The sequence below is a fragment of the Brevibacillus nigriterrae genome (genome assembly GCF_049846925.1).
Lineage (GTDB): Bacteria > Bacillota > Bacilli > Brevibacillales > Brevibacillaceae > Brevibacillus_H.
Window position 1 is genome coordinate 65,556 of record NZ_JBNCMT010000002.1, and the last position, 115,343, is coordinate 180,898.

Consider the following 115,343-nt stretch of genomic DNA (forward strand, 5'->3'; position numbering starts at 1 on the left):
TCACCCGGGATTGTAAATAGTACAGCTCCTCAGCCTTTTGCAGTTGCACCTCCAACTCATCCATCAAGAGAGGCTTGGTCATATAAGTAAACGCCCCATGACGCATTGCTTCAACCGAGGAGGAAATGCTTCCGTAGGCTGTCATCATGATAACGACCGTACCAGGGGAGAGCCGCTTGATTTCCTGCAGCACAACCGTTCCATCGTGAGCACCAATTTTTAAATCGAGCAGTACAAGTGCCACCTCTATCTTTTGCAGAAGCATCAGTGCTGCAGAAGGTTCTCTAAAGGTGTGGACGTGATATTTCTCCTCCAGTGCAAACTCCAGCGACTGACAAATCGCCGGCTCATCGTCAATGACCAACAGATGTTGCATACGTCTCTTCCCCTTCTTTCTCAGGCTTGCGGCAGGCGAATCACCATCGTAGTGCCACTGCCCTGCTGGCTGTGGACGTCAATTGTGCCACCGTTTTCTTTTATCAGTTGATAGGAAATCGACAATCCTAGTCCGACTCCCTTTTCCTTGGTTGTATAAAACGGATCAAAAATCCGGTATTTTTCCTCCGTCGAAATGCCATGCCCTTCATCTTCTACCTCCAACACCACTTCATTCCCCTCGTTAAATCCACGAATCACCAGTTGTCCTCCTTCTGCCATCGACTCGACCGCATTCAAGATCACATTAATCCAAACCTGCTTCACCTGATTCTGATCCGCATGGATGAACAAATTGTCTGCGACCTGGAGACTTACAACGATTTTGCGCTCCTTAATCTTTGGATTGCAGAGGTGCAAAACCGCTTCCAGTAATTCTCCTGAACGGAATCGGGCCGGGGAAGGCGGCTTGGGTTTGGCATAATCCAATAGATCGGTTACAAGCCCGTTCAAGCGTAATATCTCACTTGGCACCTGCTGTGAGAAGAACTCTCGGAATTTGGGGTTATCAAATTTGGTAGGCAGAAGCTGTGTATAGGTAAGGATGGAGGTAAGCGGATTGCGGATTTCGTGGGCTACCCCCAGCATCAGTTTACCCAGAGAACGAAGTCGGTCCTCCCGCTCTATTTTCTGCTCCATCTCTTTTTGCTCTGTTACATCGAGAAAATTAATAATCGCCCCGGTAATCTCCTTCGTCATCGTAACAATCGGGTAAATACTGAAGCGAATCACCCGTTGCTGCTTTTGTCCATCGGTCTCCCGCTCCCAAATGGTCTCCTGCTGTGAGCAGGTAGCTCCAACTGTAAGCACATCGTTGACAACATCGCCAGGGATAAACTTACTGAGAATCGTTTTTTCGAATGGCCGCCCAATCAGTGGCCCGTCCACTCCGAGATACAAGATCGCTCTACGATTAACCAGCGACACACGTCCATCCTGTAAAAGTGTGACATAGGAGCTGTAGGTGCTATCTAAAAGCTGCTGCTGGAACTGAACGTTTTCCTCCAACAATCCCATTTTCTCCTGAAGCTGCTGATTCATCACGTTTACCTGCTCGGTACGACGCAGCACCTCTTTTTTGAGCATCCGATTCCACCAGATCACTACAAGAAAAATCAGTACAATGATGGCCAGTCCCCACTGTAAATAGGTCAAAATCCGCTGCATGCCGGGAGAGCGGGGCATAATGTACTCTCCAAACCATCGTTGTTCGATTTTGTCATAGGTTCCGTTCTTCTTAATTTTGTCTATTCCCTGGTTGAACACTTTCAGCAGCTTCTCGTTTTGCGGCATTACGGCGACACCGTAATCAGTTGGGTCCACCGGGTCACCCACGATTTTGATCTGATCCTGTCGATTGCTCTTTTGCAGAAAATACTGGCCTGTAATCCGATTGCCGACGAAAGCTTCTACCTCCCCGTCAAGCAAAAGCTGCACAGCCTCTTCCTGGCTGTGAGTCATAAAGAAGGACGCTTTGTGATGCTCCCGCAAAAGATCGCTGGCAATATCGCCTTTTTGGATAGCTACCCGCTTTCCGTCCAAATCCCGAATCTGAAAGATGGTCATATTATCGCTACGAACAAATATCCCTTGTGAGCTTGTAAAGTAGGAATCAGAAAAATTATACGTCAGATCACGCGTCGGGCTGTACTTCATCCCCTGGATGGCGTCAACCTTTCCGGTCTGAAGTGCTGTCAGTGCCTCATTCCATGGCAACGGGACGAATTCGATCTTCATCCCCGTCTCAAGCGAAATCGCGTTCATAATATCTACATTGAAGCCACTGTAAACCCCTGTCTGTGCGAAATATTCAAACGGCGGAAAATTGTTGTCTCCGGCAATCCGAATGACCTTAGCCGGTGGGGTATCGCCTGAAAATGAAAAGGCGGACAGCAGAATAGCGGATATCACTATACTAAGTTTTATCCATATATAAGGCTTCTTGTTGGTAAACATGTATTTTCCCCTGCCTTTACTTCCCCGACTCATTTCTGTCAACGATATCGACTCTTACTTACAAATGCAAGCAAGAATTGGGCCAATAAGTTCTGTAAAAACTCGACTGGGTTCTTTATTCATATTGACGAAATCTCTTGAATTATTATAGAGAAAATTGTCCCAAGTAACACAAAAAGAACCCTTGGAAATAAAGGGTTCATTGCTTGAAGTATACATTTCTTAGGATTACATAATCTAACCTTATTCCATTTGTCAGGGGTGTTTTCGATGGCTACTCTTATCTTATGGCTTATGCTTATTCTCTCGTGGCTATCATTACTTTTTATAAATAAACATTCTTTGAAGCGTTTTATGCCTGTGGCAATTTTTTCTACACTGCTAGTTACTGTAATTTTTGAAATGGGGTATGCATTCAATTGGTGGACTCTTCTGGTGAAATTTACACCATGGCAACACTTCATTTCCACTCCATTAGTATTTGGAGGCTTTTTGGCAGGAACCATATGGATATTTCATTTTACTTATGATAAGTCCTTTTGGATGTATCTTTTGACCAATGTAGTTGTAGATGCTTTTTATGCATTTGGTATCCTTAATCTGTATATATACTTTGGATTGTATCGCTTAGATCGTATGGGCAATTGGGGTATATTTATGCTAATGCTCTTTCTAACTTTTGTCATTTATGCTTATCAAAAATGGCAAGACGGCGCACTTAGGAAACGGGCTGCGAAAAGATGGCAACTAGAAATCGATATCAAGAAACTACTGCTGAGAAAAGAAAAAGCAAGATAACTACCAAAATGACAACAAACGCTGAAATAACCGTACTCTATCATATGTAAAGCTAAATGCTGTTAAACAATAAAACCCTTGGATTCTCAAGGGTTTTATTTAGTCTGTTATGGTAGCCCCTATCGTGATAGAATTGAGGACTTCTTACATTGCTTGAGTATCACTCAGGACAAACGAATTCCTTCAAATGCGCTAATGACCAATTGCTGCACATAGGAATCGTCTAATTTTTCACCCGTTACCAGCAAGCGGTAGAAAATCGGCCCGTAAATGAGATCCGTGCTTAATCCGATATCGAGATCTTTCTTTAATTCCCCACGCTTAACTCCCCGTTCCATAAGTTGCCGTGCCTCAAGCCGGCGAGGTTGGAAATATCGTGCCTGATATTCCTGTGCTAATCCTGAATCAAACTGCCCTTCCCCTATTAACTCCGTAATGATTTTACCCTCCCGACTTGTCAAAAACCGGGCTAAATTCGAGGCATGAAAAAGAATATCATTGAATACTGAACCCGTGTCAGGCACAGGCAGTCTTGTAGTAGCGGCAGATAGAAAACCATCCATCACCACTGCAGCCTTATTAGGCCACCATTTGTAAATCGTGGCCTTGCTAACCCCTGCTCGTTCAGCAATTTTATCTACAGTAACCGCTCCAAAGCCAATTTCCAATAATAATTCATAGGCAGCGGTAAGGATAGACTTTTGCGTTTCAACATTACGCGGACGCCCTCTTTTCCCTTGCACCTGAAACCTCTCCTTTGGCTACATGTCAATAAAACATAAACTATACGTTCAGTATACGAAAAATCAAATGAAAAGAAAATAAAATCGGTTATTTACAAAACTGTACGTTCAGTATACTATTTAATTATTATTTAATGAACTGAACGTTCAGTATTTATTTTGCTTTACCAATTGACTCGTACAGCCGCACAATTAGAAAACAATCACAAGGAGGATTATTATGAAAGTGGAACAAGTGCAAGAAGTTGGCCGCATGTCAAGTAAGATCATATTTCTGTTGGCATCCGCATGCGGTCTGATCGTTGCCAATCTTTATTATGCTCAAACCCTTGTAGGACCTATCAGTGTTGATACAGGCCTTTCTTCTACAACGGCAGGATTAATTGTCACTTTAACTCAAATCGGTTATGTTTTGGGGCTGCTGTTTATCGTACCAATCAGCGACATTATTGAAAATCGCCGCCTCACAATAGTATCGCTTACGGTTGCAGTTGGTGCATTGTTTACAGCCGCAATTGCCCCCAATGCCTCAGTATTCCTTATCGCGTCTCTGTTTATCGGTATTGCATCTGTGGTAGCTCAGATACTGGTGCCTTATGCTACCTATTTGGCTTCAGAAGCGCAGCGCGGCCGTGTAGTAGGGAATGTGATGAGCGGCCTCTTGCTCGGAATTATGTTTGCCCGACCAGTGGCAAGTTTTATAACAAGCATCTGGGGCTGGCGTGCCGTTTTTGTTTTGTCGGCGATTGTGATTGCATTATTGGCAATTCTACTGTCACGTGCCCTCCCCGAGCGAAAGCCATCGCCTGCGGTACCCTACGGTAAATTAATCACATCTTTAGGTACACTCTTAAAACAATCGGCAGTATTACGCCGCCGAGCCCTATATCAAGCTTGTTTATTTGGAGCCTTTAGCCTCTTTTGGACTGTGGTTCCTATGAAATTAGCCGATGATTTCGGAATGTCCCAGAAAGGTATTGCATTATTTGCTTTAGTTGGTGTGGGCGGAGCAGTAGCGGCCCCGATTGCTGGAAGAATGGCGGATAAAGGCTGGAGCAGAGTGTTAACAGGCCTGGCTATGATAATTGCTGCCTTGTCTTTTCTATTGATCTATCTTTTTCAAAGCCATTCTGCTTTCTCTCTTATCATGCTCTTTCTTTCTGCGATTACACTGGATATGGCTGTATCGGGAAATCTCGTTCTTGGACAGCGTGTGATTTATTCATTGGGAAGTGAAGCAAGAGGTCGTCTAAACGGGCTATTTATGTCTATCTTTTTTGTTGGCGGTGCTATTGGTTCGTCTTTGGGCAGTTGGTCTTATTCATACGGGGGCTGGAATTTCACCTCTCTTCTTGGAGTGGCATTACCGATTTTAGCACTACTTTACTTTTTTACCGAGAAGCGAACTGTTGGAGATAAGTGAAAACGTAAAAACAAAAAAGCCCTGTTAAACCAGGGCCTTTCTCAACACTCTGAACGGTATCTCTGCTTTGTCACTTTTCAAGAAACCCTCTTTGCTGCAATAAATCCTTGGTATCGTTCCAAAGCTTGTTTTGCATCATGATATCTCCACCTGGGTGTACAGGCACTATCGAATTCCCGGTTCCAACAGTAAAATAGCCACCGGTAACCGCTTGATATCGAGAATCCACAATTAACCGGGTAATAATGTCAGCCCCTCTACGTGGATTTCCGATATGAAGAAAATTCAAGATGCGTTCAAGCATAGGTGCGAACCAGAGTTCACGTCCAAGACCTGTTACATTAAAGCCCGGATTTAATGCATTTACAGTGACTCCGGTATCATCTAATCGGCGAGCAAGTTCACCTGTAAACATAATGTTAAACAGCTTTGTTTTTCCATATATCGCAGATGACCCTCTATGGGTGAATTCAGATGTATCAGTCAAATCCATGGGAAGCTTAAGTTCACCATGATTGCGTGAAGCTTCGGAAGCAACATTTACAACCCTAGCGTTTCCTGCATTCCTTAAAGACTGCTGTAATTGAATTGTCAACAACCACGAAGCCAAATAGTTCACAGCTATCATTTCTGCAAACCCCTCTGAGGTTATTCTCTGTTCAAATGCGTGCAGTCCTGCATTGTTCACAAGTACATCTATTTTTGGATGTGCAGCGCTAATCTCATTTCCGATACGTCTGACATCCTCCATTAAAGCTAAGTCACCATAAAAGAATTCCAGTTCTGCTACGGGCACAATATTTTTTATTATGTTCTCAGTTCTTTCAGCCCGTTCCTTGCTTCTGGCTGTCAGCACAAGACGAGTGCCACGCTTTACCAACTCAATGGCAACAAGATTGCCTAGACCACTTGTTGCACCCGTAATTACAACTGTCGGCATATTCATTCTCCTTACTATTGCATCTATACGCTTCACCCTGTTTTGACTTACAAGTCACACCGTTATATAGTTGACATATATCAACCATACAAAATTAATTGATATATGTCAATTATATTTATAACCATGATGATAACTGCAATGGAGGTAAACGATGGAAGATCACAGTGGAGACAATCAGACACGGAGAGGGCAACTGGAGCAAATGCTAGGCGAACAGATAAATGCACTTATTAGCTCCTCGCATGCATTGCATGTGAGAACAGCAGCACGATTCGATTCATCCATGCAACCCGCAGCTTTTCTTATCATCCGTTGGCTCTTCTCTTTTGGTACCACAAGTGCCGCACATTTAGCGGAAGCGACAGCGATGGACCGCAGTTCGGTAAGCCGTCTAGTAAAACATCTCGAGCATTCTGGTTATGTAAAAAAGGAAGTTTCTCCTGATGATCGTCGAGGAATACTTTTATCATTGACTGAGCTTGGACGACTAAAGACGGTCGACGCCCTAAAAGAAAAAGAACTCGCATTTTATGAACGAATTTCTAAATGGGACAATGAACATTTGGAGGATTTTATAAAAATGCTCAGGCTCTTTAACGGATATGATGACAAGTAACGAACTTGGCCATCCACCAAAACAAACCACCTCCAAAGGAGTGGTTTGTTTCTTTGAGCTCAGAATATGCAACTTTCAGTTATCAATTATCAATACAACTTCTGTTTGTACTCTGCATTTTTTTAAGTCAAGCCCGCTAGTGCTTCGGATTGATTCGCTGGTTATCATTTGTTCAAAAGCATTTTGAGATAAATTCAATATTTCCCGTATCAATGTAGATACTTTAAGCCGAGATGGATAGGGGCTTTTTATATGTAATTCTATAGGCATTGTAAAATCAATAGCTGGCACTAGTATTTTATACTTTGGAAAGCCAACTTCAACTCCATTTCTCTGTATTAGCTCCGTATCCATAGCATATTTCTCAACAAGCTCTCCGTCATTGCTGTGGAACCCCTCTAATATTTCAGAGGCAATGCTTTTGGGATTGATACGGGAGTAAATCGTCATATTCCATGTAGAATCGCAATCTGAACATTTATAGATTAACCATATATCTAAATACTTGCGTTGAGCGTTTACCCGAAACAATCCGGAGCAAACATGCTCTGTTTTTTTACCACATTTCTTACAATACTTTATTGCAGGTGGTGGAGATAAATACTGTATATCCACGTTTACTATTTGCATGAAATTTGATCCTTCCTATTTAGAATTAAATAGGAAAGATAAATGGTGGATTGTCACAAATTCTTTTCATAATTGTCCCTCCCCGTCTGGTATTTTGTGTACTTCAATTGTATTATCCAGTCCTGCATAACCAAACCTTAAAGACTTTTAGTAAAAGAAAATGAGCCAATACAGTAGGTAAACTGCATTGGCTCATTCTAAGCATTTTTAATGTTTTTTTGTTCCCGTACTATCCTTTGCATACTTTTCAAAGATAAAAAATATTTATCGGATAATTCTTGCAGACTATTCCCCGCCAAATAATCTTCATAAATCTGCATGTTTCGCTGCTGTAATTCTATGCGGGTAGATGTATTTGTCCCCCATTCTTTTTTATTGCCTGATTTTCTAGGTATATAGATAAACTCACCCTCTACATACTCTTGTATCATCTCAAGCAAGGCATTAGGGAGTATATGAATCGCTCTCTTATAGCTCATTTTTGCTCTCCTAAAAGTTATTTTTTAGGAATAGCAAAGGCTATGATCGCTTCTGATTTCTACTTTTGTAGCTGTTCATTGCAATAGCCTCTGCTATGCAACGATAACGATTGGATTAAGCATATATACAAACCTCCTTCTGCATAATTTTGTAAAATTATAACATTGCCCTTTTCGGTTATCAAGAAAAAGAGCGTTTGGCAGTTTGTGAAGGATAAAGCTTGAGAACAAACAGAAAAAAACGCAACCAGCAATTCGAGTGCACTGTAAGTTTATATATGGTGGACCTATCGGGATCGAACCGACGACTTCTGCACTGCCAGTGTAGCCCTCCCCCACCGTGGTCGGTTTCACTGCCCAACTCACGATAACTAAACATTGAGTATACATAAGTGTCTTGTCATTTTGGATTTTCATCTTACTTTGTATTGACTCAAAAAGGATTTATCACTTATATGGTGATGTCCGCATTTATCCTATCAATTGTTTTTCTGTTGCCAGCATAAGCTCATATATTTTACGTGTCGTATTTACATTCCTGACTGTCATCTGCTGATACAATTTCGTACCAACCAACTTTGTCATGCTGCCTTTCGTCACGTTTATTTTGTCAATCGCCCATAAAATCGCACCTGGAGCATACTTCACCGTTTCGATCGCCGGCTTGAAGGTCAGCTTATCGAGAACGGATTCGTCATTGATATCTTCCCATAAAAAAAGCACATCGCTCTTCATTTTATCGTCGTTTGTCCATGATTCGGGAAGCGAGGACATTACTTTCTTCATGTCTTCTAAACTAAGCACCAACACCTTGATATGCAATCCGAAGGTATTCAGAATAGCTTTTTCGAGAATATGCGCTATATCATTTTTGGAGTGGTCGGCGGTTGTAAAAATGATATTGCCCGAATTGATATAAGTTACGACGCTTTTCATTCCGGCTTGCTCGAATGATTTTTTAAGTATTTTCATATCCACTTTGTTTTTTCCTCCGACATTGATCCCCCGGAGCAGAGCAGTATAGACCATCATTACCTCCTGGTTCGGTATAATTTCAGAAGGAAGTTATTTATCCTTGAATATCAATGTTAACAGAATTATGTATTGAATACGAAACATATATTCGAACCGACGACCTCTACACTGCCAGTGTAGCGCTCTACCGTGTTGGTCAGTTTCATAGCCCCAATTACTAATGAAGGGAAATACAATAACTCCCCACTTTCAGGTAGGACTGTCTTTTTATTTACTTGTAAGCCTACCCGCAAATCAAAACGGCTGCCATGAAGAGGGCAACCGTTTTGATTTCTAGTCGCAGACCCGTTGCGTCCGGCGTAATCAATTGTAATTTCCGACATCGATTATTCGGAGCGGTATAGCTGGCCGCATGCCGCGTTAATGTCCGATCCGAATTGAGTTCGGACCGTGATGCTGATGCCCTTTGACTTCAAAATCCGAACAAACGCTTTAATCCGATTAGGATCAGATTGCCGATAGCTGTCTGGGGTAACTTCGGTCGAATTAAATGGAATCAGATTAACGTGGTAGAGATGTTTTCCAGGCCCCCTTCCCCTTAACAACTCGGCAACTGCTTCCGCATGCGCCGTCGAGTCGTTAACTCCGCGAAGAAGAATATACGCAATATACACCTTTCTCCCTGTATGCAAGATGTGACGATCCAATGCCTTCAGTACGTCGCGGACTGGGAATCGGTCGTTGATCGGCATCAGCTCGCTTCGCTGATCGTCGAACGGTGAATGCAGAGAGAAGGTTAGATTGACCTGCGGAAACTCCCGTGTCAGCTTGTCGATCCCCGGCAACAGTCCGATGGTGGAAATCGTAATTCGCCGATGCCCTAAACCAAAGAGATGCGGGTCGGTCAAAATCGTCATTGCATCAAAAATATGCGGGTTGGCGAGCGCCTCCCCCATTCCCATGAATGAGACGCTGTCCAAGGCGTGGCCGTTCAACTGAAAGTGCAGCAATTGGTCGGTAATTTCGTCAGCGGTCAGATTTCGTTTCAGGCCGATGGTACCGGTAGCGCAAAACCTGCACCCGAATCCGCAGCCGCACTGCGTGGAAATACAATAGGATTTCCACCCACGCTCATAAGTAAGTCGTACGGCCTCAACGTGTTCGTCACCTGCAATGGCAAACAACACCTTGCTTACCTGTTTCGACGTGAGTTCCTTTACCGGAACGACACTGCAGACGTTCGGACCAAGCGTTCGGGTCAACTCGTCTCGCAAAAATTTAGGCAGTATAGTCATCCGTCCGTATTCGCAGATGTTTTGCTTGAAAATCGCGTCCATAATCTGAGCATACCGATACTCGGGCTGCTTGAAGTCGGACAACATTCGCCGAATCGTTTCATATTTCGAGGTTAGTCTCATGTTTTCTCCTAACCGCCGGAGAAAACGCAAAAAAGCAACCGTCAGTTGGCGCTTTGACACGTCATTAACCAACTATACAGAAAAAGTGCATACTCGTTTGCAGACGGATCGCTATGTGCACCTGTCGATAGATTGGTAAACCTCCGGCAACCGATTTGTTTTTTTGTGAACCGCTTCACCTAACAAGAACCGGTTCACATAATCATCTACAACCTCAATCTCCATCGCTTTCATCCTCCTAGAAATGGTTTATCTATTTAAGTTCCACAATCCGTCATAAGCAAACATCAGGTTCGTTACCTTGATCAATGACATGTGTCGGCAACCTCCTTTGTCAAAATAAAAAAGAGCTACAAGAAAGTTACCTTTCTTGTAGCTCAAAAAATTCGGCACATCCAACCCAGTACAGGGTATGAAAAGGATATATTTTCTGAGTGAAAAGAATAAGGTAACTTTCTTGCCAATAAAGAATAAAACAAATTCTGCTTTATTCTTTAAAAAAAGCGGCAAGAAATATTACATTATCCTCTTCAACTCCAATCGTTAAGTGTTAGCACGATACTAACATGCCCGCATCTACATTGCAACATCCTATAAATGACGACCAAAAAATCTAACTGCCTATTTGATTTTCATTAACAATTCATACACGCAAATAATAAAAACGGCTTTGCAGCCGTTTCTGTTTACGATATATGGTGGACCCTATCGGGATCGAACCGACGACCTCTTGACTGACAGTCAAGCGCTCTACCGTGCTTGTCAGTTTCACTACCCATACACTGGATATATTCATGAATGCATCGTCGAGGAGTATCTTAAATACAATTGAGTTATTGATATATTCGTTTTAAACTTTCAACTTCTAATCCAAGACCCCTTTTAGCAAATCTAAGACATTGAGGTCTCACCATTTTCAATAGTCATTAAGGCCTCACAGCAAATAATAAATATACTTACGAAATAATCATACAAGGCTATACACTAATTTAATAGAAAAAAGAATACCAGTAATAATGGGATAATTAACACTAAGACAACAAGAAAATACTTAATAATCACTTTCAGATATGGGTCAATTTATTTGATATTTTATTTAAAAAAGCGGTAGTTAATATTTCATTTAATATACCTAATGTAATTTTATCTCTTATGGAAGGAATTGAAATTACACGTGGATTTTTCCCTCTACCTTTTGAAATTAACTTTTCTTTATAAGGGATAAATTTATAAGCACCAGAGATAACCTTCCTATTAACCATATTTAGATATTCATTTATATTTTCCTCAAAAACAGTACGATTAATTCGATCTATTCCTATAGAAGCCTTGTGTGCAATTTTTGAATGGTAAAATAGGTTTATATTCTCCTTTTTAAATTTCTCATTAAAGAGAATTGATGCTGTCATAAAAAATACACCTGCTTTTCCTAGCTTAGTAGTATAGTCCCTGATAGATTAGATTAGCACCTGTAAACAGGTCACGGATAGGCACAAGAAACATACCTTTTAACTAGAATTACTCCATTGGAGTCCACTTAGAAAACTAAGTGCAAAGTCAGGGACTATTCTACCAGTACAATTGTTACACAAAATTTGACAATTATCACCATATTAAGACATAATTTGATATAGTGGCTTGTTATTTTAGGAGGTATGGATTTATATGATATTTAAAAATACTACAGTATTGGATGTAGAAACTACAGGTTTAAATCCTAGTTCTGATGCGATAATAGAAGTTGCTTTAATAAGAATTAGAGAAGGAAAAATTATCGGCAAACTTAGCTACCTTATTAATCCCGAAATACTAATACCAGAAAATATTACTGAATTAACTGGTATTTCAAACAATGACGTGAAATTTTGCCCAACAATAAAGCAAATTTTCCCTTGGATTATGTCAATACTTGGTGATAGTTTACTCGTGGCACATAATGCATTATTTGATCTAAACTTTTTCGAAGTAACAAATCAATCACTTAGAGGTAAGTCAATTAAAAATAATTTTATTGATACTAGGGCTATATGTATTGATATGTTTCCATATGAATCTCATAAATTAGATATAATGTGCAAAAAATTCGGAATTCCTGTAAATGGTGCCCATCAAGCTTTTAATGATGTTAGTGTAACGTGGGAATTACTTCAAAAACTAAATGAAAAGACGGATATTGAGAAGTACGTAAATAAATTATACTACTTTAAAAAGTATGGCAAACCAAATTGGAACCCTGAATATGCTGAGATAATTGGTTTATAGAAGCTTAACAGCTTAATTTAGTTGTTAGGCTTTTCCTTTTAGAACATATTATCGCTTACCATTGATAATTCAATGAGTTTTTGATCTCAATATGCTTTTAAGAAGTGGGAAATAAAAGTAACAAACTGCTTGCTTATTAGGAGGTCTTTTATGAGTCATCCCCTTTTTTTGTCTATCATCCTATTGTTAACCGCATTTATCTCGAATAAATTAATAATTCCTATTTTTATTATTCTCTATTTGTATTATTTATTAAGAACACTTAGATTAATTAGTTCTTTAAAAGCTATATTTATGAAAATCAAGAATCTAAGTTTTTTTTATATAAATTCATACGAAGATGATCTAAAGGCGAGGATTAAACTAATAAAAAACTTAGCTAATTTTAGTCTTTGCTGCCTCTTTCTTACAATTAGTACTGTTTATAAGTATAGTGAATGGGTTCTAAATGATTTGTCTACTAAAAGCATGGATAGTCGTATGTTACCGATTTTTACTTTCTTTGCTGCAGCCTTTGCCTTTATTGGTATCGCTTATTTGTTACATACTCGATTCGGATCGAGTCTTGTAGTAATTGCCTCAACATTGTTTGGATTTCTATCTTTCTTTTTTCTCTTTCTTCTAGGATTGATGGTGTTGGCAGGAATAATGGGGGCTATTACTAATTCAAATTCCACTGAATTCAGGGTAGTATTTAATGATCAGATAAATAATTTTATTGATTTGGGAGTTGTTATAATTTATACAGCGTCTGATTCGATATTCTTTTGGATCAGTTTATTTGTATCAATAATAATTCAACTGATCACTTTGAAAATAATACCAATATACAATTTAAAAAGATCAAAATTCATTTTTGTTTCATTCAACTATCTTGCTAATGTATTAATTCTATTGTTGTTATACCTCTCAAATGATTTATCGGAAACAGTATATAATTTATTTTCTCATGAACAAAGAGAAGTAATAATTCAGGCACTAAAGGTTTACGGTATTGAAAAATTCAAAGATTTGTTTGATAAATTCATTAATGTGACGCTTTTCCCGTATATATTTGGGTCATTCATTGCATTGGTTATTATTGAATATATTGAGAATAGAAATGTTGAAACAGCCAGGAAATCTTATTTTAGTGCATTAAACTATCATCAGATCAGGGATCCTGAGAATGTTGTTTTTTCATTAAAAAAAGCAGTACTTTATGGAGGTACATCATACGAGTTACTTATATGGAATCAAAAGGATTTTGAATCTTATTTATCATATTTAACAACAGTTGAAGTTGTAGAACCAAACAAAATTAAAAAGTTTGTATTTTCTAAAATGAGACAAATTCGAACCACTAGTAAAGCTTTGTTTTGTGCTACTCGAATCCTCATCAAGGAAGCTCCGTTAAAATTTCAGCAGACTTCGTATGATCTATATAAAAATTATCCTATCGCGAGAAGCAGAAATATTTTATTGATCTTTTGGTCTTCTTTGGTATTTATATTGTCATTCTTATTGCGAAAAGGATTATCCTTATTAGAATCTATTACGATAGTAAAAATGATTATCGATCTTGTAACAATCTTAAACATGTTCGCAAATATACTTCTTGTGATGTTCTCAATATTGTCTTTTTGGGCGTTTTCTTCATACTTTTATTATTGCAAAGAGAAGTTTTTGAAAACGAATCTCTTGAAACTTTTTTTAGGTTTTGTTTTTGTATGTATTTTATGCTATTTACTTATTCCGGTGTGGTTATCTGATTTCCTGAATTTGCCACGAATGTCTTTCATACGTTATTAGTTCTCTAAGAATAATACATTTTAGAAATCCACTATTGCTAGTTGGCGATAGTTCATCCGAGGTAAGAGCCAAGATGCCTCGTAGTTGAAAAGCAAATAGTAGATAGATCATAAGGTTGAAGCCGTGTGACAAATCACTAGAAAATTATAATAATATTGTGGAGAATAGAGGGATCAAACTATTTACTTCCAGAAGCGAAATTTGAGTGATTTATATTTTGGGGGTTATTTCAAATACCACAAGCCCTTGATATTTAAGAATTTGCGGACATAACTTTTGATTTTCAATATAACTTAAAATTTTATGTTATTGGGAATATGTGACCATATACTTAATTTTATCCTGTCCGATGTACCTACACTTTCACCACTCGATTACCAAAACCTCAATTATTTGAATAACTTATCCATACAATCTTTTGTTGCCATTCACAAGTAAACTGTACTATAAGTGAAAATTCTATTAAGACACATTCTTTATGCAGACTACAAATAGTCGGCACTTCGAGATTATCTTCAATGCTATTGAAAACCCAAGAAAATTGGCACCCTGGTGCTACCTTTATACAAAAAAAACGGCATCTCTGCCGTTTCCATAGTTGTTCTTATGGTGGACCCTATCGGGATCGAACCGACGACCTCTTGACTGCCAGTCAAGCGCTCTCCCAGCTGAGCTAAGGGCCCGTATTTTTTGGTGACAAACAGAATACTAACACATTTGCCACCAAATTTCAATCATTCATCACTACTAAACAAGCCGGTTTTGTCTTTCCTTACTCCCCAAACTGCCAACTAGCAAGACTCAGCGATCCAAGCTGGTAGCTCTGATGCAGACGCTTAGCCACACGTTGATCATCAGCCGCTCCCATCGCAAGCAGGATCGGAATAAAATGCTCAGGAGTAGGCACTGCCTCTCTCGCATAAGGCGCCTTTGTCTCATATTCAAACAGTTCTTCCGTATCCCATTTCGCAAACCCATCCGCCAACCACTCATCAAACTGCTTCGCCCAATCTTCCACACTGCTGCTTCCCCAGTTCAATCGGCGCAAATTGTGTACAGTACCACCGCTTCCAATCACGAGCACATCCTTTTCCCGTAACGGAGCCAGTGCCTTTCCAATCTGATACTGCTCTTTTGCAGATAACGTTGGACTCACAGACAAGGCAACGACAGGAATATCTACCTCTGGATACAACAGTTCTAGTGGCACCCACGCGCCGTGATCAAGTCCCCGCTTCGTATCCAACTCTGCCTTTATGCCCTGCGCCTGGAACAGTCCTACGATTTCTCGTGCAAGGGAGGCATCTCCTTTGGCCGGATACGTCATGCGGTACAGCTCATCTGGAAAGCCATAGAAATCGTAAATCGTCCCATACTCCGCCACATCACTGACGAGCTGAACATCACTTTCCCAGTGGGCAGAGAAGATGACGATTGCTTTTGGTCGTGGCAAACTGGTTGCCAGTGTTTTTAGAAAATCGACGTACGCATGCTTTTCGATTGCCAGGGTCGGTGCACCATGAGCAACAAATAAGGATGGCAACATATTTCATTCTCCTCTGTTTTGTGGTCTAATACTAATTATTTCCCTATTTTTACTTCACTCGCTGATTTTTGAAACAAACCATCTACTGCCAAGAGACGGCTGCCGTTTAGTCCCAGATACGCACTGGTTGCAAGTAAAATGACATCCAGTTCATAGCCTGGCATCTGTCCATTGCCCAAAAATCCGTTGGCGAGCTTCACTTTTACAATCGCTCCTGCCATAATAAGGACAAATACCCATGATAAATAGCGAGTACCCAAACCGATGATAAGTAAGAAGCCGCCAATCAATTCTATACCAGCAATACCATAGGCCATGAAGCCTGGGAGCCCTATGCTTTGGAACCACCCAGCGATATTATCCAATCCTGACTGGAATTTGGCCAAACCGTGCAGGAAAAAGGTCACCCCAACAACAAAACGAAGAAACAAACTACCGAACTCAACTTTATTTGACATAATAAACCTCTCTTTCGACACTTTTTGTAATTAACTAATTTATCGTAAGTTGCATTACTTGTTAACTATCTTAAATCCATCACTTACTTTTGTCAAGTAGCTATGGTATTATGTAATTATGGAGATGATGAAAAATGACAAATCACAATCACCACTTGTGTCCTAAATTTGAAACGGCATTTGAGCTTCTGGGTAAGCGCTGGACTGGTCTGATTATTCACGTGTTGCTTGAGGGACCAAAACGCTTCAAAGACATTTCCACCATGATCCCTGGTATGAGTGACCGCATGTTGACTGAGCGATTCAAGGAACTGGAATCTGCAGGTATTATCGTACGCCATGTATATCCGGAAACGCCGGTTCGCATTGAATATGAATTGACCGATAAAGGAAGAGCTTTGGAAGCTGTCATGCTAGAGGTGCAAAAATGGGCTGAGTCCTGGGTCGGGGCATGTAAGGAGTAAGCAAATGAATGTCCCTTTACTGAGAAGGGCACTGATTGCACTTCTGTCTGCAGGGGTTTTGTGGAGTGTATACTGTGTCCAGTACATTTGGTATGTATCTACCCATGCAGCACCTCGTCAAGCTGATGTAGCCATCGTTTTAGGAGCTGCTGTATGGGGAGATAAGCCGAGCCCAAGTCTGAGGGAACGGCTCGACAAAGCAATTTCGCTTTATGAGGAAAAATATGTTCCGATGATAATAGTCAGCGGTGGTCTTGGCGATGGCAAACAAATCGACGAGGCGACCGCTATGCAGCGTTATCTGGTTGAACATGGAGTTCCTGAATCAGCGATACTGAAAGAAAACGAATCTCGTGATACGGTTCAGAACCTGACATTCAGCCAGCGCATCATGACGAAACATCAGATGAACACAGCGTTAGTCGTGAGCCACGGATTTCACTTGGCCCGCTCGGTTGAGATTGCCAGAACTGTTGGAATTGACGCATTTCCGATTGCCGTAGAGACTCATGTCCTGTTCATTCCTTATTTTTATGCCAGAGAGGTACTAGCCTATACCGTCTGGCTCCTGGAAAAAACGGAAACCCCCAAGTGGTAACATTTCAGCCACTGTGGGGGTTTTTCATTTTGTTTTATACGTTTAATGCTGCACGACGAGCATCTTCTTCGGCTACATCTTTAGCAACGGCAGCCAACTCTTCATCTGTGAGAATCGCACTGAACATCGGGAAAAGGTAATGGTCTTCCTTTTCGATGTGCTTTTTGAGCAAATAAGCAAGCAGGTTCACTTTTTGAACCAGTTCTTTGGATGGATTAGCTGGGTCATGATCGGCAAACATTTGGGTCGCCTCTTGGTGATGCTTGCGAATCATATTATGCTCACTGTACAGCTTGGCTGCAGGACCTGCTTCACCTTCTGCAATGTGATTCGCCAGTCTTGGCAAAATGTATTCTTCCTCATACAGGAAGTGGTGATCCAGCTCGGTGCCGATCACTTCGAGAGCCAACTTGTAGATCTCTTCGTTGTATCCCTCACGAACCTTGTCCATCAGACCTGCCGCTTCTGCATGCTCATCGATAAAGGAGTGCAGCTCAGGAGAAACAATTTTTTTGATTTGTTCTACTTCATATTTATTTGATTTTTGCCAGTCGGATAGATCCAGTTTCGGTTGGTAAACAGGTTTTTCCATCGTTACAATTCTCTCCTATTGGTAAAAGTTGAGTAATATCGAACACAATTCTCATTTATTGTACTGCCAGAACGACACAACGTTTGTGTTTTTTATCACACGTGGGTATGTTTACCAGTTGCCTTTGGCCGTATTGTCATTTTTTCTCCACCAAATAGCTGGTTTTATCTACAAGCAAGTGTTTACTCCTGTTTTCTCCGGTTATCTCCTTCGATCAGGTACACATCGACAAAGTGGCGTATCCGCTCCATGATCCGGCGTCCTTTGGTATTCTCGATCCGGTTTCCGTTGCTGATCGACAGGTGATCCTCCAGCTCATCAAAAGAGTAGTTCGATGTGTACAGAGTTGACAGATTTTTGTTTACCCGGTGATGCAAAATGACACCGAGCACTTCATCCCGAATCCACGGCGTCAGATTCTCTGCTCCCAGATCATCCAGAATCAAGACAGGAATCTCCTTTAACAGCTCCAGCTTGGACGTATAGGAATGATCCGCCAAAGACTCTTTAACTTCCCGGATAAAGTCAGGCACATACACCATTAGCGAGGCGATCCCTCGGCGAGAAAGCTCCCGGGCTACCGCTCCCATCAAATAACTTTTGCCTACTCCAAACGGGCCATGCAGATAGAGCCCCTTCATCTTTGTATCTTTCTCGTACTCTCGGCAAAACCGCATAGCAGCCGCAACAGCCTGCCGGTTCACATCATCGATATCCAATGTCTCAAAAGTAGCAGAGAACGTCTCTTCTGATACATAATAGCTGCGCATTAAGCGACGTGTCTTCACTTCTTCTTCATGTGCCATTTGCTTTGGACAAGGGGAAATTGCGCTAAGGATCTGGTTGTTCAAAACATCCAGACGGGCAAAATGACCTCTCACAAGGTTCGGACATTTTTCAAGGCCCGGACAATTCTGGCACCAATACTGATCCTTCACCGCTTCATACACGGTGGAGAGTGAGCGAAGAAAATCCTCTCTCGAAAGCGTAGGATGCGATTGCTGAAAGGATTTCAAATATGCCGATGAGCGCAGCATTTTGTCCAACTGCTCTTCAGGAGTAAGCAAATTCCTCGGATTTCGCTTCGCTAATTCACCCATAAATTGTGAAATTGGTTCCATCTATTTATCCCCTCCCCCTTCTGAATTCCGCAATGATTCCAGCATGGCCCGAAGCTCCGGATCATCCATGACGGTTTTGCGTTTTTTGCCTGGCGGACTCGTGCTTTCTGCCTTGTCTGCTTCTTTTTCCTGCTCCCGCTTCAGTTGGCGCTCTACTGATGCAGGTAATTTATCCTCAATGACTCCCCGACCGGACTTTCGGCCAGCAGAGGCAGTGTCTCTTTTTCCAGTTTTCGCTTTTTCTTGCGACTTTTCTTGTGCTTTTTCGATCGCTTCCTTGCGTGCTTCCGAACGCTCCAGAATCACCTTGACTGCATCATCCACCGTTGAAATCTGCTTTGCCTTCCAACTGTCTCGAACTGTTTCCACGTACGCTTTTGGCAGCTCCATTTTGGTCTCACGCAAAGCGTAGATCAACAGGGCATTCACTACCTCTGGTGAGAGGAAATCCTGGAATACGAGAGATTCTGCCCGTTCCAGATAAGCTTTGTTGATCCTTCCGCCAATGGCACTCTCCAACAAATCCAACGGGGAAAGCTGGCGACAGATTCGAGCGAAAGCAGCACTTCCTGGTTCAGGCAACTGGCCCGTGGATAAATCTTGTGAGGCAATCTGCAAGGCCTCTCTGCTAATTCGTCCGTCGACGTACTTTTCAATGAACCGTTTTCGGACGGCTTGTTTGTCCAGATTTCCTTGTGTATCGAACAGGCTCCAATCGTTTAGCTCCTGCCCAAGCTGCCAAGTGCTGATCCGATAAAAGTGCAGCAAGGCAAAGAAAAATTCAATATTTTCCTTGATCAGAACTCGATTGGCTTCAATATGCCGGGGCAAGTTTAATCGAATAAAAGAGAGATCCAGCGCAGGATTTGCCTCTGCTTCAAACTCTCCGTTCATTGGAGAAGCCGGGTATTGATTGTTCATCTGTATAAAAAACTGATCGGTCTCCGTCCCTTGTCTCACATGAATCTCTGACTTGGACAAGGAGTGAAACACCTCATAAAAACGCTTGGTGATGTTCTCTTCGTAAGGATACTGGCGATCCAGCTCATGTACGAGCGAATCAGCAAATCTGCGCCGAATCTGCTCATATCTCGCTTTTCCTACCTGGTTCAGCAGCATGACGGGCCAGATGTCTTCCTGAAAAAATTGATAAGGTGTTAATGGTGGTTTTACCATGTATTCGTAAAAGTAATCGCCGTCCCGGTTCTCCCGTCTGCGCACCTCCAGCAGTCCCATCGCTTCCAGACGTTCCCGTGCAGAAAGCAGACGGTCCAGTGAAAGGGAGGTAACTCCCATCAGACTGCGATGCGTTCCCTCTGCTACCGCCCCGCTCATTTCCTGTACGTCGTGCACAAAAAATTGATAGAGAGAGTAAGAGGTTGTCCCGATTAACGGCAGATAGAGATGAGCGACAAAGCCCATCTCGGCGAAACTGACTGGTCGAATGGTACGCACCATATAACGATCATTGGGAGTAAGCTCGTTCCATACAACTCGCATCCTAGTTAAGTCCTTCCTGAACGGGTATCGTAACTCTTATTATACCATTCTTGGGAGAGGGGAAGTAGGGAAGCGAATGGAAGAATCCAAAATCAATTCATTCTACCCACCAGGTATGGATGCTGGCAAAGGGATTGTGACCAAGCGGCTCCTCGATTCCTTTTACATGGGATGAAACATAGTACAACTGGTTGATTTGCACAAGAGGAAGGATGGGCAAGTCAGCCGCAACCCTTTGTTGCCAGTTGGTAAAAATCGCTTTGCGTTCCTTGGAATCAAGAAATAGCTGACCTCTCTCCAGCAGCTTGTCAGCACTGGCACTCTCATAGCGGGAGGCATTTAGCCCTAATTCGCCTACCTTCTCCTTGCTGTGAAACAATGCTTGCAGTTCGCCAGGATCGTCTGCATAACGCCAGGAGTATACATACAAATCCGTGGGACTGCCCCCAAAAAGATAGGAGACGAACTGATCGTGTGGCAACGGCTTTAGCGTAAGCTGGATGGGTAAATCAGCCCATGCCATCTTCATTTTCTCTACAAGCTGCGTGCGAAACTCACTGTCACACGGATACGTGAGTACAAGCGTAAGTGGACTTTCCTTGGTGTATCCCTTGGCTGCAAGTGTCTTGCGTGCCTCCTTCACCTGATTGGAAGGAAATTGCCCTGCATGATAGGCAAAGGAAGCCTGCGGCAATATGCTTTTCACCTGTTCAACGATTGGTTGGTAGGTGTCGGGAACAATTTGCTCAGTCGAAAGGGCTTGTGCCAGAGCCAGACGAATGGACAGATCACTCACCTTTTTACTTTGTAAATTAAACCCAAGGATTGTATAACCATTTCCTGGTGCTGATTTGAGTGAGGCTTTTGCGGCATCTTGCCCTGACAATGATTGCGCAAAGGATGGAGAGACGCCACTCCAATGAATCTTTCCCTGAAGCGTGTCAGGGCCTGCCGTCGCTGCACCTTCCCGAACGATGCGAATTGCTTTTAGCCTCGGTGTCCCTTTCGCAAAATAAGGATTGGGAGCTAATTTCCACTCATCCGATTTCATTTCTTTTATGATAAACGGGCCTGCTCCGATGATCCGCCCTGACTCAGACAGATTATGTATTTGGTCTACTGTCTTCCCCGCTAATTGATGCTTTGGTAGCAGAGGAGCCGTCAAAGCAGTCATAAATCCAATCTGATTGCGCTCCAGAGTGATGCGAACCATCCGCTTGCTGGCATCCTGAGTAATTCCCGAAATCGTTGCAGATTTGCCGCTTCGGAACGGAGAAACTCCCTGAACCAAATGCATCTGTTTACGCCAAATACCGTAGTAATCGGGTCTTGCATACGTCTGGTAGGTAAAGACGATGTCTGCCGTAGTCACTTCTCTCCCATCCGACCAGCGTAAGCCAGGGGGAAGAATCAGCTCAACGATTGGTTTTCCTTTCTGCGGGTTGATAACACGATACCCGGATGCCAGGTTCGGGACAATCAATTGTTGGTCGTTATAAGACAATAGCCCCCGGTAGCCAATCAACTCGTAAGGATTGAGGAAAGCCTCTTTTTTGGAAACGCCAAATGGATCAAATGATGGCATGCGCTCAAGGGAGCCTATGACCAATTCACCTGATCCTCTGGGTGTTGTCTGTTCTCTTTTCTGCAAAAACTTGAATTCATGCTTCTGTACGCCAAAGTTCGTTTGATCAACCGCTTGCTGTCCATGCTGGTAACATCCGCCGAGGATTACTAAGGTGCTAAATAACCATACAGACAGCATTCGTTTCATCATTCTTCTTCAGGCCCTCCCTTGATGTTGGAGAATTTGTGCGGGTGGCTGCGGGCTTGTCCCAGCAGCTCTTCCAGTTCACGCATGAATACGTTGATATCACGGAACTGACGGTACACTGACGCAAAGCGCACATAAGCCACTTCGTCTACGTAGTATAACCGCTCCATTACCATTTCTCCCACATCTTTGCTCGGGATTTCTGATTTTGCCAAGGCCTTCAGTTCTTTTTCAATTTCATTTACCAGATTTTCCAAAGCTTCCAGTGAAACAGGGCGCTTCTCACACGCACGAATCAATCCACGAAGAATTTTGTCTCTGCTGAATTCTTCACGGGTTCCATCCTTCTTGATGATCAAGAGTGGCGTCTCTTCGATCACTTCAAAAGTGGTAAATCTCCGCCCGCATTCCTCACATTCTCTTCTGCGGCGAATCGACCGATTGTTGTTAAACGGTCTCGAATCCAGGACTCTAGTCCCATTATATTCACAAAACGGACACAACATATACCATCAGCTCCAGTAAAGTCAATACTTTGTTTCAGTCTCCCTCATCTTATATTCCTAGTCAAGTCAAATCCTTCTACCTATTCTCTTTATTTCTGGAAACTTCTACAATAAGAGTACCACCAAAGCGAGGAGGGCTTGTAATGCGCTTACTTACAATCGGACAAGTCCGAACTGGAATGAAATTGGCTAAAACGCTCTATACCCCTGATGGCAAGGTACTGCTTGGCGCAGGTATGGTTTTAAATGATAGACTGATCCAGGGTCTTTTGAAAAGTAGAGTTGATTCGATCTTTATTGAAGACGATCGTACTTCTGATATTATTGTTCGCGATGTCATTAAACCACAAACCCGTCAAGCTGCCATAGAAACAATTCAAAAAACGGTGAAACAGATCACCAATACTAACAAAATTGCCCGTCGTGTCTCCGTCAAAGATATGGGAATGCACTTTCAGCAAGTCTTCCATGCCATCTTAGGCGATATTATGGGTAATGAGGAAATTCTTTCTCATCTCTCGAGTATCTCACAGCACTCTGGTGGTATGTATCATCACTCGGTCAACGTTGCAGTCTTGTCTACAGCGATCGGCATGTCGCTTGGCTACAACAGACAGCAACTGACTGAGCTCGGTATCGGTGCACTCCTTCATGATATCGGCAAAATTGATCTTCCAAAAGAACTGCTGGACAAAAATACTCGCTGGACGCAAGAAGAAATTGAAATCAGTAAACAGCATTCGATGAATGGGTTCAACATCCTTCGTAAACAGCACGACCTCTCTCTTCTGTCTGCCCATGTAGCCCTTCAGCATCATGAGCGACTGGACGGCAGCGGTTATCCGCAGGGGCTGAAGAAAAACCAGATTCATGAGTACGCTCAAATCGTAGGAATCTGTGATGTATACGACTCGCTGACTACCCCAAGACCGTGGCGCAGACGGTTTATGCCACAGGATGCCTTGGAGTATCTGCTCGGTTCAGGAGGCCATCTCTTCTCCCATCACCTAATTGATGCGTTCCGCCGCCACATTGCCATCTTCCCGCTTGGTAGCGGAGTCGTGCTGAACACAGGAGAAACAGGCGTCATCTGTAAAATCGATCCTGACTACTGTCATCGTCCGACAGTACGTATTCTAAAAGACGGCCGTGGAAATGATATTCGCTTACCCTATGAGATTGATCTGAAAGAAGAATTGCGAATGCACATCATTGGATTCGAAGATGAAGAGCTTTTCTCTGTAAAACAAGCGGCAAGTCAATAATACCCGAAACCCCCTCACTTCCGGCATTTGCGGAAGGAGGGGGTTTTTACTATTCACTACCGAATTTTTTGATTAATTGACTATACAGTTGGGCCAACTCCGCTCTCGTAAGCGGCTCGGAAGGCTGGAATTCTTTGGCCGACTTCGGTTGAATGAGACCTAATGAGCTTGCAATCACTGCGGCAGGGGCACTTTTGGCATCCACGTCTGCAAAATGATTGGCAAAAATCTCTTTGTTTTCCAATAAAGGCTTATACCCGACAAAATTGACAATCAGCTCGGCTGCTTGCAATCGAGTCATCGGTTGGTCAGGCTGGAATTGCCCTTTGCTATTCTCAATTAACCCCATTTGTACAGCTTGCTGGATAAACCCATAGTACGGATGCTTCAGAGGTACATCCGCAAACTGAATCTCTGCTGTTTCTTCATCCCAATCATTTCGGTAACGGTGGTGGAATTCAATTCGGTTGGTCATTTTAACCAGTGCTGAAACAAATTCACCTCTGGTCACCACTCGATCAGGCTCAACCTTTCCGTCTGTTACTTGCAAAATGCTATGCTCGATTGCAAAAGAGAGAGCGTCAGACTGCGGGTGACTGGCCAAATCTTCCGGGGACTTTTGCAGTTTTTGCAGCTCATTGAAGTTGATCCATTTGCCCGTATTCGCATCTACTACCCCTGTATCTCCAACATAACGATAGACCAGAATTGGCGCTGTACTTTCTACTGGACCTCCGTATCGATAATTGAAGCCAGCCTGGAAGTACGTAAGCATCACCTTTTTCTCTTTGCCCTCTACTTCGACTGCTTGCTTGGCATCGATTGACGGGTTAGTATTTCCCTCAGGTGCTTGAGCTCCTTCCCGTCCCGTGTGCAATTGAACCGGTTCTCCGTCACGAGGATCAATTTCTACAGACATACTCTGATCCTCTACCGGAATTCCTTTATGCAGCCACCCAAAGCGAATGGAATATGCTCTCTCCCCATCTTTAAACATCTGTTTTTGCATTTCAGCAGATGGTTCCTGATCCATCGCATAGATGTCTCCCAAGCGGTCGGAATAAAGGTTTTTGATAAGAGCAGTCGCATTTTGTTCAGCAACTTTCCAGGAGATTGGATTTTCAATATGGGAAGAGCTTTCCCCAAAAATCACATCATTCTTTGCTTCATTTGTAAAACCTACGAACTCTCCATACTCGTTAATTCTTAATTCGATGCCACGGTCTCTTTTTTCAGTTGAATTCTCAGGTATAAATTGGAATGACCAGTCACGGATCGTCACTCCGCTCTCATCACTGGACGCTCCACCACCATTGCTTCCTGCTGACTGGTATTTACCCGGTATTTTCTTGATCCACTCTTCTGCAATTTTTTGTGCTTCCTGTTTGGAAATTTTAGCTCCTTTTGGCTTGACTGGTCGACTCGTATCGCCCAGTGGGGTAATTTGTTTCGCCGTTTTGAACTCTACGCCACTCGGGGTCAAGGCACTTCCCGAATTGGCATCGACCATAATCGGATCACTTGCTCCGTATTGATAGACCAGCGAATACTTGTTGGGATTTTGACCATATCGGCCAATGTAATCGTTGATGCGAATAAAGCTCAGTGAAGGCTTCACCATCTCATCCAGAAGCTTTTCTCCCTGCTCTTTGGTGACTTTTGCTGTAGCTTCTGGCAGTTTCTCATCCGTCCATCTGCGTTGGAAACCGACTACTTCCTTCTTGGAATTGATGACAACATCGATGCTATTCTCTAGGAATGGAATCTTGTTTTCGATACGAGTAAAATGTACATTCTGTTGTTCCAAGCCATTTAACCAATAGGAATCTGATCCAGTGAATTCATTTGGTTCTGACAATTTTCCTGCAACATCAGGAGCTACTTTTTCGAGGAAATCAAGGGCAATCTTGTGTGTCTCTTTTTCCGATAACTTTGTTCCGCCCTTTTCTGCATTGTCATTGCGATACCAAATGTGGTAATTAATCAGTGTTCCTGTTTTTGCCTCCAATGTCACACTGATCGATTGCTCATCTTTACCGCGCCAGCCGAAATTCCATGTAGCAAAATTGTTGCCCCAGCGTGGATGTGCCTCCTCATATCTCAAGTTTTCCAGAGTTGCTCCGACTGGAATCTTGATCAGCTCAGCCACTTTCTTCAACGCCTCTTCACGAGTCAAATCGGATTGTTTAGCAGCAGTTGCTGCGTAGGCGATTGGAGTCTGATCCAATGATACGGGAACAAGTCCCCCACTCAAAGCAAAAACCAGTGCTAAACTGATTCCCTTGGCTTGTCTCTTTTTCATCTTAGCCAAATTACACCTCTCCCTTGCTCGCAAGACAAATTGAAATCTTGCACAACCCATATTTTGGTACACAATTCCTATTGTACTAAATCTTCCAATGAAAGACAAAAAGCCTCCTGATCAACTGATCAGAAGGCTCATGAACAAGAAACTTATATCGTGCTTATATTAGGCACGAGAAGCGGCAGCCGCTACTTCCTTCGTGCTGTTTTGCATTTCAGATACGTGACGAACGAGGTCAACTACCCGGCAGGAATAGCCCCACTCATTGTCATACCAAGCAAGAACTTTAATCTGCTTGTCACCCATTACAAGTGTGGATAATCCGTCAATAATGGATGAGCTGTCATTTCCATTGAAGTCGCTGGATACAAGCGGTTCTTCGGTGTACTCAATGTACCCTTTCATAGAACCTTCAGCCGCTTCTTTCAACACTCGGTTTACCTCTTCCAAGGTAACGCTCTTGCTTACGTTTACTACCAGGTCAACTACTGATACGTTTGGCGTAGGCACTCGAAGGGAGAAACCATTCAGACGTCCGTTCAACTCAGGAAGTACTTTACCTACCGCGCGTGCTGCTCCTGTAGTGGTAGGGATGATCGATTGACCACATGCACGGGAACGGCGCAAGTCTTTATGTGGGTTGTCCAGATTTTTCTGGTCGTTGGTGTAAGAGTGAATGGTTGTCATCAAGCCCTGCTCAATGTTGAATGCTTCGTGCAAAACTTTTGCCACTGGTGCCAAGCAGTTGGTTGTGCAAGATGCATTTGATACGATATGGTGTTTCGCATGATCGTAAATACCTTCGTTTACGCCCATTACGATCGTTGCATCTTCGTCTTTACCTGGAGCAGTGATTACAACTTTTTTCGCACCGCTTTGCAAGTGTTTGGAAGCGCCTTCATGATCCTTGAACTTACCTGTTGCTTCTACTACGATTTCTACGCCAAGTTCTCCCCATGGCAATTTCAATGGGTCACGATCAGACAGCACGACAGTTGGTTTGCCATCTACCAAAATTTTGTTGCCTACTACTTCAATTTTATTGTTAATCCGTCCATGTATGGTATCGTGCTTTAACAGATGTGCCAATGTCTCCGGAGGATAACTCGCGTTGATGGCTACTACTTCCATATTGGGGTCTTGGATAGCCCGTCGGAATACCATACGCCCAATTCGTCCGAATCCATTAATTCCGATTTTGATTGTCATATTGACGCCCCTCTCAGCAAATAAGTTACCCTTTATCACTTAACTCTATTATAATAAGTATGTCACATTTTTCAATGTGTTTTACTAAAAAATAAATATTTGGACTTTTTCACAGAATAGACAAAATAGCTGCCACCCCTTGTCACACAACGTTTTTTACACAAAAAAAAGACCTATAAGCAGTAAACTTCTTTTTTCCGAAAGCTTACTGTATAGGTCGTTTTATTGTGACTGTTTGTCACTTTCTGCAAAATTTGTCCCATAAACCTTGTTGTAGCGTTCATGGTAATAAAGAACTCGCTGCACATAATGCCGGGTCTCACCATAAGGGATGTCGTCAATGGACTCTTTTGTCCCGTCCCAGCGTTGGTCCTTCACCCAAGTGTTCACATTCCCAGGCCCAGCGTTATAGGCAGCGAGCGAGAGCACGACATTTCCGTTGTACTGCTTTAACAAATGCGCCAGGTACCATGTGCCGATATCAATGTTTACCTTTGGCTCGTCCAAATACTCTTCCGACGAAGATTCAAACCCGGCTTGAGAGATAACCCAGCTTGCCGTCTGAGGCATGACCTGCATCAATCCAATGGCACCTTTTTTGGAGGACTGGCTATGGTCAAAGTTACTCTCTGTTCGGATGATCGCCAGTACGAGTAAAGGGTCGACAGAAAACCGCTTTGCAGCTTCCTGTATTTCAGCCTCAAACTTGATGGGATACATCAACTTCCAAACAAATGGAGAATTAATCAGCAAAAACACACCCATCAAAATGGTTAAGAGAATTGCTGTGGGCTTCCACTTCATTGCTTCAACTCCGCTCGCAAGGTAACCAGCAATTGATCAACCTGCACTTTTGTCTCTTCACGAGTACCAGAGTTGTCAATGATGAAGTCAGCCTCGTTCTTTTTTGTCTCTATCGGAAACTGAGATTTGATGCGCTTTTGTGCTTGTTCTTCGTCAATCTTGTCTCTTTCCATTAAACGGATCAGTTGCAAATCACTTGGGACATAAACGAGAACAATTTTGTCCACCATGTATTGCAGCTTGCTTTCAAACAGGAGAGGAATATCCATCACGACGAGCTCATGTCCACTCTGTGAAGCTTCCTTCGCCTGTCTGGTCATTTCCTTGCGCACTTGTGGATGGACAATTCCGTTGAGAACCTGTCTTTGCCGCTCGTCCGAAAAAACGATCTCCCCCAGTGCCTTCCGATCAATCTCTCCAGTGGGCAACAGAATGCTACTCCCGAAAGCATCGACAATTTGCTGGTAGGCACTCTTCCCCGGCTCGACTACTTCACGGGCAATCACGTCAGCGTCAACAACCGGGATCCTGCGTTCCTTGAGCAGCGCCGAAACCGTGCTTTTTCCACTGGCTATACCACCCGTTAATCCGATAATCACATTCTCACCCCATTACTCTTTTTGGCATTTGGGACATATATGCGTTCCACGTCCACCGACGACGAAGCGTACGATCTCCGTATGACAAACCGGACACGCTTCGCCCTTCCGTCCATAGACATTCAGCGACTGCTGGAACATCCCCATTTCGCCTTGACCGTTTACGTACGATTTAACCGAGCTTCCCCCTTGTTCAATCGCTTCCTGCAGTGTGGAGACGATGCTTTCATGAAGGCGGGTAATCTGCCTTGACGTTAGCTCGCCAGCAATTTTCTCCGGATGGATTCGACTGCGAAACAAGGCCTCGTCCACATAAATATTCCCCAAACCAACCAAAAATTCCTGATTAAGCAAAAGCGGCTTGATTTTGGTTGTTTTGCCCTGCAGCATCTTCTTGAAAAGGGCTACCGTAAACGTCTCATCGAGTGGCTCAGGGCCCAACTTTTTCAACGGCTCATGCTGTGATTCTTCTCCGAGCGGCAAAATGTCCATGGTACCAAATTGACGCACATCCTTGTAGCGCAAATCAGTGCCATCTGTAAAATGAAAGATCACATGGGTATGCTTTTCTACCTCATCATCCGCTTCGAACACCCCGTATCGGCCTTCCATGCGCAAATGAGAAACCAGCACATCGTAATCGAGAATGAACTTGATGAATTTTGCCCGCCGCTCGATTTTGTGGATGGTTTGTCCGACAAGCTGTTGTTTGAATACTTCGATGTCGTCCGGGCGTCTGATAATCCGTGGCAAGAACACACTCACCCGAGCAATCGTCTTGCCGATAACCAGTTTTCCCAACGTCCTGACGACCGTCTCAACCTCTGGCAATTCAGGCATGCTGATCCTCCTATTTGGCGTCGTACCAAGTGCGTCCATAATGAACGTCCACTTTGAGCGGCACGTCTAGTTGTAAGGCTTGCTCCATTACTTCCGGAACGATTCGCTGCATGATCGCAAGCTCGTCTTCGGGAACCTCAAACACCAATTCATCGTGTACCTGTAAAAGCATGCGACTTCTCAGTTTCTCCTGTTCCAATCGCTCCATCATACGGATCATCGCAAGCTTGATAATGTCTGCAGCAGTCCCTTGAATCGGTGTATTCATCGCTGTTCTTTCTGCAAAGGAGCGCAAATTGAAATTGCTGCTGCGAATGTCTGGCAGATAGCGTCTGCGATGCAGTAAGGTGGTCACATAACCATCTTTCTTGGCCTGCTCCACAATGACTTCCATATATCGCTTGACGCCAGAGAAAACATCAAAATATCGATTGATGAACTCCCCTGCGTCTTTCCGTGTAATATTCAGGTTTTGCGACAGACCATAGTCGCTGATCCCATAGACAATTCCGAAGTTGACGGCCTTTGCCTGACGGCGCATGAGTGAAGTTACGTCCTGTTCATTCACTCCAAAAACATCCATGGCTGTTCTCGTATGAATGTCCATGCCTTTTTGGAAAGCATCGATCAGGTTCTCGTCTTGGGAAATATGCGCCAGGATACGCAGTTCGATCTGTGAATAGTCTGCTGCCAGCATGTACCAGCCTTGTTCTGACGGAATGAACGCCTCTCGTATTTTGCGCCCTTCCTCTAGACGGATCGGGATGTTTTGCAAGTTAGGCTCTGTGCTGCTGAGACGCCCTGTCGCCGTCGTTGCTTGATTGAACAGCGTATGGATTTTGCTCGTTTTCGGATGAATTTCTTTCAATAAACCTTCAATATAGGTGGAACGCAGCTTCCCTAGCTGTCTGAAGTGCAAAATCGTATCAATAATCGGGTGGTACGGTGCCAGTTTTTCCAATACATCGGCACTGGTTGATGGACCTGTCTTGGTCTTCTTGAGAACAGGCAGATCGAGTTTTTCATACAAGATTTCACCAAGTTGCTTTGGCGAATTGATGTTAAACTCTTGTCCGGCCAGGGTATGGATTTTTTGGGTCAGTTCCTCTAATTGCTGATCAAGAGACACGCCCATTTCGTTCAGTCGCTCGCCATCTACCTTGACCCCGGTAAATTCCATTTTCGCCAATACCAGACTGAGCGGTTCTTCGATTTGGGAAAGCAAATCGCCAAGCTGCTGCTCGTTCATCTGCTCTTTCATCACAAAGACGCTCTCCCAGACTGCTTTTGCCTTACGAGCCACGTGCTCACTTACCAGTGCCATTTCCGGAATCATCCGTTTGGCACCTTTTCCATACAAATCATCATCCGATGCGACTTGTACAGAGGCATATTGTGCGGCAACGTCATGCAAGGCAGGGTCACTTTCTGTAGCATTCAGGAGATACGAAGCCAAATAACCGTCAAAGGAGATTCCTTCAATCGTAAATCCGTGCCAGTTCAGGCCGACGTAATCACGCTTTCCATCGAATACCCACTTTTCCTGTGCTGGATTAGAAAGCCATGTCTTGAATTCAGCCCATTCCTTCGCCACTTCATATGGCACAAAGAACGATTGCGATTCATTGGCAAGACCAAAGCCTAACAAAGGAGAATGGTGGTAGTTAGTCCCGTCAAACTCAACATAGAGAGCCATCGGCGAAGTTAATTTTTCTGTAAATGCAGTGATGTGCTCACTCTCTACTACGTCGAAGGAAAAGGCAACCTCTTCTTTCTGCTCCCCCGTTCCGTCCGCGCTCACTGTATCAACTTTGATTTTTGAAATGAGTGACTTGAATTCCATTCGTTTGAAAAACTCCACCAGCGCTTGCCCGTTATAACCTGTGTATTCAGCATCTTTCGGGTCAACTTCTACCGGTGCATCTCGCAAAATGGTCGCCAGTGACTTGCTTAGTTTTGCCTGTTCGACATTCCCTCTGAGATTTTCTTGCAGCTTCTTGCCCGAGATGTTTTCAACATTAGCCAACACTTCCTCTACAGAGCCATACTCATGCAGAAGCTTGAGCGCCGTTTTCTCGCCGACACCGGGAACCCCTGGAATATTGTCAGAGGTATCACCCATCAAGCCCTTGAGATCGATAATTTGCAGCGGTGTCAGGCCATACTTCTCCTGAATTTCCTGCGTTGTATATAGTTCAATTTCACTTACGCCTTTGCGGGTAAGGGCTACGTTCACCTGGTCGGAAACAAGCTGGAGCATGTCTTTGTCTCCCGTGATTACAGTCGTTTTCCAGCCGTTTTGCTCTGCTCGCAGCGTCATCGTTCCAATAATATCGTCCGCTTCATATCCTTCCAGCTCAAAACGCTGAATGGAGAAAGAATCCAACAGCTCCCGAATCAGCGGAAATTGCTCCGACAGTTCAGGTGGAGTTTTGGTACGCTTCCCTTTGTATTCGGTAAATTCTGCATGACGAAACACAATCTTGCCTGCATCAAATGCAACCAGCAGATGAGTGGGTTTCATTTCCTCAATGACCTTTAACAGCATGGTGGTAAAGCCTAAAACGGCATTCGTATGTAATCCTTGTTTGGTGGACAAAAGAGGCAATGCGTAAAACGCACGATTGGCAATACTGTTACCGTCAATCAATATAAAATGGCTCATGGTTCCGCTCCCTCTCTTACTTTCGCTAACTTCCATCATACCATAGGCTTGTCTGCCGTAGCAAAATGGCAAATGCATCATAAGAATTGAGGTTTCGACAAAAGGTATGTACAATAGACAAATATAAATAATTTTCAGTCAAACGTGGAGGACATCAGTTGATATGGACAGACCAATACTACCACCTTATCTGGCACTGCTCATCGGAGTACTCGCTGTATCTACCTCAGCGATTTTCGTGAAATTGGCATCAGCACCACCTGCAATTATCGCCACCTATCGACTCATTTTTTCTGTTCTGTTGACGATTCCCTTTCTCTTTTTTTCCAAAGGAGTCTTCCCTGAAATTGGTCGTCTGAACTGGAAGCAGTGGATGTTGATCAGTTTATCGGGACTTTTCCTGGCAAGCCATTTCGTGCTGTGGTTCGAATCACTTCGTTTTACTTCTGTAGCAAGCTCTACCGTTCTCGTTACGCTCCAACCACTGTTTGCATTCGTCGGAGGCTATTTCTTTTTCAAGGAAAAGGTCAGTTTCCTTGGGATTGTCGGGGGATTGATCGCCATTCTGGGGAGCTTCGTTATCGGATGGGGGGACTTCCAGGTTGGAGGAGACGCTTTATTCGGTGATATCCTCGCTCTGTTAGGTGCGGGTACAGTAACTGCGTACTGGCTGATTGGCCAACACATCCGCAAGGAAATTACGATGCTTACTTATACTCTTTTGGTGTATAGCACTTGCAGTATATTCTTGTTGATCTACGACCTGGTTATGGCGTATCCTCTGGTTGGATATCCGTGGAGCGACTGGGGCTGGTTCTTTTGTCTCGCATTGATTCCTACGCTCTTGGGCCACACCATTTTCAACTGGGTAATCAAATGGTTGAACACCTCCACGATCTCGATGAGCATTTTGGGTGAACCAATCGGGACTTCCATCCTGGCCTACTTCATCCTCGGTGAAATCGTGACAATTCCTCAGTATATTGGTGGTGCCATCATCCTTGCAGGTATCTACCTGTTTATTCGTTACAACGTACCTACGAAAGGAGACACGTCGAATGGATCAGTGGCCACCGAAGCGCAAAACAATTCGTGAATACATCAAAGGATTAAGTGTCTGGGGAAAAATTGGCTGGGTTATCGTGATCGGCTACATTGTCGGCAGAGTCATATACTGGATTTCGAAACTGTAAAAAATACCATAAGAAAGAGGCGGGAGCAACAACTCTCGCCTCTTTTTTCTTACTCTACTGTATTCCTGATTTCTCCAGATAGTTCGATTTCTTCCTCTTCAGGAATGACTTTTGAAGCGCTTGGCACCATTCGTGGTTCATACTCCAGCTCGGTAAAAGAGTAAATGGTGACGAGCATTTGCCCATGATGTGAACTTGCCCGAATCAATATCGGGTAGGGGTACTCGTTGCGGAAGCGGAAGTCTGGCCCTCCCCAGCTCACCGTAGCATCACGGCCTGGTGGTACATACGGAACCTCTCTGCTATGAGAATAACGATTGACGATTTTGAGCCCTGCCCGATCAACAGCATTAAAAAGCGTGGATGATACCTGGCAGATCCCCCCGCCGATCCCTTCTGAGTACTCGCCTCTGACAATAATTTTTGCTGGTTTGTATCCTTTGGCGACTGTCCGTTTGCCTACTGCCTGGTTAAACGAAAACGTCTCTCCTGGAAACACAACATAGCTGTTGAGGGCTTTTGTTGCCAAGTCAATATTATGAGATCGATTCACATTAAACGATTTATAATAGGTGACATAATAGCCAATGCGCTTTGCTGATAAGAGCTGCAATAATTGCTTATCGACTTTGGGATTAACCGTTACAACCGGAGCCTGAACGATTCTGTTTCCCTGACCCAGGTAATAATCCATAACCGCAGACTGCAGCTTTTCCGTCATTATTCTTCTGCCCTTTTGCTCGGCAATAATTCGTCCGTTTTCCTCTATCACTGCATTACGAGGCTCTAACGAAAGCTTTCTGCTCACCTCATTTATCCATATATTCAGTTGGAGATCATTGATATGAGGCATTCCAAGTTCAGGCATCGTAATATCGCTTCGCTGCAATTGCGCTGCGGTTTCTCCCTGGAATTCGATTCGCAACCACTCATTTTCCGGTATAGCAGGTTGTGCTAAAAGAAGTAACGCAGAAGCCAACAATCCAATCATATCAGGTATCACCTCCCGCATTAGTATGAGCATTGAAAGCAGAAAAAATAAGAAAAGAGTGGGCTACATGACCCACTCTTCTGCTGGCTTGTATGGTGCTGCGAATTTTTCCATTCGTTTTTGTTCGACTACCTGCAAAACTTGCTCCACAAAACGCGTTTGGCTGTTTACTCGTTCTTCTCCCGCTTTGGGCAAAATCCGATGATAGGTTCCCGTGGAATCAAGCAATCTCGATTTGGTGTTGTCCCGTAAATACACATGCAGGATATCTGTAACCCTTCTCACCAGATCAGCCTTTTCGATCGGGAAGAGAAGCTCTACCCGGCGATCAAGATTTCGCGTCATCCAGTCTGCACTTGATAAATAGACTTCCGGCTTTCCACCGTTGCCAAAATAGAAGATGCGACTATGTTCCAAAAAGCGGTCAATGATGCTTCGTACTTGAATATTTTCACTGACTCCCGGAATTCCCGGTCGAAGACAACAAATGCCCCGGACGATCAGATCAATCTGCACCCCTGCACATGACGCCTCATACAGCGTGGCAATGATCTTTTCATCTGTTAACGAGTTCATTTTGGCGATGATTCTTCCAGGATTGTCAGGTGTATGCTTTTCGATTTCACGACGGATCATCTCACGGAACTTGCGTCGAAGTCCTTTGGGTGCGGCCTCCAGCTTACGCCACTCTGGTGGTTCGGAATAACCGGATAAATCATTGAATAATGCCGATGCATCGACCCCAAAGTCCGAATTGCTTGTGAAAATCCCAATGTCCGTATACAGGCGTGCGGTGCTGTTGTTGTAATTTCCCGTACTTAAATGCACATATCGGCGAATATCATCGCCTTCTTTTCGCACAACCAGTGTGATTTTGCAATGGGTTTTCAGACCAACCAGTCCGTAGATGACCTGGCATCCTGACTTTTCGAGCTGTCTTGCCCAATGAATGTTGTTTTCTTCGTCAAACCGTGCCTTCAGTTCCACAAGTACCGTTACCTGCTTGCCATTCTCGGCAGCCATAGCCAAGGCCTTTACAATGGGTGAATCACCACTGACTCGATACAAAGTCTGTTTGATTGCCAGCACATTCGGATCTTCTGCTGCTTTGGTAACAAAGTCAACAACACAGTCGAACGATTCAAAAGGCAAGTGAACCATAATATCACGCTCGGCAATCGCCTCGTAAATATCGTCCTCTCCAATTAAATCAGCAGGTGGCTGTGGAACATTCGTTTCGTTTCGTAAATGATCGTATCCAGAAAGTTGTGTAAAGCTCATAAATTTGGTCAAATCAAGCGGCCCATTGATCGCATAGATATCCCGTGGATGAATTTCCATTGCCTCTTGCAGGATCAGGCGTACATCGGAATCCATTCTGCCGTCTATCTCTAAACGGATGGCAGCTCCCCATTTTCGCTTCTTCAACTCTTTTTCGATTTCTTTCAGCAAATCCTCTGCGCCCTCTTCATCCAGCGTCATGTCTGCATTACGAGTGATGCGGAATGGATATACGGAGCAAACCTCATTCCCTTTGAACAGGCGATTGCTGTACATCTTGATGACATCCTCCAGAAGGATGAAATCTCGACCTCGTTCACCAGGAAGCTCAATATACCGAGATAGAACCGAAGGAACCTGAACAACGGCAAATACTTTTTTGCTCGATTTTGCTTTCTTTCGCTCAAGCATGACGGCCAGATTCAGACTTTTATTGAGCAACAGAGGAAACGGCCTGCTCTGGTCAACAGCGAGTGGTGTCAGTACCGGATAAATATGATAATCAAAATAATTGCTCAAAAAGGCTTCCTGTTCAGCTGACAAGTCTTCTGCACGTAAGAAATAAATGCCCTCTTTTGAGAGTAACGGTAAGATTTCTTCATTGAAGAGCTGATACTGTCTCTCTACCATTTGATGAGCCCGGGAATTAATCATTCGTAGCTGTTCTTTGGCTGTATGACCCGATGAGTTCGGCTTGCTGAAATTGGCTTTTACCTGATCTTTTAATCCAGCTACCCGAACCATGAAAAACTCATCCAAATTCGATGAAACAATTGCCAGGAACTTTAAGCGTTCCATCACAGGATTTGATTCATCAAGTGCTTCTTCCAATACACGAGCATTGAACGCTAACCAACTTAGTTCCCGGTTAATAAAATAGTCCGGATGAAGAAGATCTCTTTCTTCCACCGGGTTCTCCCCCTTTTTGACCCGTACCTTGTTTGTCCTACCTTATTCTTTATAATACCCAATCCCGATTTGGGATCAAACAAAAAAAACGGTAAAGTAACACAAAATAGGCGTCCCCGTAACGGTTAGCCTATTTTTCTCTTTTTGAACATCCACTTTTTCTGTGAAAAACGTCTCGACGTTTTTCATGAAGGTTGATGTGACCGCTCGCGGTCAGCAAATAAACGGTCATGACCGTTTATTTGTTTAGGTCCGTTAATTTGCCTGTATCCAGATAGATGATCCGTTCACAAATATTCGTGACATGATCCGCAATCCGCTCCAAATATTGAGCAACCAGCAACAAATGAGTACCTTGTGAGATGACTGATTGCTGTTTGGACATCAGATTAATCAGATCAGAAAAGATCTTTGCGTACAATTTATCAACAATATCATCACGAATCGCAACTTCCTCAGCCAGTTGCTGATCCTTCGCAACATACGCATTCAAACTGTCTCGCACCATTGCCTTTACGTGATTCGCCATTTCAGGCAAGTCAATCAACGGTTTTGGATACGGTTCACTCATCAAGCGTCTAGTTGTTTTTGCAATGGCAACGGCATGATCACCCATCCGCTCCAGATCAGTAACCAGTTTGAGCATGGTTCCCAGTCTCCGTAGGTCAGAGCCAACCGGCTGTTGCAAGGCAATTACCTGCATGCACCCTGTCTCGATTTCTTGTTCCAATTGATTGATTACCTGGTCGTGGCTGATTACCTCTTCAGCAAGCCCTGCATTGCGATCAACCAAGCTTTTCATTGCTTTGTGGATCGCTTCCTCGACAAGAGCGCCCATTGAAAGAAGTTTTCGATGAAGACTGTCTACTTGTACTTCAAACGTATGCCTAGCCATGTTTTATGCCCCCTCCCATTGATGACAACTCCCTAACGATGTGCTTTTTCTACAAAGAATACATATAAATCCTTCAATAGTAACCAATCTTACAAGGTTTATATGTACCCCTCTTTAATAAAATGTTATCTTTTTGTAAAGATTTAGCACGTCTTAACGGTAGTCTGTCATCGTAACGGGAATCGTCACAGTGAAGGTAGACCCTTCTCCCTCTACACTCTGAACGGCAATTCGACCATGCAAGGTCTCACACAGGTGCTTGACGATCGCAAGCCCCAGCCCAGTACCTCCAGAATCCCTTGATCTTGCTTTATCCACTCGGTAAAACCGTTCAAAAATGCGAGCCAGATCCGCTTCTGGAATGCCTATTCCTGTATCGTGCACAGAGATGAGGATATTCTTATCCTGTTTGTTAATTTCCAGACTGATACGCCCACCCTCAGGTGTGTATGCCACTGCGTTGGCTACGAGATTAAGCAGGATTTGCTGGAGACAATCCTTGTCTGTCGTAATCACGATTGGCTCACAAGGCGGCAGAAGAATGGTATGCTTCTTTCTCATGATATGTTCCTGTACGAGTATCACAACTTCCTCTACAAGCTGTGTCACATTCACCTGGGCAGGTGTCAGGGACAACCGCTTCTGTTCGATTTTGGACAAATCCAGAATTTCGACGATGAGGCGATGCAAGCGTTCACTTTCGTCATAAATAATTTGAAGAAAGTTGCGGCATAATTCTTCGTCCTGCATGGCTCCATCGAGCAGTGTTTCTGTAAATCCTTTGATCGAGGTAATCGGTGTTCGCAGTTCATGGGAGACATTCGCCACGAACTCACTGCGTATTTTTTCTAGCCGTCGAATCTCTGTAATGTCGTGAAGGACAGTAACGACCCCTTTGGCCTCCCCTCTGACATTGATGTACGGTGCAATATTGACATCAAGGATTCGCTCGACCGGATAGTAAATATGCACCTCTTGACGAACTCTTTCCCCTGTATCAATACACTTGTCAATATACTGACTAAGACCGAAATTGCGTCCAGCCTCAATGTGAAGTTTCCCGACCAGCTCGCTCTTGCTAGTGCCGAGCAGATGCTCGACTGCTGGATTCACAAGCATGATGCGGCGATGCTCGGAGACGAACAAAACCCCGCTCACCATGTTGATGAGTACCCCGGACAGTCGTTGCTGATTTTCGGAGATTTCATACATTTGCTGTTCCAAACTGGATGCCATGAAGTTAATCGCATCCGATAATTGCCCGATTTCATCACTCGCTTTTAATTTGACACGACTCTGATACTGACGCTGGGTAATACTCTGGGCCACTCTGGTGATTTCTTCAATGGGCCTCGTGATGCCATGGGCAATTCGTGCACTTACCAACGAGCTGATAATCAGTGTGATCAACAGCCCCGTCGCCAGACTGTACCACATCTGATGAATCGCTTGCACAATGTTTTCCACAGACATCGCAGACCTGACAGCCCCCACAACCCTACCATCCTGGATCACGGGAACTGCTATATACATCATGTCAAATCCTAATGTGGTACTATAGCGAATGGCCTCTCCCCTGTTGCCTTGCAATGCGGCAATAAATTCTGGACGGTCACTGTGATTTTTCATATGTCCAGCATCGGTATTGGTGTCCAGAAGCACACCGCCTTGGTTGTTGATAATCGTAAGCCTGGCTTCGGTCGTCTGGGCAAAACGGAGAACCCGCTCCTGCAAAGCACTCTGATTATAAAAAATTTCGGGAGCGTGAACCGCTTCCGAAACCAATTGAGCCTCTTTGTTTAATAAATCAGAGAGGGTTTCCATATACGACTGTTCCAACACTTTGGCAAAATAAATACCCATTAACAGGAGAACGCCCGAAATAAGGCCGAGTATAGTAAGATTCAACTTTAAGCGAAATCGGTACATAAGTGTCCTCCTAGCAAATCGTTGTGCTATCACAGGTGCAAGTAAGCTTACCCTTCCAGCTTATAACCGAGTCCACGAACGGTTTTGATGTAGCGTGGATTTTTTGTGTCTTCTTCCAGCTTTTCACGCAAATGACTGATATGGACATCCACGATGCGAGAATCTCCAATGAAGTCGTAATTCCATACGGCATTCAACAATTGATCCCGTGTCAGAACCCTCCCCTGATGGGAAGCAAGGTGCTGCAAGAGTTCAAATTCTTTGGGAGTAAGCTCTACTTTGTCATCCCCCCGGTAAACTTCATACTTCTCCGGGTAGAGACGAATTTGTCCAAACTGAATCAGTACACTGTCATCCTCAGCCGTAAGCTGTGGAATGGCATGAATCCGTCGCAAAATTGCTTTCACACGGGCAACCACTTCACGAGGGCTGAACGGTTTCGTAATGTAATCATCCGCCCCTAGCTCCAGCCCGAGAATTTTATCGAGTTCATCGTCTTTGGCTGTCAAAATGAGGATGGGAGTCTGGATTCGCTCCTGACGCAAAGCTTTGCAAACATCCATTCCATCAATTTTGGGCAGCATCAAATCCAGGATAATAAAATCCGGCTTTTCCTGCCTTGCCATCTCCAGTGCCTGCGCACCATCATGCGCCATAATGCACTCATATCCGGCTTTTTCCAAATTAAATTGAAGCAACTTGGAAATTGAGATTTCGTCATCGACAACTAAAATTTTGGTCACGGTTCTTAGTTCCTCCTATTGACGATATGGAGCTACATCCTTCTGGATTTGTACGAAATCCTGTATTGCTTCCTGTATCTTTGCATCAGCAGCTGGTTCACGGCTAGGATCATTAAAATCGTAAGCATCAAACAACATTTGATATCCGTCTTTCCGTTTGGCCAGAGCGGTCATCAGTCTTTCCCGAATTGGTTCCATCTCTTGTGGAATCCCCGCTGAAACGATGTCGTCCTTAATTCTGTCGTTGATATCCATTCCATTCAAGATTGTGTTTTGAACTTTGGTGCGTTTGATTTCACCTTTCGTGTACATGTCACGGATTTCCTGCAGCACTTTGATTCCGTTTGGTGCTTCATTATTGAGATCGTCAATCATTGTAATAAAATCTTTCTTCGCTTGTGCCACTTCTTCAGGACTAGCTTGCAAGCTGCATCCGCTTACTAAAACCAATATGAAAATAAATAATAGCAGGTATCGTCCTGTTCTCTCTAGCTGTCTCACCAATAAGACCCCTTTCTCTCCATCCCTATCCCTAGTGTATGCAAGTCTAGTATTCTTACCTAGTATAAGTCTGCCAGAACGTACAAATAGTGACAAGTTTTTTTTCCGTTAAGAATTTGTATAGTGTGCTCAGGAAAAAAAGGCGCCCCTCACAAAAGGGACGCCTCACATTATTTTCGTATTTATACGAGAACCTTCATTACGTTGCGCACTGCATCAGCAGATTTGTCCAACGCTACTTTTTCTTCTGGAAGCAGTTCGAGTTCGTACACTTTCTCGATGCCGTTTGCACCCAAGAGAGTAGGTACGCCAAGGTACAAATCGCTGTAGCCATATTCGCCTTCCAAGTAAGCGATAGAAGGTAAAATGCGTTTTTTGTCTTTCAAGATTGCTTCTGCCATTTGCACAAGAGAAGCGGCTGGAGCATAGTAAGCAGAGCCGTTACCAAGCAGGCTGACGATTTCGCCGCCACCTTTGCGGGTGCGCTCAACGATTGCATCCAAACGATCTTGTGGAATTAACTTCTCGAGAGGGATACCACCAGCGTAAGAGTAACGAACAAGTGGAACCATGTCATCCCCGTGGCCACCCAATACGAAACCAGTTACATCTTCAACAGATACGTTCAATTCTTGCGCAACGAACGTACGGAAGCGAGCTGTATCGAGTACACCAGATTGACCGATTACGCGCTCTTTCGGGAACCCGGAAGTTTTGAAGAACGTGTAAGTCATAGCATCAACAGGGTTAGAGAGAACAAGTACAATGGAGTTCGGAGCATGTGTTTTTACTTGCTCTGCTACTGAGCGCATGATTCCAGCATTTGTGTTAACCAAGTCATCACGGGACATACCAGGCTTACGAGCGATACCTGCAGTGATGATAACCATATCAGCACCTTGGATGTCTTCGTAGTTCGATGTACCCTTAATTCGAGCGTCAAAGCCTAATACAGGAGACGATTCTTCCATATCAAGTGCTTTTCCTTTTGTTGGGTTCTCTAATTGCGGGATGTCAACGAGCACGATGTCGCCCAACTCTTTTTGTGCAAGAATGAATGCAGTTGTTGCACCAGTGAAGCCGCTGCCGATAACAGCAATTTTCTTACGAGTGAATGCCATGGTATTTCCCCTCCGGAAAGTTAATGGATAAAGCGAGGCTTTATCAATAGCGATGCTTTATCTATTACATATTTTTAATGAGAGCGTCTGCGAACTCGGAGCATTTCAATTCAGTTGCGCCCTCCATTAGACGAGCGAAATCGTATGTTACTTCTTTTTGTGAGATCGTTTTTTCCATGGAGTTGATGATCAGGTCAGCCGCTTCGTTCCAGCCAAGGTGACGGAGCATCATTTCACCAGAAAGAATAACAGAAGAAGGGTTCACTTTGTCAAGACCAGCGTATTTCGGAGCAGTACCATGAGTTGCTTCGAAAATAGCATGTCCTGTCAAGTAGTTGATGTTTGCACCAGGAGCGATACCGATACCGCCTACTTGAGCAGCCAATGCGTCAGAGATGTAGTCACCGTTCAGGTTAAGAGTAGCTACTACATCGTACTCAGCTGGACGAGTCAAGATTTGTTGCAAGAACGCATCTGCGATAACATCTTTCACGATGATTTTGCCAGCTGCTTCTGCTTCTTTTTGTGCTTTGTCAGCGTCTCCGCCTTCAGCTTTGATGCGATCGTATTGTGCCCATGTGAATACTTTATCTCCGTATTCTGCTTCAGCCACTGCGTAACCCCAGCTTTTGAACGCACCTTCTGTAAATTTCATGATGTTCCCTTTATGTACGAGGGTAACGGATTTGCGTTTATTGTCAATAGCGTACTCAATCGCTGCACGAACCAAGCGCTCCGTACCATCTTTAGAAACAGGCTTGATACCGATACCAGAAGTCTCAGGGAAACGGATTTTCTTAACGCCCATTTCATTTTGCAAGAAGTCGATAATTTTTTTCACTTCTGCAGAACCTTCAGCCCACTCTACACCTGCGTAGATGTCTTCTGTGTTCTCACGGAAAATGGTCATATCAGTCAACTCAGGGTGTTTTACAGGGGATGGAACACCTTCGAAATATTGAACAGGACGTACGCAAGCATATAAGTCTAACTCTTGACGAAGAGCAACGTTGATCGAGCGGATACCGCCGCCAACTGGAGTAGTCAAAGGACCTTTGATTGCGATCAAGTACTCATTGATTGCAGTCAGTGTATCTTGTGGAAGCCATTCACCAAATTGATTGAATGCTTTCTCGCCAGCAAATACTTCGAACCAAGCGATTTTCTTCTCACCGTTGTATGCTTTTTCTACAGCAGCATCCAAAGCGCGAACAGAAGCATTCCAGATATCTGGGCCAGTACCGTCACCTTCAATGAAAGGAATAATTGGGTTGTTAGGAACAACTAATTTACCGTTTTCTACTGTTACTTTTTCACCAGATGTTGGTAGGGACAGGTTCTTGAACAAAGAAATCACTCCAGACTATTAATGTTTAAGTTTCCACTTTTGAGTTTACATGTATCAATATTCGTTGAAAAGGTGGTAAAAGGAATTTTTGTCGAAATAATGAAATTTCATTTTCCGAATTTTCAAGAAATCAGCTAGCATACACAGGGAGAACTACCATATGAACGAGTAGTATACCCGTCATGATGGTAGTTCACCACATTTGACCCAAGGGCTAGATTATCGTTGATCGATTGGAACAAAATGCTTGTTTACAGGACCAGTGTAATCAGCGCGAGGGCGGATTAGACGGTTGTTTTCGTATTGTTCCATAATGTGTGCAGTCCAGCCAGACATACGGCTGATTGCGAAAATCGGAGTAAACAAATCGCTTTCAAGGCCGAGTGAAATGTATACAGAAGCGGAATAGAAGTCAACGTTTGGTTTCAATCCTTTTTCGCTTGTAACCATTTCATCGATTTTAGTGGACATCAGATACAATTCTTCACGTCCAATTTGCTTAGTCAGCTCTTTAGACATTTGACGCAGCCACTTCGCACGAGGATCTCCGTCTTTGTATACACGGTGACCAAAGCCCATGATTTTCACTTTGTTGTCAAGTGCTTCACGTACGTAGGACTCTACGCGATCATAGGAGCCAATTTCTTGGAGCATTTTGGCAACAGCTTCGTTTGCCCCGCCATGAAGAGGACCTTTGAGTGTTCCGATCGCAGATACTACGCCGGAATACATGTCTGTCAACGTTGCAACCGTTACACGTGCTGCAAAAGTAGAAGCGTTGAATTCATGGTCAGCGTGCAAAATGAGAGCGGTATCAAAAGCTCGTACAGCCGTTGCTGAAGGCTCTTGACCAGTCAACATGTAGAGGAAATTCTGTGCAACTGTGAAGCTTGGATTTGGTTGAACAACTTCCAGACCTTTGCGGATGCGCTCGAAAGCGGCAATGATTGTAGGAGTTTGTGCTACCAAACGGATTGCCTTGCGGTAGTTTGCTTCAGAAGACATGTCTTGCGTTTCTGCGTCGTAGAGAGCTAGCGAAGAGACAGCTGTGCGTAGAGCCGCCATCGGATGAACGCCTTTAGGGTAAGTACGAATGCTGTCAATTACCTCTTGCGGTACTGCTGCGTTTGCACCTAACTCCTTTTTTAAGGCTTCCAGCTGATCACGCTTCGGTAGCGCCCCATGCCACAGTAAATACACTACTTCTTCGAAGGTAGCGTTTTCGGCCAATTCATCAACATCAATACCACCATAGCTAAGTACCCCATCTACAATGGAACAGATGGATGATTGGGCTGCGACGACCCCTTCCAATCCTCGAGTTGCTGTCATAAGAACTCTCTCCTTTTCCGTAAAATGGTCTCTCTATTAAGTTGTGAGGCCATCTTCCTTTTACCACCAGTAGAAAGTATTACGCTCAGTAAAGGCATCCATCGTTAGTTCATCTGTAAGAGGATGTTCAAAAAAGGATTCTTTTTGAACACGCACTTTGAGGTGGAAGAAGGGATGAAAGCGAGAGACACCTTTTTGTGCATCAAGGCAGGAGAACCATCATAATCGATGTGTTCTCTTTCTCGTGGCAATAAAGAGAAAGATTAAACCATAATTCGACAATATTATAAAAGAAATTTACGATTTTGTGAATGTTTTTTGTACAAATGGTTACAAAAATCGCATTTCTTGCTTATGTACCTAAGACTACTGCATAATAGTTACAATAAGGTTACAAAAAACTGCGCAGCAGTTTTTTGATGGTCGCTCTGCGTCCATGATTAAATTTTTATGAAAAACGTCGAGACGTTTTTCACTAATCATCTGCGAAGCCGGTTTTTGATGGCCGCTCTGCGTCCATGATTTAAATTTTTATGAAAAACGTCGAGTCGTTTTTCACTAATCATCTGCATAGCTGTTTTTTGATGGTCGCTTTGCTCCCATGATTTAAATTTTTATGAAAAACGTCGAGACGTTTTTCACTTATCATCTGCGAAGCCGGTTTTTGATGTCGTTTTTTCTCAATCAGTGAGAGGGTGGTATTATTTGCAAGAAATGTTGCTGCAGCTATTAACACGCATCTTTCAAATCTCTCGTTTTCTCTTCGTTATCTTGATTGTGTTAGTGAGCATTTACCTAATCCAATTCCTGACACCATTACTGTTCCCATTTCTAATTGCATTAATCATTGCCATTCTCGTCAATCGTCCCGTTACCTTTCTGTCAACCAAAGGGCGTTTACCGAGATGGTTGGCGGTTTTGATTTCGCTGTTGCTCTTGCTTGGATTACTCGGCGGAGTTGTCACTCTGATTATTACCGAGACTGTGGTGGAAATTGGACACCTGATTACTCTTTTGCCGACGTTTGCGAATGAATTAACCCAATATTTACATCGGACAATCAGTCAGGATTTCCTAATTGGCATGTATAATCGCTTTGCTTTCTTTTATGCTCAATTAGATGAAGAATACAGACAATCCATTACAGAGAACGTTGGTAATACGCTGCGATCCATTTCTCAAACAGGGCAACTGATCATCGTAAGTTTCTTGCAAGGTGTGAAAAACCTGTTGGTATCATTGCCTAATCTGGCAACCGTGACGGTCATCGCTTTGCTGGGAGCTTTCTTCATTAGCAAGGATTACAACCTCTGGAAAAAGCGTGTACAGGCATTCCTGCCAACCGGAGTAAACCGCAGACTTGACGATATTATCAAGGACTTGCGTATAGCTCTACTTGGTTTTGTCAAAGCTCAACTCACCCTGATCTCACTGACCGCAGCCATCGTCATTGTCGGGCTGCTCATTTTGCGAGTTGACTATGCGATTACAATCGGCTTGCTAACAGGCGTCGTGGATTTATTGCCTTATCTGGGCACGGGGACTGTATTTATTCCATGGATTATTTATCTCTTCTTTAAGGGGAAATATTCGCTGGTAATCGGGCTGTCGATCCTGTATGGCGTCGTTATTGTGTTCCGTCAAATCATGGAACCCAAAGTACTTGCTGACAATGTCGGACTTGATCCCTTGCTTACCCTGATTGCCCTGTTCGTCGGATTAAAGCTGTTTGGCTTCCTCGGTTTAGTTATCGGCCCTGTTTCGCTGGTAATGATCAATGCGTTTATCCGAGCCCGCATTCTGGAAGATATATGGAAGTTTATCAAAGGAAAACCCCATTCGCCGTGAATGGGGTTTTTGGTTTCCTGAAATGTATTTTATCTTCTGTAGATAAAGTTAATTTTTCCGGTTGAAATCAGATGCCACAGCCATTTTTTCAGGAAGTGACGCAAAATGAGGCGTGTATAGGGAAGGAGCAAGATGACACCGAATACATCGGTTACAAAACCTGGTGTCAGCAATAATACGCCGCCCACCAACACACAAATTCCATCCAAAATGGAATCCGTCGGCATTTGTCCACGTGACAATTCCATTTGAAAATTTCTGAGTACCTGCATTCCCTGATATTTTGCAAGCCATGCTCCAACCAGTCCGGTAAGGATGACAAGGGCGACAGTAAACCATCCGCCAATAATCTTACCAACCGAGATTAACCCCCATAATTCAATCGCTGGCACGATGATAAACAAAAGCAGTAGAATTCGGAACAGATCGATCACACCCTTGTACGAATAATGACAGTCCTACTCAGTAATACGTGTACGCTGAAATTCGGTTTCCAAGCACAAATAAACTTCGGGATTATTCTTTTGCAGGCGGATGGGTCGAAGAGCAGCGTTGGTGAATACATGATGAGTTTGCCCGAAAACCAGGAGAGTCTCATCCTCCGCACGATAAATCTCATATTTGAAATGGAGCCTGAGCGGTGTAAGCTCACTGATGGTTACCCTGACCTCCACCAGATCGTCATAGCGGGCAGGTGATTTGAAGGAGATTGAGGCGTCAGTAACTGGCAATAATACTCCCTGTTCCTCCAATGATCGGTAAGAGAAACCAAGCTGTCTGATCAATTCAGTTCGTCCAATTTCGAACCAATTCAAATAATTCGTATGGTACACAACTCCCATTTGGTCTGTCTCCGCATACCGAACGCGAAATTGTGTTGATCGATACATTTTTTCACTCACTGGATATCCACTCCCTACGGCGTACATGCTGTCTATATTTTACCATAGGATAAGGAAATGGCGGAAAAAGAGTAAGAGCAGACCACCTTCTCATCAGAAAGGCAATCTGCTCTGTGGGTACTTCTCACTATTACAATACGCGCGTCAATCCGGTATAAATGTGTCCTCTTTCTGAATCAACTGTGACAATTGCTCCCTCTTTCAGTACACTTGTCGCTCTTTCCACACCGACGATCACCGGAACATTGAGGTTCAGTCCTACAATCGCAGCGTGCGAAGTAAGTCCGCCCTCTTCGGTGATAACGGCACCAGCACGCTTGAATGATTCAATCATTTCGGAATCGGTGCCAAAGGAAACAAGAATTGCTCCATCTTCCATTTTTTCATTGGCTTCTTCTGCCGTCTTGGCTACAATGACTTTTCCGGTAACTACTTTGCGACCGATTCCTTGACCTTTGGCAATGATGTCCCCGATGACATGCACCTTCATCAGGTTGGTTGTACCCGTTTCTCTTACAGGTACTCCTGCCGTAATAATAACCAGGTCACCATGACGAACCAGCCCTGCCTGTAATGCCTGCTGCACGGAGATTTCCAACATTTCATCTGTCGTTTCTGCAAGCGGCCCGATGACTGGATATACCCCGTTTACCAAAGCCATTCGACGCAATACACTCTCATGCGGTGTTACTGCGACGATAGGCGCTTTTGGACGATATTTTGCCACCATCCGAGCGGTATGACCGCTTTCCGTTGCCGTGATAATCGCTGCCGCACCCAGATCAAGTGCTGCGTTGGCAACTGCTTGTGCAATGGCATCCGTAATCGAGATTTGTGTACGCATCGCATGGGTGTTCAGGATTTCACGATAATTCAACTCTTGTTCAGCACGCACAGCAATGCGATTCATCGTTTCGACAGATTCCGTTGGATATTTACCCGCAGCCGTTTCACCAGACAGCATGATGGCGTCCGTTCCGTCAAAGATGGCATTTGCTACGTCACTTGCTTCGGCACGAGTTGGTCGAGGGTTGCGTTGCATGGAATCAAGCATTTGCGTTGCTGTAATGACAGGCTTGCCCAACTGATTGCATTTGTCGATCAGGTGTTTTTGCACCATCGGCACTTCTTCTACTGGAATCTCTACACCCAAATCTCCACGTGCAACCATCAGTCCATCTGCAACCGCAAGAATCTCATCGGCGTTGTCTACGCCTTCCTGATTCTCAATTTTAGCAATAATGTCAATCTTTGCCTGATGGCGTTCGAGAATTTCACGGATTTCCAAAATATCGGAAGCTTTCCGCACAAAGGATGCAGCAATGAAATCTACGTTTTGCTGAATGCCAAATTCGATGTCTGCCGCATCTTTTTCGGTAATACCAGGCAGCTTAATTTTTACTCCTGGAACGTTGACACCTTTTTTACTCTTGAGGGTTCCGCCATTTTTGATAAGGCAAACGATTTCCGTACCTTCGATCTGTTCAACCGTGAGGCCGATCAATCCGTCATCGATAAGGATTGTACTGCCGACCTGAACATCTTGCGGCAAATCCTTATATGTAATGGAGACACGATCCACGGTTCCCGCCACTTCTTCTGTCGTCAAGACAAGACGTTGATTCTCCTCCAACTCAACGGAATCGGTTGCGAGTGTACCTGTGCGAATTTCCGGGCCTTTGGTGTCCAGAAGGACCGCAATGTGTTTTCCAGTAACTTGGCAAGCCTCGCGAATACTTTTGATTCGTGCGGCGTGTTCCTCATGCGATCCATGGGAAAAATTAAGACGTGCAACATTCATGCCTGCATCAATCAGCTTTTGGAGCCCTTCTAGTGTTTCACTTGCAGGACCGATCGTACATACAATTTTTGACTTCCGTAACAAATGAGTTACCTCCCAGTGATATCGCTATTTTTTATTTCCTAAATGGACAGTGTACGAGCCAGTTGGTAAACGGATAGATCGAGAGTGTGTTTCTTACTGAGCGCCTCATCAATATCAACATCGACGATCTGATTGTTGGAGATTCCCACCATGCGATCAGCCTTGCCTTCCAGCAACAGGTCTACTGCTGCTGCTCCCATGCGACTCGCCAGCATTCGATCAAAAGCAGTCGGTGAACCGCCGCGCTGGATATGTCCAAGTACCGTTACTCTTGTTTCCCAACCTGTCCGTTGCTTGATGATATCAGCATACTGAGCAGCACTTCCTACTCCTTCAGCAACAATAATAATCGAATGTTTTTTGCCACGGCGATGACCGGCATGCAAACGTTCAATGATGTCATCTTTATCCTGGTCCGCTTCAGGAATAATGATCGATTCGGCTCCTGCTGCAAGTCCTGCCCACAAAGCCAAATCACCTGCATCACGCCCCATTACCTCGATAATATAGGTGCGTTCATGTGAAGTAGCGGTGTCCCTGATCTTGTCAATTGCCTCAACAATCGTATTCAATGCCGTATCAAAACCAATCGTAAAATCAGTGCACGGGATGTCATTGTCGATGGTTCCCGGAACGCCGATGGTCGGGAATCCTTTTTGGGTTAATTTCTGTGCTCCTCGGAAGGAACCGTCGCCGCCGATGACAATTAATCCCTCGATGCCGTGATCACGTAATTGCTCAACTGCCTTTCGTTGGCCTTCATCCGTCCTGAATTCTTCACTCCGTGCTGTATAAAGGATCGTTCCCCCTCGATGGATGATGTCACCCACCGAGCCGAGCGTCATTTCTTTAATATCGCCTCGAATTAAACCGTCATACCCATGATATACTCCAAACATTTGGACACCGTGGTAAACAGCTCGACGAACTGCTGCACGAACCGCAGCGTTCATTCCCGGTGCATCGCCCCCACTTGTAAGAACAGCCATTTTTTTCATTTCTCTCACCTCTTTATTTTCTCTTTTTAGCATGGCTTGAAACGCTAACAGTATGTAATAAATTCGGCTTGAGCCATACTGTTATAATCATTTCAAATTTTCTGTTATACTCATCGATTGTATTGTGCCACACTTTTACAAAACGCTCCAACCCTTGGTACGACTACGATTGTAGCAGATTTCAGTCCATGAAAAAAGAGAAAAAAAAGCCCCTCTGTATTACAGAGAAGCGTACTCACCGATTTGTTTGAACTTATTGTAACGATCCTGTACTAATTCATCCCGATTCATAGCCATCAGCTCTTGCAATCCAGATACTAATACCTGTTTCACAGATGCCGCTTGTGAAGCTACGTCCCGATGAGCTCCACCAAATGGTTCTTCAATGACGCCATCAATGATGCCTAACTCTTTTAGATCAGGAGCCGTAATTTTCATCGTTTCCGCCGCTCTCATGGCAAGGCTGGAATCTTTCCAAAGCAGGGCTGCTGCCCCTTCTGGCGATATGACCGAGTAGATGGAATTCTCTAACATAAAAATACGGTTACCCACACCTAAAGCAAGGGCTCCACCAGATCCGCCTTCCCCAGTAACAACACAAAGAATCGGTACCCCGAAGCCAGCCATTTCTCTTAGATTGCGGGCAATCGCTTCGCTTTGACCTCGTTCTTCTGCCGCTTTTCCTGGGTAGGCGCCCATCGTATTAATAAAGCAGATAATCGGGCGGTTAAACTTGTCGGCTTGCTGCATAAGGCGCAGTGCTTTGCGATATCCCTCCGGATGTGGCGATCCGAAGTTGCGAATAATGTTTTCCTTGGTGTCTTTCCCTTTTTGATGGCCAATCACCGTAACAGGAATTCCGTCCAATCTGGCAATACCACCAACGATTGCTGCATCGTCACCGTAGAGACGATCCCCGTGTACTTCGATAAAGTCAGTAAAAATGCGCTGAATATAATCAATTGTGGTTGGACGTTCTGGATGACGAGCAATTTGTACCCGTTGCCACGGAGTAAGGTTGCCGTAGATCTGCTCTGCCAAATCTTTCGCTTTTCGCTCCAGACGGGCTACTTCATCAGAAAAATCAATGCCCTTCTCCTCAGTGAAACGTCTCAATTCTTTAATTTTATCCTGCAATTCGACTAGCGGTCTCTCAAACTGCAATTCACCCGCCATGTTCTATTACCTCCCGAACTGTGTGCATCTCCACAATTTTACCTAATGTATCACGCATATCCTTACGATGCACGACCATGTCGAGTTGACCATGTTTGAGCAGGAACTCAGCGGTTTGGAAGTCTTTCGGAAGCTCCTGGCGAATGGTCTGTTCAATGATTCGTCTACCTGCAAAACCGATTAACGCGCCCGGCTCACCAATGTTGTAATCACCCAAAGAAGCAAAGCTCGCAGAAACCCCACCAGTGGTTGGGTTCGTTAACACAGAAATAAACAGCAGCTTTTCTTGTTCGAGCTTTGCCAGCGCAGCGCTGGTTTTTGCCATTTGCATCAAACTGAGCACGCCTTCTTGCATACGTGCCCCACCAGATGCGGAGAACAAGATAAACGGCAGCTTTCGCTCAATTGCTTGTTCAATCGCTCTCGTAATTTTTTCCCCAACAACCGACCCCATACTGGCCATACGGAATCTGGCATCCATCACACCGAGGATAACCCGGTTTCCGTTCAAGGTACCTTCTCCTGTGACAATGGCTTCATTGAGGTTGGTTGCTTCTCTGTCTTTCTCCAGCTTTTCTTCATATCCAGGGAATTGAAGGGGGTTGGATGAGATGAGATTTGTATCGAATTCCTCTGTCAGACGACCGTCGTCCAACAAGGATTGAATTCTTTCGGGTGCCGACATAGCAAAATGATGGTTGCAGCCGCGACAAACACGCAGGTTCTTCTCGAGGTCTTTGGAATAATGAATTGTTCCGCAATGAGAACATTTATGCATAAGACCTTCTGGAACTTCCTTGGGCTCACTCAAATCTCGTTGTACTCTTGCTTCCTGAACAGGAGGACGCCCTACATTTTCAGTTGGAATGGTAGCGAATTTACGCTTCTTACCAAAAAGATCTTTAAGCACAGTAACACCTCACATTAATGTTCAGTGAAGGATCGTGCTGAGTACCTCTTGAACTTCATGAAGCTCACTCTCGGGCACAAGAATCTCGTATTGCTTGGAAACTCTTGCTTCACGAACCTTCACCAGGAATCCTTCATCTGTCAAGCGCTGCTGAATTCGTTCTGCTATTTTGGCGCTAGGAGCTATGTAGATGACAGTCCACATGATGGCTTCCTCCTCTTTCCTTCAACCAGTCTCACTGTAATCTGCATCATCATATCACAGTGCAGAATGTTGTCGCAAACGGGTAGCTTGCTATTTAAAAGGGAGAATTGGTAATGTTCACGGACTTTATAAATTTAGACATCTGACCGATAATTCCTGCTTGGTTTTACAGTTGATACTGGATTTTTTATACTTTACGTTCCTTGTTTCCGGACTTTTTAAACCTTCCAATCAAATATGTGTTTAAAAAGGAGGAAAACAGGGGCAAGCAGATCGAGGCGCCGAAGTTGCGAGGTCGACTAAATACACCAACGTCCTGTTGGAACGTCGACACTACCACGTCCTGTGGGGCGCTTCCTTATGCCTTCGAGTTTTCTAGGTGCGCTCGCATGTGTGCAACCGCTGCCTCCTCGTCTCCTTCACGGATGGCGAACATAATCTCCCGATGCTCTTCCAGAGCGACACGGACGCGTCCTTCCCTTGAAAGGGAACTGCTGCGAACACCCTCACTATATTCGATAATTGGTGCCCAGATGCGATGGAGGACGGAGTTGCGGCTCGAACGGCAGATGACACGGTGAAATTCGTAATCTTCCTCCGTAGGAATTTCGCCTTGCTCCACCCGCTCCCAGGACAATTCCAATATCCTGTTCATCTCATCAAAATGCTTGGCTGTTGCACGTTTGCAAGCTAATCGGACGGCTTCAATCTCGAGTATTTTGCGCATTTCCACAAGGTCCTTTTTGGTCTTGGAATCACGCAGGATAAAATACCCGAGAATATCAATCAGCCGGTTTTGCCTGTAGTGCTTGAGGAACGTGCCTTCGCCTCTGCGTGTCTCAATTAACCCGAGTAACTCAAGTGCCCGAAGTGCCTCACGAACAGATGAACGACCTGCTCCTAGCAATTCGGAAAGCTCGCGTTCGGAAGGAAGTTTGTCACCCGGTCGCAAGTTGTCACGCTGCATGATCTCATGAATTTGTAATAGAATTCCTTCGTATGCTTTGCGTTCTTGTGAAGAGTCGAGCATACCCTTTCCCCCCTTACTGCGAACGTCGGGTGAATCTATGATTGTTGTTGGTAACCAATCGCTGCAAGTTGTTCTGTTTTGAGACGAACTGCCTCTGGATCAACTTGTTTGCGTGCTACCCCTGTATCCATAGCTGCTTTGGCAACTGCTGCAGCAACTTTTGGTGCTACACGAGGGTCAAAAGGTGAAGGGATAACAAAATCCGTATTCAACTCTTGCTCGCTAACCAGACTAGCGATGGCATAAACAGCAGCAACTTTCATCTCTTCATTGATCGTGGTTGCATACGTATCAAGCGCACCACGGAAAATTCCAGGGAATGCAAGAACGTTGTTAACCTGGTTCGGGAAGTCGGAACGTCCAGTACCGATAACGGCTGCACCCGCTTCTTTCGCTTCGCTTGGCATGATCTCTGGAACTGGGTTAGCCATGGCAAAGATGATGGCATCGCGGTTCATGGATTTCACCATTTCTTGTGTGACTGCACCTGCTACGGATACACCAACGAATACGTCAGCTCCCACCATCGCATCTTTCAAGTCGCCAGTGATTTTGCCTTGATTTGTCACCGCAGCTACTTTTTCTTTCACAGGGTTCATACCGTATGGGCGACCTTCGTACACAATCCCTTTGGTATCGCACATGATAATGTCTTTGACACCCATGCTCATCAACAATTTAATAATCGCAATACCTGCTGCACCCGCACCATTTACGACTACACGAATTTCGCTGATTTCTTTTTTGATGATTTTGAGTGCATTGATTAATCCAGCCGCTGTTACAATCGCTGTACCATGCTGATCATCATGGAAAACAGGAATGTTCGCTTCTTTTTTCAGGCGCTCTTCAATTTCGAAGCACGCAGGAGCAGCAATGTCCTCCAGGTTTACGCCACCAAATGTTGGTTCAAGCAATTTTACTGTCTCAACAATTTTGTCAATATCAGTCGTGTTCAGGCAGATCGGGAATGCATCCACTCCAGCAAACGCTTTAAACAGAAGCGCTTTACCTTCCATTACCGGCATTGCTGCTTCTGGTCCAATGTTGCCTAATCCAAGAACGGCAGTACCGTCACTGACTACAGCGACCAGGTTTCCTTTGATGGTATACTCATACACTTTTGTTGGGTCGTCAAAAATATCTTTGCATGGTTCTGCAACACCCGGTGAATAGGCAAGACTTAAATCATGCGCATTTCGGAGAGGAACCTTGGAGACTGCCTCCAGTTTTCCTTGATGTTTTTTGTGTAGTTCTAGTGCTTCTTCACGTAAATTAGCCACAATTCCCACTCCTTTGATTTTGTGAAAAACGACTTCACGTTTTTCAAATGACTGAATTTAAGTATGTTTGAGTAGTGGTCTGACCAGTTATACGAAAAATTACCCTAGTGGTCTGACCACCTCTTAAAATTATGTACTCATTATAACAAAACCGACCAAACTGTAAACCCAGCGAAAAGCCGAAAAAAAGGAGGACAAATCCTATCCTCCCCAGTTTATTGGCATTTCTTTCTTGATTACGCTCTCTCTCCCCACAATATCTCTCGCTAGCTCCAAAAACGCCTCGTCCACCTCAACCGAAAACTCGTCAGGCAGGCGTTTTGTCTGCTTTTTGCTCTCGTAGTAAAGGGCGACAGAAATCGTTCCCCTTCTTTCGACAAGCAGTTTCTTCAGACGGATTAACGTCGAATCCCGCTCCTGTTCTGGCGAGATTTTGACAAACAGTACTGGCTCTGTTGCTGGTGCCTGAACCGCAGATACGTCCCACAGTCGGGATGCGATCAGCTTGAAGTTATCATCCTGAACGTCTATCCGTCCTTCGACGACCAGTAGTTGCTCTTTGACTAGCAAATGTTTGTATTTCTGGAACACTTGTGGAAAAGCTATCATTTCCAGTTGTGCTGTTCGATCTTCGAGCTGGATAAATGCCATCGGCTCGCCCTTTTTGGTTTGAATTTGCTTTACCTCAAGCAGCATCCCTACCAGTTTGACCGTCTGATTCCGTGAGTTCTCGGTAAGCTCTGCAATCTGAGCAATATCTGGTCGATTGCTGACATGGCGGTAATCATCCAGGGGATGACCAGACAAATAGACGCCGAGCATCTCCCGCTCTTCTTTCAACCGCTGCATTCGTGTGAAATCTGGAACATCCGGATAGGAAGACGGGTCAATGCCGGTTTCGTCTGTCATCTGGGCACCGACACTATCCTCAATCTGATCAACAACCGCAAACAGATTCAACTGTGCTTCGTCCCGTTCCTTTCGTTTGTTGGAACCTTTTTCCATCGCTTCATCTATTATTACCAATAATTGGGCGCGCGAACCGGGCAGTGAGTCCAAAGCACCACATAAAATTAATGATTCAACGACTCGACGGTTCACCAATCGATTGTCTACTCGTGAGCAAAAGTCCACGATATCGTTGTACGGCGTTTTGGTACGCTCTTTGACAATTGATTCTACCGCGTTGTACCCCACGTTCTTCACCGCTGCAAGCCCAAAGCGGATTTTTTCCCCTTCTACCGTAAACAGTGCCTCGCTGTGGTTTACATCGGGAGACATGACCTCGACATGCAGCCGCTTTGCTTCCTCTACATACTCCGCAATTCGGGTCTGACTCCCGATCGACAAGGAAAGCAGGGCAGCCATGAAAGCAACTGGATAATTGGATTTGAGATAGGCCATCTGATAGGCAATCATTGCATAGGCTACGGCGTGCGCCTTTGGAAACCCGTAATCCGCAAACCGGACGATCAGATCATAGGTCTCATTTGCCAACTGTTCATCGTACCCCTGACGAATACTCCCCTGGACGAATCGTTCCCGCTGCTCCGCCAACAGGTCCCGCTTCTTCTTCCCTACTGCCCGCCGCAAGATATCTGCTTCTCCCAGCGAAAAGCCTGCCATACGGGAAGAAATCTGCATGATCTGCTCCTGATAAATAATAAAGCCATATGTCTCTCGCAAAATGGGTTCCAATTCAGGGTGCGAATAATGTACCTGCTGTTTCCCGTGCTTCACCTGAATGTATTGGGGAATAATCTCCATTGGTCCCGGACGATACAAAGCTAGAACAGCAATGATGTCATCAATGGTAGTCGGCTTCAGCTCACGCAATACGTTGCGCATACCGGAAGATTCCAGTTGAAAAACGCCCGTAGTTTCCCCTTTACTGAGCATACGATACGTCCCTTGGTCGTCCATCGGGATTTGATCCAGTCGAATATGTATGCCAGCAGAACGCAGGTGTGCAAGTGTTTCCTGAATGATGGTCAGGTTACGCAGCCCAAGGAAGTCCATTTTCAACAATCCGACCTGCTCGAGTACCTCCATCGGGTACTGGGTAAGTGAAAGCCCCTCACTTCCTTGTTGCAGAGGGACGTGGTCAGTTAATGGATCTCTCGAAATAACGACCCCCGCTGCATGTGTGGAAGCGTGCCTCGGAAGGCCTTCCAACCCTTTGGATACTTCGATCAGCTTGGCTACCTGCTTGTTTTCTTTCATTAGTGTTGCTAGTTCAGGAATCGAGGCAATTGCCCGATCAATGGTGATCGACGAGAATTGCGGGAGCATTTTAGCCACCCGATCAACCAACCCGAGGGAAAGTCCCAGTACCCTGCCAACATCTCGTACGGCTGCCCTTGCTGCCAATGTTCCGAATGTAATGATCTGGGCCACACGGTCATTGCCGTATTTGTTAGCGACATACTGAATCACCTCGTCCCGCCGTTCCACGGAAAAATCGATATCAATATCGGGCATCGTAATCCGCTCGGGGTTCAGGAAACGCTCGAAAAGCAAATTAAAATGAAGAGGATCAACATTGGTAATCTTCAGCGCATAGCTGACCAGACTGCCAGCAGCAGATCCACGCCCTGGTCCCGTCGGTATTCCCTGCTCATGAGCATACCGCATGAAATCCCAGACAATCAGAAAGTAGTCCGTATATCCAGTCCCCGTAATAATGGCAAGTTCATGACTGAGCCGCCTCTCGATTTCAGGTGTAATCGCACCATACCGCTCCTTGCAGCCAGCTTCACACAACTCTCGTAAATACTGGTCAGGTTCATATCCTGCTGGAACTTCGAACCGGGGCAAAATATGTTGATCAAACGCCAATTCCAACTGACAGCGTTCAGCAATTTTCCACGTATTGGCCAGCGCTTTTGGGGCAAAGGCAAAATTGTGTGCCATCTCATCATGGTTCTTGAGAAAGTACTCATCCTTTTCATAGCGTAATCGGTCTTCTTCATCAATCGTCTTGCCTTCCTTGATCGCCAACAGGACATCATGAAGCTGGTGATCTTCACGTGAAATGTAATGAACATTGTTCGTGACGACAAGTGGTACTCCTAGCTCCTGATGAAGCTTGACTACCCGCTGATTGAGCCGTCTCTCCAACTCCAGACCATGGTCCTGCAATTCCAAAAAGAAGTGATCAGGACCGAACTTTTCTATGTACCACTTCGCAGCGTTATGTGCCGACTGGGTATCATTTGTTTGCAAGTACCTGGACACTTCTCCGTCCTTCGCATCACTGATGGCGATCAATCCCTTCGTGTGTGCCGCCAGGATGGTTTTGTTTACACGTGGATAGCCATGCGTTCCTTGAAGTTGAGCAATCGAAACCAGCTTTAACAGGTTCCGGTATCCTTCGGTATTCTCGGCAAGGAGAATCAGGTGAAAAGGCGGAGGTGAATTGCGTGTAAATCGCTCTTCCATCGCTCCCTCGATCACAGATAACTCCAACCCGATAATCGGCTTGATCCCCTCTCGTACACAAGCACGATAAAAAGGAACAGCACCGTACAAATTATTGTGATCGGTAATCGCCAAAGCTGGCATGCCTAAGAGAACGGCCTTTTGCACGAGATCTTCAATGCGTGCCGCACCGTCCAGCAAGCTGTATTCAGTATGAACGTGTAAATGAACGAATGAAGGGTTCAACCTGCTCGTACCTTTCTTTGTATCTATCTTTTCTATATTCTATAAAATGAGCTTTTAAAGTTTCCTTTCTTTATTATACCGTGTATTGGCGAATATGCGAACATATAGTCGGTATCAATTGACCAGTTTGCAGATCTTTAGTAGGATAGCTTTTGTAGACTTGAGGAAATAGCTGTAGTAGAAAGGGGTTTCTCACATGTGGTTCGCCTTTTATTTGACTGGTATGATCGCTTCCCTGGGTGGATGGGTTTACTATAGTGTCATGGCACGTCGTACAGGTATTCACCCTTACGAATCTCGGATGACTCTCGGTAAAATGAATGTCATGCTTGGATGCCTGTTACTTTTGTTAGGTTCAAACCAACTGGCAAACGAAACACTGAGCACAGCTCGCTTGAGCGTAGCTATTCTCTTTATCCTTGTGGGAGGAATCAACTTCTTCCTCGGATTCCGTAATTACTTCCGTTTCCGCAGTGAATGGCGTAAAGCTATCGATAAAAAAGGATAGACTACAGGGAAAATGTTTCTTGTAGATAAATTTGTTTTAGCTACGTTATAATCTCCTTGTGACGTTCTATGCTTCGACAACCTCGTGCGATGCCGGGTTGTCCTTTTTATTTTCTGAGCAAAAAAAGCAGAAATCCTTGGATTGTTCCAGCAGGGACTTCTGCTTTTTTCTTATGATTATAGAATACGCTCCCACGTCTCCCCAACCAGATCATGGCCAAAACTGTGATGTTTTTCTTCTGCAACCAGTTGAAAGCCGGCCTTTTGATAGATAAGTCTGGCCGAATCAAGCACACTGTTTGTCCATAACACCATCTTTTGATAGCCTTTGGCTCTGGCAAATCGAATGCATTCCTCCACGAGTCGAGTCCCGAGTCCCAGTCCACGCGCTTTCGGTTCGACCAACAAGAGACGAAGCTTGGCTATTTCTTCATTTTCCTGTACCACCATCACAGAACCGATGATCTCCCCATCCATTTCAGCTATCCAGCACCGCTCTTTTAATGGATTGAAGCGAGTTATGAAATGCGAAGTGATTCGGGCAACCAATGCCTCGAACTGCTCATTCCAGCCATACTCTTGTGCATAGAGAACGCCATGTCGATGGGTAATCCAGCCCATATCGCCTGGCTGGTGTGAGCGAAGAAAATAAGTTGGGGGTGACGAGGTGTTCTTTGCTACGATCTGCTCATCGTTCTCCTTTTTGGACAAGACACGCTCGATTGTTTGCATCGATGAAATCAATTGCTCTTGCTTTTCTTCACTCAAATCGCTCAGTATGTTGGCTACTTCTTCGTGTGAACGTTGATCCAGCACGGCAAATGCCACTTGTCCCTGTGGTGTCAAACGAAGAATCCTCTGACGTCCATCCTCTTCCGAACGCACTTTATCAATAAGCTCCCGCTGCTCCAGTCGTGCAAGAATCCGACTTAAATACCCTGGATCAATCCGTAATTCATTGGCCAGATCAGATGCAGTCACTCCAGCATGATGAGCTAGTTCAAACAGGATACGTGCTTCGGTCAGCGAAAACTCACTATCTAGCAGTCCTTCGTCGAGAACTCCGATCTGTCTGGTAATAAAACGATTAAAGTGCCGCACATGTGAAATTCGATCTGCAATACCATTCATACCCTTCCCACCTTTTACTTTTATCACATCAAAAATTAGTTGCTTATATCAAATATATTATAGTTTTAATTGACTTAGTCAATTATTTTTGTAGTATACATAGACTGATGCACAAAAAAACTTCCGTATTTGACCGACGGAAGTTTTCTCTATTTATTATTTTATTTAATAAGAACGGACTATCGCTCAATAATCTGTGCCGTTACCATCGCTTGCCCTACCAAATGATCGTCATGGTATACCGACACTTCTACTTTTCCGAAGCGGCGACTAATATCCATCACACGAGGCTTTACGCTGATTTCGCTCTCCATTTGTACGGGTTTGAGGAAGTAAACCGTGATATTTTCCGGTACCATATCCCCCCGTTTGTGTTGTCTGAGGGCATTACAGGCTGTCTCCACAATGACAGTCGTCATCACGCCGCTTGCCACCGTCCCCAAATGGTTGGTCATTTGTGGCGAAATCTCTCCGTGATAGACGAAGCCATCTGCCTGCTTTTCTTCCCGGAAGTGACTCATGATCTGGTTCGGAAATGTCTCGCCCATTTGCGGTTGTTTTTGCATGTACTGCATCGCCTTTAAAACATCCTGACGACTGAGCACGCCAACTAGTTTCTTGTGATTGTCTACCACTGGCAAAAGCTCGATGCCTTCCCATACCATCAGATGAGCAGAGGAAGCGAGTGATACTTTTGGAGTTGTGGTAATCGGATTTTTGGACATGACTTTATCCAGTGTTGTGTTTTGATCATGTCCAATAATGTCTCTTGATGTCACGATGCCCACAATTCGCATCTGATCGTCGACAACAGCAAAACGGGTGTCCTTGTATTCTTCCGTCATCGCATGCCAGCGTTCCACGGTATCGGTATTCTTCAGCACCGCTGTTTCTTCTAGTGGCTTCAAGATATCTTCTACCATCATGATCTCTTTTTTGATCAAGCGGTCGTAAATCGCACGGTTAATTAAGGAAGCAACCGTGAATGTGTCATAGGTGGATGAGATAATCGGCAGAGCCAACTCATCAGCCAGCTTTTTCACTTCTTCACTTGTATCAAATCCCCCAGTAATTAGAACCGCTGCTCCGTTTTGCAACGAAAGCTTGTGTGCCTGGTCCCGGTTACCGACGATCAGCAGGCTGCCTGGATCAATATATCGCATCATCGCTTCCAACTTCATGGCACCGATGACAAATTTATTTAAGGTTTTGTACAGTCCCTCTTTGCCCCCTAGCACAGAACCATCAACAATATTTACAACTTCCGCAAACGTAAGTCTTTCAATATTTTCTTTCAGCTTTTTTTCAATCCGAACCGTTCCCACACGCTCAATCGTGCTGACGTATCCTTGTACTTCTGCTTCTTTAATGGCACGGTATGCGGTTCCTTCGCTTACTTCCAGGTCTTTGGCAATTTGCCTAACGGAGATTTTGCTCCCCACGGGCAATTGATCAATGTACTCTAGTATTTGTTCGTGCTTCGTAGCCATGTAGGTATCACCTTCCACCATTCTCGGGTCAATCTTTCCGCCTGCACCCAGTCAATCGGGATAACGACGTTGATCTTTCTTTATCTATTATATAAGTATCCTTGATAGATTACTTCTGCTAAAACAAGAGATCCGGGGATATTTAGGTACCAGACATAGATTTTTCGAATTTGCGGCACCGTAATCCAGTCAAAACCTCGTAATCGGTTCAAACCAACCCGGACGGTAAAAAACACCCAATACACCGTCCAATTAATCATCGGTAAGTAAAGAATGATAAACCATAAAAAACTGATCGAATCTTCCCCCACATAAAAGCGTAATAGTGCGGCAAGAAGGGCTACGAACAAAAATCTGAGCATCAGTCAATTCTCCCTCCTTCTGCCACTATAGCTTATGAGCAGGCAAAAAAAAAGAGGTGTAGCCTAACGTACGGGCTACACCAGTGAGGTATATTAATTAAGGGGGTTTTCATCGTAGATTTATCATACCCATAAATTATTACAGGATTATTACAAGCGGATTACAGTTTCTTTTCATTTTGATGATTATTCAATGGAGAAACTTTCTCCTGGTTGTACAAGCTTTCCTTCTATCCCCTTCTCCCCTAACTGACGCACATATTCCTCTGGATCTTGAGCAATCACCGGAAATGTATTGTAGTGAATGGGCACGACACATTTTGCCTGTAAAAAGGAAGCGGCAAGTAGGGCATCCTCAGGTCCCATGGTGAAATTATCGCCAATCGGGAGGAACGCTACGTCAATCTTGTTCAATTCTCCAATCAGCTTCATGTCGCCAAAGAGTGCCGTGTCTCCTGCGTGATAAATCGTTTTTCCGCCGATGGTAACTAAAATGCCTGCGGGCATTCCCAGGTAGATGATCTGTCCATCCCCCGATTCATAACCAGAGCCGTGGAAAGCTGGTGTCAGTTTGACCCGACCAAACGGAAAATGGGCAGCACCGCCGATGTGCATCGGATGAGCCTTGACACCCTTTTGCGCAAAATAGACAGCAAGCTCAAACGGGGCAATCAGTGTTGCATCATTTGCTTGCAACAGGTTGAGTGCATCTCCAATATGATCATTATGACCGTGCGTCACAAGAACATAATCCACTTTCACATCTTCTGCCTTAACCGTAGCCTTCGGATTGCCTGTCAGAAACGGATCAAAGATCAAGCGATGCCCCTCATGAGTAATCTCAATGCAACTGTGTCCATGATAACGAATTTCCACTACGAAACCCTCCCTTGTATATTTGCCTGATACTCTACTTTTCTGTGAAAAACGTCTCGACGTTTTTACCGAAGTAGATGCCAGGTGTGACGCTGAGGCACCTTGTCATAAAAGTGGATGTGACCGCTTGCGGTCAACGTTTCGGTCCCCCGACGTTTCAGTCCCCCGATGAGAGGGGATGAGAGGGGAAAACGGTCATGACCGTTTTGTACACCTTATTAACCTGCCACCAGATTAAGAACCCCTTGAACCAATCCGATGATTCCTCCGAGAATGAACCCGAGTATGGTAATCATCCGAAACTCGCTTCCCGAAATTCCAATGATCATTTCTTCTACTCGGCTCAACGGGAACTTATCTACTTGTTTCGCAACAATTTCTGCGATTGACAGTTTCGGAAAGAGGTGCTCGATACTGGTTTCCAGCTTGGCGAGAACCCAGGTACTGATCCACGGGATCAACTGATCAATCACTTTTCCCCTGAATGGCCCCAACGATTCGGTGAGAGGCTTATCCAACCAGCGAATAGCGATCGTCTCTACCTGATCAAATAGTTTCCCACTGAAGCTTGCCACTTGCTCTCTTCCAATCCAGTCAAGAACTTCTCCTGTTTCTTTGTCGAGCAGCTTGTCCGCTTCTTGTCTGATCATGCGAGAAAGATTTCTGGCCAGATCGGGATTCTCCAGTGCCTCGAGCAAATGAGGCAACAATTTGGAAATCAGCTTCTCATCGCCCAAAAACATCCCGACAAAACCGCCAAGCATTCCGCCGCCTCCGCCCAAGGCGCCACGAATCATATTTTGCACATTATGTAATCCTTCCGGAGACTGCAGGTACTCTCTGAATCGGGTGAGCAAGAGAACACCCAGACTCTCAATCGTATCGTCCATTTTCGTTTGCAAAGAAGGTGGCAGGATTTCTCGTACCTTTTTATCTTCCCAGCCTTTGATCAGACGGTCTGCATGCTCCAACCATTTTTCACGAAGCGGCTTTTGATACCGCTCTCCCAATCGATATTCTTCTGTAATCATCTCAGGTATAAATCGATTGATGATATCTATGAGTTTCTCATCACTAGCCAGCCACTTGTCAGCCATCTGGGTAAGCCAATTTCTCAGCGTTTCTTCCAGATGCCCACGGGCAATTGCCTCCTGAATCCCTTCCTTGGTAACTAGGTATTCCTCGACCACTTTGCCCATTTGAAAGCCCAATTCATGATGACGTCTCGGGATCAATCCGGGTGTAAATGGCACACGAAAACTACCGATCATCCACGGCTTATATGGCCGAAACAGCATTCTAATCGCTAATTCATTCGTCACCCCACCAATTACTGATCCAATTCCGACGTTTGTCAACACCAAGAGCCAATCATTCAATGCCATACACTCCTCTGTATACGAAGGAACCAAAGAAAAAGTCCTGTCATAAAATAAGACTACCTAACGCCTAATGGGAAGGGGATAGCCGTGTCAAATATACGCACGATCATTCAAGCAGTAGATTCACAATCAGAAGAATATGGTGTATATCTTCCCAACCATGCAGTCAACTTCCTCAAAATTCCTGCTTCTACCTTAACGATAGCATTTGGAAGTCAGGAAACACAAGGTACTGTGGTCAGACGAACCGATGGCAGAGCTACACAGATAACCGTTTCTCTTCTTCGCAAGCTCCGATTGCCAGTGGGAATACCTATTCTTCTCCGTTATGACTCAATTCGGCGAAGACTCGTATTTGGTCCTTATGTAGGAGTATTGCTCGCCAAACATAACGGGCCCAACTCCAGCATGCCTTTTGCGGGAATCAGTACGTTCATGAATGAAATTTCAGATGTTTGTTACGAAAAGGGCGGTGTCATTGGTGTGTTCACCCCCCAAGATATTGATTGGGGCAACCAGACGGTTCGGGCTTTGGTTCGGAAGAGAGCATCGTGGCGGTCCTATACTTTGCCGTTGCCTCAATGTATCTATAATCGCTTGCCAACAAGACAATATGAACAAAAAGAACAAGTAGGTGCATCGATTCAACGGTTCAAAGATTTACACATTCCCTTTTTCAATGATCAGTTTTTGAATAAATGGCATGTCCATGATGCCCTGAGCAAAGAAGAGCAAACAAACGCTTATCTGCCTAAAACAGTCCGTTTATTCGGCTCTCACGACCTCAAACAAATGTTGAATGACCACCGGATGGTGTACGTCAAACCAACCAGTGGCAGCATGGGAAAGGGAATCTATCGAATCAATAAAACTACGAATGGGTTCCAGCTTCAATATGCCACAATGAATGGCAGCGTGACAAGATCGTACCCAGACATTCCGGTTCTGTATCAGGCTTTGCGAAAATCAATACAAGGAACACATTATTTGCTTCAACAAGGACTTGTGTTGATCGGTGTGAAACGCAAGCCTGCTGATTTCCGTGTTCTCGTACAAAAAAATCAACGTGGTGAGTGGGCTGTCACCTCTCTGGTAGCACGTCTGGGGCAGAATCACATCGTGTCCAATGTGGCCAGAGGCGGCATGATGACCAAAGCAGATCAGGCACTGCGGATCGCAGGACCGTGGGTTGGCTCGATTCGCCCTTCTGTCCAGTCTCTCAAAAATGTAGCATTGCAAGTTGCTGATACACTTGAACGGGTTCTCACGGGGCATTATGCAGAATTCGGGGTCGACCTGGGTGTAGATGTGAATGGACGCATCTGGCTGTTGGAAGTAAACAGCAAGCCATCTAAGTCAGACAGTACAATACAAAGACCTGAGGGAGAGGGAGAGGAAGTCAGTACGTACAAAATCAGACCATCTGTGCGTCGCTTGTATGAATACTCTTCGTATCTTTCTGGGTATGTGGCTTCAAACAATCCACCCTCTGCCAAACAAAAGAAAGTGAAACGAAAAAGACAACGTAGGTGACAATTATGTCTTCTCAATATCGAACATTAGGCATTATGGCTTCGTTTCATGGGGAAGAACCCACTTTCAAGGAAAAGAGTTATTACAAAATGTTGACTTTAGCCGGACGCAGATTAGAGATCCGCGTCTTCGTCTTTTCTCCACGGATGATTGATTTCGAAGAACGAGAGGTGACTGGCTTCGAATATCATCAAGATGATTGGGTGAAAAGGAAATTCCCTCTGCCTCAAGTGGTATATGATCGATGCTTCATGGGAAGCGTCTCCCGGAAACGATATAAGCCACTGATTGAACGATTGCAACAGGACGACAAAGTAACATTCCTCGGAAATGGGCTATCAGGAAAATGGCAGGTTTACCAGACACTAAGTCAATCCGAAGAGCTTCGGAAGTGGCTGCCAGAAACTTTTCTATTTTCGATACAGCGAGTAAATTCTCTCTTGGTGAAGGAACAGGACATTATTGTGAAGCCAGCGGCTGGTACCCATGGTCTCAGTGTGATCCGGGTGTCCAAAAGAGCAAATGGAGAGTACGAGGTTACTGGCAGGAATCACGTTAACGAACGATTTACCAAAAAGTTCAATACACGAACAGGACTTCAGCGCTTTCTTCTTACCTTCACAGCAAACAGGCCATTCATCATACAACCCTATCTTACTTTGCACACTCCAGCCGGAACCCCCTATGATGTGCGAGTCCTCGTCCAAAAGAACGGGGAAGGCAAATGGGAAACAACAGGCAAAGCTGTCCGCATGGGTGAGAAACATGGCATCACTTCCAATCTTCATGGCGGGGGCAAAGCAGTTGCACTCTCTCCTTTCCTCATTCACTATTTCGGCCAAAAGCGTCAAATATTGATTGATGAGGAAATTAACAGTTTGATCTCAAAAGTACCTGTGTATCTCGAATCATCACATGGTCGTCTCGTGGAATTAGGAATTGACATCGGAATCGATACTGCAGGAAATGTATGGATCATTGAGGTAAACAGCAGACCTGGCCGAACGGTTTTTCGCCAAATTGATGATCAGACGGCTCGCATACGCTCGATGACTCAACCTGTTAAATATGCAGAATATCTCATGAACGAACGTGTAGGAGGTTACTAAGCATGGAATCGCTATTAGTGCGGCTTCGCTTTCTCAACTACTCACAGGTTGCAGGAATCATCATGCCGCTTCAAATGCTTCAACAACTGCAGCTTCGTCCCCGTCAACAAATTGTCATCACCCTCGGGAAAAAAGAGGTAACAACAACCGTCTTTCAAGACAAACAAAACATTGAAGGCAATATCGTGAAAATTACCAGCCTCCTGAAAAAGCAACTGAACATCCCCCATGGCGGATTAATTCATTTGAAAAAAGAAGAAGAAACCCTGCGGATTGGTCCATCCATCGGAATTGTCACAACAGGAGTCCGACAGTCTGTACCTAGTCCAATGGGAAACCGCACATCTTTCTTCCACAAGTTGCTTACTGCTCAAAAGGGCAAAGGGGTGTTCTATTACATTTTCTCTCCCACTGATGTCGATTGGGATCGCCAGGAAGTAGATGCATGGTTCCTGCGTCCCGACAAGCAAGGGAACTATGTGTGGAAGCGAATGTCAACTCCACTCCCGGATGTCGTCTATGATCGCATCCCTTCCCGAGCAGCCGAACGGCTTGATTCGGTTCAACAGTTCAAGCTGAAGTGGGTGGCAGAAACCAAATTGCCGTTGTTCAATGATGGCTTCTTCGATAAATGGAATATCTATCGCCTCCTATATCCCAATTTGGAGGTACAAGAACATATCCCGGAGACACACATTCTGCCGACTCTGGAAAAAGTGAAAATGATGATTCGCAAGTACCGCATGATCTATCTCAAGCCCAAAAACGGAAGTCTGGGGTATGGCATCGTAAAATTGACGAGAAAACTGGACAAAGGCTATGAGGTTTCCTACCACTCCAATATCGGCAACACCAAACGCACATTCAAGACAGTGTCTGCCGCCTTCTCCCATATTGCCCGAACCCGTAAACTGGGCTCATATCTCATTCAGCGGGGAATCAATTTGTGTACGTATCAAAATCGCCCCTTCGACTTCCGTGTTCACCTTCATAAAAATCAGGAAAATGCCTGGGTCGTCTCCTGCATGGCAGCCAAAGTGGCTGGCACCGGCAGTGTAACAACACATGTCCGAACGGGTGGAACAGTCATTCCTGGTGAAGAATTGCTCCAGTATCTGTTTGGTCAACAAAAGGAATTGGTGTCCAGACGAATTCGTGACGCCGCATTTCGATTGGCTACTGCCATCGAAGAAGCAAACCAAGCGCCATTGGGTGAGCTTGGATTGGATATGGGAATCGATACACATGGGCAGGTCTGGATGTTCGAAGCCAATTCCAAGCCAGGTCGATCTATCTTCAAGCATTCCCGTCTGAAGGAAGCCGATAATTTTTCACGTACACTCATTGTTGACTATAGCCGATACCTGGCGAATTTTTAAAGCCACCACCATCGTAGGAATAGGAAGGAGGTAATCCTATGGCCCAAATACGATCAGGGTGGCTAACCATATTACCCTCGGGTCGCTGGTACTTGCAAGGGCTCAAAAAATACAGACTGGCAGGACTCATCAAACGAGAGCGATTATTAGCACGAATTGGCCCTGATTTATTAAAGAAACCCGTTTATATCAGTGCTCCTCCTACAGAACCCAATCGGTTCCGAACCAAAGTGTATTGGGCGCTATCCAACGATCATCTGACGATCGGGCCAATCGTTGGAATCTTAACTGTTGGAGAGGGCAATGCATTTAAAGGAAATCGAGAAAACTTCAAAGACATTATTCTCACAGGAAAAAGTCTGGGTGCACTTGTCTATGTTTTTTCTCCCAGTGGAATAGACTGGGACAAAAAGCGGATCAAAGCGTATCTCTATAATGAACAGGAAGATAATTGGGTTGAATCAGTGATGCCTTTTCCCCATGTCGTGTATAACCGTATACCAACACGAAAGTCTGAAACCAAAAGCGAAGTGAAACAGACTCTGGATCAATTATCTTCGCTGACAAATGTTACGTTGTTTAATCGGCATTTTTTCAACAAGCACACCTTGTTTCAAATTTTGGAAAAACGGCACGAAGTAACAGATTTCTTACCGGACACCAAGGTATTGAGCACGTTTGCCCAGTTCCGTAGCTTTGCCATGGACCATCCGTTTGTTTATCTCAAGCCAACACTAGGAAAAGCAGGAAAAGGCATTATGCGTCTGGATCGCCACCTTCAACGCTGGCGCCTTCGACGTGTGTCTGATCAAGAGGCAATTACGCAATACTTTGTCAAGCTTGATCAAGTGTGGAAATCGATTCGTCAACAAACAAAAACCAACCGTTATATCCTTCAACAGGGCATCCAACTTGCAAAATACAAGAATCGTCCATTCGACGTACGTGTCTTGATCCAAAAAGACGGTAGCGGAGAATGGGGAATCACAGGCGTAGGAATCCGTCGGGCGGGCGCAAAAAGTATAACGACGCATGTTCCCCGAGGCGGCTCCATTCTGCCGACCAGCAAGGTATTAACGGCCTTGTTTCAGGAGCGAGCTGAAGAGATTTATCGACGAGTAGAAGAAACGGCCTTGACAATTGCTCATGTGCTAAATGACGAGATAGAGGATTTGGCAGAGATGTCAATGGATTTGGGGCTCACACCAGAAGGGAAGCTGTATTTCTTCGAAGCCAATGCGAAGCCAGAAAAATTCGATGAACCTGCCATTCGCAACTCTTCTCTTGCGAATTTGATTTACTACTCTCAATATGTTTCAGCGTTTGGTTGCGGTTAAATTTTTTACTCTGTCAACAAAAAATACGCCATCGTGATGAATGTTCACGGTGGCGTTTTTTTCAGTGATCCAACGATTCTGTTTTCCGTTACTATGTGCATTATTCCACTGTACTACTGCTCATCATCTGCAAGCGGCTCTCCCAGAATTCGCTCCTTGTTATTGAGAAACTCACGCATAATCATAAAATGATCCGTCGATTCTAACGTTCGCTCCTCTAGCCCTTCGGATGTCAGGTAGTAGATCACTTCCACTTCACGATAAATTTTGTCTGGCCTACCGTTACATCGGGAGCCTTTTTTTCATCAAGACGATCTGCCCTATATGATAGGCGTTGTGTGTACATAAATTAGAAATTGCTCCCCACCATCGAGCTTCCGGTGCAAAAGTAGGAATTGGCTCATCCAGTTTGGATTCATCACAGGCAGCGAGTGTCTCTCTCCAGTCTGCGAAGGATCGGTTCAATTTATCCACTGTCAGTTGCCACTCATCCTCTGTTATTTCAGTCCCGCTCACACTGAATGTCATCTCATTGTCAACCTTATCGAATGCGTCCTTCCCTTCCTTGAACCTGCGGAGCCAACGATAATTCCAGAATGTTAGGTGATGCACGATTTGCCAAATGGAAGTTGCCTCATTTTCACTCCAAGCCGCCTGCTCTGCGGTCAATCCTGCCAATGCCTCTTCAATCGTAGGAAACCAGCTTGGGTCATTTTGACAGGCAGCCAGTTGGTCTAATAATACATCTTTCTTGCCATCTACCACACACAACATCCTCTCTGTTCATTCCTCATTTATTTACCGTAAAGATTATGTACCTAACTATAATAGGAACAGCATGCTGTGGTAAATATTTCAAAAATATTTTCCTGAACCAACAAGGCAGGTTTCTTGCTGTCCATTGTACATCCAAGTTTGATACAATTATGGGTAACCTGAAAAGTGAAAGAAGGGATCTTCTGTGAAATATCGCAGACTAGGCAAAACTGGACTCAAGGTAAGTGAAATCAGCTTGGGCAGTTGGCTTACATATGGTGGTTCCGTCGAGGCGGAACACTCCAAACAAATTATCCATCGTGCCTACGAGTTGGGTATCAACTTTTTCGATACCGCTAATGTATATGCCCAAGGCGAAACAGAAAAAGTCGTGGGCCAGGCACTCGGAACACTTCCAAGAGAATCATATGTACTTGCGACCAAAGTCTTCTTTCCTATGGGTGAAGGCCCCAATGACCAAGGTCTCTCCCGAAAGCATGTCTTCGAACAATTGCATGCCAGCTTGAAACGGCTGCAAGTAGACTATGTTGACATCTACTACTGCCACCGCTTCGATCCAGATACTCAAATCGAAGAAACATTGCGCACCATCGACGATCTCATTCGCCAGGGTAAAATCATGTATGCTGGAGTCAGTCAGTGGACAGCAGCCCAGATTCAGACAGCTCTCGGAGTAGCAGATCGTTATCTTCTGGATCGCATCGTGGTTAACCAGCCTGCCTACAACCTGCTCAACCGTTATATCGAAGATGAGATTCTCCCGCTCTGCGAAGAAAAAGGTATCGCACAAGTTGTTTACTCTCCGCTCGCCCAAGGCGTACTGACCGGTAAATACCGCAAAGGTGAGGCAGCTCCTGCAGGCAGCCGTGGTGCTGCACGTGAGGTGGGCCCCACCATGAAGAACTACCTTGGAGACGAGAATTTGATAAAAGCTGAAAAGCTCTATCATCTGGCAAAAGAAGCCAACCTGAGCTTGTCTCATCTCAGCATTGCCTGGGTACTTAGACAAAAAGGGGTAGCAAGTGCAATCGTTGGAGCTTCCCGTATCGAACAGTTGGAGGATAATGTGAAAGCTTGCGATGTTACACTGCCCGTGGATGTACTTCAACAAATCGAGACGATATTACAGTCGTAGGAGTTACGAAAACTATGTGGCAAGCCATTACACACGGATTTATTTTAGCATTCGGGCTTATTTTGCCCTTAGGTGTACAAAACGTATTTATCTTTAATCAGGGAGCACAACGAGGATGGCTCCGGTCATTGCCAGTCATCCTCACTGCTTCCCTTTGCGACACACTGCTGATTTCATTGGCTGTCGTCGGCGTCTCTGCCGTTGTATTAGAATTTGCAATCATTCGGCTAATTCTCACCTGGGGTGGATTTCTCTTTCTCATCTACATGGGGTGGCTTACTTGGAAAAGCACTCCGCAACAGACAGAGAACAGCAATGAACAGTGGACGGCCAAAAGGCAAATCATGTTTGCACTGTCCGTTTCCCTGTTAAATCCACATGCCATCCTCGACACGATCGGCGTCATTGGAACCAGTTCTCTTGCCTATTCTCAGTTACCCGCCAAAATCGCTTTCACCCTAACCTGCATCGGTGTATCCTGGATCTGGTTTTTGAGTCTAGCTTATGCTGGCAAACTGGTTGGACAGCTTGGAAATTCTGATGCGTTTATCGTCCTGTTGAATAAAGTATCGGCTGTGATCATGTGGGGCTCTGCGATCTACCTTGTCTCACAACTGTGAATGTTCCTGTAATTCTCCCCAATGAATGCCAATTCTCTTCCTTGTTAAAAATGATGATAACAACCAGAGCACACTGGCAAACAAATACAAAGACCCCCTGCGTGGGAGGTCTTTTTTGCTAGGAGGGGAAAACATGAAGACGACAGGTAACTACGAAAAGCTTTTTCAGTCGCTCAAGAAGCTCGACAAAAATCAAGCTTGCGTCACACACATCAAGGACCTGACGGAAATACACGAAATCTGGAACTTTTACGAAAGACTTACCTTGGAAGAACTTCGCTTGATTGGTGCCGCCATCAAAAAAACAGAGGCGCTTCTCGGGTATTTACCTTTTTGCTTTTCTACGATCCCTTTTGTATTTTTGGTTTTTTCGGCCAAGCTCTCCAATCTGGTAGCAGAAGATTTGAAAATCCTGTTGATCACGATACTCGTTCTGACACTGCTTGCCATCTATCTCATTCAACAGCATTTTAAACATAAATCCTATAACACACTGCACCGCCATATTGTAGAATCGATCATCAAAATCAAGGAATCAGCAGAAAAATCGGCTCACTGAGTTTTTTTGCATGCCATTACGTCTTTGTATAATTTCTTCAGCGAAGTCAGGCTCGCCTCATCCACACCAAAATGGACACCATCAAACCAAAATTGTCCAGGCAAAGAGTTTACCTTCTGTTCTTGCAGCCATGTCAATTGAGTACGAACCGCCTCTTCCGTATGATCAATTGCTTTTCGCACATGAAGATGCCTCTCGATTTCAGAGCGATATTTTTCATAAATGAATTGAAATGAAGAGGAATCTTCCTGTTCGGCGAGCCGGTACAATGCCAGCTCAATCTGGAGCCAGCACGTGACATAGAAGTGAAACTCCCAGAACAGAACTGTCAGCGCTTCTGTAACTGATTGGGGATCATTGGTATGCTTGTATTCCTGGAAAGCATGCTCTGCCTCAACTGTTCGTTCCCGGATGACCTCTACATGGTTGATGGCTCCCCTGTAGAACTTGCCGATAATCTGAAAAAGCATGGGGGCTGTCCGCTTCGGCAATCCTCTGTAACGATTCTCCGTATCTCGCACTGTACCACTCACCTCGCTACTCTAATGATTTCCCAAACAAGAAAAAAGACATGAGGTTTATTTAATCATCCCCCATGCCACTTCCTTCTTCTTTATCGATATACTCGAGTTACAAATCCACCGCAGCCGCATTGATCAACATATTCGATACGCTCGAAGCCGATCTCCATAGCAGGGAGAATTAGTTCCAAACGTGGAATGAGCCAACTGGCAGGATCACCACAACCGGCTGGGGTGACCAGATTAACGTAGAACCCTTTCTCCGTCTCGTCTACTCCTTTGACTGCATCAGCAACCAACTCTTCCACATGATCTACATAGTATTCATCTTCTAAATTTAGCGACCAATCATTTGCTTTCCGACTCTTCTCTTGGAAGCTCATTCTCATCACCTCCAAGATCATTATATGACTTTGCCCAATGCTCTCTTGGTGATTCCTATCACAGTTAGAAAGCTATTTTTATCATCTAATTATGTACGTTTTTTCTGAAAATTGTCACTTTACTTGCAAGTTTTTTTCATATCTACATTGGAAAACGACAGATAATTCAGTAAAATATGTATTGTAGTCTAATTCAAGTTTGATGAATCTATCAACTATTTATGGAGGGATTTACTTGACGCACGAACCAACTCACTTTGCATCGGACGTAGCGGTTACCATCCCGGAATACTACAATTTTGCGCAACAGGTCGACTTGTATGCTGGCCAGCATCCAGACAAACCAGCTCTGATCATCGTGAATGATGACGAGGATACAAAACAGATTTCCTATCATGAATTGAATCAATACGTAAACCAGATCGGTAATGCGCTTGGAACGCTGGGAATTACGCAGGGTGATAAAGTAATTGTATTAGTCCCTCGCGGTATCGAGGCATATGGAATCTATTTGGCACTAAACAAAATTGGCAGCGTTATCATGCCTTGCTCAGAACTGCTTCGCGGCAAGGATATTGAGTATCGGGCCAAGCATGCTGGTGCCAAAGCAATCCTGGCATTCACCGGAATTCGGGAAGAAGTCGATACCATTCGCACCTCCTGCCCGACAGTTGAACACTACATTCTGCTAGGTGGCCAACATGATGACTGGCTCTCTTTTGAAGAGTTGGTCGAGAGTGCATCACCTGAGCTTTCAGCAGTGGAAACACGCTCCGAGGACTTGGCATTCCTCTCGTATACTTCCGGAACTACAGGTGGACCCAAGGGTGTCATGCATGTCCACGGTTGGCCTTTTGCCCATTTGGCTGTAGCCGCTACCTACTGGCTGGATGTCCGTGAAGACGACATCGTCTGGGCGACGGCTGGTCCCGGTTGGGCGAAGTGGATTTGGAGTCCATTTGTATCGACGCTTGGAAAAGGAGCAACTGCCTTTGTCTATCAAGGTAAGTTCTCACCCGATAAATATCTTCACTTGCTGGAAAAATTCCCGATTTCCGTACTTTGTGCCACACCAACCGAGTATCGCCTGATGGCAAAAGTATCAGGGATTGAAAACTATCAGATTACGCATCTGCGTTCTTCCTGCTCGGCTGGTGAACCGCTCAATCGGGAAGTCATTGATACATTTGATCGCGCATTCGGAATTACGGTTCGTGATGGATATGGACAAACGGAAAACACACTGCTTGTCGGGACATTTGTGGGAGTGGAACCACGCCCTGGCTCTATGGGCCGCCCTTCTCCTGTAGTGAAAGTGGCTATCATCGATGAGGAAGGCAAGGAATTGCCAGTGGGACAGGTAGGTGACATCGCCATCGAACGTGGGATGATCGCATTGTTCAGAGGGTATCTGAATGATCCAGAGCGTACCTCTCGTGCCTTCCGGGGGAATTGGTATGTAACGGGAGATCAAGGCCGCATGGACGAAGACGGCTACATCTGGTTTGAAGGGCGTTCTGACGATATTATCATTTCTTCTGGTTATACAATTGGCCCGTTTGAGGTAGAGGATGCACTCGTAAAGCATCCTGCAGTAGCTGAATGCGCTGCAGTAGCAAGCCCTGATCCAGACCGGGGGCATGTGGTGAAAGCATTTATTGTCCTGAAAAAAGGCTATGAAGGCAGTGAAGAGATGGTTAAGGAACTGCAAGATCACACCAAGCACCTGACTGCCCCTTACAAGTACCCTCGCAAAATTGAGTTTGTGCCTGAGCTGCCCAAGACCACTTCCGGTAAAATCCGCCGAATTGAATTGCGCAAACAGGAAGCAGGCTACTAAAAATTGAATCTCACCACTAATTAAGGGCACTCGCTGGATTGCGGCGGTGCCTTTTTTTCGCTTTTGGGGAAGATTTTACAGGGGAATTGTCAATAATAGGTAGCATGAAAACATACAAACGGAGACGGAGGATTTCCATTGAAAAAGCAGTTAACCGTTGGATCGCTGATTCCCCACAACATGATTCCTGCTGATACACCCACCAAGATAAAACCTGTTCTCCAAGACACCCGGCAGCCTACCAAGCTGCTGCGACCGTCCATTCGACTCATTCAACATGGACAGGAATTCGTGGTAACGCCAACAAGCGGTCAGACTCTCTTGGAAGCCGCACTGAATCAGACCATTCCACTCGATTACAAATGTCAAAAAGGTACCTGTGGCAGATGTACAGTGAAAATCATGGAAGGACAGTCGCAATTAGAACGTCCTAATCAGGTTGAACATGGTAAGCTTGGGAATCAATTGCTGAACGGATATCGTCTTGCCTGCCAGAGTCTGATCGTAAACAAATAATCCCCTAAAGAAACCCACCCGACACTAGCTATCGCTGGCATCAGGCGGGGCCCCAGGGGATTTTTCATATTAATCTTCGAATTCAACCTTGATTTTTGAGGCTGTCAGGATACTGTCTTTCCATGTTCCTCTCGCTTCTGCTTTCATGCCGACAGTCAGGTTAGCAAGCGGAACCTTTCTTCCTCGTTTGTCTGTGATCACTGATTTGTCTGTAATCAGCACTTTTTTTCCTTCGACGGTGATATATTTTTCTACTACATTCACTTCGTTGATCTTGCCTTCGATCCCGCCTTCGTACCCGGAATCTTCATCTTTTTTCACTTTGATCTCAAGCGCTACCCACTCGGTCTCGCTCTTTTTCCATGCTTTTGCTTCTACTGAAGATCCAGCTTTCAAATCTTCAAACTTGAGTCTTTTTGTGGAAAATTTAATCTCCGTTTTATCGGTTACAAGAAGTACCTTCCCATCGATAACGACTGACTTGTTCGTTGGATTGATACTTTCCAGCTTTCCTTTGATTTCAGTTGCCTCTTTTGTAATTTTCAAGTAGTAGGCATAGAGAATTCCATCCTTGGTGAAGCCCTTTGCCTCAATTTTATCTCCTAGCAGGATATCAGCAAATGTTCCCTGTACATTCATGAGTTGAATATCTGCCTTCTCAAAAGCAACAAGCTGTTTTCCCGCAACTTTTAACGTGCGGCTAGGAACATCGATCAGCTCAACATTTCCTTTCAAACTTCCTTTTTGTTTGGTTACAGATAGCTTTCTGGCTGTATTGCTGTTATTTTCGTTTACATATTCAGCAACAACTTTATCACCGACCCAAATGTACGACAGATCAGGAGACTTCACATCAGAGATTCTGATCTTGGTATTGGCGTCAATGGCTAGAACAAGCGTCATCCCTTTCGACTCTAGCGTCAGCTTGCTTGTTGCCAGATCAACACTCGTCACTTTTCCCATGGCTACATACGCTTTTTTGCTGTCCAGTTGTTCTACACTGGAGCTATTCTCCGTTTGTGCACCAGCCAGTGGGATGATTGTAAACAGTAGAACGGCACAAAGCATCAATGAAAACCATTTTTTCATTTTTCTAACCCCTTCCTGCAAAAAGAAATCTTGGTATGTATATGCAAGCAACCGTAAAAATTGAACCCAAGGAGATCAGCTTCCGTGGGATCTGTATATCATAGAAGAACTAGATTATTTTACCAATACTATAGCAGAGCATTTTCATAGAATATATAGGAATAACAGCCTACTGCGTTGATACATGGCGAAACCCAGGAACGATATCCTGGGCTTCGATGGCGCGCTATTAAAACATCGTGGTGCAAATCGGTTTCTCTACAGTATGGAACAGTCGAGTAATGATATCCGTATAGGACGGATTGGAGATTTGAACAAGGCCGTTGCGTACGAAATAGGTAAATGGAACAATTCCCAAAAGCAGGGCGGTAAATTCGGTTATATCCAATGACAGCTCAACCTCGTAATCTTCTGGATTGGCGGCAAGTCTAGGTCGTCCGTCTGTAAAATGGATGACGGTGCTCTCACTATTCACAGGCAGAAAACTGTCCCGAATGTTTAACCGCAGTTTGCAAGTAATTCCTCCAAAATTGACATTCGAAAGTGACGTCCATAACGCTTGGCTGTTAACCAACCGATACATAATCCCGGCAGCAGACACATTTGTTTGATGAGAAACGTGCGGGATCATCTCTACTGCCCCATCCCGAGGGTCATTGAACAGGTGGTGAAGATGTTCATCCTGCGTGGTGATGACAACTCGATGGATTTGATCTGCCTGACTATGTAAGAAGGTGCAGAATTCCTTCCAAGCTTCCGGGGTTTCACAGGTAAGTTCTTTCACGAGCATATTGTTCAAGACGAAGTTATTTTCATTCACCGACTTAAAGGAGAACACCATATACCCAAGAAGCTGGCCATCCTCTACATAACCGACAATCCGATTATCCGGATTCTCTATCATATTGCGCATGTCGAGATTGGTCTTTCTGAACATACCATGTGTTTGGGCAAAATAGCGATCATGACAGCTTTGAATCGCTTCTCTGTCTTCCTTGGTGAGATAGACCAGATGCGATTTGTTGCCGCTGTTTGGAAAAGTGGAAGGCTGAACCCGATACTGGTTGTTCTTCGTTCCGAAACAGAAGCCCATCTGTTTGTAGAAATCAGGGCGGAATGGATAAAGGGCGGTCAGAGCACAATCCTGCTCACGGTAATGATGTAGAAAATAGGTAATCAGTTCTTTGGCAATCTTCTCTTTTTTGTGCAGGAAATCTACTGCTACCATGCCTACTCCACCGACAGGAATCTGTACAGAACGAATATTCATCAGATAGTCGTAAAGAATCATACCCCCAAGGAGCTGACCATCACGAAAATAGCCGAAAAAGTGAATGGCTTCTTCTTGCATCCTTTGCAGCAAGCGCTCTTCCCAGCGTTGACGGTTATCGGCAGTCGTCATATTCAAACCGGGATAAGCATTTCCTGCGATTGAGACAAAATCAGATAAGTGCTCTTGGTTCAACAAGTGAATTCCGTTCATACTGACCTCCTGTACCATGCAATGTCATTCATTAAAAAAATTTTTATCAACTTTTTTTCATTATCTTATCGCTTTTTCCGAAGATTGTAAAAGATAATTTTCTAATTTTTCGTTCAATAATTAAGAGTTTAATGAAGTTGTTTTCCTAGCACTTTTTCCAGAATAGACCATGGTACGATTTTTTTCAGCCAGATCGCCTGTTTTGTCCCCTTGCCAATCGGATACCGGAGTGAGGGTGAGGATGATTGACTGATTTGAACGATGAGTTTTGCCACTTGCAGAGGATCTTCCCCCGTCTGTGCAATTTGTTGTGCTTGAGACATGACTTTTCCCGTGATATGGCTGTAGTCTACAGCACCCGTAGCATCGGCAGTTGACAAGCCTTTTTCCCAGATGGCTGTCTGGAATGCTCCTGGTTCCACGAGAACCACTCTTATCCCGAATGAAGCCACTTCCAACCGCAACGCCTCACTGAAACCTTCAACTGCATGCTTGGAAGCGACATAGGGTGCCATCATGGGGAAACCAATCAGGCCGCTAATGCTGCTCAGATTGATGATTGTACCGGAACGCTTGCTTCGCATATAAGGCAATACAACCTGGGTCATTTGTATCAGCCCGAAAACATTCGTATCAAACTGCTTTCTCCACTCACTCATGGGAATTTCTTCGACAAGCCCACCTTTGGCATATCCAGCGTTGTTAACTAACAGATCGATCGCTCCATACTGTTCCACAACTCGTCCAACGACCTCCTGAACCTGGTTTTCCTGAGTAACATCTAGTTGCATGATCTGCAGGCGACTCTCGACTCCCTCTCTCTTGGCAAGCTCAAGAAGCGGTTGCTGTCTGTTCAGATCCCTCATGGTAGCAATCGTTTGATAACCACTTTTGGCAAGCTCTACTGCAGTCAGCAAACCGAACCCACTCGATGCACCGGTAATGATCGCTACTTTGGTCACTGTGCCCACTCCTTTCACAATGGTTTCTAATAATTTTTGTTTTTAAAGTTATTAAATCAAAATGTTTACAATATATTCTTCATATGCCATAATGTAGGTATAACAGCATGAGGAGGATTTTTCCAATGAAAATACTCGTATTGAACGGCAGCTCAACCGAAGTATCTCGTACACGAGGACTTACTTCATTTATTACTTCGGAGCTTAAGAAACATCATATTGAACTCGTAACCTTTGATGTTGGGAAACAAATTCTCCCTCTCTATAATGGCAATGTTGAACAGTATCAACTGAATGAAGTCCAGTTGCTTGTCCAATCGGCTCAAGAAGCAGATGGTTTCTTTCTGACAACTCCGGAGTACCACAACGGAATCAGTGGAGCACTCAAGAATGCGCTCGATTTCCTGGGTGGCAAACAGTTCAAGAACAAACCAGTGGCAATCGCCGCAGTAGCAGGTGGTGGCAAAGGTGGGATCAACGCTCTAAACAACCTCCGCACAGTGATGCGTGGAGTTTACGGTCTCGTTCTGCCCGATCAGTTCGTAGCTGATCCCGTTCACTTTAACGAACAAGGCGATTTCAGCCATCAGGATGCACAAGCGAGAGTACAGTCACTGGTTCAAGAGCTTGTGACGATGACTGAATTAGTGAGTAAGAAAGCAAGAGTATAATACGAAACGACGATGGGCAGGTCATGCATTACGCATAGATCTGCTCATTGATTTATTATTTTCAATCGATTAAAATTTTTTAAAAGAAAAATTCGAAATTGTAGCAAAAAAGGAGCTGTTCATGATGAAATCAGCAATTGTTCTCGGCGGCACCCTATTCTTTGGTAAGCATTTAGTACAGGATTTGCTAGATTTCGGTTTCGAAGTAACGATTGCAACTCGTGGAAAAACACCAGACCCTTTTGGTGACAAAGTAAAACGTATCCAACTGGACCGGGTACAGCGAGAAACGGTAGAAGCAGCCGCTGCAACCGGAGAGTGAGACCTTCTCTTTGATCAGACCTGCTATTCTCCTTTGGAAGCAAAAGAAACGATGGAGCTTTTCGCTGGCAGGATCAAGCGCTATATTTTCACGTCTACCATGGCAGTCTACGATTTCGAAGCAGCTCGCAGAGAAGAAGATTTCGATCCAGTCACATACGCTTATTCGATGGGACCTCGCACGCAGTATCCGGGTTTGCAAGGCTATCAAGAAGCCAAACGGTCAGCAGAAGCCGTGCTCTTTCAGCATGCTCCGTTCGAAGTTGTCGCTGTCCGTTTTCCGCTCGTCATCGGGCCTGATGATTACACCAAACGATTTGCCTTCCATGTCGACCGTGTGAAACAGGGTCTCCCGATTGTTGCCCCTGATCCAGATGCCAGATACAGTTTCATCTCGTCTGCTGATGCGGGCAAGTTCTTGAGCTGGGTTGGCAGAAGCAACCTGACGGGTACATACAATGCCGGATGCAGCGATGATATTTCGATCTCTGCATTACTGAACCGGATCAAAGAAACGCTGGGAGGCGAAGTCAACATAGTTCCCGACGGTGAAAATGAAGCCCGTTCCCCCTATGCCCTCCCGAATGATCTCTCTATTAATGTAGCGAAAGCCATAGCTGCTGGTTTCACCTTCGAATCATTGGATACTCTTCTGGAGCGGTTGCTATTCGCCTGATTTCTTCCGATTCAAGAATAACAACACCTGTGGGTTTCTCCCGATGCGCAGTATGCAGCATTCCTTTGGCGACGATATTTGCTTCAATTGCTTTATACTTGGCAAGCGGTCCTATCATTACAAAGGAGGCAGCTTTAAAAATGATACTCCCTATCTTTTCTCCCAGTCGGAATTCATGGCGGTCGCCAAGTAATAGTGAAGGGCGGTAAATAAGCAGCGAAGGAAAATCGATTTTACGCAATTCATTCTCTAACTCTCCTTTTACCCGATTGTAAAAGAGAGAAGAAGTAGAATTCGAGCCCATTGCTGTAATCACGTGAAATTGCTGCACACCTGACGCTTTGGCAAGATAGGCAATCTCAAGCGGATACGTCTTGTCTACCTGGATGAATGCCTCTCTGCTTTTAGCTTTCTTGATCGTCGTGCCTAAACAGCAAAATACATGATCGACAGCAAAAAGTTCACGATGCTGCTCAAGCTGATGAAAATCGATAACATGCTGCTGAAGCTTGGGATGGTTAAGTGGAAGGGGGGTACGAACTACAATATCAATTCGGTAATATCTTTCATCTCGCAAAAGATATTGCAGCAGATGACTGCCTACCAACCCACTGGCACCAAATAAGAGCGCTGATTTGAGGGACATGCTTTCCTCCTTCTTCTTAGTCGTTCAACCCTTTTTTAAAACGATTCAACGCAAAATCATGTTTATCCTCTACTTCCTATCTTTCAAGCAAATTCTCTTTTCATTCAATAGTGAAAGACACAAAGATTTCACATGACTTGTATTAGACAATGACTTATGTCACATTATGTTATTAAAAAGCATCGTACAATACGGTCTAGAGTATTCAACAGGTTGATCAGGAGGTTACTCATGAAAAAATGGATCATATATCCGTTTCTATTATTATCGTTTCTCGTTTTGTCTGCATGCAGTACGCCCAAGTGGGATGTGACTGTGAAAGCACCCGCCACCTATAATGCGGGAAACCCGATGCCACTCCAATTTACGGTAAAGGACAAAGATGGTAATCCGTTAAGCGGTGCACTGGTCGAAGCCAGTTTGGAGATGAAGCAGATGGACCACGGCAAGATTCAGATTGCGGCAGAAGAAATCGAATCTGGCAAGTATCTGGCTCTGCCCAAACTCCCGATGGATGGGGACTGGGTCGCAACCGTCCAGGTTACTTATAACAATGAGAAAGCAACCTTTACTGAAAACTTCACTGCAAAAATTCGCACCGTGCAAAATGCTCACCAATCCAATCGAGAACTAACCATGCCCGCCTTTCAGCTAATCGATCAAAACGGCAACAAGGTAACGGAAAAGGATTTGAAGGGCAAAACGGTAGTCATGACGTTCACGTATGTTTTTTGCAATGATCCAAATGCTTGCCCAGTGCTTCTAGGCAACTTCAAAAAGCTGCAATCTGCTTACGCAGAGAAGGGAATCGACACCAAAAATATCATACTCGTTTCCGTTTCTGTTGACCCGGAAGTCGATACCCCAGCAGCCATGCTCGAACATGCAGAAAGAATGAAGTTCGATATGAGCTACCTCAAAATGCTGACAGGATCACTTGCTGACGTGCGCAAATTCACCGATGCACTTGGCGTACAGTTCAAGAAAGAGAATAATGAAGTACTGCATGATAACAAAACTTTTATCTTTGATAAAAACGGAAAACTGACACACGAATTCAGCGTAAGCAACATCGATATTGACGAACTGATCGAAGTATCTACCAAATAAATAAAAGAGAGCTATCTTACATTACGGGGTCAGTCCCTACGTGTAGGTAGCTCTCTTTTATATTGTTATTCATCTTGTAAATTCATGCAGCGCTCGCATTCGTACAAATAGGATTCATGCTGTTCTTCCCATTCATGCCCACAGCATGCACACTCTTTTTTGGGAATATTGCGATAAAATTCAGCAACTGGTTTCATTTTGATTCCCCCTGCTCCTCAGTTCTTACTTCCATTGTATTATAACAGATAAAAAATGTAAATAGTTGTTTTCTAACAGTTGCGCATTTTTTTCGACTCAAACTGTATTTTTCTTGTAACTTCAGTACTTCCTCATCCGTAACTGGTAAATGGATGATACTATGGGTTACATGAAGGAAGTGAATCAACGATGGATACAGTTACACATACCTTGTTTGGTCTCGTTATTTATCAAGCGATTAATAAAGAGCAGATGTCCAAACCGATGAAACGATCTTTGCTTCTCACTTCACTGGTAGGAAGCCAGATACCTGATATTGATGTGATTTCCCAATGGTGGGATGTGAATGGACAATATCTCATGTGGCACCGGGGCATCACACATTCCGTATTTCTCGCTCCCCTCTGGGCCCTGCTGATTAGCGCAATCTGTTTTGCTATCTGGCGAATTCGAGACAGCAAGATATACTGGATTGCTTTACTTGCAGTCTTTATTCACATCACAAGTGATAACTTCAATGCGTGGGGGACGGGGTATTTTGAGCCATTTTCACAAAAGCGCCTCGCCTTTGGAACCGTGCCGATCATTGATTTTGTCGTCTGGCTGATCATCGCAGGTGGCTTCGTAGCCACACGACTGCGAAAATGGTCAACTCCACGTATTTTCAAGACGGTGGGTTGCCTCATCGCTCTGCATTTTCTGATTCAAACCGTACAAGGCGGCATTTTGGCAAATAACTACGCATCCAACTACCAGCAAATTGCCTTATCTGCAGATTTCGTCCCAGGCAGCTTCAAATTGATTGGCAAAAATGAAGGCATTGTCGAGATTCAACAGGTTTCTCTTTGGACGGAACCGAAACATCTCCAATCTTTCCAGTCTGCTGATCAAACAGATCTTCGTCAGCTTTTTGCCCAAAACAAAGAAGCCCAAACACTGTACAAATGGGCTCCTCTGGTAGTCGTCGTAAATGACGAGAAACAGCTTGGAATTTTTGATCCTCGTTTTTATCGCGATGGTGAGTCGTTTCTTTCCGAATATGTAAGCAAGTAATCCTCAAATTGTTCGGCCGGAATCGGCTTGCTGAAATAATAGCCTTGGGCACGGTTGCATTTCTGAGTTTCGAGGAAATGCAACTGCTCCAGGTTCTCCACCCCTTCTGCAACGACATGCAAGTCCAAACTTTGCGCAAGAGTAATGGTCGAGGCTGCGATAGCAGATGCACCCTTATCCACTGGAATGCCATCGACAAACGAACGGTCAATTTTCAGAGTATTAATCGGGAACTTGCGCAAATAACTAAGAGAGGAATAGCCTGTCCCGAAATCGTCAATCGCAATTTGAATCCCCAAACTCCGGATTTTGTTCAACTTTGATATGACGTAGCTTTCATTGAACATGGCGATATTTTCCGTAATTTCTAGCTCCAGATACCCCGGATCCATCCCCGTCTCTTCCAATATCTCCTGAATCATTTGCACCAGATTATCCTGCTGCATTTGCCGCAAAGATAAATTGACTGAGATCAACATAGGCGCAAAGCCTTTTCTTTGCCACTCCACATTTTGTTTGCAGGCTGTGTACAATACCCATTTGCCGATGGGAACAATCAGTCCCGTCTCTTCAGCAAGCGGGATGAACTCTCCTGGCGGTACGAGCCCTCGTTCTGGATGCATCCACCGAACCAATGCCTCCATTCCCATGATTTGACCGGAATGTATCTCGACTTGCGGCTGATAATACACAATTAGTTCATTTCGGTCGAGTGCTTGATACAGTTGTGATTCTAGTTCAAGTATTTCTGACACCTTTTGATTCATATCATTCGTATAGAACTGATAATTATTTTTGCCCATCTCTTTTGCATAGTACATCGCCATGTCAGCACATCGAATCAGCGTTTCTTCGTCTTCTCCATTCAACGGATACAAACTGATCCCAATGCTCGTCGTGATAAAGATTTCTCTTCCCTCCAATGTGAATGGAATCGAAAACTCTTCAATCATGCGTGAAGTAGGGGTTGTGATTTGCGTAATGTTCGATACGTCCCGTAGAACTACTGCAAATTCATCGCCTCCCAGTCGGTACACCTGGGCGTCAGTCCCCAGACAGTGAACGAGACGATAGGCAACCGATTGCAACAACAGATCACCAACAGCATGGCCAAAGTAATCGTTTACATTTTTGAACCGATCTAAATCTAGAAACATGATGGCAAAGCTGCTATTCTTCGCAGAGGACAGCTCAATCAACTGACGCAGATTTTCTATCAGTTGTTGTCGGTTGGGCAGGTCTGTCAGACTGTCAAAGTACGCTTGATGCTTGATTTTGGCCTCATATTGCTTGCGCTCGGTAATATCACTGAATGCGACAACAGCGCCAGTAACCTTCCCGCCTTCTCGAATAGGTGTCGCAACATACGAAACAGGTATTAGCTGCCTGTTTTTTGTAATGAAAAAATCATCTTCAATACGTTGTGGTTGACCGGTGAGAATCGTGTGATAGATCGGGCATTCTGCAAAAACATTTTCTGCCCCGTCTGATTTTTTGTAGTGTAACAGCATGTGCATGTTTTGACCAAGAACCTCATCATTTTTGTACCCGATCAAACGTTCTGCTTCCGGATTGGAGAAAGTTACGCATCCCTCACGATCCAGCACATACAACCCTTCTCCGACTGTTGAAGTGATGATCTCCAGCTTTTTCTGATGCCGGATTGCCTCTTCTTCCGCCCGCTTTTGTGCGATAAACGGCTCTTCAATGGTAGCGATATATATGCCTTTCATCAAAAAGTAATAGCCAATGACTTTGTACATGTGTCCCAGAATGTTGTAAAAATCGTAGACACTCACATACAATGTAAAAATCAGTTCGCTTAACAGCAAGATAAACATGGCGAGTGCCATCTTCAAATTTGGGAGTTTTCTAGTTCGGTGATAACGTGAGAGCAACAGGAGTGCCGTAATCAGGTGTAAAAAGCTGATGAAATATTCAAGACCATTCTTCAAAGGTGTCGTACCTTGACCCTCAACGACAAGAAGCGGAAGTTCGCTTGCACTTGTAAAAATTGTCCCGGATACAGCCAACAAATAGGATGCCAGGAGAACAAAGGCGATTTTACGTTTTGTTTTGGGGATAGGGTGATTACGGCGAAGGAAAACAATACAGAGAGCAACGGATTCTGTCAGCCGAGCCATAATCCAGAACCATGTCGCCTGCTCAACTGAGCTTGCTTCAATCAAGTTGGGCATCCCTTTATAAGTAAGGGTATGGAATAAATCAAGGAACCCGATGGCAAAAAAGACCGCACCGATCAAAAGACGCTGGCTTGATACCGTATGCGGGAAGATCATCCAACATTGAATGGCGATCGCAAATGAAACCGTAATGCTGAAAAACTCTACAAGTGTATGGATACCAAGGTAGTATTGCGGAGTAAAAGTTAAATACCAGATGTTTACAAGATGGCGTGCCAGAAAAAAGCAAACCAACAGGATCAGGGCAATCAGAATAGCGTTTCTTTCTGCTCTCTTTCTATCGTACGTCTCCAACTCCGTCGATAATTTGTCCATGTTAGCGACTCACCCTCCAAGTGATAGAGAACCTTTCCGATTCAAGAAGAAAAAGCCGACTATGAAGAGACCTTCAGCAGTCGGCAACCGTTTCTAGTATTTTACATTCATCCATTCATCTGCAAGCATGGAAAACATGATTACATCAACGTATTTTTCATATCGACACTCTGCCTCCCGCAGAATCCCTTCTTTTTCGAACCCGAGGCTTTTGGCCAAAGCAATTGCTCGTTTGTTGTCTTTGGCAATAGCAATCTCCACCCGGTTCAGTCCTAACTGCTCAAAACCATAATGAATCATGGCTCGGCAACTCTTGGAAGCAATCCCTCGACGCAGATATTCTTCTGCTACCCAAAACGTGAGAGAACCAGATCGGTCCTTGCCATTGATAAAAGTGAAGCCTACCTCCCCAACCATCTCATCATCATACCAAATTCCAACCTTACAGACTCGTTTGGCTGTGAATTGATTGCGTAAATATTCTATGTATGACTGCGAATGTTTGAGGTTTTGAGTCATTTCTACCCAAGTAAGCCAAGGACGCAAATAGTCTTTGGATCGGGTAATCAGGGCGAACAGTTTTGGTGCGTCTTCTGGTACCGGTAATCTTAAGGTAATGTGTTGATCGATTTGGCATTGAAACATTTCTATTCTCTCCCTTGATATCACTCTCTTCTACCAACATACTGGGTATTAGAGAGATTTTCAATGATCAAGATCATGACATTTTTAGGAAGGCAGGTTCTTTGCATGTTTCCAAGAATATTACGAATTAACGGGTCAACAAGCATAAGCGGATTCTCGTTATCGGTGATCTGATACACGCTGCTTTAGAGGACATCCCGATCAATTGGTATGATGATAGCATATAAAAAAAGGACCTATCGAATGTTCGATAGATCCTGTCTGCTCTTTGGTAGAGACATTATTTTTTTGTTACGAGTTCCAAGTCAACCGGGATAAAGTTCTCCACTTTTTCACCTTTAACTACTTTTACAGCAGATTGAACAGCCGTTTCACCGATTGCTGCTGGCTTTTGAGCAACAGTTGCTTCCATTTTGCCTTCGTTTACTGCTTTTACTGCGTCATCTGTTGCGTCAAAACCTACAACCAGGATTTTCTTGCCAGAAGCTTCAATTGCTTGCAATGCGCCAAGTGCCATTTCGTCGTTGTGTGCAAATACTGCTTGAACGTCTGGGTTGCTTTGCAAAATGTTTTCCATTACGCTCAAACCTTTTGCACGGTCGAAGTCAGCCGGTTGAGAAGCAACTACTTTTACGCCTTCTTTACCGTCAACAGCCGTGTGGAAACCTTGACCACGGTCACGAGCTGCAGAAGTTCCTGCGATCCCTTGCAATTCAACGATGTTTCCTTTGCCACCGATTGCCTGGAGAATGTGTTCACCAGCCATTGTTCCACCTTTTACGTTATCAGAAGCAATATGGGTAACCACTTGGCCACCTTCAGCAGCACGGTCAACTGTGATTACTGGAATGTTTGCTTTGTTCGCAGATTCTACCGCAGTCGCAATCGCTGCGCTGTCTGTTGGGTTGATCAGAATAACACTTACTTTTTTCTGGATCAAATCCTCTACACCGCTAATTTGCTTAGCTGTATCGTCTTGTGCATCAACTACGATCAATTCAGCACCTGCATCTTTTGCTGCTTTTTCTGCTCCCTCTTTCAAGGAAACGAAGAACGGATTGTTCAATGTAGAAATTGACAAACCAATCGTCACTTTATCTGTCGCTGCTGGTGGTGGAGTTGTACCCGCATTTCCTTTTTCTACGTTGGACTGAGTGGAACAGCCTGCCAGCACCATCAGCATCATGGAAGACGCCAAAGCCATTTTGAAAAACTTTTTCATGTCTGATTTACCCCTCTCAATAGATTATTTAGATTTTGATCGGTCCAAAAGAACTGCTAGGAGAATGACTCCACCCTTAACCACCAATTGGTAGAAAGAAGAGACGTTCAGCAGGTTCAGACCGTTATCTAACACACCGATGATCATGGCACCAATTAGTGTTCCCACGATCCATCCCTTTCCCCCGGCAAGGCTCGTGCCCCCGAGCACAACCGCTGCAATCGCATCCAGTTCATAGGAAGCTCCAGCAGTTGGTTGGGCTGAGTTAAGCCTGGAGGTAAGGATAATTCCACTGACTGCAGCAAGCAGACCACTGATGGAATACACCAGTACCTTTACTTTTCCTGTGTTAATTCCTGATAGTCTTGTTGCTTCCTCATTGCTGCCAAGGGCATACACATGACGCCCAAATGTCGTATGTTTGAGAATGATGTAAAGAATAGCAAAGGAAAGGATCATCCAGATAATTGGCATAGGAATCTCGAAGAAAAACCCTTTACCGATCATAGCGAAGTCTTCGGATAATCCCGTAATCGGTTTCCCTTCTGTATAGACAAGCGTCAAACCTCGGAATACAGTCATCGTGGCAAGTGTTGCAATAAAAGGTGCCACCTTCCCTTTCCAGATCAACAATCCATTCACTGCACCGAGGATCGTACCCATCAACAGACCGATCAAAACGGCGAGTGATGTATCCATTCCGCCCTTCATCAAGCCTGCGGTGACAGCACTCGCCAAGGCGAGGATTGCTCCCACAGAAAGGTCGATTCCCCCGGTTAAAATAACAAATGTCATCCCGAACGCAATCAGAGCGTTAATGGAAATTTGTCTGAGTACGTTGAACATATTACTTACTGTCAAAAAGTCGGAGCTGATCACCGATAAAGCGATGAATATGACTGCCAATCCCAGCAATGGCCCCATACGTTGAATAATTGAAACGTTTCCTGTTTTTTTGGTTAGAAGTCCATCCTTACTCATTTTGGTCTCCCCCTCCCGTCGCAGCATGCATGATGTTTTCTTGTGTCGCCTCTTCGATGGTCATTTCAGAAGTGACACGACCTTCGTGCATGACGATGATTCGATCACTCATACCCAAGACTTCAGGCAATTCTGATGAAATCATGAGGATGGCAACTCCTTGTCCTGCAAGCTGATTCATGATGTCGTAAATCTCTTTTTTGGCTCCGATATCCACACCACGTGTCGGTTCATCCAGAATCAAAATTTTAGGCTTGGTCGCCAACCACTTGCCGATGACCACTTTCTGCTGATTCCCACCGCTCAGCGAACCAACCATCTGTTCTGCATGAGGTGTTTTGATCTGTAGCTTTTGAATGGACTCATCAGACAATCTTGCCTCTTTTGACTTGCTCATGAAGCCTGTAGACGACAGGTCACCCAAATTCGGTAACGAGAGATTCTCACGGATGGACAGTGACAGAATCAAGCCTTCCTGTTTGCGGTCTTCGGTCACCAACGCAATTCCCGCATGAATGGCATCGCTCGGTTTGGCGATCTCTTTTTTAACTCCATCCACATAAATAGAACCGCTTGACCTTGGATCCGCACCAAAAATCGCTTTGGCGAGCTCCGTTCGACCTGCTCCCATGAGACCGGCAATTCCAACGATCTCTCCACTTTTTACGGAGAAGGAAATGTCTTTGAGCTTCGTTTTCGTCGACAGATTCTCGATTCTGATCCGTTCTTGTCCGATGGTCTTGTCAATGCTAGGGAAACGATCCTTGATGTCACGTCCCACCATCATTCTCACCAACTCGTCCATGTTGGTCTCGCTGGTTGTCCGTGTGCCAATATACTTGCCGTCTCGAAGCACTGTAATGCGATCACTGATTTGGAAGATTTCCTCCATCCGGTGGGAAATATAGATCATCCCGACACCTTTTTGTTTCAGTGATTCAATCATGGTAAACAGCGATGCGATTTCACGATCCGTTAACGCTGCGGTTGGCTCATCTAGTACGAGGATATTGGCATTTGTTGATAACGCTTTCGCAATTTCAATCATCTGCTGCTGACCGACTGACAACTCTTCGACTAGTGTGCCTGGATCGATAGAAATCTCAAGAATATCCAGAAAGCGTTGGGCTTCCTCACGCATTTTCTTCCAATTGACAAACTTGGTCCGTCCATATGTGAATTCCCGACCCAAAAACATATTTTCCATGATGCTCAGGTAAGGAATAAGATTCAGTTCCTGATGAATGATCGAAATACCAAGTGCGGAGGCATCTTTGGTTGAATTGATCTCGTGAGCTTGCCCGTTAATCAAGGTTTCGCCACTGTCTTTGGCATGAATTCCCCCGAGAATTTTCATCAAAGTTGACTTACCCGCACCATTCTCACCCATTAACGCATGCAGTTCTCCTGCTTGTAACGAAAACTGCACATCCTCCAGTACCTTCACTCCTGGAAACGATTTGCTAATTCCCTTCATCTCAAGCAAATATTGAGACATGAAATCACCTTCTTTCTCAGAAGACTACTCCTGCTTGCAGAATGATATTGGCATACGGTGTAAATTCACCCGTACGAATAATTGCCTTGGCATTTCTGGTCAGTTCCTTGAACTTATCATGAGGAATGCGCTGACTTTCTGTATCAGGGAACAGGGCATCGATCTGCTCTTGAATCTGTGGACTTTTCTCTGCAAGTTCCTCCGCATAGATCACTTTTTCCACCTGTAATTCAGTCAGTACGGTTTTCAGTGTTTCTTCAAAACCGGGTACTCCTTTTGTCAAAGCAAGATCAATGCGCTTGACATGATCCGGAATTGGCAGTCCTGCATCGCAAATGACGATTTGGTCCATATGCCCCATTTCACTAATCACTTTGGAAATTTCGCTATTCAATATGCCGATTTTCTTCATGTTGAAAGGCCCCTTATTCGTTTCGAAATTGTTTCACTTGCTCCATTGTCGGCATGCCAGCTTGTGCTCCCAGTTTGGTAACAGCCAGAGCCGCTACTTTACTTGCGAATTCTACTGCCTGCTTCAAGTCTTGTTTCGTTGCCAACGCATAGGCCAAGCCGGCATTGTATGAGTCTCCCGCGCCCGTCGTATCCACAACGTCCACTTTGTAGCCGGCAATCCGCTCAAACTGATTGTCATCAGTGAGGATTGCAGAACCGTTAGCTCCCAGCGTAGTAACCACCTGACGAACACCCTTGGATGCAAGCACCCGCATGGCATCTGCCACGTTTGTCTCATCGACGGCAAGTCCACTTAAGTAACCAAGTTCACTTTGGTTCGGAGTGATGACATCGATGCATGCGTAAAGCTGCTCAGGCAATTCCCTTGCAGGAGCAGGATTCAGGATTACCTGTTTTCCCAACTCCTTTGCTTTCTTGGCTGCATAAACGACAGTCTCTATCGGAATTTCCAACTGAAGCAAAACAACGTCGGCAGCTTCTACCTTGTCCAGGTGTCGATCAATATCTTCAGGCGAACAGGTTGCGTTGGCACCTGCCACTACGACGATACAGTTATCATTTTCAGCTAGCATGATGGATGCAATCCCCGTGGCCGTTCCATCTACTGTTTTCACTGCATCGGTATTCACCTGATCCTGACTCAGGGCATGTAACAACTCTTTTCCGAAGCCGTCGCCCCCGACTGCACCGATCATGGCTGTTCTTGCACCTAATCTTGCTGTAGCTACTGCCTGATTGGCACCTTTTCCACCAGGAATAAAATGCGCCTGTTTCCCCATCAGTGTCTCGCCAAGGGCAGGTAACCGGTTTGCTTCGATCACGATGTCCATATTCAAGCTGCCAATTACCGCTATGTTCGGTTGATTCATTGTTCATCTACTCCTATTGGTTGAATCTCGAACGATCAGCTTCACATCCAACTCGCGAATTTGATTGTCGATCCTCTCACCCGTAATCTTCTGGATCAAGGTTGTCGCAGCCAATCTGCCCATCTCGTAAATTGGCTGTGCAATTGTAGTTAGTTCAGGCTCTACAATTTCCGTCAATCCGATTCCGTCAAATCCAATGACAGCAATATCTTCAGGCACTTTTTTCCCCAGCCGTGTCAACGCCTTTACCGCACCCACTGCCATCAGATCGTTGCCAGCAAATAATCCATCAATATCAGGATGTCGATTGATCAGTGTCTCTATCGCTTGCTGGCCCCCATCGATGCGAAAGTTTCCTTCGACCATCAGACTTGGAGAGAACCAGTCGAATGACTTGACCGCATCTTCATAGCCTGACAGACGTTGTCTCGCCGTTATCATATCTTGTGGGCCGTAGATGTGAGCGATGCGATTGCAGCCGATTTCAAGCAGATGCTGCACCGCCAATTGTGCTCCCTCGTAGTTTTTGACACGGACAACACTGCAAGATTCCTTGTTCGGCGCTCGGTCCAACAGTACAAGCGGGATGTTGCTTTTGCGCATTTGTGTAATATCTTCATCTTCAAGCGTGCTAGAGGCGAAGATGATTCCATCAATATATTTCTTTTTCAGAACTTCGATATAGCTTCTTTCTTTAGAGCCCTGGTCATCTGAGTTGCACAGGATAACGGTATACCCATGACTATGCGCAACATCCTCTACTCCTCTGGCTACCTCCGGGAAGAATGGGTTGCTAATGTCAGGAAGAATGAGGGCAATGGTTCCTGTTTGCTTGCCGGCCAACCCGCGAGCAACGGCATTTGGCTCATATTGAAGCTGTTTTATTGCATTGGTTACTTTTTGTTCGGTTTCAATATTTACATAGCCATTTTTATTAAGTACACGAGACACCGTCGCAACCGATACACCGGCCAGTTTTGCTACATCCCGAATCGTAGCCAATAAGCTCACCACCGATACTGATGTGTAACCGGTTACACATTCTATTAAAAAAAAGCCATAAAGATAGGCTTATGAATGTGTAACCGGTTACACATTGATTATGATATAAACTTAATACATGGCAATTTGTTCGTCAAGTTTTTTTTAAAACGGTCATGCTCGTTTAACGGCTATATATTCCAAATCTCTCGTTTCCACAACACAAAACCAATGACCAGGATGCACCCCATACCCATCAGCAATCCAGCATGGTAGGCTCCTGCCCATTCAGCAACTGTGCCAATCAGTAGTGCCCCCAACGGAATAAAGCCACGATCCATCAATGCAATACTCATGATTCGTCCACGCAATTGATCCGGGACCTGTTGCTGTATCGTAATTCTGCTCATCGTTCGATAGAGTTGACTTGTGGCTCCGATCAAAAACATGGCTATCCCTGCCATTACCACAGAAGAGCTGCTAACAAACAAAACAAGTGACAAGCCAAAACCAATTATGGATGTGATCAGCCATTTCCCTGCTCCAGCAATCGCCTTGCCAAAGGAAAGCCAAATGCTTGCGAGAATCGCACCGACAGCCGATATGGACAACAGTAATGCAAAGCCTTTTGCTTCTAATCCTAGCAGTTCACTAGCGAAAACAGGCATCATGCTGGTGTAAGGGAAACCAAAGACCATCGGCAAAATTGCCATCCATAACAGGTTGCGGACGATTGTATGTTCCTTCAGGTAAGCGATCATTTCCTGAAGATCTCCTTGCTTCTTTGCTTTAAGCAAACTCTGCTTCTGGTCAGAGACCGTGGAAATCAACTGGAGACACAGCAGGATACCAATCGAACTGCACCCATTGATATAAAATAACGTGGATATATCCAGATAGCCCAAGAGCACTCCGGCAATTGCCGGACCAATGATCCGTGACAGATTGAGAATCGTCGTATTCAACGCAATGGCACTCTGAAGACAACTGGCTGGAATAAGGTTGGGCAACAAGGCATTCGATACAGGAACTTCTACTGCACTGATCATCGCCCGTAACGTAACGATTGACGTAAACACCCAAAAAGAAGCTTCCAGATGGATCAAGTAGCCTAACAAGAATGTCAGAGCCATCATGCTCACCTGTGTGAACATCAGCAGCTTGCGTCGATCGTATCGGTCAGCCAACACGCCTGCAGGAACACTCATCAGAAACACGGGGACAAGCCGACAAGCATTCACAATTCCAAGCTGGATGGGAGAGTTCGTTAGTTGAAAAACGGCCCAGTTGAGAGCAACCAGATCAATCCAATCGCCTGTTCGTGTCATCATTTGGCCTGTTAGAAATATGCGGAAAGTAGATGATTGCCATGCGTTTTTCATTTGTGATCGTTTTTCCTTTCGCCGCTACGATACAGAGATTACTTCACGATTTTTCAAGAGCACAACCGATGCTGTCAGGATACAGATTCCACCCATTAGACACAGTGCGAGAACGGGCCCTATGTAGACACTGCAAAATCCGATCAAAACATTCCCGAGAGGCACAAGCCCCGAGTCCATCATGACGATACTCAAAATACGCCCCCTCATATGATCAGGAATCGTCTCTTGAATGATCAACCGCTCTACAATCCGGTAGCCCATGCTAAACACGCCCACCAGGAACATCAGCAAAAGAGAGAGCATCATCCAATGGGAGAAGGCAAAGAAAATCAATCCAGCTCCAAAGCCAACGATACACCCGAATAACAGCCTGCCCTTTGGAATTTTGACAACTCCCCAACCCAAAACCAGGGTACACAAAACAGAGCCTACCGCATTAGCTGACAGCAACAAACCAAATCCGGATGGGCCCGCCTGCAGGATTTCTTTTGCAAAGACAGGAAGCAGCGTTGAATAGGGAAAGCCGAAAATCATGGGGACTGTGCCCAGTATGAAAACTCCCAGCACAAACGGATGGAAACGCAAATAATCGATTGCTTCACGAACGCCCTGAACAACTCCAAGCTCTGAATTCTGGGGCGTCATTTCCTGCTCGACAGGACTGATTTTATACAAGGAATAGATTACGATGAGAAAACTGCATGCATTGATCAAGATAAGAATCGGTGCCTGATAAACTCCCAACAGAAATCCGGCGAGCATGGGACCGACAATGCGTGACGCATTGAGTATCGTACTAAAAAAAGATACGGCACTAGTCATTTCCTCTTTTGGGACAAGATTAGGGATCATTGCATTGCGAGCGGGAATTTCGATAGCTAGAAATATCCCTCGTATAAACAAAAGTACAGATAACAGAATGAAAGAATAAAATTTCATCAGCACAATCACAATGGCAAACGTGCAAATCATCGCCCCGACTTGTGAAACAATCAATACCTTGCGGCGATCCCATCGATCCGCAATCACACCGCCGATCACGCTGAATAAAAGTACTGGAATCAAGCCAAAAAACTCGACCAGTCCAATGTAAAATGCCGAACCTGTAATACTGAAAATAAACCAGTTGAGTGCCAATTTATCAAACCAGTCACCGGTTCGAGAAAAAAAACTACCGACGACAAACCAATTGAAATTTGCATATCGAAAAGACATTGTGAACCTCCTTCCGTGTATGGACGGAACAAGGTTTACATTATAACGATTACCTTCATTCGTCAATTAAAAATGATTATCATTATTACTAATTTTCAAAAAAGAAAAATGCCTAACCAGGTTCGGTTAGACATTCAGCTTGCTTTCTAGTCCAATGCATGATTGGTTTCAAGATCCCATTTGCGACGGATAAACCAGTACAGCAGAAACGCAAATGTGACCAGAACACCGATAATAGTGAAAAGCTGCCCTAAAATTTGTACCGGATCAATGCTTTCCAGACTTTTCAGGTGATAAACCTGCAGCTCATTGAGCGTCGTATACACTTTGATCGGTAAGAATAAAGCGAAAATTTGCACAATAAGGCCGAGTAAACGAATAATTGATGAAACCGGAAACAAGGCTACAAATGAAGCGATTCCCAATAACCCGATGACCCACCCAAATGAGTAGAACCACGCTACTTCATGGACTGCGATACTCATATAAACGAACCCCATCGCAATGATGGTTACAAAAAATAACACGCTACGGTTAGCCATCCGCTGCCATCCACTCCTTACCATTTTATCTCTTCTATCTTAAAAAGTAGTCGAGTGAAAGATAGTGATGGCCATCACGTAATATCAAATTTCTTTACTCAGCGTAAATCGACTTAGAACAATACATACGCTCCAGGACCAATGAGTGCAACCCCTACAGCAATCGCAATCAACACCAGATTGTATTCAATACCGTTGGAGGTAACCCAGAATCCATTTTGAGCGTGCACCTTGAACATAGCGACGAGCATGATCATAACAATCATCGCTGCGGCTACCGGAGTAAATACACCTGCAGCAAACATCAGCCCACCTACCAGCTCCAGTAATCCTGCAATGGCTGCCATCAATACACCTGGTTTCACGCCGATTGACTCCAGCCAGCCACCTGTTCCTTTGAGACCATACCCTCCGAACCATCCAAATAATTTCTGTGCTCCATGGCCTGCCATGATCAGACCTACGATCAAACGAATGACTAACAATCCAAGATTCATCATATTGCTCACGCTTCCTCTCCAAAAATTGTTTTTGATAAAGCTTAACTTACTTTATGTAAGTATAATACGGTACGTTACTTACATTTGTCAAGCCACTAATTTAAAATAACTAACTTGTCCTAAAAAACAAAGAAACCTCTTCGGAAAGCCCCGAAGAGGTCGGTATTGTTTCATTCTATTTTTTTAAGTATCTGGCAGCAAACTCGTTTGCCGGAATCGGTTTGCTGAAGAAATATCCCTGTGCTTCATCGCATCGATGCTGGATGAGGAATTTATACTGATTGCCCGTCTCCACGCCTTCTGCATTTACTTTTAAATTGAGGTTATGAGCCATAGATATGATGGTTGCTACAATGGCCGCATCGTTCTTATCAATCTCCAATTCTCGCAAAAACGACTGGTCTATCTTCAGCTTGTCGATGGGAAGTTTTTTGAGATAACTGAGAGAGCTATATCCTGTCCCAAAATCATCCATGCCGATTTTTACGCCCAGATCCTTCAGCTCTTTCAATGTCGTCATGGCATGTCCTACATCCATTGCCATGCTCTCTGTAATCTCCAGCTCCACCAGTTGTGGATCGCAGTTGGTTTCTTGCAGGACTCTTTTCACCGTGCTCACCAGATCGTGTTTGATGAACTGCCGCGAAGACAGGTTCACCGCGATCGTGAGGGGCTCGGAGATTCGCCCTGAATTCCACTCGACCATCTGTGTGCAAGCGGTTCGCATGACCCACTCGCCAATCGGGATGATTAAGCCTGTCTCCTCTGCAAGCGGTATAAACTGAGCCGGCGAAACAAGCCCCCACTTGGGATGATTCCAGCGAAGCAACGCTTCTGCCCCTACAACTTTTCCTGTTTTGACGTGGATTTGCGGTTGATAGTAAATCATAAATTCGTCGCGTTCCAACGCTCGATACAAATCATTTTCGAAGATGATTTTCTCATGCGCTTTTTCATTCATACTCTTCGTATAGAATTGAAAGCGGCTCCCCCTGTCCTTTACCCGATACATGGCCGTATCCGCATTTTTCAACAGCGTCTCTGTATCCTCTCCGTCGGTAGGATACATGGCAATTCCGATACTGCAGGAAATGTGGAACTCATATCCGTCGTAAATAACGGGGCTTTCCACACATTCAATGATTTGTTGGGCCAGATCACAAACTTCTTCCTCTGTTTTCACTCCGTACAGGAAAATAGCAAATTCATCTCCGCCAATACGAAACAGATCATCCATCGGTCGCAAGCAATTGGACATGCGCTTCGAAAGTGAAATCAGCAAATTATCTCCGTATTGATGCCCAAGCGAGTCATTCACTTTTTTGAATTGATCAAGGTCAATAAACATGATGGCAAAGGAAGAGTCTTTTTCACCGGAGGAAACAATGGCATCATCGATCGTATCTCGCAACGCTCTCCGGTTAGGCAATCGAGTCAACTCATCGTGATAGGCGAGGAAATTGATTCTTTCTTCAGCCAGTTTGTTCTCCGTTATATCCTTGAACATAGCGATGAATCCAACAATATTATTGCTTGCGTCCACCAGCTTTGAAGTAGACAGGCTTACCCATTTTTTGAAGCCATCTTTGGTAATCCGCTCGACTTCCAGACCAGTAAACTTTTTATTCTTGTTGATCACATCATCGAAAATCTTATCGAATTCCTCTGCTTGATCTTCTGGGATAATCGGGTACTGACGATTCATAATTTCGTGTTTTTTCCAACCAAAAATTTCTTCCGCTGCCGGATTCCACATGGTCACTTTCCGTGATTTGTCGAGTGTTACAATACCGATCGGCGACGCTTCGATTAATGACTTCAAGACATGGTTACTTTGCCAAAGCGAGTCCTCAATTCTCCTATGGATCGTAATATCAGAGAGAAGACCCACATAATTGGTGACTTTACCTTTTTCATTGTAATAAGCCCAGATGGTCAGGTACTCCAGATACAACTCTCCACTTTTCCGATTGTTCCAGATTTCACCTTCCCACCTGCCCGTGACTAACAGGCTGCTCCACATTTCTTCATAGAACTGCTTGTCATGTAAGCCAGACTTGAGCAACCGAGGATTCCGCCCGATCAGTTCTTCAAAGGAATAGCCAGTCACATATGTAAATGCATTGTTAACAAACTGGATTTCTCCCGTTTGATCTGTGATTATCAAACCCTCTGACAAATTCTCTACAATAAGACGATAAAAGTTTGCATCTCTTTCCATCTGCTGACATCCCCCGAGGTTGAAACGTTGAGTTCTACTGTTGCTCATAATACATGACTCTGTTGCAGCCTGCTTTTTTCGCTCGGTATAGAGCAAAGTCTGCCTGTTCAATGACAAGTTTGCTTTCTATACCAGGCTCAGGCTTGACCGTACTGATTCCCAAACTAATAGTAACGATATCACTAACTTTTGAACCTGCATGTGATATTTGTAATAATTCAATATTTGTTCTAATTTTTTCTGCGATCGAAAAAGCTGACCCCATATCGGTATCAGGAAGAATAACTGCGAACTCCTCGCCTCCGTATCTGGCAGCCAAATCATTCGGTCGATCCAGGGCTCCTTCGATTGATTGAGCGATTCGTTTCAGGCATTCATCTCCGCCCAAATGTCCATATTGATCGTTGAATAGCTTGAAATAATCAATATCCAGCATGATTAATGAAAGCTCTTTCGACTCTTTACGACACCGATTCCATTCTATATCCATTACTTCGTCAAAGTGCCTTCTGTTTGCAATCTCAGTCAAACCATCCAGCTTCGATAAACGTTGCAGCATCTGATTTGCTTCTTTCATCCTTGCATCTGCCATTTTCTTCTCCGTTATGTCTTCTGCCACACCAATGGCTCCAACAATCTGTTCTCTCACTTTTATTGGAACGGCGGTCACACCCAGTTCAACCACACGACCAGCCGCATGCATAATCCTAAGTTCAATATAGGTTGATGCTCCCTCAATTACTTCTGTAAAATTACATAACGCTTTTGCCTGATCATCAGGTACAATGATGTGTCTAGAAGAACGATAGAGCAGCTCTTCTTTCTGATAACCGGATATCTCTGATGCCATGTAATTTACATTAATGAAATTCCCTGTTTTGTCCAAAGCAAAACACACATTGGGATTATGATCAAACAATGATTTGTACCGTTGGTTGCTCTCTTCTAGTAATAGCTCCGTTTTTTTCCGTTCCGTAATATCACGGGCAACGCCAAGCAGAAAGGTAACTTCCCCTCGCTCATCCACAATGGGATGGATGGTATTTTCCACAAGGAGTTCGCCTCTGTGCAGAGTAACCACTTCTTCATACGTCACGATACTCCCGAACTCAACCGCCTGCTTGAATTTACTAAGGGTGAATGAAAGTTTTTCAGGTGTGAGCAACTCGCTCAGCTCTTTTCCTACCACCTGACTCTCTTCTTGTCTTGTAACTGTAAGGTAGGTTTGATTGACTGATCGACAAAAAAATTCAGATTGATTTTTGATTTCATAAAGTGAGATCAGATCGGATACCGAATGATAAATAAGGGCAAGCTGGTTCTTGATTTTTTGTGTCGTTTGAATTTTTTCGTCAATAGTCGTTGCCATCTGATTGAACGTCTGACAAAGTTCCTGCAATTCAATGACATCCCCAAACTTATGATGTTCTTCGATTATGTTCTGATAATTGCCCTTGCGCAGGTTTCTAACTCCATCAAGCAAAGACTGAATCGGCTCCGTGAGTTTGGATGATAATCGGATCATGAGAAAATGACCAACCAGCATCGTGAATAGCAGGATAAAAATCATCATTAGCGAAAAGGAACGAAACGGCGCCTCTACTTCTTCCTGATCAATTTCTGCTAAAATGATCCACTTTCCGTTATTCGTCCATTGATACGTTCCAATAACCTGATTACCACGATAATCCACATAGCCATCCAACTTGTGTTTTCCTGCAAGCGCGTTTTGAATGATCTCTGTATCTATTTGATAATTCAACTTTGCCGTATCGGGTATTTGTCCTTTTGAAATCAATTCTTGTGTAAACCTTGATTCCGTTAACATGATTCCTTCCCGATTCACAATGTAGGTTTCTCCCGAATTGCCAATCGTGAAGTTCTTCATTAATCGGTTGATCGTGGTTAGATCGACTGCACCAAAAACCACTCCATTGAATTGTTTGTCAGGGGTAAAAACGGGGGATGAGAAAATAATGCGAGGTTTCCCCGATGCTCTTCCTATCAGTACATCCGTGATAAAGCTGTTGCCTTTTTTGGCTTCTAGAAAATAGTCCCGATCCGATAGACTGATTCCCGGGGGAGAATTGGTGTCAACTTCGGTGAACCCGTCCTTGTTAATATAGACAAGTGAATCAAACTCACTCTGTTTTTTTACAAAGGAATCGAAATTCGCAAGCATCCTCTCCTTTTCCAATAAAACCGTTGCTGGCATGCTTGCAATGATGGCAACTTCTGCGGATCGTTGTTGAATCCACTTTTCTACGTACATCTTCTGATATTTTGTCGCTTCCTCCAGCCTTTTCATTGACTCTTCTTGGTGGTGATTACGTTCGATCAGAATGATAGGGATAAAAATTAATAGTCCAATGAGAATGATGAGAAAACTTACCCGAAACCGCAATTGCTGTTTAATTGATCGAATTTTGAACGCACTCATGATGTCTCTTTGAACCATTGTCAATAACCACCTTTATGTGCCTTAAAACAAGGAAGACCAGCATAAATACTGGTCGTAACCTACCATTCATACCATAAGATATTTATAACAATTCTAATAGGTAAAAAGAAGTGGTTCTTGATATCTATTTATAACATTTCGTTCACGATTGAAAAAATTTGGAATAGCTTGCCTGTCAGGTGCATATCGTAATAATAAAAAACGAATCAGAATTTTTTTTACAAAAAAAAGCAATTTTCCGATTTAGTTCTTTTATACCATATTAACATAGTGTATAATTGGTAACAAAGTCTTTACAATATCAATTCTTCGATAATGGCAAACCTCTTGAAAAAGAGGGACGCAAAGCTACGGGTCTAAGGGTGTATGATTTAATACCTATGATCGCCGGGTTTCCGAAAAGAATGGACCCATACCATGAGATGGCTATTCTTTCGACTGAATAGTCATTTTTCTATTTACCTGACTATATGGGGTGATGTAAAGAATGAAATACAGTGGAAGAATCACAATAACGGCATTGCTGTTCAGTTTTATCTGTATGAATGTACCCTTCTACTATCCCGATTTCAATGTGACCATTCTTTTAATCCATCTATTCTATCTAGCCATTTTCTGGGCTTTGGGCTGGAAATTTGATAAGACCATTTACATAGCTGAAAATGATGAATTGACCAGTGTCTATAATCGTCGGTATATCTCATCTACGATCGACAAACTGCTAAAGAAAATGATCCGCCATAATGAAAAGGTATGCGTGATTGTCGTGGATTTGAATAATTTCAAACTTTTGAACGATGAATTCGGGCATGTTTTTGGAGACTATGTATTGAAAAACGTGGCAACGATCCTGAAGCAAAGCGTGAAGAAGGGTGGATTGGTAGCACGCTGGGGCGGTGACGAATTTATCCTCATCTTGCCAAGAACCGAACTGGAAGAAGCGTTGGAGCTCAAATCAGTGATCCAGCTTCAGCTCCAGCAATTATCCAAATCGTATCGGGCAACTGTTTCTGCCTCCATCGGGATTTCTGTCTTCCCAAGCGACGCAACAACATTGGAAGATCTCATCCATGTTGCTGACTCTCATATGTACTCAGCAAAAAGAGAAAAAAAAGACCAGCCTGTATTTTCTTAATTAGACTACAATAAATAGTGGATAATTTGTTCAATTTATGAGCATATATCCACTATTTTTTATATGATAGATTCGATATTTAGACATTGAGAATATTGTTCAAAATGTATAAAATGTAAACATTAAGAGAACATATGTTTTTATTTGTGGAGGACGTAGCCCATAGCCAATAGCGTCTGTTCGACTGGTTGAATATCTTATTGAAGCTGCAAGCCGCCTAAGAATACAAACTATTTTTACGACCCACTCTGACTATGCCTTACTGCCTTTACCAGGAGAAGCTATATGGGCTTCATTAAACGGTAGGCTGACTCAAGGCAGGTTGAAAATTTCTTCGCTGAGAGAATTACGTCACACTCAGGAAACTCGATTGATTATTTATACTGAGGACGAATTTACCAAACTGTGGGTTGAATCTATGCTGAGATATTATGGTGCGGACCTGCAATCAATTGAAGTCCATTATATTGGTGGAGACGGAAACGCTGTCCAAATTAATAAATTTAACAATCAAAATCCGGGACGAAAGGCTCCTTCTATATGCTTGATTGACGGTGATTCCTCACAGTCTGAATCAGAAATAGAGAAGGTCTTCAGATTACCTGGCTACTTTCCAGAAGAGCATGTGTATGATTCAATTTATGATGCATTTTCAGAGGTTAGCGCTATGTTATGTATTGCATTGGGCTGGGACACAAGTAAACAGACCGAATTAAAAAGACAAATGGAGAGCGTAAAGACAACAAATAGGGGTTATCATTTATTGTTCAACCAGCTTGGCATGAAGCTAAGCCTAATCTGGGAAGAAACGGTGAGAACAGCATTTTTAAATGTATGGTGCCATCACTTTAGAGAAGAATTACATAAAACGCTTTATCCGGTAAATGATCTTCTGCCCATTACCGAAACAGTCTGAAACGTTAAAATAAGGACGGGATGCTGATAATCAATATCCCGTCCCTAAATAACAAATGGTGAATGACTGGCTTCTGATAGGGTATCTACCTTTTGATCAAAGAGTGGAAAATACGTTCATATCTGATCGACAACGTCATTTCATATTGGAATCCACAAACAAATCCGTATTTTGAGTGACATCGAAATTCCATACTATAGAACCGCACCACATATTCCGTGTGGTTTGTTTTTCACCCGTTGCCAGAAGATAATTCTAAAGAGCCGTTCAACTAGGGGTAGTACCAGCGAAGCTGACACCACCCGCAAAGTAGATGGTAATTAAATAGGAAATTCTCTTCTCCCCAGATCCTGCCACCAAAAATCTCGCTGTGGAGATAGCGGAATCTGATCCAGATAGATCGCTTCGCCGATTCTAGGAATATGGTATGGGATGCTTTGCTCTTCGGCTGCGGCCGATAACCTTCTTGGAGGTTCGTTCCAATCATGCAGCGCCAAAGTGAACCCCCCCCAGTGTACGGGCAGCAGAACTCCTCCCTGGACGTCACGATGCGCTTGTACCGTCTCCTCCGGAAGCATATGCACGCCGCTCCACCGCTTGTAATATTGCCCGCATTCTATATATTGCCCGCATTCCATAAAGGCCAGTTCGAACGGTCCGTGCTGACGACCTATTCGCTTAAAGTGAGGACCGTAACCTCCGTCCCCGCTGTAGAAGAGACTTCTCTTCTCTGTCTTGATTACCCACGAGCACCATAGGGTGGAATCCTGATCGAACAGCCCTCTTCCCGAGAAATGTCTCGCGGGCGTGCAAGTGAAGCGAATGCCCTGAACGATCCGTTCTTCTCCCCAGTCCAGCTCGATGACGGTATCGGGCGACGCTCCTCTTTTCCGGATTCGCTTGCCGACTCCGAGCGGAACGAGGAAAGTGCCAGTTTTCGGAATAAGCTTACGGATAGAGGAAGAATCCAGATGATCGTGGTGATCGTGAGACAGAACAACGAAATCGATCGGAGGAAGTTCCTCAATAGTAATTGGCAGCTTGACGCTGAATCTGCGATTGCGGGAGAAAGGAAGCGGCGACGGGTTCTTGCCAAGCATCGGATCAAGCAGGATCGTTTTGCCTCCAATCTGCAGCAAGGACGCCGAATGTCCGAACCAAAAGATCTTGTCTTTTCCGTCGCTTAGCGTGCCACGCTGAAGGGGGACGATAGGAAGCGGCTGCTTCGGCCTTCTCTGAGTCTTAGCGGATAGGAATTCACGAAGCATGGATACAATGTCTCCTGCCCTAAATTTCACGATCACTGGGATTTCGTTCTGGAATTTGCCGTTTTTGGCTCGCCTCGATCGATTCCAATCGTCCATCTGTTTACTCTCCTCATATTCATTCTGCGCGTCGGTAAACACAAGCTTTGAATAAACTTTTAACGACTTTCAGCCCTGGCGTCGTTTCATGTTTAATTTATTTCCGTATTTTGGTTATTGGCCATTGAAGGACATATGTTTCAAGCAATCCGAGCAATGAATTTTCTTGATGCGAAACGAGGTGTTTGAGCTCCTAAGTAATATTGGGGTGGGATATGAACACATATCAAAAATGCAAATTAACCTGGTAGAAGCACTGATCTAAATCCTCTTGTCCAATACCACATTTAATGTGAGATGACCTCCGTTCTCTTGGTTTCACCATTGACCTTTTGTCTTCGTTTATCCGAGAAGAAAGCGATGAATATGCTTGGAATAAGTAAGAAACTAACCAAATGAAAAGTTGAGCTAAATCCCTTTGCCATATCCGATCGTATTTCAGCATTGATACTTGGCCACAACTGTTTAATCTGTTCTCGATTATGATCAAAAGCTACTTTAATCGTTTCCTGCATTTGACTTGGTGCTTGAAGAAATGCTTCCTTTTCACGTTGATCGACCTGTTCCAAAACTTTCTCTAATGTCATCTTTTGCTGGGCGTTTCCTTCTTGTAGCGATTCATAGTTCATTGATTGAATACTTGTAATCATTCCGTCTTTCATAGACGCATCAAGTGCGGAAGCTTGAATCGTTTGTATAGCTTTGTCACGAGCAGTTGAAAGTTCGTTCTTCATATTACTGCTCAGTATCGTAGCTAATAGAGCGACACCGATTACCATCCCGAGTGTACGAGCCACATTGGTAACTCCTGAAACGATCCCAAGCTTGTCGGCAGGAATGTTGTTAACAGCTGAACCAAAAAGCGGCACAACCGATATACCAAGCCCTGCACCTAACAGAGAAAGTCGCCACACCGCGTCAAAGCGAGACGAATCCGCATCTAGGCTGCCAAATAAATAAACCGCTACAGTGATAATGGTCAAACCGATACTTGACAAAAAGCGACCACCTATTTTTTCAGAAACCGGCCCGGAAACTACCGAAAATACCGTTGCAGTCAAAGAGCTTGCAATGATCGTCATTCCCGCTTCAAGCACAGACATATTACGTAAACTTGTTAAGTAAAAGGCGATTAAAAAACTTCCAGCAGACGTTCCAATCGAAGTAAATAATAGTGCAGTGGAAGAAGTGGTAAAGGTTGAAATGCGTATCAATGACAAGGGGAGCATCGGATCTTTTGATCTTCTTTCAACAACTATAAACAATTTAATTGACAATAATGATCCTGCGAATAACGATAACACGTAGAAGGAACTCCAACCATAATCCGATGTCTCTATTAATCCTAAAGTGAAACAAAAAATGGCAACTGAAATCGTTAACATTCCTGCAATATCCATGTTTTTGCTAGCGGTTTTGTCGTAAGACTCTTTTATTAATATGTAAGAAACGATAAACGAAATGATAGCAATCGGAAGATTTACGAAATATACAGACTGCCAATTGAAGTACTCGGTCAAAATTCCTCCTAGTGCTGGCCCACTTGCACTAGCCACGCCTGCTATTGCTCCCCAGATCCCTAGAACAGCGCCATGTTTTTCTTTCGGAAAAAGTTGAATGGCAAGCGGAATGGTGACGGGTACAATAATGGCCGCACTTAAGCCTTGCAACACACGAAACAAAATGAGTAAATCAAGTGTTGATGCGATTCCGCACAAAAAAGAAGTTAACGTAAACAAAATTAGTCCAATGAGAAAAAGTTTTTTGCGACCAAATTGATCCGCTATGCGCGAAGCTGTTAACATCAATACCGCAAATGCTATATTGTATCCATTTATGATCCAACTAATATCTCTCACATCACGATTAAAATATTCAGCCGTTTTCGGCAATGAAATATTCACAATTGTTGTATCCAGCAGTGCGATAAAATATCCTAAAATAATACCAATAAATGTTAGTGTTGTTCTACCCCTACTCAAATTGTTCACCCGCTGCCATCTCCCTCTCTATAATATTGTTGTTTTGCAACCATTGTTGTCCTGCAATCTCAGTTGCCGAAACCACTGTCATTCATCCTTAGAAAAATTAAATTTTTGTTTCGCCCCTAATAATCGATTTGAAAAATCTTCCATCGCAGCAAGAACTTCTGGTTCAATAATACCCGATCGTAAACAGTCGTCGTCAAAAATACAGTCAAATACCGCTACGATCATAAAAGCAGTTTGCTTTGGAAATTCCACATTGAACAAACCAGCCTCAACACCTTCTTCGATAACAGATTGTACAAGTGGCTTAATTTCGTTATTACATCGAACTTCAAACAAATGATTCAGCACTAAACTTTCATTTTGATGGATGTAACTCATGAGGTCGCTATTCCAACCTTCAAAATAAATAAAAGATTTGGCCATCTGTTCAAATTTATGAATCGCATCTATTTGACTGTTACGCGCAGTCATTTCCATTACGTGAATAAGGCGATCAGAGTAACGCTCAAGCAGGTGATCAACTAACTCATCTTTCGATTTGAAATAATGATAAAACGTTCCTTTTGCAATGCCCATTCGTTGCACAATATCCTGAACCGTTGTTTTTTCGAAGCCTTTTTCCAAAAACAGACGTTCGGCCGTTTGTATAATTTCGTTAAGCCCTTCGTCACGTGTCCTGGCCATCGATTATCACATCTCTTTCAATTTTTTCCAATTATAATTCACCGACCGTCCGTCGGTCAATAATATTCTAAAAAATATATGTCGATAATCTTTAATACCGATCATATAGATATTAACGATTGCAAAACAATAGAAGATTACGCTCTCGGATCGATACATACATACATTCATTCATCACTACAACTCCGAGCGATATCAGTGGATATTAAAGAAAATGACTCCTGATGAATATAGAAGCCATCTTTTAACTGCATAGGTTGTTTTAATTTGTGTCCACAATATGAGTTACTTACAATTATGCTGCAAAGCATCTTATCCGACCGTAAATGGTTCGATATGATGACTCCGGAAGATTTGCGGGCGCTTACCCCGCTGATCTACACGCACGTAAACCCTTACGGCACTTTTAGGCTGAACATGAGTGAACGCCTTCCGTTGGAAGAAGGTGTTATTGCGTGAGTGAAAGACGCATATCCCCGAAACGCAAAGCGTAGGAGCTGGCGAAGTATCTCCGGGGGGAACGGCCAGATTATGCCTATCTCAAAAGCCTGTTTCAGCATCTTCGAGCAGAGTTGGAGGTAGAGGTTCCAAAAACAGCAAAGAAGCTCCCTTATGTTCCAACAGAAGAGGAGCTTAAGCGCTACTACGATGTGGTTTGGCAAGCGAAGAACTTTCAAGACATGATGATCGTCAAGACGCTGCTATTTACCGGCGTTCGGGTAAGCGAACTAATCAACATCAAGTTGTCCGATGTTGATTTCCACTACTGCCAAATCCGGATTAACAAGGGCAAAGGGAGCAAGGATCGCATCGTTCCATTCCCTCAATCATTCAAAGAAATGCTGGCCATGCACGCCGATTCAATGAAAAAGAAGCAGGCGGTTTACCTGTTCGAATCATCGTGGAAGAAAAAATATACGGATCGGGGAATACGAAAGATTCTGGCCAAATATTCAGAGGAAGCCGGTCTTGTGCAAAATCTGTCGCCGCACAAGCTACGGCATTTCCTGCTGACCTGGCTAAAAAAGCAGGGCATCGATGACGCACTCATACAGCCTTTTTCCGGCCACGAAAGCCGTAAGTCGTTGGAAGTTTATTCAAAGCTGGCGATCACTGATGCCCAGCAGGAGTACAACGAGGTCATCAATAAATTATCCATTTAATTACCATCTACTTTGCGGGTGGTGTCAGCTTCGCTGGTACTACCCCAACTAACGGATATGAAAGCTAAAAATAAAGGGCTCCACATATTATGCATGACTAATATGTGGAACCCTTTATTTTATTTGATTTTCTTAAGTTTAGGTCTTGATAAGTTGATATAGGATGGTCTTTTTCTGTATAAAAATGTCTACTTAGGTTATTGACAACAAGAAGCAATTTCAAATGATTCTGAGGATTTAAGCAGTAATAAAGAAAGATCTCGTTCCTTGGCGCTGGCGGTTAGTCGTGTAAGAATATCCGGTGTTTGTTGATAGCCCGGTGGATTGTGGAAGGCACCATAATGAATGGGAAGGAGCCATTTCGCTTTCAGGATGGCCCCTGCTGCTACCGCTTGCTCGGGAGTCAAACAGATTGGTTGATGACTGGGGATTACCCCTTCTTCTTGAATCATCGCCGCATTTACTGGTAGGCAAGCGATATCGATTGGACCGTACTCCTCTGCGATTTTCCACCAGTATCCATGCCATAACGTATCCCCCGTGTGAATGAGTTTCGCCTCTCCCGCTTGGACAATCCAGGAGATTTGCGGGTCACCTAATCCATCCACGGCATATGTTGCGGTAATGGTAAGATCTCCAATTTCAATAGACTGATGTTTTGCAACACCTGTCACGTTAGTTAACTCTGTTGATTTGGCTGCTTCCGCAGATTCGGACGGCAGAAAAACGGGTGTATGTTTCCCATAGAATGTGACAATTGCTTTATGGTCGAAGTGGTCAGAATGTACGTGTGTTACCAGCACAGCATCGACTGGACCAAATTCATCCAAGGAATGAAATGTCTCATGAGTTTTGCCAAAAAATCCTTCGTTAACATAATATAGCGGATCGATCACGATTGTGGTTTGGTTATAACGGACTAACACTCCTGCCCAATTCAGTCTCTGTACAAACACGATAGCCGCCCCCTTCTATAATGGAAATGGAAAAAACTAGATAACTATGAGTATACTGGCGGTACTACCATTCGTAAAATTGAATCTATTGAAACTTACGATCGAAAATACTGATACATTAATCTCGACCTTGATGGGTGGTTCGTTAAACTAAAGAAACCGCTCATTTGAGCGGTTTCTTCCTTTTTCAATTATTCCATAGAAGCCCATTTGTAGTCGACGTTGCCCTGGGTATCTACAATCACGCCTTTTACGCTGTCCTTTTTCACCCATGATTGGGTGTAGTAGTAAATCGGAAGGATTGGCATGTCTTCCATCAGCACTTGTTCTGCTTCAGCAAGCAGTTTTTTACGCTTCTCTGGATCTGCTTCGGTAGCCGATTTGTTCAGAGCATCTTTATATTTTTGATTTTCCCAACGGGTATCGTTGTTTCCACCATCTTTATCCTTAAACAGGTCAAGGAATGTGAGTGGGTCATTGTAGTCAGCCAACCAACCCATTCGGCCAATTTGGAAGTTTCCTTGATGCATATCTTCGATGTATACTTTCCATTCCTTGTTTTCGAGTTTCACGTCTACACCCAGTGCTTTTTTCCACTGGTCTTGAACGGATTCTGCAATTTTCTTATGAGCTTCAGAGGTGTTAAATGATAAGGAAATTGGTGGCAGGCTTGTGATTCCAAGTTCTTTCATACCTTCAGCGAGATACTGCTTCGCTTTTTCGACGTCGTTATCTTGGAAGAATGGGCTGTTGCCTACGGAGTTGGAATCGGGTATGAAGCCGAGGGCTGGCTGTTGATTTGCCTGTGTTACGTTATCGATGATCGCTTGGCGATTCAGTGCATATACGAACGCTTTGCGGATTTTCACATTATTGAATGGTGGCTTTTCTGTATTAAATTTGTACATATACGTACCGGAAATCGGAACAGTTGTCATTTTTCCGGAAGCCTTCAAAGCTTGCATTGCATCCGTAGGAAGACTGCTCAAAGGAGATCCAGCCCAGTCAATTTCCCCATTGTCATACATGGCGAGTTCTGTATTCTCATCTTCCACCATGGAGAATTCAATCCGATCCAGTTTTACAGCATCTTTATCCCAATAGTGCTCGTTTTTCTCCAGAATCAGCTTGCTCTTATGCTCCCACTCTACCATCTTGAATGGACCATTACCAACGTGGGTTTTGGCTTCAGCCGCCCAGTTCGCATTGCCTGTTACAACTTTTTGGTTAACCGGATAGTAGGTGTAGAATGCCGTCAACTCAAGGAAAAACGGAGTCGGGTTCTCCAATTGAACTTGTAGTGTCTTGTCGTCGAGTGCTTTCACCCCGACATCATCAATACTTTTCCCTTGTCCTTTGTTAAACTTTTCACCGTCTTTGATAAAGTAGAGCTGGTACGCATAGTTGGAAGCCGTCTTTGGATCAAGGGCACGTTTCCATGCATACTCAAAATCATGAGCAGTTACAGGATCACCGTTGCTCCACTTCCCTTCCCGAAGTGTAAAGGTATACGTCTTCAGGTCTGCCGACACATCTACTTTTTCTGCTGCTGACTCATGCGGCTTGCCATCGTCACCTGTACGGGTCAACCCGTCAAAGGTAGCACGGACGATTGCACCCGAGGTCGTATCCTCTGCAAGACCTGGGTCAGCCGTTGGCGGTTCACTGTGCAGATTCAGCTTGAGTGTCTTGGAACCTGCGTTAGTTGCTGGAGTTTGTGTAGCTGGTGTCTGATTGTTTGGCGTCTGTGTCTGGGTCGTGTTGGTAGGGCTTCCGCAACCGGCTAGAGCGGCACCAGTTACAAGGAGCGAGGTTAACAAAACAAAAATATTCTTTTTCATGTTAATTCCCCCTTTTCTATGGCTCTACGGATACTATACATTGGAATTTTTAGAAAAAACCAAATTTTAAGATTGTTTTATTATGATTTATTAGAATAGTTTAATTATTAAAATTTGTGTAAAAATTAATTTTGTTGAGTGAAAGTAAACACCTGTAACTGCTGGAAAGTGCAGGAACATGCTTGACATGAATATCATCCAACACTACAATCAGTAGTGTGCGAGGTGGCAACACATGAAAATACAAAACTTTAAATATCATGAAAGTGGTTTGAACCGATTTTTTGGACCGCTTGAAGCGAAGATCATGAACATCTTGTGGGACAGCTCTCCGAAGACGATCAAAGACGTGCAAGGAAAGCTGGAGCAAGAAAAAAGCGTAAATTTCAACACGGTGATGACCGTAATGAATCGGTTGGTTGAAAAGGGAATCTTGCAGAAAAAGACAGAGGGAAGGCTTACCCATTTCTGGCCCGTCCTGTCGAGAGATGAATTTCTCGAGACACAATCCAAGGAATTGACGCATGAGCTCATGGAGGAATTTGGCCCGCTAGTCGTCAATCATATGCTCGATGCTTTGGAAGAAGTGGACATGGGGCTATTGGAAAAGCTGGAAATGAAAATCAAAGACCTAAAAAAAGAAAAGGAACGTTAAAACCATGTGGGAAAATCGTTCAAAGGTTTTATTTGGTTCGGGTGTTCTAATCGCAGGCTTGATCATAATCCAAATGATCATGTATGCACTCTATGTACTAGTAGGGATAGACCCACACTTCAACCTGATTCAAATTTGCGATAGTTGGGTGAAAAAGTACGATCTACATTCACTGAGTTATGTCCTGAACGTTTTGGTGTTTTATACGCTCTCTCTTATGGTCTGGGGGATCTATAAACAAATCCGATTATCGAGGCAAGCATACCGAAAGATGGTTGGCATAAAGGACAGTTCTGTTACCGAGCAAATGAATCAAGCATACAGCCATTCCAAACAGGATATTCTTGTGATCCGCCATGCAGATCCACTTGCATTTACAATGGGATTCATGAAAACACGAATTGTTCTTTCCACAGGGCTGCTGGAATTATTAGACGAAGATGAAAGTAAAGCCGTCATTTACCATGAGAAGTACCACTTAAAACATAGTGATCCTTTGAAAACGTTACTGCTATACCTGTTTTCTTCTGTAATGTGGTATCTTCCTATTCTGAAATCGTTCCATCAAAACTATAGAATCATCAGAGAGTTACTCGCAGACAAATATTCGATTGAACAAATGCAGACACCTACACATCTGGGAAGTGCACTGATCAAAATGATCAAGAGAGGGAAATCTACCCCACTGCCTTTTTCGCATGTATCGTTTGCTGAGACCTCGATCAATTATCGAATCAAGCAGTTAGTAGAGCCCGAGTCAGACCTGCCATTGCATTTTCCACTGAAATCATTGATGATCTCGATAAAAATACTCTTAGTTTTATTCACTTCGTTTATTTTGGCTTTGTCTTAATTTTTTTTAGGAAATTACACTACACTGTGTAGTTTAAAAAATAGATCTTATTCAATCAACTAGGGAGGAAAACAATGATGAAATGGAATAACGATACGGCAAACTTGCTTCTTCGAGTAGTATTGGGAATTACTTTTTTGGTGCATGGGCTTGATAAATTCGGAAACGGCATCGAAAACGTTGTAGGCTTCTTCGGGAAAATCGGGTTGCCTGGTTTCATGGCTTATTTCGTCGCTGGTGTTGAGGTTGTTGGCGGTATTGCCTTGATCCTCGGTCTTGGCACACGTATTTTTTCTGCTCTTTTTGCAATCATCATGCTGGTTGCCATTGGTACCGTGAAAATTGGTAAAGGCTTCTCAGGCGGGTATGAATTTGAGCTTGCCTTGATGGCGATGTCTCTTTCTCTCGTAGTGAGCGGTGCACGTTTCATGGCTTTGGACAGTCTGTTTACGAAAAAAAGCAGTGTGAGCAATTCATAATTAACTATCAGCTAAGGTTTGTTAGTACTTTGTAGGGCGGGTTACTACATTTCTTGTAGGGCTTGCCCTCTTTCTTTTTCTTATCAAAACAAAAAGAACTGCATCTAGCAGTTCTTCTATACGCCCATCTGTGAAATGCAATCCATCAGAATTCGTTGGTCGATCCCGTTTACACTATAATATTTCTCTTTGTAAATGGCTCTGATAATCGCACTTACTTCCTTTTTGGAAAGGTGCTGATTTTCATAATTTTTGATATAGAAATTCAGCGGCACACGCTCACCGCCATCATGCAATGGCGGCTGATAGTAGTCGATTTCCTCGTATTTCCGATATCGATTCCGTTCAAAAAAACGGCTTCGTTTGATACAATCCTGTTTCTCTTCCGGGGTTTGGACTACTTCCTGCTTTTCAGTCTCCAAGACGATACTCTGTATGGATGGGAATCCAGCCGATTTGGCGTCCTCTGTCAGCAATTCCTCCATTTTGTACAACGTCTTTGTTCCCAGACCCTTGCTTCTTTTCGTTGGTGTTGCCGCAATATATACAATAAAACCGGAATTGACCTCTTTGATATAGTGGCCTGTCGCAAAAGAAACAATTTGCTCTCCCTCCAAACCAATGAGGAAGTGGAAGTTATTAGCTGAGTTGTTTTTTGCGTACCGCAGACTCTCCCAAAAAATCTCGTGCGGTTCTCTAACTTCAAGGGGAAACGTATCGTCATAAAAAGCTAGTGCTTCCTCCACAAAGATAGGATTATCTACTGTGGCCTCAGCAAATTGAATAACCATACTCACAATCTCCTTTGAAACGATCAAAATTTCTTGATTGAAAGGTTGTCACAAAAAGTAATACTATCACATTTTTTCACAAGATTCATAGACAAAAATATGAAAAAACCAACATCCTCAGTGAAGAGATGTCGGCTTTTGAAGATACTGTATGCTATTTGCTTACGCCTTCAGGAGTAAAGATTTTGGCGAGAAGCAATGTGAACGCTCCGATAGCCATTGCATTTTTACCCAGTTCACTGGTAACAATCTGAAGCGCATTCGTTGGCGTTTGCAATGCTCTCTCCTGTACGGTTCGTCTGAGCGAATCCAGCACATAATCGTTTGCTCTGAAGACACCCCCGGAGAGTATGATGCAAGATGGGTTGAACGAATTGATCAGGTTGGCAATCCCAACACCAAGGTACGTACCTGTCTCTTCCATGACACGAATAGCCAGTTGGTCTCCTGCAACCGCGGCACGGAAGATCTCTTCT

At 44.2% G+C, this 115,343-nt stretch carries 111 protein-coding genes, 1 tRNA gene and 1 riboswitch (2 of these 113 cut by a window edge); of the genes, 34 read left to right on the forward strand and 78 right to left on the reverse strand.

Annotated features, from left to right (window positions below; all coding sequences use genetic code 11):
• Positions 1–376 carry the 5' portion of a sigma-54-dependent transcriptional regulator gene (locus tag ACPW7N_RS02055; RefSeq protein ID WP_425649340.1) on the reverse strand. The gene continues 1,088 nt to the left of window position 1, outside the view, so 376 of the gene's 1,464 nt are visible here — the first part of the coding sequence; the start codon lies at positions 374–376; the stop codon falls past the left edge of the window.
• Positions 377–396: 20 nt separating this feature from the next.
• Complete coding sequence (locus tag ACPW7N_RS02060) at positions 397–2,391, reverse strand: transporter substrate-binding domain-containing protein (RefSeq protein ID WP_425649341.1); 1,995 nt, start codon at positions 2,389–2,391, stop codon at positions 397–399.
• A 270-nt stretch (positions 2,392–2,661) separates the two neighbouring features.
• Between ACPW7N_RS02060 and ACPW7N_RS02065 the strand changes: the two genes are divergently transcribed.
• Positions 2,662–3,189: a hypothetical protein gene (locus ACPW7N_RS02065; RefSeq protein ID WP_425649342.1), complete on the forward strand. Its 528-nt coding sequence runs from the start codon at positions 2,662–2,664 to the stop codon at positions 3,187–3,189.
• A gap of 164 nt (positions 3,190–3,353) precedes the next feature.
• On the opposite strand, the gene ACPW7N_RS02070 is transcribed toward ACPW7N_RS02065, so the two are convergent.
• Positions 3,354–3,932 (reverse strand): TetR/AcrR family transcriptional regulator, encoded by a 579-nt coding sequence (locus tag ACPW7N_RS02070; protein ID WP_425649343.1) that lies wholly within the window; start codon positions 3,930–3,932, stop codon positions 3,354–3,356.
• A 220-nt stretch (positions 3,933–4,152) separates the two neighbouring features.
• On the opposite strand from ACPW7N_RS02070, the gene ACPW7N_RS02075 reads away from it, so the two are divergent.
• On the forward strand, positions 4,153–5,355 hold the full coding sequence (locus ACPW7N_RS02075) for an MFS transporter (RefSeq protein WP_425649344.1): 1,203 nt from the start codon (positions 4,153–4,155) through the stop codon (positions 5,353–5,355).
• 70 nt (positions 5,356–5,425) lie between these two features.
• On the opposite strand, the gene ACPW7N_RS02080 is transcribed toward ACPW7N_RS02075, so the two are convergent.
• The gene (locus tag ACPW7N_RS02080; RefSeq protein WP_425649345.1) at positions 5,426–6,301 is read right to left on the reverse strand and encodes an SDR family NAD(P)-dependent oxidoreductase; all 876 of its coding nucleotides are present in this window, start codon (positions 6,299–6,301) and stop codon (positions 5,426–5,428) included.
• 148 nt (positions 6,302–6,449) lie between these two features.
• Here ACPW7N_RS02080 and ACPW7N_RS02085 point away from each other — a divergent pair, with 148 nt between their 5' ends.
• Positions 6,450–6,914, forward strand: coding sequence for a MarR family winged helix-turn-helix transcriptional regulator (locus ACPW7N_RS02085; protein WP_425649346.1), 465 nt, complete (start codon positions 6,450–6,452; stop codon positions 6,912–6,914).
• Between the two features lie 75 nt (positions 6,915–6,989).
• On the opposite strand, the gene ACPW7N_RS02090 is transcribed toward ACPW7N_RS02085, so the two are convergent.
• The 6 genes from ACPW7N_RS02090 to ACPW7N_RS02115 all read right to left on the reverse strand — a co-directional run bounded on the left by ACPW7N_RS02090 (position 6,990) and on the right by ACPW7N_RS02115 (position 11,825).
• Complete coding sequence (locus tag ACPW7N_RS02090) at positions 6,990–7,544, reverse strand: DUF1062 domain-containing protein (protein WP_425649347.1); 555 nt, start codon at positions 7,542–7,544, stop codon at positions 6,990–6,992.
• A gap of 197 nt (positions 7,545–7,741) precedes the next feature.
• The gene (locus tag ACPW7N_RS02095) at positions 7,742–8,023 is read right to left on the reverse strand and encodes a CD3324 family protein (protein ID WP_425649348.1); all 282 of its coding nucleotides are present in this window, start codon (positions 8,021–8,023) and stop codon (positions 7,742–7,744) included.
• 471 nt (positions 8,024–8,494) lie between these two features.
• A complete protein-coding gene (locus ACPW7N_RS02100) occupies positions 8,495–9,052 on the reverse strand; it encodes a DUF1697 domain-containing protein (RefSeq protein ID WP_425649349.1) in 558 nt (185 codons plus the stop codon).
• Positions 9,053–9,120: 68 nt separating this feature from the next.
• Positions 9,121–9,381: a hypothetical protein gene (locus ACPW7N_RS02105; protein WP_425649350.1), complete on the reverse strand. Its 261-nt coding sequence runs from the start codon at positions 9,379–9,381 to the stop codon at positions 9,121–9,123.
• 3 nt (positions 9,382–9,384) lie between these two features.
• Entirely contained in the window at positions 9,385–10,416 is a 1,032-nt protein-coding gene (locus ACPW7N_RS02110) for a Cfr family 23S rRNA (adenine(2503)-C(8))-methyltransferase (protein WP_425649351.1), read from the reverse strand.
• 1,064 nt (positions 10,417–11,480) lie between these two features.
• Complete coding sequence (locus tag ACPW7N_RS02115) at positions 11,481–11,825, reverse strand: hypothetical protein (RefSeq protein WP_425649352.1); 345 nt, start codon at positions 11,823–11,825, stop codon at positions 11,481–11,483.
• Between the two features lie 256 nt (positions 11,826–12,081).
• On the opposite strand from ACPW7N_RS02115, the gene ACPW7N_RS02120 reads away from it, so the two are divergent.
• A complete protein-coding gene (locus ACPW7N_RS02120) occupies positions 12,082–12,678 on the forward strand; it encodes a 3'-5' exonuclease (RefSeq protein ID WP_425649353.1) in 597 nt (198 codons plus the stop codon).
• A 150-nt stretch (positions 12,679–12,828) separates the two neighbouring features.
• On the forward strand, positions 12,829–14,469 hold the full coding sequence (locus ACPW7N_RS02125) for a hypothetical protein (RefSeq protein WP_425649354.1): 1,641 nt from the start codon (positions 12,829–12,831) through the stop codon (positions 14,467–14,469).
• Between the two features lie 607 nt (positions 14,470–15,076).
• On the opposite strand, the gene ACPW7N_RS02130 is transcribed toward ACPW7N_RS02125, so the two are convergent.
• The 3 genes from ACPW7N_RS02130 to ACPW7N_RS02140 form a co-directional block, all read right to left on the reverse strand.
• Positions 15,077–15,152, reverse strand: a tRNA-Ala gene (locus ACPW7N_RS02130).
• Positions 15,153–15,241: 89 nt separating this feature from the next.
• The gene (locus ACPW7N_RS02135; protein ID WP_425649355.1) at positions 15,242–16,015 is read right to left on the reverse strand and encodes a DODA-type extradiol aromatic ring-opening family dioxygenase; all 774 of its coding nucleotides are present in this window, start codon (positions 16,013–16,015) and stop codon (positions 15,242–15,244) included.
• Between the two features lie 35 nt (positions 16,016–16,050).
• A complete protein-coding gene (locus ACPW7N_RS02140; protein ID WP_425649356.1) occupies positions 16,051–16,473 on the reverse strand; it encodes a DoxX family protein in 423 nt (140 codons plus the stop codon).
• A gap of 134 nt (positions 16,474–16,607) precedes the next feature.
• On the opposite strand from ACPW7N_RS02140, the gene ACPW7N_RS02145 reads away from it, so the two are divergent.
• Entirely contained in the window at positions 16,608–16,937 is a 330-nt protein-coding gene (locus tag ACPW7N_RS02145; protein ID WP_425649357.1) for a winged helix-turn-helix transcriptional regulator, read from the forward strand.
• A 4-nt stretch (positions 16,938–16,941) separates the two neighbouring features.
• Complete coding sequence (locus tag ACPW7N_RS02150; protein WP_425649358.1) at positions 16,942–17,535, forward strand: YdcF family protein; 594 nt, start codon at positions 16,942–16,944, stop codon at positions 17,533–17,535.
• Positions 17,536–17,569: 34 nt separating this feature from the next.
• On the opposite strand, the gene ACPW7N_RS02155 is transcribed toward ACPW7N_RS02150, so the two are convergent.
• From ACPW7N_RS02155 to nrdR, 5 genes are all read right to left on the reverse strand, one after another.
• Positions 17,570–18,127: a hemerythrin domain-containing protein gene (locus ACPW7N_RS02155; RefSeq protein ID WP_425649359.1), complete on the reverse strand. Its 558-nt coding sequence runs from the start codon at positions 18,125–18,127 to the stop codon at positions 17,570–17,572.
• Positions 18,128–18,309: 182 nt separating this feature from the next.
• Positions 18,310–19,248, reverse strand: a complete 939-nt coding sequence (gene dnaI / locus ACPW7N_RS02160) for a primosomal protein DnaI (RefSeq protein ID WP_425649360.1) — start codon at positions 19,246–19,248, stop codon at positions 18,310–18,312.
• Positions 19,249–20,748, reverse strand: a complete 1,500-nt coding sequence (locus ACPW7N_RS02165) for a DnaD domain protein (RefSeq protein WP_425649361.1) — start codon at positions 20,746–20,748, stop codon at positions 19,249–19,251.
• A gap of 97 nt (positions 20,749–20,845) precedes the next feature.
• Positions 20,846–22,525 (reverse strand): ABC transporter substrate-binding protein, encoded by a 1,680-nt coding sequence (locus ACPW7N_RS02170; RefSeq protein ID WP_425649362.1) that lies wholly within the window; start codon positions 22,523–22,525, stop codon positions 20,846–20,848.
• Positions 22,522–23,028 (reverse strand): transcriptional regulator NrdR, encoded by a 507-nt coding sequence (gene nrdR / locus ACPW7N_RS02175; protein WP_425649363.1) that lies wholly within the window; start codon positions 23,026–23,028, stop codon positions 22,522–22,524. Before nrdR ends, ACPW7N_RS02170 begins: the two co-directional genes overlap by 4 nt.
• A 143-nt stretch (positions 23,029–23,171) precedes the next feature.
• On the opposite strand from nrdR, the gene ACPW7N_RS02180 reads away from it, so the two are divergent.
• On the forward strand, positions 23,172–24,293 hold the full coding sequence (locus tag ACPW7N_RS02180) for an HD-GYP domain-containing protein (RefSeq protein WP_425649364.1): 1,122 nt from the start codon (positions 23,172–23,174) through the stop codon (positions 24,291–24,293).
• A 49-nt stretch (positions 24,294–24,342) separates the two neighbouring features.
• Here the strand turns inward: ACPW7N_RS02180 and ACPW7N_RS02185 are convergent, their stop codons facing one another.
• The 6 genes from ACPW7N_RS02185 to polA form a co-directional block, all read right to left on the reverse strand.
• On the reverse strand, positions 24,343–26,595 hold the full coding sequence (locus ACPW7N_RS02185) for an S-layer homology domain-containing protein (protein WP_425649484.1): 2,253 nt from the start codon (positions 26,593–26,595) through the stop codon (positions 24,343–24,345).
• A 168-nt stretch (positions 26,596–26,763) separates the two neighbouring features.
• Entirely contained in the window at positions 26,764–27,807 is a 1,044-nt protein-coding gene (locus ACPW7N_RS02190) for a glyceraldehyde-3-phosphate dehydrogenase (protein ID WP_425649365.1), read from the reverse strand.
• 222 nt (positions 27,808–28,029) lie between these two features.
• The gene (locus ACPW7N_RS02195) at positions 28,030–28,611 is read right to left on the reverse strand and encodes a lytic transglycosylase domain-containing protein (protein ID WP_425649366.1); all 582 of its coding nucleotides are present in this window, start codon (positions 28,609–28,611) and stop codon (positions 28,030–28,032) included.
• Positions 28,608–29,210 (reverse strand): dephospho-CoA kinase, encoded by a 603-nt coding sequence (coaE, locus tag ACPW7N_RS02200; protein ID WP_425649367.1) that lies wholly within the window; start codon positions 29,208–29,210, stop codon positions 28,608–28,610. The genes ACPW7N_RS02195 and coaE overlap by 4 nt, the downstream gene beginning before the upstream one ends.
• Before the next feature lie 12 nt (positions 29,211–29,222).
• On the reverse strand, positions 29,223–30,050 hold the full coding sequence (gene mutM, locus ACPW7N_RS02205; RefSeq protein ID WP_425649368.1) for a DNA-formamidopyrimidine glycosylase: 828 nt from the start codon (positions 30,048–30,050) through the stop codon (positions 29,223–29,225).
• Between the two features lie 10 nt (positions 30,051–30,060).
• Positions 30,061–32,715 carry a DNA polymerase I gene (gene polA / locus ACPW7N_RS02210; protein ID WP_425649369.1) on the reverse strand — a complete coding sequence of 885 codons (2,655 nt, stop codon included), beginning with the start codon at positions 32,713–32,715 and terminating at the stop codon, positions 30,061–30,063.
• 163 nt (positions 32,716–32,878) lie between these two features.
• On the opposite strand from polA, the gene ACPW7N_RS02215 reads away from it, so the two are divergent.
• On the forward strand, positions 32,879–33,811 hold the full coding sequence (locus tag ACPW7N_RS02215; protein ID WP_425649370.1) for a DMT family transporter: 933 nt from the start codon (positions 32,879–32,881) through the stop codon (positions 33,809–33,811).
• On the forward strand, positions 33,774–33,908 hold the full coding sequence (locus tag ACPW7N_RS02220; protein ID WP_425649371.1) for a hypothetical protein: 135 nt from the start codon (positions 33,774–33,776) through the stop codon (positions 33,906–33,908). The genes ACPW7N_RS02215 and ACPW7N_RS02220 overlap by 38 nt, the downstream gene beginning before the upstream one ends.
• A gap of 49 nt (positions 33,909–33,957) precedes the next feature.
• Here the strand turns inward: ACPW7N_RS02220 and ACPW7N_RS02225 are convergent, their stop codons facing one another.
• The 9 genes from ACPW7N_RS02225 to citZ all read right to left on the reverse strand — a co-directional run bounded on the left by ACPW7N_RS02225 (position 33,958) and on the right by citZ (position 44,958).
• A complete protein-coding gene (locus tag ACPW7N_RS02225) occupies positions 33,958–34,899 on the reverse strand; it encodes a VanW family protein (RefSeq protein WP_425649372.1) in 942 nt (313 codons plus the stop codon).
• 63 nt (positions 34,900–34,962) lie between these two features.
• Positions 34,963–37,089, reverse strand: coding sequence for an RNA degradosome polyphosphate kinase (locus ACPW7N_RS02230; RefSeq protein WP_425649373.1), 2,127 nt, complete (start codon positions 37,087–37,089; stop codon positions 34,963–34,965).
• Positions 37,090–37,327: 238 nt separating this feature from the next.
• A complete protein-coding gene (gene phoU / locus ACPW7N_RS02235; RefSeq protein ID WP_425649374.1) occupies positions 37,328–37,984 on the reverse strand; it encodes a phosphate signaling complex protein PhoU in 657 nt (218 codons plus the stop codon).
• A 153-nt stretch (positions 37,985–38,137) separates the two neighbouring features.
• Positions 38,138–39,913, reverse strand: coding sequence for a two-component system histidine kinase PnpS (pnpS, locus tag ACPW7N_RS02240; RefSeq protein WP_425649375.1), 1,776 nt, complete (start codon positions 39,911–39,913; stop codon positions 38,138–38,140).
• Between the two features lie 47 nt (positions 39,914–39,960).
• Positions 39,961–40,656 (reverse strand): winged helix-turn-helix domain-containing protein, encoded by a 696-nt coding sequence (locus ACPW7N_RS02245; RefSeq protein ID WP_425649376.1) that lies wholly within the window; start codon positions 40,654–40,656, stop codon positions 39,961–39,963.
• A gap of 15 nt (positions 40,657–40,671) precedes the next feature.
• A complete protein-coding gene (locus ACPW7N_RS02250) occupies positions 40,672–41,157 on the reverse strand; it encodes a hypothetical protein (RefSeq protein WP_425649377.1) in 486 nt (161 codons plus the stop codon).
• 182 nt (positions 41,158–41,339) lie between these two features.
• Positions 41,340–42,278 carry a malate dehydrogenase gene (mdh, locus tag ACPW7N_RS02255; RefSeq protein ID WP_425649378.1) on the reverse strand — a complete coding sequence of 313 codons (939 nt, stop codon included), beginning with the start codon at positions 42,276–42,278 and terminating at the stop codon, positions 41,340–41,342.
• A gap of 64 nt (positions 42,279–42,342) precedes the next feature.
• A complete protein-coding gene (gene icd, locus ACPW7N_RS02260) occupies positions 42,343–43,626 on the reverse strand; it encodes an NADP-dependent isocitrate dehydrogenase (protein ID WP_425649379.1) in 1,284 nt (427 codons plus the stop codon).
• A 219-nt stretch (positions 43,627–43,845) separates the two neighbouring features.
• Positions 43,846–44,958 carry a citrate synthase gene (citZ, locus tag ACPW7N_RS02265; protein WP_425649380.1) on the reverse strand — a complete coding sequence of 371 codons (1,113 nt, stop codon included), beginning with the start codon at positions 44,956–44,958 and terminating at the stop codon, positions 43,846–43,848.
• 714 nt (positions 44,959–45,672) lie between these two features.
• Between citZ and ytvI the strand changes: the two genes are divergently transcribed.
• Positions 45,673–46,806, forward strand: coding sequence for a sporulation integral membrane protein YtvI (gene ytvI / locus ACPW7N_RS02270; protein WP_425649485.1), 1,134 nt, complete (start codon positions 45,673–45,675; stop codon positions 46,804–46,806).
• A gap of 29 nt (positions 46,807–46,835) precedes the next feature.
• On the opposite strand, the gene ACPW7N_RS02275 is transcribed toward ytvI, so the two are convergent.
• The 10 genes from ACPW7N_RS02275 to ACPW7N_RS02320 all read right to left on the reverse strand — a co-directional run bounded on the left by ACPW7N_RS02275 (position 46,836) and on the right by ACPW7N_RS02320 (position 58,860).
• Entirely contained in the window at positions 46,836–47,231 is a 396-nt protein-coding gene (locus ACPW7N_RS02275; protein ID WP_425649486.1) for an FxsA family protein, read from the reverse strand.
• Positions 47,232–47,264: 33 nt separating this feature from the next.
• Positions 47,265–47,696 (reverse strand): acyl-CoA thioesterase, encoded by a 432-nt coding sequence (locus ACPW7N_RS02280; protein ID WP_425649487.1) that lies wholly within the window; start codon positions 47,694–47,696, stop codon positions 47,265–47,267.
• 142 nt (positions 47,697–47,838) lie between these two features.
• Complete coding sequence (gene pyk, locus ACPW7N_RS02285) at positions 47,839–49,593, reverse strand: pyruvate kinase (protein WP_425649381.1); 1,755 nt, start codon at positions 49,591–49,593, stop codon at positions 47,839–47,841.
• Between the two features lie 38 nt (positions 49,594–49,631).
• Positions 49,632–50,591 carry a 6-phosphofructokinase gene (pfkA, locus tag ACPW7N_RS02290; protein WP_425649382.1) on the reverse strand — a complete coding sequence of 320 codons (960 nt, stop codon included), beginning with the start codon at positions 50,589–50,591 and terminating at the stop codon, positions 49,632–49,634.
• Between the two features lie 219 nt (positions 50,592–50,810).
• The gene (accA, locus tag ACPW7N_RS02295; protein ID WP_425649383.1) at positions 50,811–51,767 is read right to left on the reverse strand and encodes an acetyl-CoA carboxylase carboxyl transferase subunit alpha; all 957 of its coding nucleotides are present in this window, start codon (positions 51,765–51,767) and stop codon (positions 50,811–50,813) included.
• Positions 51,757–52,677 (reverse strand): acetyl-CoA carboxylase, carboxyltransferase subunit beta, encoded by a 921-nt coding sequence (gene accD / locus ACPW7N_RS02300; RefSeq protein WP_425649384.1) that lies wholly within the window; start codon positions 52,675–52,677, stop codon positions 51,757–51,759. Before accD ends, accA begins: the two co-directional genes overlap by 11 nt.
• A gap of 21 nt (positions 52,678–52,698) precedes the next feature.
• Positions 52,699–52,881, reverse strand: coding sequence for a glutamate decarboxylase (locus ACPW7N_RS02305; RefSeq protein WP_425649385.1), 183 nt, complete (start codon positions 52,879–52,881; stop codon positions 52,699–52,701).
• A 358-nt stretch (positions 52,882–53,239) separates the two neighbouring features.
• On the reverse strand, positions 53,240–53,911 hold the full coding sequence (locus ACPW7N_RS02310; protein ID WP_425649386.1) for a FadR/GntR family transcriptional regulator: 672 nt from the start codon (positions 53,909–53,911) through the stop codon (positions 53,240–53,242).
• A 35-nt stretch (positions 53,912–53,946) separates the two neighbouring features.
• Positions 53,947–55,194, reverse strand: coding sequence for an NADP-dependent malic enzyme (gene ystJ / locus ACPW7N_RS02315; protein ID WP_425649387.1), 1,248 nt, complete (start codon positions 55,192–55,194; stop codon positions 53,947–53,949).
• 201 nt (positions 55,195–55,395) lie between these two features.
• The gene (locus tag ACPW7N_RS02320) at positions 55,396–58,860 is read right to left on the reverse strand and encodes a DNA polymerase III subunit alpha (protein ID WP_425649388.1); all 3,465 of its coding nucleotides are present in this window, start codon (positions 58,858–58,860) and stop codon (positions 55,396–55,398) included.
• 196 nt (positions 58,861–59,056) lie between these two features.
• On the opposite strand from ACPW7N_RS02320, the gene ACPW7N_RS02325 reads away from it, so the two are divergent.
• Complete coding sequence (locus tag ACPW7N_RS02325; protein ID WP_425649389.1) at positions 59,057–59,368, forward strand: YtpI family protein; 312 nt, start codon at positions 59,057–59,059, stop codon at positions 59,366–59,368.
• 176 nt (positions 59,369–59,544) lie between these two features.
• On the opposite strand, the gene ACPW7N_RS02330 is transcribed toward ACPW7N_RS02325, so the two are convergent.
• The 5 genes from ACPW7N_RS02330 to ACPW7N_RS02350 form a co-directional block, all read right to left on the reverse strand.
• Positions 59,545–60,498 (reverse strand): bifunctional helix-turn-helix transcriptional regulator/GNAT family N-acetyltransferase, encoded by a 954-nt coding sequence (locus tag ACPW7N_RS02330; protein ID WP_425649390.1) that lies wholly within the window; start codon positions 60,496–60,498, stop codon positions 59,545–59,547.
• Positions 60,499–60,677: 179 nt separating this feature from the next.
• Entirely contained in the window at positions 60,678–61,988 is a 1,311-nt protein-coding gene (locus ACPW7N_RS02335) for a DRTGG domain-containing protein (protein ID WP_425649391.1), read from the reverse strand.
• Between the two features lie 80 nt (positions 61,989–62,068).
• A complete protein-coding gene (locus tag ACPW7N_RS02340) occupies positions 62,069–62,350 on the reverse strand; it encodes a hypothetical protein (RefSeq protein WP_425649392.1) in 282 nt (93 codons plus the stop codon).
• A gap of 186 nt (positions 62,351–62,536) precedes the next feature.
• Positions 62,537–63,226 carry a metal-dependent hydrolase gene (locus tag ACPW7N_RS02345; RefSeq protein ID WP_425649393.1) on the reverse strand — a complete coding sequence of 230 codons (690 nt, stop codon included), beginning with the start codon at positions 63,224–63,226 and terminating at the stop codon, positions 62,537–62,539.
• A 218-nt stretch (positions 63,227–63,444) separates the two neighbouring features.
• Positions 63,445–64,605, reverse strand: a complete 1,161-nt coding sequence (locus ACPW7N_RS02350) for a DUF445 domain-containing protein (protein ID WP_425649394.1) — start codon at positions 64,603–64,605, stop codon at positions 63,445–63,447.
• 90 nt (positions 64,606–64,695) lie between these two features.
• Between ACPW7N_RS02350 and ACPW7N_RS02355 the strand changes: the two genes are divergently transcribed.
• Genes ACPW7N_RS02355 through ACPW7N_RS02370 form a run of 4 tightly spaced genes read left to right on the forward strand, consistent with a single transcriptional unit; the run spans position 64,696 to position 69,966 of the window.
• Complete coding sequence (locus tag ACPW7N_RS02355) at positions 64,696–66,141, forward strand: YheC/YheD family endospore coat-associated protein (RefSeq protein WP_425649395.1); 1,446 nt, start codon at positions 64,696–64,698, stop codon at positions 66,139–66,141.
• A gap of 5 nt (positions 66,142–66,146) precedes the next feature.
• Positions 66,147–67,250: a YheC/YheD family endospore coat-associated protein gene (locus ACPW7N_RS02360; protein WP_425649396.1), complete on the forward strand. Its 1,104-nt coding sequence runs from the start codon at positions 66,147–66,149 to the stop codon at positions 67,248–67,250.
• Positions 67,251–67,252: 2 nt separating this feature from the next.
• A complete protein-coding gene (locus ACPW7N_RS02365; protein WP_425649397.1) occupies positions 67,253–68,629 on the forward strand; it encodes a YheC/YheD family endospore coat-associated protein in 1,377 nt (458 codons plus the stop codon).
• Between the two features lie 38 nt (positions 68,630–68,667).
• Positions 68,668–69,966, forward strand: coding sequence for a YheC/YheD family endospore coat-associated protein (locus tag ACPW7N_RS02370; protein ID WP_425649398.1), 1,299 nt, complete (start codon positions 68,668–68,670; stop codon positions 69,964–69,966).
• Between the two features lie 113 nt (positions 69,967–70,079).
• Here ACPW7N_RS02370 and ACPW7N_RS02375 read toward each other — a convergent pair whose 3' ends face one another.
• Together ACPW7N_RS02375 and ACPW7N_RS02380 are read right to left on the reverse strand one after the other, a co-directional pair.
• Entirely contained in the window at positions 70,080–70,214 is a 135-nt protein-coding gene (locus tag ACPW7N_RS02375) for a hypothetical protein (RefSeq protein ID WP_425649399.1), read from the reverse strand.
• A 34-nt stretch (positions 70,215–70,248) separates the two neighbouring features.
• Positions 70,249–70,731 (reverse strand): DinB family protein, encoded by a 483-nt coding sequence (locus ACPW7N_RS02380; RefSeq protein ID WP_425649400.1) that lies wholly within the window; start codon positions 70,729–70,731, stop codon positions 70,249–70,251.
• A 196-nt stretch (positions 70,732–70,927) separates the two neighbouring features.
• On the opposite strand from ACPW7N_RS02380, the gene ACPW7N_RS02385 reads away from it, so the two are divergent.
• The 3 genes from ACPW7N_RS02385 to ACPW7N_RS02395 all read left to right on the forward strand — a co-directional run bounded on the left by ACPW7N_RS02385 (position 70,928) and on the right by ACPW7N_RS02395 (position 73,057).
• Entirely contained in the window at positions 70,928–71,878 is a 951-nt protein-coding gene (locus tag ACPW7N_RS02385) for an aldo/keto reductase family protein (RefSeq protein WP_425649401.1), read from the forward strand.
• A gap of 14 nt (positions 71,879–71,892) precedes the next feature.
• Positions 71,893–72,498: a LysE/ArgO family amino acid transporter gene (locus ACPW7N_RS02390; RefSeq protein ID WP_425649402.1), complete on the forward strand. Its 606-nt coding sequence runs from the start codon at positions 71,893–71,895 to the stop codon at positions 72,496–72,498.
• 133 nt (positions 72,499–72,631) lie between these two features.
• A complete protein-coding gene (locus tag ACPW7N_RS02395; RefSeq protein ID WP_425649403.1) occupies positions 72,632–73,057 on the forward strand; it encodes a hypothetical protein in 426 nt (141 codons plus the stop codon).
• On the opposite strand, the gene ACPW7N_RS02400 is transcribed toward ACPW7N_RS02395, so the two are convergent.
• Both ACPW7N_RS02400 and ACPW7N_RS02405 read right to left on the reverse strand, forming a co-directional pair.
• Entirely contained in the window at positions 73,051–73,578 is a 528-nt protein-coding gene (locus ACPW7N_RS02400; protein ID WP_425649404.1) for a hypothetical protein, read from the reverse strand. The genes ACPW7N_RS02395 and ACPW7N_RS02400 overlap by 7 nt on opposite strands.
• A 92-nt stretch (positions 73,579–73,670) precedes the next feature.
• The gene (locus tag ACPW7N_RS02405; protein ID WP_425649405.1) at positions 73,671–73,961 is read right to left on the reverse strand and encodes a CGCGG family putative rSAM-modified RiPP protein; all 291 of its coding nucleotides are present in this window, start codon (positions 73,959–73,961) and stop codon (positions 73,671–73,673) included.
• 235 nt (positions 73,962–74,196) lie between these two features.
• On the opposite strand from ACPW7N_RS02405, the gene ACPW7N_RS02410 reads away from it, so the two are divergent.
• Both ACPW7N_RS02410 and ACPW7N_RS02415 read left to right on the forward strand, forming a co-directional pair.
• Positions 74,197–75,801 carry an acetate--CoA ligase gene (locus ACPW7N_RS02410; protein ID WP_425649406.1) on the forward strand — a complete coding sequence of 535 codons (1,605 nt, stop codon included), beginning with the start codon at positions 74,197–74,199 and terminating at the stop codon, positions 75,799–75,801.
• A 138-nt stretch (positions 75,802–75,939) separates the two neighbouring features.
• Positions 75,940–76,317 (forward strand): 2Fe-2S iron-sulfur cluster-binding protein, encoded by a 378-nt coding sequence (locus ACPW7N_RS02415; protein WP_425649407.1) that lies wholly within the window; start codon positions 75,940–75,942, stop codon positions 76,315–76,317.
• Between the two features lie 69 nt (positions 76,318–76,386).
• Here ACPW7N_RS02415 and ACPW7N_RS02420 read toward each other — a convergent pair whose 3' ends face one another.
• The 3 genes from ACPW7N_RS02420 to ACPW7N_RS02430 all read right to left on the reverse strand — a co-directional run bounded on the left by ACPW7N_RS02420 (position 76,387) and on the right by ACPW7N_RS02430 (position 79,851).
• Positions 76,387–77,406, reverse strand: coding sequence for a DUF5666 domain-containing protein (locus ACPW7N_RS02420; RefSeq protein WP_425649408.1), 1,020 nt, complete (start codon positions 77,404–77,406; stop codon positions 76,387–76,389).
• Between the two features lie 229 nt (positions 77,407–77,635).
• The gene (locus ACPW7N_RS02425; protein ID WP_425649409.1) at positions 77,636–78,889 is read right to left on the reverse strand and encodes a GNAT family N-acetyltransferase; all 1,254 of its coding nucleotides are present in this window, start codon (positions 78,887–78,889) and stop codon (positions 77,636–77,638) included.
• Between the two features lie 128 nt (positions 78,890–79,017).
• A complete protein-coding gene (locus tag ACPW7N_RS02430; protein WP_425649410.1) occupies positions 79,018–79,851 on the reverse strand; it encodes an SDR family oxidoreductase in 834 nt (277 codons plus the stop codon).
• 125 nt (positions 79,852–79,976) lie between these two features.
• On the opposite strand from ACPW7N_RS02430, the gene ACPW7N_RS02435 reads away from it, so the two are divergent.
• The 3 genes from ACPW7N_RS02435 to ACPW7N_RS02445 all read left to right on the forward strand — a co-directional run bounded on the left by ACPW7N_RS02435 (position 79,977) and on the right by ACPW7N_RS02445 (position 81,519).
• Positions 79,977–80,522: an NADPH-dependent FMN reductase gene (locus ACPW7N_RS02435; RefSeq protein WP_425649411.1), complete on the forward strand. Its 546-nt coding sequence runs from the start codon at positions 79,977–79,979 to the stop codon at positions 80,520–80,522.
• A 121-nt stretch (positions 80,523–80,643) separates the two neighbouring features.
• On the forward strand, positions 80,644–80,844 hold the full coding sequence (locus ACPW7N_RS02440) for a Rossmann-fold NAD(P)-binding domain-containing protein (RefSeq protein ID WP_425649412.1): 201 nt from the start codon (positions 80,644–80,646) through the stop codon (positions 80,842–80,844).
• Between the two features lie 51 nt (positions 80,845–80,895).
• Positions 80,896–81,519 carry a Rossmann-fold NAD(P)-binding domain-containing protein gene (locus ACPW7N_RS02445; RefSeq protein ID WP_425649413.1) on the forward strand — a complete coding sequence of 208 codons (624 nt, stop codon included), beginning with the start codon at positions 80,896–80,898 and terminating at the stop codon, positions 81,517–81,519.
• Here ACPW7N_RS02445 and ACPW7N_RS02450 read toward each other — a convergent pair.
• Positions 81,470–82,165, reverse strand: a complete 696-nt coding sequence (locus ACPW7N_RS02450) for an oxidoreductase (protein ID WP_425649414.1) — start codon at positions 82,163–82,165, stop codon at positions 81,470–81,472. The two genes, ACPW7N_RS02445 and ACPW7N_RS02450, sit on opposite strands and share 50 nt — an antisense overlap.
• Positions 82,166–82,396: 231 nt before the next feature.
• On the opposite strand from ACPW7N_RS02450, the gene ACPW7N_RS02455 reads away from it, so the two are divergent.
• Positions 82,397–83,275: an SCO family protein gene (locus ACPW7N_RS02455; RefSeq protein WP_425649415.1), complete on the forward strand. Its 879-nt coding sequence runs from the start codon at positions 82,397–82,399 to the stop codon at positions 83,273–83,275.
• A gap of 65 nt (positions 83,276–83,340) precedes the next feature.
• On the opposite strand, the gene yhfH is transcribed toward ACPW7N_RS02455, so the two are convergent.
• The gene (gene yhfH / locus ACPW7N_RS02460; protein ID WP_425649416.1) at positions 83,341–83,472 is read right to left on the reverse strand and encodes a protein YhfH; all 132 of its coding nucleotides are present in this window, start codon (positions 83,470–83,472) and stop codon (positions 83,341–83,343) included.
• A gap of 190 nt (positions 83,473–83,662) precedes the next feature.
• On the opposite strand from yhfH, the gene ACPW7N_RS02465 reads away from it, so the two are divergent.
• Positions 83,663–84,526, forward strand: a complete 864-nt coding sequence (locus ACPW7N_RS02465) for a metal-dependent hydrolase (protein ID WP_425649417.1) — start codon at positions 83,663–83,665, stop codon at positions 84,524–84,526.
• Here the strand turns inward: ACPW7N_RS02465 and ACPW7N_RS02470 are convergent.
• The 14 genes from ACPW7N_RS02470 to ACPW7N_RS02535 all read right to left on the reverse strand — a co-directional run bounded on the left by ACPW7N_RS02470 (position 84,481) and on the right by ACPW7N_RS02535 (position 102,036).
• The gene (locus ACPW7N_RS02470) at positions 84,481–87,045 is read right to left on the reverse strand and encodes a bifunctional diguanylate cyclase/phosphodiesterase (RefSeq protein ID WP_425649418.1); all 2,565 of its coding nucleotides are present in this window, start codon (positions 87,043–87,045) and stop codon (positions 84,481–84,483) included. The two genes, ACPW7N_RS02465 and ACPW7N_RS02470, sit on opposite strands and share 46 nt — an antisense overlap.
• Positions 87,046–87,138: 93 nt before the next feature.
• Positions 87,139–87,690 (reverse strand): GNAT family N-acetyltransferase, encoded by a 552-nt coding sequence (locus ACPW7N_RS02475; RefSeq protein WP_425649419.1) that lies wholly within the window; start codon positions 87,688–87,690, stop codon positions 87,139–87,141.
• A 280-nt stretch (positions 87,691–87,970) separates the two neighbouring features.
• Positions 87,971–88,912: a ribose ABC transporter substrate-binding protein RbsB gene (gene rbsB / locus ACPW7N_RS02480; protein WP_425649420.1), complete on the reverse strand. Its 942-nt coding sequence runs from the start codon at positions 88,910–88,912 to the stop codon at positions 87,971–87,973.
• A gap of 24 nt (positions 88,913–88,936) precedes the next feature.
• Complete coding sequence (locus ACPW7N_RS02485) at positions 88,937–89,893, reverse strand: ABC transporter permease (RefSeq protein ID WP_425649421.1); 957 nt, start codon at positions 89,891–89,893, stop codon at positions 88,937–88,939.
• Positions 89,886–91,391, reverse strand: a complete 1,506-nt coding sequence (locus ACPW7N_RS02490) for a sugar ABC transporter ATP-binding protein (protein ID WP_425649422.1) — start codon at positions 91,389–91,391, stop codon at positions 89,886–89,888. Before ACPW7N_RS02490 ends, ACPW7N_RS02485 begins: the two co-directional genes overlap by 8 nt.
• Positions 91,392–91,407: 16 nt before the next feature.
• Positions 91,408–91,803: a D-ribose pyranase gene (rbsD, locus tag ACPW7N_RS02495; RefSeq protein ID WP_425649423.1), complete on the reverse strand. Its 396-nt coding sequence runs from the start codon at positions 91,801–91,803 to the stop codon at positions 91,408–91,410.
• A 13-nt stretch (positions 91,804–91,816) separates the two neighbouring features.
• A complete protein-coding gene (rbsK, locus tag ACPW7N_RS02500; RefSeq protein WP_425649424.1) occupies positions 91,817–92,734 on the reverse strand; it encodes a ribokinase in 918 nt (305 codons plus the stop codon).
• A gap of 3 nt (positions 92,735–92,737) precedes the next feature.
• Entirely contained in the window at positions 92,738–93,736 is a 999-nt protein-coding gene (locus ACPW7N_RS02505; protein WP_425649425.1) for a LacI family DNA-binding transcriptional regulator, read from the reverse strand.
• A gap of 170 nt (positions 93,737–93,906) precedes the next feature.
• Positions 93,907–95,097, reverse strand: coding sequence for an MFS transporter (locus ACPW7N_RS02510; RefSeq protein WP_425649426.1), 1,191 nt, complete (start codon positions 95,095–95,097; stop codon positions 93,907–93,909).
• A 24-nt stretch (positions 95,098–95,121) separates the two neighbouring features.
• The gene (locus tag ACPW7N_RS02515; RefSeq protein ID WP_425649427.1) at positions 95,122–96,315 is read right to left on the reverse strand and encodes an MFS transporter; all 1,194 of its coding nucleotides are present in this window, start codon (positions 96,313–96,315) and stop codon (positions 95,122–95,124) included.
• A 146-nt stretch (positions 96,316–96,461) separates the two neighbouring features.
• Positions 96,462–96,857: a hypothetical protein gene (locus ACPW7N_RS02520; RefSeq protein ID WP_425649428.1), complete on the reverse strand. Its 396-nt coding sequence runs from the start codon at positions 96,855–96,857 to the stop codon at positions 96,462–96,464.
• Between the two features lie 113 nt (positions 96,858–96,970).
• Positions 96,971–97,357, reverse strand: a complete 387-nt coding sequence (locus tag ACPW7N_RS02525) for a DoxX family protein (protein ID WP_425649488.1) — start codon at positions 97,355–97,357, stop codon at positions 96,971–96,973.
• 175 nt (positions 97,358–97,532) lie between these two features.
• A complete protein-coding gene (locus ACPW7N_RS02530; RefSeq protein ID WP_425649429.1) occupies positions 97,533–99,578 on the reverse strand; it encodes a sensor domain-containing protein in 2,046 nt (681 codons plus the stop codon).
• Between the two features lie 34 nt (positions 99,579–99,612).
• On the reverse strand, positions 99,613–102,036 hold the full coding sequence (locus ACPW7N_RS02535) for a diguanylate cyclase (RefSeq protein ID WP_425649430.1): 2,424 nt from the start codon (positions 102,034–102,036) through the stop codon (positions 99,613–99,615).
• 310 nt (positions 102,037–102,346) lie between these two features.
• Positions 102,347–102,439: riboswitch (cyclic di-GMP riboswitch) on the forward strand.
• A gap of 87 nt (positions 102,440–102,526) precedes the next feature.
• Here ACPW7N_RS02535 and ACPW7N_RS02540 point away from each other — a divergent pair.
• Both ACPW7N_RS02540 and ACPW7N_RS02545 read left to right on the forward strand, forming a co-directional pair.
• Positions 102,527–103,174: a GGDEF domain-containing protein gene (locus ACPW7N_RS02540; RefSeq protein WP_425649431.1), complete on the forward strand. Its 648-nt coding sequence runs from the start codon at positions 102,527–102,529 to the stop codon at positions 103,172–103,174.
• Between the two features lie 370 nt (positions 103,175–103,544).
• On the forward strand, positions 103,545–104,090 hold the full coding sequence (locus ACPW7N_RS02545) for a hypothetical protein (protein WP_425649432.1): 546 nt from the start codon (positions 103,545–103,547) through the stop codon (positions 104,088–104,090).
• Positions 104,091–104,410: 320 nt separating this feature from the next.
• On the opposite strand, the gene ACPW7N_RS02550 is transcribed toward ACPW7N_RS02545, so the two are convergent.
• The 3 genes from ACPW7N_RS02550 to ACPW7N_RS02560 all read right to left on the reverse strand — a co-directional run bounded on the left by ACPW7N_RS02550 (position 104,411) and on the right by ACPW7N_RS02560 (position 108,129).
• Complete coding sequence (locus ACPW7N_RS02550; RefSeq protein WP_425649433.1) at positions 104,411–105,454, reverse strand: MBL fold metallo-hydrolase; 1,044 nt, start codon at positions 105,452–105,454, stop codon at positions 104,411–104,413.
• Between the two features lie 287 nt (positions 105,455–105,741).
• The gene (locus ACPW7N_RS02555) at positions 105,742–107,445 is read right to left on the reverse strand and encodes an MFS transporter (protein WP_425649434.1); all 1,704 of its coding nucleotides are present in this window, start codon (positions 107,443–107,445) and stop codon (positions 105,742–105,744) included.
• A gap of 78 nt (positions 107,446–107,523) precedes the next feature.
• Entirely contained in the window at positions 107,524–108,129 is a 606-nt protein-coding gene (locus tag ACPW7N_RS02560; protein WP_425649435.1) for a TetR/AcrR family transcriptional regulator, read from the reverse strand.
• A 157-nt stretch (positions 108,130–108,286) separates the two neighbouring features.
• On the opposite strand from ACPW7N_RS02560, the gene ACPW7N_RS02565 reads away from it, so the two are divergent.
• The 3 genes from ACPW7N_RS02565 (at position 108,287) to ACPW7N_RS02575 (ending at position 109,292) form a co-directional block, all read left to right on the forward strand.
• Positions 108,287–108,385: an IS3 family transposase gene (locus ACPW7N_RS02565; RefSeq protein ID WP_425649489.1), complete on the forward strand. Its 99-nt coding sequence runs from the start codon at positions 108,287–108,289 to the stop codon at positions 108,383–108,385.
• A gap of 11 nt (positions 108,386–108,396) precedes the next feature.
• The gene (locus tag ACPW7N_RS02570) at positions 108,397–108,588 is read left to right on the forward strand and encodes a hypothetical protein (RefSeq protein ID WP_425649494.1); all 192 of its coding nucleotides are present in this window, start codon (positions 108,397–108,399) and stop codon (positions 108,586–108,588) included.
• Positions 108,589–108,701: 113 nt separating this feature from the next.
• The gene (locus ACPW7N_RS02575) at positions 108,702–109,292 is read left to right on the forward strand and encodes a tyrosine-type recombinase/integrase (RefSeq protein WP_425649436.1); all 591 of its coding nucleotides are present in this window, start codon (positions 108,702–108,704) and stop codon (positions 109,290–109,292) included.
• Positions 109,293–109,489: 197 nt separating this feature from the next.
• Here the strand turns inward: ACPW7N_RS02575 and ACPW7N_RS02580 are convergent, their stop codons facing one another.
• Complete coding sequence (locus tag ACPW7N_RS02580) at positions 109,490–110,248, reverse strand: MBL fold metallo-hydrolase (RefSeq protein ID WP_425649437.1); 759 nt, start codon at positions 110,246–110,248, stop codon at positions 109,490–109,492.
• A 191-nt stretch (positions 110,249–110,439) separates the two neighbouring features.
• Positions 110,440–112,089 carry a peptide ABC transporter substrate-binding protein gene (locus tag ACPW7N_RS02585; protein ID WP_425649438.1) on the reverse strand — a complete coding sequence of 550 codons (1,650 nt, stop codon included), beginning with the start codon at positions 112,087–112,089 and terminating at the stop codon, positions 110,440–110,442.
• Positions 112,090–112,324: 235 nt separating this feature from the next.
• Here ACPW7N_RS02585 and ACPW7N_RS02590 point away from each other — a divergent pair, with 235 nt between their 5' ends.
• The 3 genes from ACPW7N_RS02590 (at position 112,325) to ACPW7N_RS02600 (ending at position 114,076) form a co-directional block, all read left to right on the forward strand.
• A complete protein-coding gene (locus ACPW7N_RS02590) occupies positions 112,325–112,744 on the forward strand; it encodes a BlaI/MecI/CopY family transcriptional regulator (protein ID WP_425649439.1) in 420 nt (139 codons plus the stop codon).
• 4 nt (positions 112,745–112,748) lie between these two features.
• Positions 112,749–113,597, forward strand: coding sequence for a M56 family metallopeptidase (locus ACPW7N_RS02595; protein WP_425649440.1), 849 nt, complete (start codon positions 112,749–112,751; stop codon positions 113,595–113,597).
• Between the two features lie 74 nt (positions 113,598–113,671).
• On the forward strand, positions 113,672–114,076 hold the full coding sequence (locus tag ACPW7N_RS02600) for a DoxX family protein (protein ID WP_425649441.1): 405 nt from the start codon (positions 113,672–113,674) through the stop codon (positions 114,074–114,076).
• 116 nt (positions 114,077–114,192) lie between these two features.
• Here ACPW7N_RS02600 and ACPW7N_RS02605 read toward each other — a convergent pair whose 3' ends face one another.
• Positions 114,193–114,867 (reverse strand): GNAT family N-acetyltransferase, encoded by a 675-nt coding sequence (locus ACPW7N_RS02605; protein WP_425649442.1) that lies wholly within the window; start codon positions 114,865–114,867, stop codon positions 114,193–114,195.
• Positions 114,868–115,021: 154 nt separating this feature from the next.
• A protein-coding gene (locus ACPW7N_RS02610; RefSeq protein ID WP_425649443.1) for an ROK family transcriptional regulator crosses the window boundary here: on the reverse strand, positions 115,022–115,343 show its end. 908 nt of this gene lie beyond the right edge of the window; 322 of the gene's 1,230 nt are visible here — the last part of the coding sequence; its start codon lies beyond the right edge, outside the window; it ends in the stop codon at positions 115,022–115,024.

Bases quoted from the DNA above. Each gene is read 5' to 3' on its own strand.
- ACPW7N_RS02465 (WP_425649417.1), top strand. From the start codon at position 83,663: ATGGATACAGTTACACATACCTTGTTTGGTCTCGTTATTTATCAAGCG.
- ACPW7N_RS02475 (WP_425649419.1), bottom strand. From the start codon at position 87,690: ATGTTTCAATGCCAAATCGATCAACACATTACCTTAAGATTACCGGTA.
- ACPW7N_RS02540 (WP_425649431.1), top strand. From the start codon at position 102,527: ATGAAATACAGTGGAAGAATCACAATAACGGCATTGCTGTTCAGTTTT.
- ACPW7N_RS02145 (WP_425649357.1), top strand. From the start codon at position 16,608: ATGACAAATCACAATCACCACTTGTGTCCTAAATTTGAAACGGCATTT.
- ACPW7N_RS02190 (WP_425649365.1), bottom strand. From the start codon at position 27,807: ATGACAATCAAAATCGGAATTAATGGATTCGGACGAATTGGGCGTATG.
- ACPW7N_RS02195 (WP_425649366.1), bottom strand. From the start codon at position 28,611: ATGAAGTGGAAGCCCACAGCAATTCTCTTAACCATTTTGATGGGTGTG.
- mdh (WP_425649378.1), bottom strand. From the start codon at position 42,278: ATGGCATTCACTCGTAAGAAAATTGCTGTTATCGGCAGCGGCTTCACT.
- ACPW7N_RS02365 (WP_425649397.1), top strand. From the start codon at position 67,253: ATGGAATCGCTATTAGTGCGGCTTCGCTTTCTCAACTACTCACAGGTT.
- ACPW7N_RS02150 (WP_425649358.1), top strand. From the start codon at position 16,942: ATGAATGTCCCTTTACTGAGAAGGGCACTGATTGCACTTCTGTCTGCA.
- ACPW7N_RS02170 (WP_425649362.1), bottom strand. From the start codon at position 22,525: ATGATGAAACGAATGCTGTCTGTATGGTTATTTAGCACCTTAGTAATC.
- ACPW7N_RS02165 (WP_425649361.1), bottom strand. From the start codon at position 20,748: ATGCGAGTTGTATGGAACGAGCTTACTCCCAATGATCGTTATATGGTG.
- ACPW7N_RS02595 (WP_425649440.1), top strand. From the start codon at position 112,749: ATGTGGGAAAATCGTTCAAAGGTTTTATTTGGTTCGGGTGTTCTAATC.
- ACPW7N_RS02490 (WP_425649422.1), bottom strand. From the start codon at position 91,391: ATGTCTCAATATTTGCTTGAGATGAAGGGAATTAGCAAATCGTTTCCA.
- ACPW7N_RS02125 (WP_425649354.1), top strand. From the start codon at position 12,829: ATGAGTCATCCCCTTTTTTTGTCTATCATCCTATTGTTAACCGCATTT.
- dnaI (WP_425649360.1), bottom strand. From the start codon at position 19,248: ATGGAACCAATTTCACAATTTATGGGTGAATTAGCGAAGCGAAATCCG.
- ACPW7N_RS02600 (WP_425649441.1), top strand. From the start codon at position 113,672: ATGATGAAATGGAATAACGATACGGCAAACTTGCTTCTTCGAGTAGTA.
- ACPW7N_RS02510 (WP_425649426.1), bottom strand. From the start codon at position 95,097: ATGAAAAACGCATGGCAATCATCTACTTTCCGCATATTTCTAACAGGC.
- yhfH (WP_425649416.1), bottom strand. From the start codon at position 83,472: ATGAAACCAGTTGCTGAATTTTATCGCAATATTCCCAAAAAAGAGTGT.
- ACPW7N_RS02110 (WP_425649351.1), bottom strand. From the start codon at position 10,416: ATGAGACTAACCTCGAAATATGAAACGATTCGGCGAATGTTGTCCGAC.
- ACPW7N_RS02560 (WP_425649435.1), bottom strand. From the start codon at position 108,129: ATGGCCAGGACACGTGACGAAGGGCTTAACGAAATTATACAAACGGCC.
- ACPW7N_RS02100 (WP_425649349.1), bottom strand. From the start codon at position 9,052: ATGGTCTATACTGCTCTGCTCCGGGGGATCAATGTCGGAGGAAAAAAC.
- ACPW7N_RS02515 (WP_425649427.1), bottom strand. From the start codon at position 96,315: ATGTCTTTTCGATATGCAAATTTCAATTGGTTTGTCGTCGGTAGTTTT.
- ACPW7N_RS02115 (WP_425649352.1), bottom strand. From the start codon at position 11,825: ATGACAGCATCAATTCTCTTTAATGAGAAATTTAAAAAGGAGAATATA.
- ACPW7N_RS02075 (WP_425649344.1), top strand. From the start codon at position 4,153: ATGAAAGTGGAACAAGTGCAAGAAGTTGGCCGCATGTCAAGTAAGATC.
- ACPW7N_RS02425 (WP_425649409.1), bottom strand. From the start codon at position 78,889: ATGAACGGAATTCACTTGTTGAACCAAGAGCACTTATCTGATTTTGTC.
- ACPW7N_RS02095 (WP_425649348.1), bottom strand. From the start codon at position 8,023: ATGAGCTATAAGAGAGCGATTCATATACTCCCTAATGCCTTGCTTGAG.
- ACPW7N_RS02445 (WP_425649413.1), top strand. From the start codon at position 80,896: ATGGAGCTTTTCGCTGGCAGGATCAAGCGCTATATTTTCACGTCTACC.
- ACPW7N_RS02135 (WP_425649355.1), bottom strand. From the start codon at position 16,015: ATGTTGCCATCCTTATTTGTTGCTCATGGTGCACCGACCCTGGCAATC.
- ACPW7N_RS02585 (WP_425649438.1), bottom strand. From the start codon at position 112,089: ATGAAAAAGAATATTTTTGTTTTGTTAACCTCGCTCCTTGTAACTGGT.
- accA (WP_425649383.1), bottom strand. From the start codon at position 51,767: ATGGCGGGTGAATTGCAGTTTGAGAGACCGCTAGTCGAATTGCAGGAT.
- ACPW7N_RS02330 (WP_425649390.1), bottom strand. From the start codon at position 60,498: ATGAATGGTATTGCAGATCGAATTTCACATGTGCGGCACTTTAATCGT.
- ACPW7N_RS02085 (WP_425649346.1), top strand. From the start codon at position 6,450: ATGGAAGATCACAGTGGAGACAATCAGACACGGAGAGGGCAACTGGAG.
- ACPW7N_RS02530 (WP_425649429.1), bottom strand. From the start codon at position 99,578: ATGGAAAGAGATGCAAACTTTTATCGTCTTATTGTAGAGAATTTGTCA.
- ACPW7N_RS02395 (WP_425649403.1), top strand. From the start codon at position 72,632: ATGAAGACGACAGGTAACTACGAAAAGCTTTTTCAGTCGCTCAAGAAG.
- rbsD (WP_425649423.1), bottom strand. From the start codon at position 91,803: ATGAAGAAAATCGGCATATTGAATAGCGAAATTTCCAAAGTGATTAGT.
- ACPW7N_RS02590 (WP_425649439.1), top strand. From the start codon at position 112,325: ATGAAAATACAAAACTTTAAATATCATGAAAGTGGTTTGAACCGATTT.
- ACPW7N_RS02470 (WP_425649418.1), bottom strand. From the start codon at position 87,045: ATGGACAAATTATCGACGGAGTTGGAGACGTACGATAGAAAGAGAGCA.
- pnpS (WP_425649375.1), bottom strand. From the start codon at position 39,913: ATGTACCGATTTCGCTTAAAGTTGAATCTTACTATACTCGGCCTTATT.
- rbsK (WP_425649424.1), bottom strand. From the start codon at position 92,734: ATGAATCAACCGAACATAGCGGTAATTGGCAGCTTGAATATGGACATC.
- citZ (WP_425649380.1), bottom strand. From the start codon at position 44,958: ATGACAGCAACTCGAGGATTGGAAGGGGTCGTCGCAGCCCAATCATCC.
- ACPW7N_RS02090 (WP_425649347.1), bottom strand. From the start codon at position 7,544: ATGCAAATAGTAAACGTGGATATACAGTATTTATCTCCACCACCTGCA.
- ACPW7N_RS02335 (WP_425649391.1), bottom strand. From the start codon at position 61,988: ATGGCTACGAAGCACGAACAAATACTAGAGTACATTGATCAATTGCCC.
- ACPW7N_RS02450 (WP_425649414.1), bottom strand. From the start codon at position 82,165: ATGTCCCTCAAATCAGCGCTCTTATTTGGTGCCAGTGGGTTGGTAGGC.
- ACPW7N_RS02120 (WP_425649353.1), top strand. From the start codon at position 12,082: ATGATATTTAAAAATACTACAGTATTGGATGTAGAAACTACAGGTTTA.
- ACPW7N_RS02440 (WP_425649412.1), top strand. From the start codon at position 80,644: ATGATGAAATCAGCAATTGTTCTCGGCGGCACCCTATTCTTTGGTAAG.
- ytvI (WP_425649485.1), top strand. From the start codon at position 45,673: ATGTTGCTGCAGCTATTAACACGCATCTTTCAAATCTCTCGTTTTCTC.
- ACPW7N_RS02280 (WP_425649487.1), bottom strand. From the start codon at position 47,696: ATGTATCGATCAACACAATTTCGCGTTCGGTATGCGGAGACAGACCAA.
- ACPW7N_RS02435 (WP_425649411.1), top strand. From the start codon at position 79,977: ATGAAAATACTCGTATTGAACGGCAGCTCAACCGAAGTATCTCGTACA.
- ACPW7N_RS02105 (WP_425649350.1), bottom strand. From the start codon at position 9,381: ATGTCGGAAATTACAATTGATTACGCCGGACGCAACGGGTCTGCGACT.
- ACPW7N_RS02185 (WP_425649484.1), bottom strand. From the start codon at position 26,595: ATGAAAAAGAGACAAGCCAAGGGAATCAGTTTAGCACTGGTTTTTGCT.
- ACPW7N_RS02455 (WP_425649415.1), top strand. From the start codon at position 82,397: ATGAAAAAATGGATCATATATCCGTTTCTATTATTATCGTTTCTCGTT.
- polA (WP_425649369.1), bottom strand. From the start codon at position 32,715: ATGAGCCATTTTATATTGATTGACGGTAACAGTATTGCCAATCGTGCG.
- phoU (WP_425649374.1), bottom strand. From the start codon at position 37,984: ATGGCTAGGCATACGTTTGAAGTACAAGTAGACAGTCTTCATCGAAAA.
- pfkA (WP_425649382.1), bottom strand. From the start codon at position 50,591: ATGAAAAAAATGGCTGTTCTTACAAGTGGGGGCGATGCACCGGGAATG.
- ACPW7N_RS02325 (WP_425649389.1), top strand. From the start codon at position 59,057: ATGTGGTTCGCCTTTTATTTGACTGGTATGATCGCTTCCCTGGGTGGA.
- ACPW7N_RS02155 (WP_425649359.1), bottom strand. From the start codon at position 18,127: ATGGAAAAACCTGTTTACCAACCGAAACTGGATCTATCCGACTGGCAA.
- nrdR (WP_425649363.1), bottom strand. From the start codon at position 23,028: ATGTTGTGTCCGTTTTGTGAATATAATGGGACTAGAGTCCTGGATTCG.
- ACPW7N_RS02305 (WP_425649385.1), bottom strand. From the start codon at position 52,881: ATGTGGACTGTCATCTACATAGCTCCTAGCGCCAAAATAGCAGAACGA.
- ACPW7N_RS02080 (WP_425649345.1), bottom strand. From the start codon at position 6,301: ATGAATATGCCGACAGTTGTAATTACGGGTGCAACAAGTGGTCTAGGC.
- ACPW7N_RS02180 (WP_425649364.1), top strand. From the start codon at position 23,172: ATGCGCTTACTTACAATCGGACAAGTCCGAACTGGAATGAAATTGGCT.
- ACPW7N_RS02535 (WP_425649430.1), bottom strand. From the start codon at position 102,036: ATGGTTCAAAGAGACATCATGAGTGCGTTCAAAATTCGATCAATTAAA.
- ACPW7N_RS02140 (WP_425649356.1), bottom strand. From the start codon at position 16,473: ATGTCAAATAAAGTTGAGTTCGGTAGTTTGTTTCTTCGTTTTGTTGTT.
- ACPW7N_RS02370 (WP_425649398.1), top strand. From the start codon at position 68,668: ATGGCCCAAATACGATCAGGGTGGCTAACCATATTACCCTCGGGTCGC.
- ACPW7N_RS02215 (WP_425649370.1), top strand. From the start codon at position 32,879: ATGGACAGACCAATACTACCACCTTATCTGGCACTGCTCATCGGAGTA.
- ACPW7N_RS02525 (WP_425649488.1), bottom strand. From the start codon at position 97,357: ATGATGAATCTTGGATTGTTAGTCATTCGTTTGATCGTAGGTCTGATC.
- ACPW7N_RS02420 (WP_425649408.1), bottom strand. From the start codon at position 77,406: ATGAAAAAATGGTTTTCATTGATGCTTTGTGCCGTTCTACTGTTTACA.
- ACPW7N_RS02225 (WP_425649372.1), bottom strand. From the start codon at position 34,899: ATGATTGGATTGTTGGCTTCTGCGTTACTTCTTTTAGCACAACCTGCT.
- ACPW7N_RS02060 (WP_425649341.1), bottom strand. From the start codon at position 2,391: ATGTTTACCAACAAGAAGCCTTATATATGGATAAAACTTAGTATAGTG.
- ACPW7N_RS02065 (WP_425649342.1), top strand. From the start codon at position 2,662: ATGGCTACTCTTATCTTATGGCTTATGCTTATTCTCTCGTGGCTATCA.
- ACPW7N_RS02220 (WP_425649371.1), top strand. From the start codon at position 33,774: ATGGATCAGTGGCCACCGAAGCGCAAAACAATTCGTGAATACATCAAA.
- ACPW7N_RS02605 (WP_425649442.1), bottom strand. From the start codon at position 114,867: ATGGTTATTCAATTTGCTGAGGCCACAGTAGATAATCCTATCTTTGTG.
- ACPW7N_RS02310 (WP_425649386.1), bottom strand. From the start codon at position 53,911: ATGCTCGACTCTTCACAAGAACGCAAAGCATACGAAGGAATTCTATTA.
- ACPW7N_RS02485 (WP_425649421.1), bottom strand. From the start codon at position 89,893: ATGAGTAAGGATGGACTTCTAACCAAAAAAACAGGAAACGTTTCAATT.
- mutM (WP_425649368.1), bottom strand. From the start codon at position 30,050: ATGCCTGAATTGCCAGAGGTTGAGACGGTCGTCAGGACGTTGGGAAAA.
- rbsB (WP_425649420.1), bottom strand. From the start codon at position 88,912: ATGAAAAAGTTTTTCAAAATGGCTTTGGCGTCTTCCATGATGCTGATG.
- ACPW7N_RS02360 (WP_425649396.1), top strand. From the start codon at position 66,147: ATGTCTTCTCAATATCGAACATTAGGCATTATGGCTTCGTTTCATGGG.
- ACPW7N_RS02405 (WP_425649405.1), bottom strand. From the start codon at position 73,961: ATGAGCTTCCAAGAGAAGAGTCGGAAAGCAAATGATTGGTCGCTAAAT.
- ACPW7N_RS02550 (WP_425649433.1), bottom strand. From the start codon at position 105,454: ATGGACGATTGGAATCGATCGAGGCGAGCCAAAAACGGCAAATTCCAG.
- ACPW7N_RS02340 (WP_425649392.1), bottom strand. From the start codon at position 62,350: ATGCTCAGATTTTTGTTCGTAGCCCTTCTTGCCGCACTATTACGCTTT.
- ACPW7N_RS02520 (WP_425649428.1), bottom strand. From the start codon at position 96,857: ATGGCTAACCGTAGCGTGTTATTTTTTGTAACCATCATTGCGATGGGG.
- ACPW7N_RS02390 (WP_425649402.1), top strand. From the start codon at position 71,893: ATGTGGCAAGCCATTACACACGGATTTATTTTAGCATTCGGGCTTATT.